At 72.8% G+C, this 84,578-nt stretch carries 67 protein-coding genes and 2 pseudogenes (1 of these 69 cut by a window edge); 46 read left to right on the forward strand and 23 right to left on the reverse strand.

The genetic code is table 11. The features are described 5' to 3' along the window. The 3 genes and pseudogenes from CUT83_RS23005 to CUT83_RS23015 form a co-directional block, all read right to left on the reverse strand. Positions 1-341: the 5' portion of an MFS transporter gene (locus CUT83_RS23005; protein WP_240958031.1), read on the reverse strand. The gene continues 946 nt to the left of window position 1, outside the view; only the first 341 of its 1,287 coding nucleotides appear in the window; its start codon is at positions 339-341; its stop codon lies beyond the left edge, outside the window. Between the two features lie 159 nt (positions 342-500). Further along, a complete protein-coding gene (locus tag CUT83_RS23010) occupies positions 501-1,061 on the reverse strand; it encodes a methylated-DNA--[protein]-cysteine S-methyltransferase (RefSeq protein WP_101257725.1) in 561 nt (186 codons plus the stop codon). A 228-nt stretch (positions 1,062-1,289) separates the two neighbouring features. Beyond that, positions 1,290-2,168, reverse strand: a pseudogene (locus CUT83_RS23015) (glycerophosphodiester phosphodiesterase); the annotation flags it as partial. Positions 2,169-2,394: 226 nt separating this feature from the next. Between CUT83_RS23015 and uvrB the strand changes: the two are divergent. The 4 genes from uvrB to CUT83_RS23035 all read left to right on the forward strand — a co-directional run bounded on the left by uvrB (position 2,395) and on the right by CUT83_RS23035 (position 8,550). Further along, positions 2,395-4,542 (forward strand): excinuclease ABC subunit UvrB, encoded by a 2,148-nt coding sequence (gene uvrB / locus CUT83_RS23020; RefSeq protein WP_101257809.1) that lies wholly within the window; start codon positions 2,395-2,397, stop codon positions 4,540-4,542. A 158-nt stretch (positions 4,543-4,700) separates the two neighbouring features. Next, positions 4,701-5,279 (forward strand): TerD family protein, encoded by a 579-nt coding sequence (locus CUT83_RS23025; RefSeq protein ID WP_093848354.1) that lies wholly within the window; start codon positions 4,701-4,703, stop codon positions 5,277-5,279. 97 nt (positions 5,280-5,376) lie between these two features. Beyond that, positions 5,377-7,371 carry a TerD family protein gene (locus tag CUT83_RS23030; protein WP_101257727.1) on the forward strand — a complete coding sequence of 665 codons (1,995 nt, stop codon included), beginning with the start codon at positions 5,377-5,379 and terminating at the stop codon, positions 7,369-7,371. A 195-nt stretch (positions 7,372-7,566) separates the two neighbouring features. Further along, entirely contained in the window at positions 7,567-8,550 is a 984-nt protein-coding gene (locus CUT83_RS23035) for a TerC family protein (RefSeq protein ID WP_101257728.1), read from the forward strand. Positions 8,551-8,613: 63 nt separating this feature from the next. Here the strand turns inward: CUT83_RS23035 and CUT83_RS23040 are convergent, their stop codons facing one another. From CUT83_RS23040 to uvrA, 3 genes and pseudogenes are all read right to left on the reverse strand, one after another. After that, complete coding sequence (locus tag CUT83_RS23040; RefSeq protein WP_101257729.1) at positions 8,614-11,889, reverse strand: phosphodiester glycosidase family protein; 3,276 nt, start codon at positions 11,887-11,889, stop codon at positions 8,614-8,616. A 460-nt stretch (positions 11,890-12,349) separates the two neighbouring features. Beyond that, entirely contained in the window at positions 12,350-12,781 is a 432-nt protein-coding gene (locus tag CUT83_RS23050) for a Rieske (2Fe-2S) protein (RefSeq protein WP_101257731.1), read from the reverse strand. Positions 12,782-12,819: 38 nt separating this feature from the next. Further along, positions 12,820-15,651, reverse strand: a pseudogene (gene uvrA, locus CUT83_RS23055) (excinuclease ABC subunit UvrA); the annotation flags it as partial. 189 nt (positions 15,652-15,840) lie between these two features. On the opposite strand from uvrA, the gene CUT83_RS23060 reads away from it, so the two are divergent. The 12 genes from CUT83_RS23060 (at position 15,841) to pgi (ending at position 28,758) form a co-directional block, all read left to right on the forward strand. Further along, on the forward strand, positions 15,841-16,575 hold the full coding sequence (locus CUT83_RS23060) for a maleylpyruvate isomerase family mycothiol-dependent enzyme (RefSeq protein WP_101257733.1): 735 nt from the start codon (positions 15,841-15,843) through the stop codon (positions 16,573-16,575). 49 nt (positions 16,576-16,624) lie between these two features. Further along, positions 16,625-17,281: an MBL fold metallo-hydrolase gene (locus CUT83_RS23065; protein WP_101257734.1), complete on the forward strand. Its 657-nt coding sequence runs from the start codon at positions 16,625-16,627 to the stop codon at positions 17,279-17,281. Positions 17,282-17,353: 72 nt separating this feature from the next. Next, positions 17,354-19,438, forward strand: coding sequence for an excinuclease ABC subunit UvrC (gene uvrC, locus CUT83_RS23070; protein WP_101257735.1), 2,085 nt, complete (start codon positions 17,354-17,356; stop codon positions 19,436-19,438). 51 nt (positions 19,439-19,489) lie between these two features. Further along, entirely contained in the window at positions 19,490-20,446 is a 957-nt protein-coding gene (gene rapZ / locus CUT83_RS23075; protein WP_101257736.1) for an RNase adapter RapZ, read from the forward strand. Continuing rightward, complete coding sequence (locus CUT83_RS23080) at positions 20,443-21,462, forward strand: gluconeogenesis factor YvcK family protein (protein WP_101257737.1); 1,020 nt, start codon at positions 20,443-20,445, stop codon at positions 21,460-21,462. The genes rapZ and CUT83_RS23080 overlap by 4 nt, the downstream gene beginning before the upstream one ends. After that, the gene (gene whiA / locus CUT83_RS23085) at positions 21,453-22,430 is read left to right on the forward strand and encodes a DNA-binding protein WhiA (protein ID WP_101257738.1); all 978 of its coding nucleotides are present in this window, start codon (positions 21,453-21,455) and stop codon (positions 22,428-22,430) included. The genes CUT83_RS23080 and whiA overlap by 10 nt, the downstream gene beginning before the upstream one ends. A gap of 299 nt (positions 22,431-22,729) precedes the next feature. Further along, positions 22,730-23,734: a type I glyceraldehyde-3-phosphate dehydrogenase gene (gene gap, locus CUT83_RS23090; protein ID WP_101257739.1), complete on the forward strand. Its 1,005-nt coding sequence runs from the start codon at positions 22,730-22,732 to the stop codon at positions 23,732-23,734. Positions 23,735-23,880: 146 nt separating this feature from the next. Continuing rightward, positions 23,881-25,083 (forward strand): phosphoglycerate kinase, encoded by a 1,203-nt coding sequence (locus tag CUT83_RS23095; protein WP_101257740.1) that lies wholly within the window; start codon positions 23,881-23,883, stop codon positions 25,081-25,083. Between the two features lie 148 nt (positions 25,084-25,231). Then, a complete protein-coding gene (gene tpiA / locus CUT83_RS23100; RefSeq protein ID WP_101257741.1) occupies positions 25,232-26,008 on the forward strand; it encodes a triose-phosphate isomerase in 777 nt (258 codons plus the stop codon). A 150-nt stretch (positions 26,009-26,158) separates the two neighbouring features. Next, entirely contained in the window at positions 26,159-26,395 is a 237-nt protein-coding gene (gene secG / locus CUT83_RS23105) for a preprotein translocase subunit SecG (RefSeq protein WP_093655373.1), read from the forward strand. A gap of 219 nt (positions 26,396-26,614) precedes the next feature. After that, positions 26,615-26,950 carry an RNA polymerase-binding protein RbpA gene (locus tag CUT83_RS23110; protein WP_076971064.1) on the forward strand — a complete coding sequence of 112 codons (336 nt, stop codon included), beginning with the start codon at positions 26,615-26,617 and terminating at the stop codon, positions 26,948-26,950. 134 nt (positions 26,951-27,084) lie between these two features. Further along, positions 27,085-28,758 carry a glucose-6-phosphate isomerase gene (pgi, locus tag CUT83_RS23115; protein WP_101257742.1) on the forward strand — a complete coding sequence of 558 codons (1,674 nt, stop codon included), beginning with the start codon at positions 27,085-27,087 and terminating at the stop codon, positions 28,756-28,758. A gap of 132 nt (positions 28,759-28,890) precedes the next feature. Here the strand turns inward: pgi and opcA are convergent, their stop codons facing one another. Genes opcA through tkt form a run of 4 tightly spaced genes read right to left on the reverse strand, consistent with a single transcriptional unit; the run spans position 28,891 to position 35,467 of the window. Continuing rightward, positions 28,891-30,690 carry a glucose-6-phosphate dehydrogenase assembly protein OpcA gene (gene opcA, locus CUT83_RS31430; RefSeq protein ID WP_101257743.1) on the reverse strand — a complete coding sequence of 600 codons (1,800 nt, stop codon included), beginning with the start codon at positions 30,688-30,690 and terminating at the stop codon, positions 28,891-28,893. After that, positions 30,687-32,213, reverse strand: coding sequence for a glucose-6-phosphate dehydrogenase (zwf, locus tag CUT83_RS23125; protein WP_101257744.1), 1,527 nt, complete (start codon positions 32,211-32,213; stop codon positions 30,687-30,689). The genes opcA and zwf overlap by 4 nt, the downstream gene beginning before the upstream one ends. Before the next feature lie 5 nt (positions 32,214-32,218). Then, positions 32,219-33,337: a transaldolase gene (gene tal / locus CUT83_RS23130; protein ID WP_101257745.1), complete on the reverse strand. Its 1,119-nt coding sequence runs from the start codon at positions 33,335-33,337 to the stop codon at positions 32,219-32,221. A gap of 36 nt (positions 33,338-33,373) precedes the next feature. Continuing rightward, positions 33,374-35,467 carry a transketolase gene (gene tkt, locus CUT83_RS23135; RefSeq protein WP_101257746.1) on the reverse strand — a complete coding sequence of 698 codons (2,094 nt, stop codon included), beginning with the start codon at positions 35,465-35,467 and terminating at the stop codon, positions 33,374-33,376. Between the two features lie 425 nt (positions 35,468-35,892). On the opposite strand from tkt, the gene CUT83_RS23140 reads away from it, so the two are divergent. Together CUT83_RS23140 and CUT83_RS23145 are read left to right on the forward strand one after the other, a co-directional pair. Next, positions 35,893-36,867 (forward strand): heme o synthase, encoded by a 975-nt coding sequence (locus CUT83_RS23140; protein WP_101257810.1) that lies wholly within the window; start codon positions 35,893-35,895, stop codon positions 36,865-36,867. A gap of 138 nt (positions 36,868-37,005) precedes the next feature. After that, positions 37,006-37,356, forward strand: coding sequence for a hypothetical protein (locus CUT83_RS23145; RefSeq protein WP_101257747.1), 351 nt, complete (start codon positions 37,006-37,008; stop codon positions 37,354-37,356). Between the two features lie 287 nt (positions 37,357-37,643). Here CUT83_RS23145 and CUT83_RS23150 read toward each other — a convergent pair whose 3' ends face one another. The 3 genes from CUT83_RS23150 to CUT83_RS23160 form a co-directional block, all read right to left on the reverse strand. Next, complete coding sequence (locus tag CUT83_RS23150; protein ID WP_101257748.1) at positions 37,644-38,666, reverse strand: COX15/CtaA family protein; 1,023 nt, start codon at positions 38,664-38,666, stop codon at positions 37,644-37,646. 48 nt (positions 38,667-38,714) lie between these two features. Further along, a complete protein-coding gene (locus CUT83_RS23155; protein WP_101257811.1) occupies positions 38,715-39,446 on the reverse strand; it encodes an ABC transporter permease in 732 nt (243 codons plus the stop codon). 151 nt (positions 39,447-39,597) lie between these two features. After that, a complete protein-coding gene (locus CUT83_RS23160; RefSeq protein ID WP_101257749.1) occupies positions 39,598-40,524 on the reverse strand; it encodes an ABC transporter ATP-binding protein in 927 nt (308 codons plus the stop codon). Between the two features lie 269 nt (positions 40,525-40,793). Here CUT83_RS23160 and CUT83_RS23165 point away from each other — a divergent pair, with 269 nt between their 5' ends. The 11 genes from CUT83_RS23165 to CUT83_RS23215 all read left to right on the forward strand — a co-directional run bounded on the left by CUT83_RS23165 (position 40,794) and on the right by CUT83_RS23215 (position 50,232). Next, positions 40,794-41,603, forward strand: coding sequence for a helix-turn-helix transcriptional regulator (locus CUT83_RS23165; RefSeq protein ID WP_101257750.1), 810 nt, complete (start codon positions 40,794-40,796; stop codon positions 41,601-41,603). Further along, a complete protein-coding gene (gene sufB, locus CUT83_RS23170; protein WP_101257751.1) occupies positions 41,600-43,021 on the forward strand; it encodes a Fe-S cluster assembly protein SufB in 1,422 nt (473 codons plus the stop codon). The genes CUT83_RS23165 and sufB overlap by 4 nt, the downstream gene beginning before the upstream one ends. Positions 43,022-43,131: 110 nt before the next feature. Next, positions 43,132-44,313: a Fe-S cluster assembly protein SufD gene (gene sufD, locus CUT83_RS23175; RefSeq protein ID WP_101257752.1), complete on the forward strand. Its 1,182-nt coding sequence runs from the start codon at positions 43,132-43,134 to the stop codon at positions 44,311-44,313. After that, the gene (locus tag CUT83_RS23180) at positions 44,310-44,669 is read left to right on the forward strand and encodes a non-heme iron oxygenase ferredoxin subunit (RefSeq protein WP_101257753.1); all 360 of its coding nucleotides are present in this window, start codon (positions 44,310-44,312) and stop codon (positions 44,667-44,669) included. The genes sufD and CUT83_RS23180 overlap by 4 nt, the downstream gene beginning before the upstream one ends. Positions 44,670-44,675: 6 nt before the next feature. Then, positions 44,676-45,446 carry a Fe-S cluster assembly ATPase SufC gene (gene sufC, locus CUT83_RS23185; protein WP_101257754.1) on the forward strand — a complete coding sequence of 257 codons (771 nt, stop codon included), beginning with the start codon at positions 44,676-44,678 and terminating at the stop codon, positions 45,444-45,446. A gap of 124 nt (positions 45,447-45,570) precedes the next feature. Beyond that, entirely contained in the window at positions 45,571-46,827 is a 1,257-nt protein-coding gene (locus CUT83_RS23190; RefSeq protein WP_101257755.1) for a cysteine desulfurase, read from the forward strand. 46 nt (positions 46,828-46,873) lie between these two features. Next, complete coding sequence (sufU, locus tag CUT83_RS23195) at positions 46,874-47,377, forward strand: Fe-S cluster assembly sulfur transfer protein SufU (protein ID WP_101257756.1); 504 nt, start codon at positions 46,874-46,876, stop codon at positions 47,375-47,377. Continuing rightward, a complete protein-coding gene (locus CUT83_RS23200; protein ID WP_093848325.1) occupies positions 47,374-47,709 on the forward strand; it encodes a metal-sulfur cluster assembly factor in 336 nt (111 codons plus the stop codon). Before sufU ends, CUT83_RS23200 begins: the two co-directional genes overlap by 4 nt. A gap of 156 nt (positions 47,710-47,865) precedes the next feature. After that, positions 47,866-48,189, forward strand: coding sequence for a DMT family transporter (locus CUT83_RS23205; RefSeq protein ID WP_093848324.1), 324 nt, complete (start codon positions 47,866-47,868; stop codon positions 48,187-48,189). 109 nt (positions 48,190-48,298) lie between these two features. Beyond that, positions 48,299-49,297, forward strand: coding sequence for a 2,3,4,5-tetrahydropyridine-2,6-dicarboxylate N-succinyltransferase (dapD, locus tag CUT83_RS23210; protein ID WP_101257757.1), 999 nt, complete (start codon positions 48,299-48,301; stop codon positions 49,295-49,297). 86 nt (positions 49,298-49,383) lie between these two features. Next, positions 49,384-50,232 carry an EI24 domain-containing protein gene (locus CUT83_RS23215; RefSeq protein WP_101257758.1) on the forward strand — a complete coding sequence of 283 codons (849 nt, stop codon included), beginning with the start codon at positions 49,384-49,386 and terminating at the stop codon, positions 50,230-50,232. A 26-nt stretch (positions 50,233-50,258) separates the two neighbouring features. Here the strand turns inward: CUT83_RS23215 and dapA are convergent, their stop codons facing one another. Together dapA and CUT83_RS23225 are read right to left on the reverse strand one after the other, a co-directional pair. Continuing rightward, the gene (gene dapA, locus CUT83_RS23220; protein WP_101257759.1) at positions 50,259-51,152 is read right to left on the reverse strand and encodes a 4-hydroxy-tetrahydrodipicolinate synthase; all 894 of its coding nucleotides are present in this window, start codon (positions 51,150-51,152) and stop codon (positions 50,259-50,261) included. A 171-nt stretch (positions 51,153-51,323) separates the two neighbouring features. Beyond that, positions 51,324-53,150 (reverse strand): DUF8508 domain-containing protein, encoded by a 1,827-nt coding sequence (locus tag CUT83_RS23225; RefSeq protein WP_101257760.1) that lies wholly within the window; start codon positions 53,148-53,150, stop codon positions 51,324-51,326. A gap of 283 nt (positions 53,151-53,433) precedes the next feature. Here CUT83_RS23225 and CUT83_RS23230 point away from each other — a divergent pair, with 283 nt between their 5' ends. Beyond that, positions 53,434-54,960, forward strand: a complete 1,527-nt coding sequence (locus tag CUT83_RS23230) for a hypothetical protein (RefSeq protein ID WP_101257761.1) — start codon at positions 53,434-53,436, stop codon at positions 54,958-54,960. Between the two features lie 93 nt (positions 54,961-55,053). Beyond that, entirely contained in the window at positions 55,054-56,529 is a 1,476-nt protein-coding gene (locus CUT83_RS23235) for an alkaline phosphatase PhoX (RefSeq protein ID WP_101257762.1), read from the forward strand. A 162-nt stretch (positions 56,530-56,691) separates the two neighbouring features. On the opposite strand, the gene CUT83_RS23240 is transcribed toward CUT83_RS23235, so the two are convergent. The 3 genes from CUT83_RS23240 to CUT83_RS23250 all read right to left on the reverse strand — a co-directional run bounded on the left by CUT83_RS23240 (position 56,692) and on the right by CUT83_RS23250 (position 58,731). Then, complete coding sequence (locus CUT83_RS23240; RefSeq protein WP_093848314.1) at positions 56,692-56,883, reverse strand: hypothetical protein; 192 nt, start codon at positions 56,881-56,883, stop codon at positions 56,692-56,694. 325 nt (positions 56,884-57,208) lie between these two features. After that, positions 57,209-58,375, reverse strand: coding sequence for a TerD family protein (locus tag CUT83_RS23245; protein WP_101257763.1), 1,167 nt, complete (start codon positions 58,373-58,375; stop codon positions 57,209-57,211). An 83-nt stretch (positions 58,376-58,458) separates the two neighbouring features. Next, positions 58,459-58,731, reverse strand: coding sequence for a GlsB/YeaQ/YmgE family stress response membrane protein (locus CUT83_RS23250; protein ID WP_093848310.1), 273 nt, complete (start codon positions 58,729-58,731; stop codon positions 58,459-58,461). Positions 58,732-59,301: 570 nt separating this feature from the next. Between CUT83_RS23250 and CUT83_RS23255 the strand changes: the two genes are divergently transcribed. The 12 genes from CUT83_RS23255 (at position 59,302) to CUT83_RS23310 (ending at position 74,146) form a co-directional block, all read left to right on the forward strand. Continuing rightward, positions 59,302-60,558 (forward strand): hypothetical protein, encoded by a 1,257-nt coding sequence (locus CUT83_RS23255; RefSeq protein WP_101257764.1) that lies wholly within the window; start codon positions 59,302-59,304, stop codon positions 60,556-60,558. A gap of 319 nt (positions 60,559-60,877) precedes the next feature. Continuing rightward, a complete protein-coding gene (locus CUT83_RS23260) occupies positions 60,878-61,555 on the forward strand; it encodes a GntR family transcriptional regulator (protein ID WP_101257765.1) in 678 nt (225 codons plus the stop codon). Continuing rightward, positions 61,552-62,469 (forward strand): dihydrodipicolinate synthase family protein, encoded by a 918-nt coding sequence (locus CUT83_RS23265; protein ID WP_101257766.1) that lies wholly within the window; start codon positions 61,552-61,554, stop codon positions 62,467-62,469. The genes CUT83_RS23260 and CUT83_RS23265 overlap by 4 nt, the downstream gene beginning before the upstream one ends. After that, complete coding sequence (araD, locus tag CUT83_RS23270) at positions 62,466-64,223, forward strand: L-arabinonate dehydratase (RefSeq protein WP_101257812.1); 1,758 nt, start codon at positions 62,466-62,468, stop codon at positions 64,221-64,223. Before CUT83_RS23265 ends, araD begins: the two co-directional genes overlap by 4 nt. Positions 64,224-64,336: 113 nt before the next feature. Beyond that, the gene (locus CUT83_RS23275; protein ID WP_240958019.1) at positions 64,337-65,302 is read left to right on the forward strand and encodes an ABC transporter permease subunit; all 966 of its coding nucleotides are present in this window, start codon (positions 64,337-64,339) and stop codon (positions 65,300-65,302) included. Continuing rightward, positions 65,299-66,207, forward strand: coding sequence for a carbohydrate ABC transporter permease (locus CUT83_RS23280; RefSeq protein WP_101257767.1), 909 nt, complete (start codon positions 65,299-65,301; stop codon positions 66,205-66,207). The genes CUT83_RS23275 and CUT83_RS23280 overlap by 4 nt, the downstream gene beginning before the upstream one ends. Next, positions 66,207-67,493 (forward strand): Gfo/Idh/MocA family protein, encoded by a 1,287-nt coding sequence (locus CUT83_RS23285; protein ID WP_101257768.1) that lies wholly within the window; start codon positions 66,207-66,209, stop codon positions 67,491-67,493. The genes CUT83_RS23280 and CUT83_RS23285 overlap by 1 nt, the downstream gene beginning before the upstream one ends. Continuing rightward, positions 67,490-68,416, forward strand: a complete 927-nt coding sequence (locus tag CUT83_RS23290; RefSeq protein WP_101257769.1) for a DUF6807 domain-containing protein — start codon at positions 67,490-67,492, stop codon at positions 68,414-68,416. Before CUT83_RS23285 ends, CUT83_RS23290 begins: the two co-directional genes overlap by 4 nt. After that, positions 68,413-69,948, forward strand: coding sequence for a glycoside hydrolase family 43 protein (locus CUT83_RS23295; protein ID WP_101257770.1), 1,536 nt, complete (start codon positions 68,413-68,415; stop codon positions 69,946-69,948). Before CUT83_RS23290 ends, CUT83_RS23295 begins: the two co-directional genes overlap by 4 nt. Before the next feature lie 151 nt (positions 69,949-70,099). Then, positions 70,100-71,446: an ABC transporter substrate-binding protein gene (locus CUT83_RS23300; protein ID WP_101257771.1), complete on the forward strand. Its 1,347-nt coding sequence runs from the start codon at positions 70,100-70,102 to the stop codon at positions 71,444-71,446. 253 nt (positions 71,447-71,699) lie between these two features. Next, positions 71,700-73,046 carry a pectate lyase family protein gene (locus CUT83_RS23305; RefSeq protein WP_101257772.1) on the forward strand — a complete coding sequence of 449 codons (1,347 nt, stop codon included), beginning with the start codon at positions 71,700-71,702 and terminating at the stop codon, positions 73,044-73,046. 26 nt (positions 73,047-73,072) lie between these two features. Continuing rightward, complete coding sequence (locus tag CUT83_RS23310; RefSeq protein ID WP_101257773.1) at positions 73,073-74,146, forward strand: pectinesterase family protein; 1,074 nt, start codon at positions 73,073-73,075, stop codon at positions 74,144-74,146. A gap of 268 nt (positions 74,147-74,414) precedes the next feature. Here the strand turns inward: CUT83_RS23310 and CUT83_RS23315 are convergent, their stop codons facing one another. Beyond that, entirely contained in the window at positions 74,415-75,212 is a 798-nt protein-coding gene (locus CUT83_RS23315; RefSeq protein WP_101257774.1) for an IclR family transcriptional regulator, read from the reverse strand. Positions 75,213-75,406: 194 nt separating this feature from the next. Here CUT83_RS23315 and CUT83_RS23320 point away from each other — a divergent pair, with 194 nt between their 5' ends. Both CUT83_RS23320 and CUT83_RS23325 read left to right on the forward strand, forming a co-directional pair. Next, positions 75,407-76,936, forward strand: coding sequence for an aldehyde dehydrogenase (NADP(+)) (locus CUT83_RS23320; protein WP_240958020.1), 1,530 nt, complete (start codon positions 75,407-75,409; stop codon positions 76,934-76,936). 180 nt (positions 76,937-77,116) lie between these two features. Beyond that, positions 77,117-78,202: an aminotransferase class V-fold PLP-dependent enzyme gene (locus CUT83_RS23325; protein WP_101257776.1), complete on the forward strand. Its 1,086-nt coding sequence runs from the start codon at positions 77,117-77,119 to the stop codon at positions 78,200-78,202. Between the two features lie 49 nt (positions 78,203-78,251). Here CUT83_RS23325 and CUT83_RS23330 read toward each other — a convergent pair whose 3' ends face one another. Beyond that, positions 78,252-79,283 carry a LacI family DNA-binding transcriptional regulator gene (locus CUT83_RS23330; RefSeq protein WP_101257777.1) on the reverse strand — a complete coding sequence of 344 codons (1,032 nt, stop codon included), beginning with the start codon at positions 79,281-79,283 and terminating at the stop codon, positions 78,252-78,254. 425 nt (positions 79,284-79,708) lie between these two features. Here CUT83_RS23330 and CUT83_RS23335 point away from each other — a divergent pair, with 425 nt between their 5' ends. Further along, complete coding sequence (locus CUT83_RS23335) at positions 79,709-81,715, forward strand: beta-galactosidase (protein ID WP_101257778.1); 2,007 nt, start codon at positions 79,709-79,711, stop codon at positions 81,713-81,715. A gap of 183 nt (positions 81,716-81,898) precedes the next feature. On the opposite strand, the gene thpD is transcribed toward CUT83_RS23335, so the two are convergent. The 3 genes from thpD to ectB form a co-directional block, all read right to left on the reverse strand. Next, positions 81,899-82,798, reverse strand: coding sequence for an ectoine hydroxylase (gene thpD / locus CUT83_RS23340; protein ID WP_101257779.1), 900 nt, complete (start codon positions 82,796-82,798; stop codon positions 81,899-81,901). Positions 82,799-82,935: 137 nt separating this feature from the next. Further along, a complete protein-coding gene (locus CUT83_RS23345) occupies positions 82,936-83,340 on the reverse strand; it encodes an ectoine synthase (protein WP_093655460.1) in 405 nt (134 codons plus the stop codon). A 134-nt stretch (positions 83,341-83,474) separates the two neighbouring features. Further along, the coding region (gene ectB, locus CUT83_RS23350; protein ID WP_101257780.1) for a diaminobutyrate--2-oxoglutarate transaminase at positions 83,475-84,578 on the reverse strand (1,104 nt) is incomplete at its 5' end.

Raw genomic sequence — 84,578 nt, forward strand, 5'->3', positions numbered from 1 at the left:
GGAAAGCTGCCCAGGACGGCGGCGAGCACCACCACGCCCCCGCCCACCGCTCCGACCAGATAGCCCAGGGTGAGGCCCGCGCGGCGGCCGCGCGCCGCGGTCAGGGCGGCGAACGGCAGGGACAGCACGGCCGTGCCCAGGACCGACGACGTCATCGCCAGACCGGCCAGCCCCTCGGAACCGCTGACCTCCTCGGCCAGCACGGCGGCCAGCGCGATGCCCGTGGCCACGCCCAGCCCGCCCAGGATCTGGCCCGCCACGAGCACGGCGGTGGTGCGGCGGCGCAGTGCGGCCAGACCCGCTCCGCGGGGGACCGCGGCGGCGCCGCGGGGACCGGGTATGCCCGACGGGCTGTCAGCAGCGTCGGCGATTTGGGAGGTGTCCTTCACGAAAAGGCAGTCTGCCAGCCGGAGGCGGCCGGGGGAGGAGGCGCGGGAAGCGAGGTTCGCCACAGGGGGCGAGGGGCGAGGGGCGTGAGACGTGGAGCGTGGGGCGAGGTGTCAGAACAGCGGCGCCGGAAGGATCCCCTCCAGCGCGAGCAGTGCCCGCTTGGTCTCCAGCCCGCCGCCGAAGCCGCCCAGCCCGCCGCCGCTCTCCACCACCCGGTGGCACGGAACCACGACCGGCAGCGGGTTGGACCCCATGGCGACACCCACCGCGCGTGCCGCGCCCGGCTCGCCGACGCGGTCGGCCAGGGTCTGGTAGCCGACGGTGCCGCCGTAGGGCACGGAGGCGGCCAGCGTCCGCAGCACCCGTTCGTTGAACCCTGAGGTCAGGGACCAGTCCAGGGGCAGGGAGAACTCCCGCAGCCCGCCGCTGAAGTACGCGTCCAGCTCCCGGGCCGCTTCGGCCAGGACCGGGTCGTCCCCGCCGGGAGCCGGTTCGGCGCCCAGTCGCGCGGCGAGCCGGGCCAGGCACCGGCGCACCGTCCGCTCCTGGGCGTGGAAGACGACGGTCACCAGCCCCCGCCCGGTCGCCGCGAGCAGCAGCGGGCCGACCGGGGTGTCCCGTACGGTCCAGGCCGCGGTCGTGACGGCGCCCTCGGCCGGTGTCTCGGTCATGGGGCGAGTCTACGGAAACGGCCCCCGCCGCGGGCCGGTATGCGGACGCGGCCCGCGGCGGGTCCGGTGGCCGGGAGGTCAGGGAGCGGGGAAGGAGATGCCCGCCTCCCGGGCCGCCTCCCGGGCCGCCTCCCGCGCCTCTTCCACCGCCTCCTCCAGTGCCTCCTCCGGCCCCTCTTCCCGGGACTCCTTCCGCCCGCCGTCCCGGACGGCGTCCCCGGCGCCGGACCGGGTGGCGTCCCGGACGACGTCCGGGTAGTTGGAGATGATCCCGTCCACGCCCATGGAGGCGACCCGGCGGGCCGCCTCCGCGCCGTTCACCGTCCAGGTGAAGACCTCCATCGGCTTGCCGTGGGGGCCCTTCAGGGCCTGGACCCGCCGCACGTACTCCCCGGTCAGGGTGGTGTGGGGCGGATTGATCTGGTCGCTGAACCGCGCGTACAGCGGCAGCTCCTCGACGGCGGGGGTGCCCAGGAAGCCGGTCCTGACGGCCGGCGCCTGCTCGTGCACGGCCCGCACCGAGTCGGCCCCGAAGCTCTGGACGACCAGCCTGCCGCGCACGTGCCGCCGGTCCAGCCAGCCCTCGCTGCGCAGCTCGCCCAGGATGTCGGCCTCGATGCCCGGGTAGAGCTCGGGCCGCTTGATCTCCAGCAGCAGGTTCTGGCCGGTGCGGTCCAGGTGCCGCAGGTACTGCTCCAGGGTGGGCACCCGCTCGCCCGCGTACAGCGGGTCGAACCAGCTTCCCGCGTCCAGCTGCGCGATCTCGGCGGCGGTGAAGTCCGCGACCCTCCAGGGAGCGCGGTCGGGGAAGACCTCCTCGACGTCCGTGGTGCGGCTGAGGGTGGCGTCGTGCATCACGACGAGTTCGCCGTCCCTGGTGCGCTGCACGTCGTTCTCCACCCACTTGACGTCCAGGGCACGGGCGGCGTCGACGGCGGCCAGGGTGTTCTCGGGCGCGTAGCCGGAGGCCCCGCGGTGCGCGACCGGGACGGGGGCCCCTGCCGCCGGTGCGGCCTGCGGGGCGGCCTGGGCGGGGACGGCTGACAGGACGAGCGCGCAGAGGCCGGCGAGTGAACCGGTGACGGTGGCAGCGGGGCGTAGGGGCACGGGGGACTCCTCACGTCTTCGGTGCACTGACCCCGGAAGCATTCCGGCATCGGCGGCCGGTTACATGGGCGGGAAGTGGACAGAACCTGAACGCTTCAAGGAAAACCCCCTCACCGGTGGCGGCCGGGCCGCGCTCCGGCCGTATCCGGGCCGTGCCCCGGCGGCGCTCCGGGCGGGGCACGGAAGCCGCCCCCGGTTGTCAGTGGGGGGACGTAACGTGGTGGACATGCGGCCCCAGACCCAGATCGAACGCAGGACGGCGCCCTTCGAGGTCGTCAGTCCCTACCAGCCCAGCGGCGACCAGCCGGCGGCCATCGGCGAGCTGGCCAGGCGCGTCACGGCCGGTGAGAAGGACGTCGTCCTGCTGGGCGCGACCGGCACCGGCAAGTCGGCGACCACCGCGTGGATGATCGAGAGGCTCCAGCGGCCGACTCTGGTGATGGCGCCGAACAAGACGCTCGCAGCCCAGCTCGCCAACGAGTTCCGCGAACTCCTGCCGAACAACGCCGTCGAGTACTTCGTGTCGTACTACGACTACTACCAGCCCGAGGCGTACGTTCCGCAGACGGACACCTACATCGAGAAGGACTCCTCCATCAACGAGGAGGTCGAGCGGCTGCGCCACAGCGCGACGAACTCGCTGCTCACCCGGCGCGACGTCGTCGTGGTCGCCTCCGTCTCGTGCATCTACGGCCTGGGCACGCCGCAGGAGTACGTCGACCGGATGGTGCCGCTGAGGGTCGGCGAGGAGATCGACCGGGACGCGCTGCTGCGCCGCTTCGTCGACATCCAGTACACGCGCAACGACATGGCGTTCACCCGCGGCACCTTCCGGGTGCGCGGCGACACCGTCGAGATCTTCCCGGTGTACGAGGAGCTGGCCGTCCGCATCGAGATGTTCGGTGACGAGATCGAGGCCCTCTCCACGCTCCACCCCCTCACCGGCGAGGTCGTCTCCGAGGACCGGGAGCTGTTCGTCTTCCCCGCCTCCCACTACGTCGCGGGCCCCGAGCGCATGGAGCGGGCCGTCGCGGGGATCGAGGCGGAACTGGAGGAGACCCTCGCCCGCATGGAGAAGCAGGGCAAGCTGCTGGAGGCGCAGCGGCTGCGGATGCGGACGACGTACGACATCGAGATGATGCGGCAGATCGGCACCTGCTCCGGCATCGAGAACTACTCGCTGCACATCGACGGCCGTGAGAAGGGCTCCCCGCCGCACACCCTGCTCGACTACTTCCCCGACGACTTCCTGCTGGTCATCGACGAGTCCCATGTCACCGTCCCGCAGATCGGCGCCATGTACGAGGGCGACGCCTCGCGGAAGCGGACTCTGGTCGACCACGGCTTCCGGCTGCCGTCCGCGATGGACAACCGGCCGCTGAAGTGGGAGGAGTTCCAGAAGCGCATCGGGCAGACGGTCTATCTGTCGGCGACTCCGGGGCAGTACGAGCTGTCGCGCTCGGACGGCGTGGTGGAGCAGATCATCCGCCCCACCGGCCTGGTCGACCCGGAGGTCGTGGTCAAGCCCACCGAGGGCCAGATCGACGACCTGGTGCACGAGATCCGCACCCGTACCGAGAAGGACGAGCGCGTCCTGGTCACCACGCTGACCAAGAAGATGGCCGAGGACCTGACCGACTACTTCCTGGAGCTGGGCATCCAGGTCCGCTACCTGCACAGCGACGTGGACACCCTGCGCCGGGTGGAGCTGCTGCGCGAACTGCGCGCCGGCGAGTACGACGTGCTGGTCGGCATCAACCTGCTGCGCGAGGGCCTGGACCTGCCGGAGGTCTCGCTGGTGGCCATCCTCGACGCCGACAAGGAGGGCTTCCTGCGCTCGGGCACCTCCCTGATCCAGACCATCGGCCGCGCGGCGCGCAACGTCTCGGGCCAGGTGCACATGTACGCCGACAAGATCACCCCGGCGATGGCCAAGGCCATCGACGAGACCAACCGGCGCCGGGCCAAGCAGATCGCCTACAACGAGGCGAACGGCATCGACCCGCAGCCCCTGCGCAAGAAGATCGGCGACATCGTGGCGACGATCGCCCGCGAGGAGGTCGACACCCGGGAGCTGCTGGACAGCGGCTACCGCAAGGCCGGCGCGGGAGAGGAGCGACGGGCCAAGGCCCCGGTGCCCGACCTCGGCCGCGCGGACGGCGACCGCGCACGGGGCGGTGCGGGCAGGGGCCGGGAGGCCGGCCGGCCCACCGACCGGCCCGCCGCCGAACTCGCCGAACTCATCGAGGAGATGACCGAGCGCATGCGGGCCGCGGCGGCCGAGCTGAAGTTCGAGGTGGCCGCACGGCTGCGCGACGAGGTCGGCGAACTGAAGAAGGAGCTGCGCCAGATGAAGGAGGCGGGCCTGAAGTGATGCGGGGGCGATACGGGGCGGCGGAGCCGTGAGGAAGTGTTGCAGGAGCGACACAAAGCCCACCCGTCCCGTCCGCGCCGCCGACGGCGGTGCGTAGGGTTCGTGGCAGCCGCCGGGGACGGCGGCCGATCACAATGGCTGGAAAGAGGGGAACGCACGTGACGGTCAACTTGTCCAAGGGGCAGGCGGTCAGCCTGCAGAAGTCCGACGGGGGCACCCTGACCGCGGTGCGGATGGGGCTCGGCTGGCAGGCGGCTCCCCGCCGGGGCCTGTTCGGCCGCCGCACCCAGGAGATCGACCTGGACGCCTCGGCCGTGCTCTTCGCCGGCCAGCAGCCGGTGGACGTCGTCTTCTTCCGCCATCTGGTGAGCGACGACGGCTCCGTGCGGCACACCGGCGACAACCTCGTCGGCGGCGCCGGGCAGGGAGGCGACGACGAGGCGATCCTGGTGGACCTCCAGCGGGTCCCGGTCCACATCGACCAGATCGTCTTCACCGTGAACTCCTTCACCGGCCAGACCTTCGCCGAGGTGCAGAACGCCTTCTGCCGGCTGGTGGACGAGACGAACGGTCAGGAGCTGGCGCGCTACACCCTCACCGGCGGCGGCCGGCACACCGCGCAGATCATGGCCAAGGTCCACCGCCAGGGCGAGGGCTGGCAGATGACCGCCCTGGGCACCGAGGCCAACGGCCGCACCTTCCAGGATCTGATGCCCTCGATCACCCCCCTGCTGTAGGAGGCGGCGAGCGGCCGCGAGGAGGCCGCGAGGAGGCCATGGGGGCCGCCGGCCGGATGCGGAGCACAGCGGAACACACGCGGGAGGGGGCGCGGCCATGGCGGCCGAACTGGTCCGGGGGCAGAACCACCCACTGCCCGGGAGCCGTCTGGAGATCCGGGTGTCGGCGGGAGGGGTCGTCGCCGGAGTGACGCTGGGCGACGAAGCCGGGCGGCTGCGGGAGCCGGGCTGGATCGCCCACCTTGGCTCTCCCCGTCTGCCCGGGCTGGAGGTCTCCCGGCAGGCCGCCGCCGACCACCGGATCGCGGTGGACCTGGAGGCGCTCCCCGAGGCCGTACACCGGGTCAGCGTGCTGCTCGCCCTGTCCACCGGGGCCGGTGGGCCGCTCTCCTTCGGGGCGCTGGCCGCTCCCGTGGTGGCCGTCACCGGCCCGGACGGCACCGACGTCGCCGGCTACACCGTCACCGGGCTCGGCACCGAGTCCGCCGTCGTCGCGGTGGAGCTCTACCGCCGGCGGGGCGCCTGGAAGGTACGCGCGGTCGGCCAGGGCTACGCGGGCGGGCTCGCCGCCCTGCTGGAGGACCAGGGGCTGCCCCGGGCACGCGAGGCGGCCGCCGCCGTGGAGGAGGGCATCGCCTCGGGCGCTGCCCGCGCCCTGGCACCGCCGCCGGCCCGCGCCGGAGGCGAGGTGCGCGGCCGGCGTACCGTGCCGGTCGACGGGCCGCCCGGTGCACCGGGCACCGCACCGGAGGCCCTCCCGGACGCGCCGCCGGAAGCCGCCGCGGCGCTCCGGACCGCTCCCACGGGGCCACCCGCACCCGCACCCGCACCGCCACCGCCCGCGCCCGCCGCTTCGGGGCCGGTGGACTACCGCCACCCCCGCCGTACGCCCCGTACGGCGGCCGCGCCGCCGCCCTCTGTGCCGCCCTCCGCACCGCCTGCTCGGCCCGGGACGCCCGACCGGCCCGTGGCGGGCGACGGGCCGGGCTGGAGTATGGAGGAACGGCTCCACAACCAGGTCTGGGGCATGTTCGAGGATCTGGCCCGCACCACCGCCGCCTACCGCGGCGCGGTCGACTTCGCCGACTCGCGCATGGAGCGGGAAATGGACGAGGCGCTGGCCGACCCGCGCTCCAGGCTCGGCCCGGGCGCGGAGGCCGCCCGCGCCCGGGCCGGGGAGCGCCGCGCCGAGCTCGTCGGCCGGGCCCGTGCCGCCCTTGAGCGCGATCTCGCCCAGCTCACCGCCGAGTCCGAGGTCGTCGAACCGGCCCTGCCGCCCGCCTTCGCCCGCTGGGACAGCCCGGTCTGGGACGCCTACCGGGTGCCCGCGCAGGCGCCGATGGCGGTGCGCCTGGGCGACCTCGCTCTTCCCGAGCACAGCGGCCTGCGCGTGCCCATGCTGGTACGGCTGCCCCTGGAGCGCGGGCTGTGGGTCGACGCCGGACGAGCTTCTTCGGCCGCCTCTCCCACGGCCGACCCGCACCGGACGCGCCGCCTGGCCGGCGAGCTGGCCACCGCCGTCGCCGGCCGGCTGCTCGCCGTCCACCCGGCCGGCGAGCTCACCGTGCACGTGCTCGACCCCACCGGCACCGCGGGGCCCGCCCTGGCCCCGCTGACGGAGTCCGGCGCGCTGCGCGAGCCGCCCGCCACGGGCCCGCAGGGCGTCGCCCCGGTGCTCGCCGGGCTGACCCGCCGTGTCGACCTGGTGCGGATGGCGATGCGCACCCGTGCCACCGACGCGCTCCCGCCGGAGGTGGACCTGGCCGAGCAGCTGCTGATCGTCCACGACTTCCCGCACGGTTTCGACGACCGCGCCGTCACCCGGCTGCGCTACCTCGCGGACGAGGGGCCGTCCGCCGGGGTCCACCTGATGATGGTCGCCGACCGGGAGGAGTCGCGGGAGTACGGACCCGTGCTCGACCCGCTGTGGCGGTCACTGCTGCGGATCACCCCCGTTCCCGACGACCACCTCGCCGACCCCTGGGTCGGCCACGCGTGGACGTACGAGCCGCCGCTGGTGCCGGCCGGCAGTCCGGTCCTGTCCAGGGTGCTGGGGCGGGTGGCCGAGGCCCGCCGGCGGTACGGGCGTTGACGAGCGGGACCGCGACCCCCGGCTTTGCCTTTCCTTGGCTCTGTTTTACTCTTCCTTGGGCGGAGGGGAGTACTCTCGTATGCGGCGTTCCCGTCAGTACGGGCCGGGTGTGACCGGCCCCGGGGCGCCGGCCCGCGGGCCGGTCCGGCCCCGGGCGGAGGAGACCTCCGGCAACCGGAGCCGGAGGATTCCTGCATGGACGTTTCCACGACCACCTGGGCGCTGACCATCGTCGGCCTGTGCGCCCTGATCGCGGTCGACTTCTTCATCGGCGGACGCAAGCCGCACGAGGTCTCCATGAAGGAGGCCGGAATCTGGACGATCGTCTGGGTCGTCCTGGCGATCCTCTTCGGCGCCGGCCTGTACGCCGTCGGGGAGAGCCGGGCGGCGGGCGAGTTCGCCGCGGGCTACATCACCGAGAAGTCGCTCAGCGTCGACAACCTCTTCGTCTTCGTCCTGATCATGGCGAAGTTCGCGGTGCCCACCGTCTACCAGCAGCGCGTGCTGATGATCGGCGTGCTCATCGCCCTGGTGATGCGCGCGATCTTCATCGCGGCCGGCGCCGCCCTGATCTCCACCTTCTCCTGGGTCTTCTTCATCTTCGGCGGCTTCCTCATCTGGACGGCCTGGAAGCTGGTGCGCGAGGCCCGCGCCGAGGCAGCGGGCCACGAGGACGAGGCCTACGAGGAGAACCGCCTGCTGAAGCTGGTGGAGCGGCGCTTCCCCTCCACCTCCCAGTACCACGGCACCAGGCTGTTCGTGGTCGAGAACGGCAAGCGGCTGATGACGCCGATGCTGATCGTCATGCTGGCCATCGGCAGCACGGACCTGCTGTTCGCCCTGGACTCCATCCCGGCGATCTTCGGCCTGACCCAGGATCCGTACATCGTCTTCACCGCCAACGCCTTCGCCCTGATGGGCCTGCGCCAGCTCTACTTCCTCATCGGCGGACTGCTCAAGAGGCTGGTGCACCTGTCCTACGGGCTGTCGATCATCCTCGGCTTCATCGGCGTCAAGCTGGTGCTGCACGCCCTCCACGAGCAGGGCGTGCACGTCCCGGAGATCTCCACCCCGGTGTCGCTGGCCGTCATCTGCGGCGTTCTGGTCGTCACCACGATCACCAGCCTGCGCGCCTCCCGGAAGCCGGTACGCGAGGAGCAGGCCGCGCCGCGCGACTGAGCCGGCCCGCCTCGAAGCGGCGGTACGGCCGGGCGTGCGTCCCGGCCGTACCGCCGCCGTGCGTCACCGCACCACCGCGACCCGCCGCTGAAGCCGCTCACCGCTCACGGCCACCGCCACGGTCACCGTCCCCGGCCGCAGCCCCCTCAGGGTGCCCGCCACCGGATCGAGGAGGGCCACGCAGCCCGCCCGGGCCCGCGCCCGCTCCGCGTCCCCGGTGCACAGGCCCCGCGAGCCGGTCCAGTCCGCGCTCAGCGGCCAGCCCACCGGCACCGTACGCGCGCCGCTCCCCTCGCCCTGGACGACTGTCGCGGAGACCCTCCCCGGTGCGCCGCCCGCCGCCACGGAACCGGGCGCGGTCAGGGAGAGCTTGTCCACATGGGCGCGGGTCTGGACCGAGATCCAGTCCCGGCCGGAGCCCTTGTCGACCCCGACCAGCGACCAGCCGCTGAAGCCGCCCTCGCCGGCGGGCGCGGCCGGCGCCTTGCCCGCGTTGCCGTTGACCAGATACGGCACGCCGTCCACCCGGGAGGCGTGGAAGACGCCGACGTGCGCCCCGATGAACGCCGCCCCCTTGCCGGTGCGGCGGCGGAAGTCGGCGAGCCAGTCCTCCAGGAGGTCCGCCTCCAGCCGGTCGGTCAGCCGGCTGCCGCGCTGCGGGGTCGGATCGCGCGGCGGTACGTGCGCCAGCACCACGACCGAGCCGATCCCCTCGTCGCGGGCGGCGGCGTCCAGCCGCTCCCGCAGCATCCGGATCTGCTCCCAGCCGCCGCCGCGCAGGGTCAGCGAGGAGGTGTCGAGGGTGATGAAGCGCGTGCCCTCGTGGTCGAAGGAGCGGTGGGCGTCGCCGAACTCCGCGCGGAAGTTCCCGATGGAACCGCCCATCACCTCGTGGTTGCCCGGAACGTAGTACCAGGGCACGTCCTCCCCCAGTTCCTCGTCGAGCACCCGGCGGGCGAAGGCGAGGTCCCCGGGCGATCCCTCGTCCACCCAGTCCCCGTTCACCACGGCGAAGTCGGGCCGGGCCGCCCTCACCTCCCGCAGGGTGCGCCGGGCCTTGCGCACCGCTTCGCCGTCCGGATCGCGGGCGACGAACTGGGCGTCGGAGACCACCGCGAACCGCCAGTCGCGTCCGGCCGTGCCGGCGGCCGTCGAGATCAGCGGGTCCCGGTGGGGGCCGGCGGCGGGCAGATCGACGTCCGGCGGGGTCCGGGCGGTCAGCCCGTCCAGGACGACCTCGCCGCGGTACAGCTCACCGGGCCGGGTCTCGGCCAGATAGAACCGCCGGACCTTCAGCGGATGGGCGACGCCCTCGGGCACCTCGAAGACGATTTGCCGCCAGCCGGTCCAGGTGACGTGCGGGCCGCGCAGTATCTGCGAGGTGCCGGCGGCGTCGGTGAGGTGGAGCGAGGGCCAGGCGCCGTGGCCGTCGCCCCTCAGCCACAGGGTGAAGCTCTGCGGCTGGCCGGGGACGGGGATCTGCTCCGGGGGACTGGCGTAGGCGGCGCGGGTCGCGGTGGAACGGGTGAAGTCGTACTCCATCCGCAGCCCGGTGCCCTCGTGCCCGGCGGGGTCGGCGGTCAGGGAGCCGGAGGCGCGTGCGGCGCTGAAGGTCCACCGTCCGGCGTCGTCGAAGCGCGCCACGTCGCGGTCCGTCAGGCCGACGGTGACGGCCAGAACCGCCTTCTTCCCCGCGACGGTCGCCCGGACCAGACCGGAGGCGGACTCGGTGCCCTCGGTGGCGGCGACGGTGAAGCCGCCGCGCGCCGGGTCGGGGTCGATACGGAACAGCGAGCGGTCGTAGTCGAGCGCCACGTCCGAGGGATCGACGGGGGCGCTGTACCCCTCGGCGTCGAAGCCGGTGAAGCCGAAGGGGGCTTCCACGCCGGGCTCTGGGAGCCCGACCCGTTCCCGGGTGGGGGCGATCCGCTCCAGCGGGCCCAGCACCGTCAGGGTGGTGGAGCCGCGGGCGTCGCCGCGGCGCGCGACGACCTCGGCCGTCCCCGCCGCGCGGGCGTGGAAGACGCCGTCGCCGTCCACCCGGCCGACCTCTGGGCGGGAGCTGCGCCAGCGGGGGGCCGTTCTTTCCGGTCTTTCCGGATGCTCCGCCGGTCCGTACGTCTCGTCGTGGCCCGCGGCGGTGAGCGCGCGGGTCAGACCGGGGAAGACCCGGTCCGGATGGCCGCCGGGCACATTGTCCGCCGAGGGGGCCCCGGCCGGCTCCGCGGCCGTCTCCACCCAGAAGCCCTCCAGGCTTCCGCTGCCGTCGGGGGCGGTGACGGCCAGCCCGTTGGGGACCTCCCGCTCAGAGCCGTCGGAGGGGCTGTTCTCCACCCGCGGGGTGTCCGAGCCGGGCTCACGGGCGACCAGTGTGGAGGAGCCGCCGCCGTCGAGATTGAGCGCGTTGTGGGCGCCCAGCTCGTCCATCATCACGGCGAGTTCGGTGAGGGTGACGCCGCCGGACGCGGCCTGGCGGCCGTCCACGGTCAGCACGTGCATCGTCGAGCCGTCCCGGGAGAAACCCACGGCGGTACGGGGGGCGGCGGTGTTGTTGGGACGTCCGTCCCAGTTCCGCACCTCGCCGTCCTCGACCAGCACACCGCGGCCGCCGACCGCGGTGCGGGGCAGCTCGCCGCCGTCGGTGCGCAGCTCGTACTCCCAGCTCACCGGATCCCCCGGGGCCAGCGCGGCCAGGGCCCCCGCGCCCACGCCCCGGCCGAGCAGCACGGTGGTGCCCTCGGGCACCGGACCCACCGGACCGTTTCCGGGGGAGGCGTCCACACCGGTGACCCGGCCTTCGGTGACGGTGACCTCGGTCACCTGCGATGCGCCGTCCACGGCCAGGGCGCGGTCGGCGGGCCCCCACCGGGCGTTGTAGGCGCCGATGCCGTCGGCGGGGACGTTCGCGGCGTTGTACGCGGCCAGCGGCTCGGTCCCGCCGGGCAGGGTGAGGGTGCCCTCGAAGTACAGATCCAGGACGCGGCCCGCGCCGTCCGCACCGAAACCGGCCGCCTCGTGGACGCCGGGGGCGGGGGAGTGGGTGATCTCGCCGTCGTCCAGGCCCGGACCGAGCGGGGCGCCGGTCTCGTTGATGTCGAAGAAGTCGGCGTTGAAGGCGGCGACGGTGCGGCGCCCGGGGCCGGGGTCGTGCGCGGCGGCCATCTCGGAGAGGGGGGCGCGGTCGGAGACGGAGCCCGGCGACAGGTAGTCGACCTCCGCGCCGCCGTCGAGATCGACGCTGAGGGCGTCGGCGCGCAGCCACTTGTCCGGCTCCAGCCGGGCGAACGAGGTCAGTGTGGTGCCGGGCGCCACGGGCCGTACGGTGCGGGACAGCTCCATGCCGTCGGCGGGGGCGGCGGTGGCGGCCGCGGGGGCGGCAGTACGTACGGGAGGGGAGGGAGAAGCGGTGACGGGGGCGGCGGTGGCGGGGCCGGCGGCGACCGGCGGCGCCAGTCCCAGCCCGAACGCGAGGACGGCGGCGAGGCGCACCGCGGCCCGCCCGGAGGGTCTTCTGCTCTGCGACCTTCGTGACACGACATCACCCACAGACGCTGCGAGGGGGCGCGCTCTCTGCGCGCCCAGCGCCACAGGGTGGCAAGGCCGACCGGTCCACACCAGAGGGCGTGCGCGAACACCGCCGGAACAACACGCGTTCCCCGTGCGTCCGTTGGACCGAACGGACGCACGGGGAACGTGTGGGAGCGGACCGGGCCGCCGGGCCTGGCTGTGTTCAGTCGCCGGGTCCGGCTGTGTTCAGTCGCCGGGTCCGGCTGTGTTCAGTCGCCGGGTCCGGCTGTGTTCAGTCGCCGGGTCCGGCGACGAGGCGGCCGTTCTGCACCCTGACCGGGACCGAGGGAAGGGGCGCGCCCGCCGGACCCGCCAGCACCTCGCCGCTGGTGGTGTCGAAGAGGCTGCCGTGGCAGGTGCAGTCGGCCTCCAGCTCCTTCACCGAGGTCAGCACACAGCCCGCGTGGGTGCACACCGCGCTGAACGCCTTGTAATCGCCCTCGGAGGGCTGGGACACCACCAGTTTCTTCTCGCGGTACAGCCGGGCGCCCCCCACGGGTACGGCGTCGGCCGCGCCGAGGTCCACGGGCGCGGTCGGGACCGCCGGGGCCCGCCCGCCGTCCCCGCCGGAGCAGGCGGTCAGGCCGAGGCCCGCGGCCCCGGAGAGGGCCACGCCGCACAGCACGGTGCGGCGGCCGGGGGAGCCGGGAGAGCTGTCGCTCATGGTCGTGTTCTCCTCTCGGCCGCTCACGGCTTCAGCGGCAGGACGTCCTGGAGGAACTTGCCGGTGTGGCTCCCGGGAACCACCGCGACCTGCTCCGGGGTGCCCTGGGCGACGACCGTGCCGCCGCCGCTGCCGCCCTCCGGGCCCATGTCCACGACCCAGTCCGCCGTCTTGATCACATCGAGGTTGTGCTCGATGACGATCACCGTGTTGCCCTTGTCCACCAGTCCGGACAGCACCTCGATCAGCTTGCTGATGTCCTCGAAGTGCAGACCCGTGGTCGGCTCGTCCAGGACGTAGACCGTGCGGCCGGTGGAGCGCTTCTGGAGCTCCGAGGCGAGCTTCACGCGCTGCGCCTCGCCGCCGGAGAGCGTGGTGGCGGGCTGGCCGAGCCGCACGTAGCCGAGGCCGACGTCGTTGAGGGTGCGCAGGTGGCGGGCGATGGCGGGCACCGCCTCGAAGAACCCCAGTGCCTCCTCGATCGGCATGTCCAGCACCTCGGCGATGGACTTGCCCTTGTAGTGCACCTCCAGGGTCTCCCGGTTGTAGCGCGCTCCGTGGCAGACCTCGCACGGCACGTACACGTCCGGCAGGAAGTTCATCTCGATCTTGATCGTGCCGTCACCGGAGCAGTTCTCGCAGCGTCCGCCCTTGACGTTGAAGGAGAAGCGCCCCGGCAGGTAGCCGCGGACCTTCGCCTCCGTCGTCTCCGCGAACAGCCGGCGCACATGGTCGAAGACGCCCGTGTACGTGGCCGGGTTGGAGCGGGGGGTGCGGCCGATGGGGGACTGGTCGACGTGCACGACCTTGTCCACGTTGTCGTCGCCCTCCACCCGCACATGCCGGCCCGGCACCGACTTCGCGCCGTTCAGCTCGCGGGCCAGGTGGGTGTAGAGGATGTCGTTGACCAGGGTGGACTTGCCCGAGCCGGAGACGCCCGTGACCGCGGTGAACACGCCCAGCGGAAACGACACGTCGATGTTGCGCAGGTTGTTCTCCTTGGCGCCGCGGACGGTCAGCATCCGCTTGCGGTCCACCGGGCGGCGCTCCCCGGGCGTCGGGATGACCTTCCGCCCCGACAGGTACTGTCCGGTCACCGACTCCTCGTTGGCCAGCAGTTCCTTCAGCGGACCGCTGTGCACCACCCTGCCGCCGTGCTCGCCCGCGCCCGGACCGATGTCCACCACCCAGTCGGAGGTCTTGATGGTGTCCTCGTCGTGCTCGACGACGATCAGGGTGTTGCCCATGTCCCGCAGCCGCACCAGGGTCTCGATCAGCCGGTGGTTGTCGCGCTGGTGCAGGCCGATGGACGGCTCGTCCAGCACGTAGAGCACGCCCACCAGACCGGAGCCGATCTGGGTCGCCAGCCGGATGCGCTGCGCCTCGCCGCCCGAGAGCGTCCCGGCGGCGCGGTTGAGGGAGAGGTAGTCCAGGCCGACGTCGACCAGGAACCGCAGCCGCTCGTTGACCTCCTTCAGGACCCGCTCGGCGATGGTCTTCTCGCGCTCGCTGAGCTCCATGCCGCTCAGGAAGTCGGCGCACTCGCTGATCGACATCGCGGAGATCTCCGCGATCGACTTCCCCTGCACCGTCACGGCCAGGACGATCGGCTTGAGCCGTGTGCCCTCGCAGGAGGGGCAGGGCACCTCGCGCATATAGCCCTCGAAGCGCTCCCGGCTGGAGTCCGTCTCCGCCTCCGAGTGCCGGCGCCGCACGAACGGGACCGCGCCCTCGAAGGCCGTGGTGTACGACCGCTCCCGGCCGTAGCGGTTGCGGTAGCGGACCTCGATCTGTGTGCGGTGGCCGTTGAGCAGGGCCTTCCTCGCGCGCTGCGGCAGTCCGCCGAAGGGGACGTCGGTGCGGAACCCGAGCGCGTCGGCCAGGGCGCCGATCAGCCGCCCGAAGTACTCCTTGCTGTGACCGTGCGACCAGGGGTGGATCGCGCCCTCGTCCAGCGACTTGTCCGGGTCGGGGACGACCAGCTCCGGATCCACCTCCATACGGGTGCCGATGCCGCTGCACTCCGGGCAGGCGCCGAAGGGGGAGTTGAAGGAGAACGAGCGCGGCTCCAGCTCCTCGAACGACAGGTCGTCGTAGGGGCAGTACAGGTGCTCGGAGTACATCCGCTCGCGCTGCGGGTCGTCCTCGTCCAGATCGACGAAGTCGAGGATCACCATGCCGCCGGACAGGCTCAGCGCGGTCTCGACGGAGTCGGTCAGCCGCCGCTTGGCGCTCTCCTTGACCGTCAGGCGGTCGACGACCACCTCGATCGTGTGCTTCTCCTGCTTCTTCAGTTTCGGCGGGTCGGAGAGCTGGACCGTGGCGCCGTCCACCCGGGCGCGGCTGTAGCCCTTGGTCTGCAGCTCGGCGAAGAGGTCGGCGAACTCGCCCTTGCGCTGGCGCACCAGCGGGGAGAGGACCTGGAAGCGGCTGCCCTCCGTCAGGGAGAGCACCTTGTCCACGATCGCCTGCGGGGACTGCCGGGCGATCGGGCGCCCGCACTCGGGGCAGTGCGGCTTGCCGACCCGCGCGAACAGCAGCCGCAGGTAGTCGTAGACCTCCGTGATGGTGCCGACCGTCGAGCGGGGGTTGCGGGAGGTGGACTTCTGGTCGATGGAGACCGCCGGGGACAGTCCCTCGATGAAGTCCACGTCCGGCTTGTCCATCTGCCCCAGGAACTGCCGGGCGTAGGAGGACAGCGACTCCACGTAGCGACGCTGCCCCTCGGCGAAGATGGTGTCGAAGGCGAGCGAGGACTTGCCCGACCCCGACAGCCCGGTGAAGACGATGAGGGAGTCGCGGGGGAGGTCGAGCGAGACGTTCTTGAGATTGTGCTCGCGAGCCCCACGGACGATGAGACGGTCGGCCACGCCGATTGGCACCTTTCGTGTGGGATGTAGGGGGCCGGACACCTGCCCGGAGCCCCTGCCCAAGGGTATGGGGTAGCGCAGCCCTGGCGTCGTGCCCGGGGCGCATCGCGAGCCTATAGCACGCGCATTCGATTTACGGGGCTTCCGTCCCTCCTTCACCCGAAGGAGTGGTGGCGATAGCTTTGGATCATGACTGTGCCTGCCGCCGGCTCCGCCGGTTCCGCCGCCGACCCCGTCGCCGACACCGCCGCGCTGCGGGAGTCCACCGACCGCCTCCTGGCCGCCGTCCGGAAGCTGGACGACGCCGCCCTGGCCGCCCCCTCGAAACTGCCGGGCTGGACCCGGGGCCATGTCCTCGCCCACCTCGCCCGCAACGCCGACGCCCTGGTCAACGTACTGGCCGGCCGCCCCATGTACCTCAGCGCCGAGGCCCGCGAGGCCGACATCGAGCGCGACGCCCCCCGCCCCCCGGCGGCCCAGCTGGAGGACCTGAGCGGCAGCGCCGCCCGCCTGGACGAGGCGATGGCCCGGCTCACCGGCGAGCAGTGGGGCGCCACCGTCGAACTGCGCAACGGCGTCACCGACCTCGCCTCCTCCCTCCCCTTCCGCCGCCGGATCGAGGTCGAGCTGCACCACGTCGACCTCGGGGTCGGGTACGGGCTGGCGGACATGCCCGCCTCCTTCACCGACCGCGAGCTGGAGAACATGGCCAGGCGGTTCGCGGGGCACCCCGATGTGGAACCCGTGGAGCTGAGGGTGGAGGACGGCCGGGTCCTGCGCACCGGCCGCGCGGCCGGGCAGGGGGAGCCGGCGGTGACCGTCGCCGGCTCGCCCACCGCGCTCGTCGGCTGGCTCACGGGACGCACCGACGGTGCCGGACTCACCGCCTCCACGGCGGACCTGCCCGCGCTGCCGCCCCTCTGACACACTGATCGCCGACCGCGTCCCCCTTCCGGAAGGAGCCGCACAGCCCATGCCGTACACAGGAAAAGTCGCGGTCGGCGGTCCGCCGGACGTCCACGAGCTGACCGACCTGGTGATCTCCAAGGTCGCGGTCGGTCCCATGGAGAACAACGCCTACCTGCTGCGCTGCCGCGCCACCGGCGAGCAGCTCATGATCGACGCGGCCAACGAGCCCGACGCCCTGCTGGGCCTCATCGGCGAGGACGGCATCGGCTCGGTCGTCACCACCCACCGGCACGGCGACCACTGGCAGGCGCTCGACACCGTCGTCCGGGCCACCGGCGCGCGCACCTACGCCGGGCGCCACGACGCCGAGGGCATCCCGGTGCCCACCGACGTGCCCCTGGAGGACGGCGACACCGTGACCGTCGGCCGCGTCACGCTCACCGCCCGCCACCTGCGGGGCCACACCCCCGGCTCCATCGCGCTGGTCTACGACGACCCCCACGGCCACCCGCACCTGTTCACCGGCGACTGCCTCTTCCCCGGCGGAGTCGGCAACACCCGCGGCGACGCCGAGGCGTTCACCACGCTGCTGAACGACGTGGAGGCCAAACTCTTCGGCGAGCTCCCCGACGAGACCTGGGTCTACCCCGGCCACGGCGCCGACACCACCCTGGGCGCCGAGCGCCCGCACCTGGCCCAGTGGCGCGAGCGCGGCTGGTGACGGACCCCGCCCGGCGGCGGGGCGTGCCGCCGCCGGCCCTGTGTGTCGCAGGCCGCCAGTAAGGTGGGCGCCATGGCAGATCCCTCCAGCTACCGCCCCAGGCCTGGAGAGATCCCCGACTCCCCGGGGGTCTACAAGTTCCGCGACGAACACGGCCGGGTGATCTACGTCGGGAAGGCGAAGAGCCTGCGCCAGCGCCTGGCCAACTACTTCCAGGACCTGGCCGGCCTCCACCCGCGCACCCGCACCATGGTCACCACGGCCGCCTCCGTGGAGTGGACGGTGGTCTCCACCGAGGTCGAGGCGCTCCAGCTGGAGTACTCCTGGATCAAGGAGTTCGACCCGCGCTTCAACGTCAAGTACCGCGACGACAAGAGCTACCCGTCCCTCGCGGTGACGATGAACGAGGAGTTCCCGCGCGTGCAGGTGATGCGCGGGCCCAAGAAGAAGGGCGTGCGCTACTTCGGGCCGTACGCGCACGCCTGGGCCATCCGCGAGACCGTCGACCTGATGCTGCGCGTCTTCCCGGTGCGCACCTGCTCGGCCGGGGTCTTCAAGCGCTCCGCCCAGATCGGCCGCCCCTGCCTGCTCGGCTACATCGGCAAGTGCTCGGCGCCCTGCGTCGGCCGGGTCGACGCCGAGGAGCACCGGCGGCTGGCCGAGGAGTTCTGCGACTTCATGGCCGGGCGCACGGGCGCCCACCTGCGCCGCCTGGAGCGGGAGATGCAGCGGGCGGCCGAGGAGATGGAGTACGAGAGGGCCGCCCGGCTGCGCGACGACATCGAGGCGCTGAAGCGGGCGATGGAGAAGAACGCCGTCGTCCTCACCGACGCCACCGACGCCGACCTGGTCGCGGTCGCCGAGGACGAACTGGAGGCCGCCGTCCAGATCTTCCACGTCCGCGGCGGACGGGTGCGCGGCCAGCGCGGCTGGGTCACCGACAAGGTGGAGGAGGTCACCACCGCCGGCCTGGTCGAGCACGCCCTCCAGCAGCTCTACGGCGAGGAGAGCGGCGACGCCGTGCCCCGGGAGGTCCTGGTCCCCGCCCTGCCCGACCCGGTGGAGCCGCTCACGGCATGGCTGGCCGGCCGGCGCGGCGCGGCCGTGGATCTGCGCGTGCCGCAGCGCGGCGACAAGCGCGCCCTGATGGAGACGGTGCGGCGCAACGCCCAGCAGGCCCTGGCCCTGCACAAGACCAGGCGCGCCTCCGACCTGACCACCCGCTCCCGGGCGCTGGAGGAGATCGCCGGGGCACTCGGGCTGGACTCCGCCCCGCTGCGCATCGAGTGCTTCGACATCTCCCACCTCCAGGGCGAGGACGTGGTGGCCTCGATGGTGGTCTTCGAGGACGGGCTGGCCCGCAAGAGCGAGTACCGCCGCTTCCAGATCAAGGGCTTCGCCGGCCAGGACGACGTCCGCTCCATGCACGAGGTGGTCTCCCGCCGCTTCCGCCGCTACCTCCAGGAGAGGCAGCGCACGGGTGAGTGGGCCACCGGGGAGGACGGGGAGAGCCACGGGAGCGAGGGGCCCGGGACCGCACCGGGCGGTACGGCCGGTGCGGCCGGTGCGGCTGGTACGAGCGCAGCGGACGGAGCGGACGGAGCGGACGGGCCGGCCCCGGCCGAGGAGGGAGGCCGGAGCAGGGCGCCGAAGTTCGCCTACCCGCCGCAGCTGGTCGTGGTCGACGGCGGGCAGCCGCAGGTCGCCGCCGCGCGGCGCGCCCTGGACGAGCTGGGGATCGACGACGTGGCCGTGTGCGGGCTGGCCAAGCGCCTGGAGGAGGTGTGGCTGCCCGGCGAGGACGACCCGGTGGTCCTGCCCCGGAGCAGCGAAGGCCTGTACATGCTCCAGCGGGTCCGCGACGAGGCGCACCGCTTCGCCATCCGCTACCAGCGCGGCAGGCGTTCGCGGTCGCTGAAGGCGAGCCCGCTGGACGCCGTCCACGGCCTCGGGGAGTCCCGCAAGCAGGCCCTGGTCAAGCACTTCGGCTCGGTCAGGCGGCTGCGTGCCGCCACCGTCGAGCAGATCTGCGAGGTTCCGGGCGTCGGGCGCAAGACCGCCGAGGCCGTCGCCGCGGCCCTGGCGCAGGCGGCTCCGGCCGCTCCGGCGGTGAACACCGCCACAGGTGAGATCCTGGAAGACCGGGAAGACCAGTAGGACACCGGCGATCGACAAGCGGAACGGCACAGGCGGGCGGGGGAGAGCGCGATGAACGAGCACATGGGAGACGGAGCGCAGGTGGCCACGGGTACGAGTACGGGAGCGGTCGCGGAGACCGCGGGAAACGGAGGCGACGGCGCCGCCGCCATCCCCGAGCTGGTGATCATCTCCGGCATGTCCGGCGCCGGCCGCAGCACCGCCGCCAAGTGCCTGGAGGACCTCGGCTGGTTCGTGGTGGACAACCTGCCGCCCGCCCTGATCCCGACCATGGTCGACCTCGGCGCCCGCTCGCAGGGCAACGTGGCCAAGATCGCCGTCGTCGTCGACGTCCGCGGCCGCCGCTTCTTCGACAACCTGCGCGAGTCCCTCGCCGACCTCGACGCCAAGAACGTCACCCGCCGGATCGTCTTCCTGGAGGCGTCCGACGACGCCCTGGTGCGCCGCTTCGAGTCGGTGCGCCGCCCCCACCCGCTCCAGGGCGACGGGCGCATCGTGGACGGCATCGCCGCCGAGCGCGACCTGCTGCGCGAGCTGCGGGGCGACGCCGACCTGGTCATCGACACCTCCGCCCTCAACGTCCACGAACTGCGGGCCAAGCTCGACGCCCAGTTCGCCGGCGAGGAGGAGCCCGAGCTGCGGGCGACGGTGATGTCCTTCGGCTACAAGTACGGCCTCCCCGTCGACGCCGACCTCGTGGTCGACTGCCGCTTCCTGCCCAACCCGCACTGGGTGCCGGGACTGCGGCCGTACACCGGCCTCAACGAGGAGGTCGCCCAGTACGTCTTCAACCAGCCCGGCGCCAAGGAGTTCCTGGACCGCTACGCCGAACTGCTCCAGCTCATCGCCGCCGGCTACCGCCGCGAGGGCAAGCGCTACGTGACCGTCGCGGTCGGCTGCACCGGCGGCAAGCACCGCAGTGTGGCGATGTCCGAGAAGCTGGCCGCCCGGCTGGCCGCCGAGGGCGTCGAGACGGTCGTCGTACACCGGGACATGGGACGCGAGTGACCGTCCGCACCCGCAGACTGCGGCGCCTGGTCACCACCCGCAGGGCCCGTGGCGGGACCCCGAAGGTGGTGGCGCTCGGCGGCGGCATGGGCCTGTCCGCCTCGCTGGCCGCGCTGCGCCGGATCACCCGCGACCTGACCGCGGTGGTCACCGTCGCCGACGACGGCGGCTCCAGCGGGCGGCTCCGCGACGAACTGGGCGTCCTGCCCCCCGGTGATCTGCGCAAGGCCCTCGCCGCGCTGTGCGGCGACGACGAGTGGGGCCAGACCTGGGCCCGGGTCATCCAGCACCGCTTCGTCAGCAGGGGCGACCTGCACGAGCACGCGGTGGGCAACCTGCTGATCGTCGCCCTGTGGGAACAGCTCGGCGACCACGTCCAGGCCCTGGACCTGGTGGGCAAGCTGCTGGGCGCGCACGGCCGGGTGCTGCCGATGTCCGCCGTCCCGCTGGAGCTGCGGGCCCTGGTGCGCGGCCACGACCCGGCGCGCCCGCGGGAGGTCACCACCGTCCGGGGCCAGGCCACCGTCGCCCTCACCCCCGGCGAGGTGCAGCAGGTGCACCTCGTCCCGCACGATCCGCCCGCCGTCCCCGAGGCCGTCGAGGCGGTCCTCGACGCGGACTGGGTGGTGCTCGGTCCCGGCTCGTGGTTCTCCTCGGTCATCCCCCACCTGCTGGTCCCCGAACTCCTCCAGGCGCTCACCGAGACCAGGGCGCGCCGGGTGCTCTCGCTCAACCTCGCGCCGCAGCCGGGAGAGACCGACGGCTTCTCCCCGCAGCGTCATTTGGAGGTTTTGGCCCGACACGCCCCTAAACTCGCCTTCGACGTGGTGCTGGCCGACCGGGCCGCCGTGCCCGACGAGGAGGGCCTCCGCGACGCCGCCCGGCGTCTGGGCGGCACGGTCGAGCTGGCACCGGTGGCCGCCCCGGGCGGAGCCCCCCGGCACGACCCGGAGCTGCTGGCCGCCGCGTACGACCGGATTTTTCGAATGCATGGAAGGATCGGCCCATGGCGATGACGGCAGCGGTGAAGGACGAGATCTCCCGGCTACCCGTCACCCGGACCTGCTGCCGGAAGTCGGAGGTCTCCTCCATCCTGCGGTTCGCCGGCGGACTGCACCTGGTGAGCGGCCGCATCGTGATCGAGGCCGAGCTGGACACCGGTATCGCCGCACGCAGACTCCGCAAGGACGTCCTGGAGATCTTCGGCCACGCCTCCGACCTGGTGGTCATGGCCCCCGGCGGGCTGCGCCGCGGCAGCCGCTACGTCGTACGGGTGGTGGCGGGCGGTGATCAGCTCGCCCGGCAGACGGGGCTGGTCGACGGCCGCGGCCGCCCGGTGCGCGGTCTGCCGCCGCAGGTGGTCTCCGGGGCCACCTGCGACGCCGAGGCCGCCTGGCGCGGCGCCTTCCTGGCGCACGGCTCGCTCACCGAGCCCGGACGCTCCTCCTCCCTGGAGGTCACCTGTCCCGGTCCCGAGGCCGCACTCGCCCTCGTCGGCGCCGCCCGCCGCCTGCAGATCGCGGCCAAGGCGCGCGAGGTGCGCGGCGTGGACCGGGTCGTCGTCCGGGACGGCGACGCCATCGGCGCGCTGCTGACCCGGCTGGGCGCCCACGAGTCGGTGCTGGCGTGGGAGGAGCGGCGGATGCGCCGCGAGGTGCGGGCCACCGCCAACCGCCTGGCCAACTTCGACGACGCCAACCTGCGCCGCTCGGCGCGCGCCGCCGTCGCGGCCGGGGCCCGGGTGCAGCGCGCGCTGGAGATCCTGGGCGACGAGGTGCCCGAGCACCTGGCCGCGGCCGGCCGGCTGCGCATGGAGCACAAGCAGGCGTCCCTGGAGGAGCTGGGCGCGCTGGCCGATCCGCCGCTGACCAAGGACGCCGTCGCCGGGCGTATCCGGCGGCTGCTGGCCATGGCCGACAAGCGCGCCGCCGACCTGGGGGTCCCGGGCACCGAGTCGAACCTGACGGAGGAGATGGTCGGCTGAGCGGGCCCCGGGAACCCCGGCCGCCCGTCCGCCACCTCTGCGCGCCGCTCCCGCGCGCGCCGCGCCTTTCGCGGCCCGCGGGCCGGGCGTTTCGCGGCCCGCGGCCGTGGATCCGGGCGCCGGGGATGTCTGCCGGGCACCCTCGCGGGTACGTCCTGCCACCGGTGCGCCACACCGCACACGGCGGGTGGCCGATGTCACTCGCGAGCATCCGGCGCGGTAGGGTCGGAGATGGTCGGGGACATCCCAAACAGCTTCGCCGGTGTCCGCACCGGCGTACCTAGCGAGGAGATCGGTTCGTGACGATCCGCGTAGGCATCAACGGCTTCGGCCGCATCGGACGTAACTACTTCCGCGCTCTTCTGGAGCAGGGCGCGGACGTCGAGATCGTCGGTGTCAACGACCTGACCGACAACGCGACCCTTGTCCACCTGCTGAAGTACGACAGCATTCTGGGCCGTCTGAAGCAGGAGGTCAGCCACACCGCCGACACCATCACGGTGGGCGGCCAGACCTTCAGGACGATGGCCGAGCGCGACCCGGCCGCCCTCCCGTGGGGCGAGCTCGGCGCCGACATCGTCATCGAGTCCACCGGCATCTTCACCAAGCGCGAGGACGCCGCCAAGCACCTGGCGGCGGGCGCGAAGAAGGTCCTCATCTCGGCCCCGGCCAAGAACGAGGACATCACCGTCGTCATGGGCGTCAACCACGAGGCCTACGACGCCGAGAAGCACCACGTCGTCTCCAACGCCTCCTGCACCACCAACTGCGTGGCGCCGATGGCCATGGTGATGGACGAGAACTTCGGCATCGTCAAGGGCATGATGACGACCGTCCACGCGTACACCAACGACCAGCGCATCCTGGACTTCCCGCACAAGGACCTGCGTCGCGCCCGCGCCGCGGCCGAGAACATCATCCCGACCTCGACCGGCGCCGCCAAGGCCACCGCCCTGGTCCTGCCGCAGCTCAAGGGCAAGCTGGACGGCATCGCCATGCGCGTCCCGGTCCCGACCGGCTCGGTCACCGACCTCGTGCTGGAGCTCGACCGCGAGGTCGGCAAGGACGAGGTCAACGCCGCCTTCCAGAAGGCCGCCGAGGGCCGGCTGAAGGGCGTCCTGGAGTACACCGAGGACCCGATCGTCTCCTCGGACATCGTCAACTGGCCGGCCTCCTGCACCTTCGACTCCTCCCTGACCATGGTCCAGGGCAAGCAGGTCAAGGTCGTCGGCTGGTACGACAACGAGTGGGGCTACTCCAACCGCCTCGTGGACCTGACGGTCTACGTCGGCGAGCGGCTCTGACCACGCTGCCGGACAGCAGCGCCGAGACGTGACGCGGCGGGGTTCGCGGGGCGCGATGACGCGCCCCGCGGGCCCCGCCTCGCGATGACCGGCCGCAGGGCCGGCGACCGTGCAAACCACCGAGCAGACCACCACGGAGCCACACCATGAAGACGATCGACGACCTCGGTGTCGCGGGCAGGCGGGTCTTCGTCCGCGCCGATCTGAACGTGCCGCTCGAGGGAGGGGCCATCACCGACGACGGCCGCATCCGCGCCGCCGTCCCGACGATCGGGAAGCTGGCCGAGGCCGGCGCCAGGGTGATCGTCGCCTCCCACCTGGGCCGCCCCAAGGGCGCCCCCGACCCGCGGTTCTCCCTCGCCCCCGTGGCCGGGCGACTGGGTGAACTGCTGGGCAGGGACGTCGCGTTCGCCACCGACACCGTCGGTGAGTCCGCGCAGTCCACCGTCGGCGCCCTCGCCGACGGACAGGTCGCGGTACTGGAGAACCTGCGCTTCAACGCCGGCGAGACCAGCAAGGACGACGCCGAGCGCGGCGCCTTCGCCGACAGCCTGGCGGCCCTCGCCGACGTCTACGTCGGCGACGGCTTCGGCGCGGTGCACCGCCGCCACGCCTCCGTCTACGACCTCCCGGCACGGCTGCCGCACGCCGCCGGCGGCCTCATCGCCACTGAGGTCGGCGTCCTGCGCAAGCTCACCGACGACGTCGAGCGCCCCTACGCCGTGGTCCTGGGCGGCGCGAAGGTCTCCGACAAACTCGGCGTCATCGACCATCTGCTGGAGCGCGCCGACCGCATCCTCGTCGGCGGCGGCATGGCCTACACCTTCCTGAAGGCCCAGGGGCACGAGATCGGCGCCTCGCTGCTCCAGGAGGACCAGATCCCGGCCGTCCAGGGCTACCTCAAGCGTGCCGAGGAGCGCGGCGTGGAGTTCGTCCTCCCCGTCGACGTGGTGGCCGCCGCCGGATTCCCGGACCTGAGCACCAAGGCGCCCTCCGAGCCCGTCACCGTGGCCGCGGACGCCATCCCGTCCGACCTGATGGGGCTGGACATCGGCCCCCGCAGCCAGGAGCTGTACGCCGCCAAGCTCGCCGACGCGGCCACCGTCTTCTGGAACGGCCCGATGGGCGTCTTCGAGCACCCGGACTACGCCGAGGGCACCCGGGCCGTGGCCCAGGCGCTGATCGACAGCCCGGCCTTCACCGTCGTCGGGGGCGGGGACTCCGCGGCGGCCGTCCGCATCCTGGGCTTCGACGAGGAGGCCTTCGGCCACATCTCCACCGGGGGCGGCGCCAGCCTCGAGTACCTCGAGGGCAAGACGCTCCCCGGCCTCGCCGCGCTGGAGGACTGACCCGGTGCGCCGGGTCTCCCGGCGCACCCGGGAAGCACCCGCGGCCGCCGGGCCGCGAACGACCACGACGCCCGCGCCCCCGCGCCGCGCGGGCGACAGCGACACGAGCCGCTGCCGCGGCGGAGTGAACTGAAAGGCACCTCCACCCATGGCAAACCGCATCCCGCTGATGGCGGGCAACTGGAAGATGAACCTCAACCACCTGGAGGCCATCGCCCACCTCCAGAAGCTCGCCTTCGCCCTGAACGACAAGGACCACGAGGCCGTCGAGGTCGCCGTCCTGCCGCCCTTCACCGACCTGCGCTCGGTGCAGACCCTGGTCGACGGCGACAAGCTGAAGATCCGCTACGGCGCCCAGGACATCTCGGCGCACGTCTCCGGCGCCTACACCGGCGAGGTCTCCGGGGCGATGCTGGCGAAGCTCAACTGCACCTACGTGGCCATCGGCCACTCCGAGCGGCGCCAGTACCACGGCGAGACCGACGAACTGTGCAACGCCAAGGTCAAGGCGGCCTACCTGAACGACCTGACCCCGATCCTGTGCGTGGGCGAGGGCCTGGAGGTCCGCAAGGCCGGTGACCAGGTCGCCCACACCCTCGCCCAGGTCGACGGCGCACTGGCGGACATCCCCGCCGACCAGGCCGCCCGTATCGTGATCGCCTACGAGCCGGTGTGGGCGATCGGCACCGGCGAGGTCGCCACCCCCGAGGACGCCCAGGAGGTGTGCGGCGCGATCCGCGGCCGCCTGGCCGAGCTGTACGACCGCGAGCTGGCCGACGGGGTCCGCATCCAGTACGGCGGCTCGGTGAAGTCCGGGAACGTCGCCGCGATCATGGCGCAGCCGGACGTGGACGGCGCCCTGGTCGGCGGGGCCGCGCTGGACGTGGACGAGTTCGTGAAGATCGTCCGCTTCCGCGACCAGTAGGGTCGTCGGCGACCGCCGCCGGCGAGTGACGGCGGGCCGTCCACGTCGTACCCTGTCGGGGCCGGGAGCGAGCACGCACAACGCCTCCCGGCCCCGTACCCTGCAAGTCCCGACAGTTCCCGTCATCCGTCCGAGAGAGTTGGTCCAGCCGTGATCCTGGGGTTCTCCATCGCCCTCATCGTCTTCAGCCTGCTGCTGATGCTGCTCGTGCTGATGCACAAGGGGAAGGGCGGCGGCCTCTCCGACATGTTCGGCGGCGGCATGCAGTCCTCCGTCGGCGGCTCCTCGGTCGCCGAGCGCAACCTCGACCGCATCACGGTCGTGGTGGGCCTGATCTGGTTCGCCATCATCGTGGCGCTCGGCATCCTGATGAAGCTCGACGGCTGAGGCCGCCGACGCCTGCCGGCACCCGCCGCGCGACGGCGGTCGCCGCACTCTGACGCCGTGTCGCCTTCCCGGCCTATCATGAGGTTCGCGCCCGCAGGGCCCGAAGGGGGCCGCAACTCGGGTCTGTGGACGCGCGTTGGGCCCTACGTACACTGGGGCACCCGCAGCGGAGCGGCCTGTCGATGCTCCGCGGCACCGTGAAGGCAGGGAGTTACGACCGTGGCAAGTGGCAACGCGATCCGGGGAAGCCGGGTCGGAGCGGGGCCGATGGGGGAGGCCGAGCGAGGCGAGTCCGCGCCGCGCCTGCGCATCTCCTTCTGGTGCTCCAACGGGCACGAGACCCAACCCAGCTTCGCCAGCGACGCGCAGATCCCGGACACCTGGGACTGCCCTCGCTGCGGCTTCCCGGCCGGCAAGGACCGGGACAACCCGCCGGACCCGCCGCGCACCGAGCCGTACAAGACCCACCTCGCGTACGTGCGCGAGCGGCGCAGCGACGCCGACGGCGAGGCGATCCTCGCCGAGGCGCTGGCCAAGCTCCGCGGGGAGATCTGAACGCCGGCCGGCCGGCCGGACAACGGCGCACGACGGCCCGGCCGTACGCCCTCACGGGGCGCGCGGCCGGGCCGTCGTTCCATTAGGTTGGGACGCGGCGGGGTCCGTACGACAGGAATGGACTGATTTCCCAGATGAACGCTGAAGGCCGCGGCAGGCTCGACCGGATGCCGCAGTGGCAGGCGCTGGCCAGGCACCGTGAGGAACTGGGGGAGGTGCACCTGCGCGAGCTGTTCGCCGCCGACCCGCGGCGCGGCGAGCGCTACGGCGTCCGGGTCGGCGACCTTTACCTGGACTACTCCAAGAACCTGGTCACGGACGAGACCCTGCGGCTGCTGCGCGAGCTGGCCGAGGCGACCGGGGTGGCGCGGCTGCGGGACGCGATGTTCCGCGGCGAGCGGATCAACACCACCGAGGACCGGGCCGTCCTCCACACCGCCCTGCGCGCCCCGCGCGACGCGGTGATCGAGGTGGAGGGGGAGAGCGGGGGGAACGCCGGGAACGTCGTGCCCGCCGTCCACGCCGTGCTCGACCGGATGTCCGCCTTCGCCGAGGCGGTGCGGGCCGGGAAGTGGGCCGGGCACACCGGTCTGCCCGTCAGGCACATCGTCAACATCGGCATCGGCGGATCCGACCTGGGCCCGGCGATGGCCTTCGAGGCGCTGCGTGCCTACACCGACCGGGAGCTGGACGTCCGCTTCGTCTCCAACGTGGACGGCGCGGACCTGCACGAGGCGCTGCAGGGCCTGGACCCGGCCCGGACGCTGTTCGTCGTCGCCTCCAAGACCTTCACCACGATCGAGACCATCACCAACGCCACCTCCGCCCGGGAGTGGCTGCTGACCGGTCTGGGCGCGGGGAGGGAGGCGGTCGCCAAGCACTTCGTGGCGCTGTCGACGAACGCGGAGGCGGTCGCGGAGTTCGGCATCGACACCACGAACATGTTCGAGTTCTGGGACTGGGTCGGCGGACGCTACTCGTACGACTCGGCCATCGGCCTCTCCCTCATGATCGCCATCGGCCCGGACCGTTTCCGCGAGATGCTCGACGGCTTCCGCACCGTCGACGAGCACTTCCGCACCGCGCCGCCCGAGGAGAACGCCCCGCTGCTGCTGGGCCTGCTGGGCATCTGGTACGGCGCCTTCTTCGACGCGCAGTCGCACGCGGTGCTGCCCTACAGCCACTACCTGTCGAAATTCACCGCCTACCTCCAGCAGCTCGACATGGAGTCCAACGGCAAGTCCGTGGACCGGCGGGGCGAGCCGGTGGACTGGCAGACCGGCCCGGTGGTGTGGGGCACGCCCGGCACCAACGGCCAGCACGCCTACTTCCAGCTGCTGCACCAGGGCACCAGGCTGATCCCGGCGGACCTGATCGGCTTCGCGCGCCCCGTGACGGGACTGGAGCCCGCGCTGGCGGCCCAGCACGACCTGCTGATGGCCAACCTCTTCGCCCAGGGCCAGGCGCTCGCCTTCGGCAAGACCGCCGAGGAGGTGCGCGCCGAGGGCGTCGCCGAGGAGCAGGTCCCGCACCGCACCTTCCGCGGCGACCGCCCCACGACGACGATCCTGGCCTCCGAGCTGACCCCGTCGGTGCTGGGGCAGCTCGTCGCCCTCTACGAGCACAAGGTGTTCGTCCAGGGCGCGGTGTGGGACATCGACTCCTTCGACCAGTGGGGCGTGGAGCTGGGCAAGGTGCTCGCCAAGCGCATCGAGCCCGCGCTGACCGAGGGCGCCGAGGTGGAGGGGCTGGACGCCTCCACGGCGGCCCTGGTGGCCCGCTACCGCTCGCTGCGCGGCCGGGACTGACCCGGCGGGCCCCGGCAGAGGCCGGCGGGCCCGGAGAGGCCCCCACCGCGCTCACGGCGGCGGCCCCGCTCCTCCGGCGAGTTCCGGGGGAGCGGGGCCGCCGCGTTCGGTACGGGCTCCTGCGGCGGCCGGTCAGCTCCGGACCGACTCGGGCAGGCGGGCCGCCGCCTTCTCGTCGAGGATCCACAGGGTGCGCTCGTGCCCGCGGGCGCCCGCCGCGGGGGTCCGTGCCGGATCACCGGCGGTCAGCGCGTCGGCCGCCGCCTCGGCCTTGTCCTCGCCCGCCGCCAGCAGCCAGACCTCCCGGGCCGCCCGGAGGGCAGGAAGGGTGAGGGAGATCCGGGTCGGCGGCGGTTTGGGCGCCTGCCGTACGCCGACGACCGTGCGCCCGGTCTCCCGCGCGGCCGGATGGCCGGGGAAGAGCGAGGCCACATGGGTGTCCGGGCCCAGCCCCAGCAGCAGCACGTCGAAGGCGGGCACCGCCCCGTCCGTACCACCGCCGTCGCCCGTACCGCCGCCGCCGGGTCCGCTGTCACCGGCGGCCGCGGCCAGCTCCGCCGCATACGCCTCGGCGGCCGCGTCCACGTCGTCGCCGTGCGGACCGTCGCCGGCGGGCATCGGGTGGACGCGCGACGGCTCCAGGGGGAGCGTGTCCAGGAGCGCCTCGCGGGCCTGGGTGTGGTTGCGGTCCGGGTCGCCGTCGGGCAGGAACCGCTCGTCACCCCACCACAGGTCGACGCGGGACCAGTCCACGCCGTCCCGTCCCGGGGCCTGCGCCAGGGCGGCGAGCAGGGCGTTACCGCCCCGGCCTCCGGTCAGGGCGACATGGGCCCGGCCGCGGGCGGTCTGCGCGTCCACGATCGCGGTGATCAGACGTGCGGCCGTGGCCCGGGCCATCCGCTCCTTGTCCGGGTGGACGACGATCTGCGGGGGAGCCTGCTCCCCGCCCGTGGCCCGCGCGGCCTGCGCCTGCGCCGCCTCGGCCGCCTCCATCTCGGCGACCTGCCCGCGCACCAGGCGGTCGAGGCCGAAGCGGACGGCGCTCGCGTAGGTCCCGTCCGGGTCCAGGCGCCGCAGCTCCTCGGCGATCAGCTCGGCCGTGGAGCGCCGGTGCAGGGCCACGCTCCGGTCCGGCTGACCCGGCACCGAGAGCGTGGCCAGCGAACCGTCGCCGCGCTCCAGGCAGATGTCGCCCTCCTCCGTGGCCAGCCGCACCGCCGTGATGCCGGGACCGCCGGAGAGCACACGCTCGACGGGGACGCCCAGACGGTCGGCCAGCCACAGCGCCAGCAGCTCCGAGCTGGGGTTGTACTCCTCGCCCTCGACCACCGCCCGGGTCACACGGGCCTGCTTCTGGTCCAGGGCGGCGGCCAGCACGCTGCGCCACAGGGTGACACGGGTCCAGGCCAGGTCGGTGTCGCCCGGCGCGTAGGAGGAGGCACGCCCCCTGAGGGCCGCGACCGGGTCCTCGGTCTCCGCCGCGTCGGTGATGCGCCGCTGCGCCAGGGCGCCCAGGGGATCCTTCGAGGGGTACTCGGGCGGATCGGCCGGCCACCACAGGACGACCGGCGCGTCCGGCAGCAGCAGGGGCAGGACGACGCTGTGTGCGTGGTTCGCCAGCTCGCCGTGGAGGCGCAGCAGGACCGTCTCCCCGGTGCCGGTCTCGCCGCCCACCCGCACCTCGGCGTCGAGCCGGGCCATGGCCCGGTCGCGGGGCGAGCGGCCCGGACGCCGCACCACGACGAGGATGCGCGAGGGATGCTCCTTCGACGCGTCGCTGGCCGCCTTCAGCGCGTCGTAGTGGCTGCCCTCGTCCGTGACGATGACGAGCGTGAGCACCATCCCGACGGCCGGGCTGCCCATCGCCCGCCGCGCTCGCACCAGAGCAGCGTTGATCCGGCCGGACGTGGTGTCCGTGAGGTCGATGTTCATGGCCGCCGCCAGCTCCGTCCGTCGCGTGCGAGCATCTCGTCGGCCGCCTGGGGACCCCAGGTCCCGGCGGTGTACGGCTCGGGCCTGCCGTGCGCGTCCCAGTACTCCTCGACCGGGTCCAGGATCTCCCAGGAGCGCTCGACCTCCTGGTGCCGGGGGAAGAGGTTGGCGTCGCCCAGCAGCACGTCCAGGATGAGCCTCTCGTACGCCTCGGGACTGGACTCGGTGAAGGACTCGCCGTAGGCGAAGTCCATCGTGACGTCGCGGATCTCCATCGAGGTGCCGGGCACCTTGGAGCCGAACCGGATCATGACGCCCTCGTCCGGCTGCACCCGGATGACCAGGGCGTTCTGGCCCAGTTCCCGGGTGTCGGTGGCGTCGAAGGGGGAGTAGGGGGCGCGCTGGAAGACCACCGCGATCTCGGTGACCCGGCGGCCCAGCCGCTTGCCCGTGCGCAGGTAGAAGGGGACCCCCGCCCAGCGGCGGTTGTCGATCTCCAGCTTGATGGCGGCGTAGGTGTCCGTCCGGGAGGCCGGGTCGATGCCCTCCTCCTCCAGATAGCCGGGCACCTTCTCGCCGCCCTGCCAGCCCGCCCGGTACTGGCCGCGCACGGTGTGCCGGCCCAGGTCCTTGGGCAGCCGCACCGCGTTGAGCACCTTCAGCTTCTCGGTGACCAGCGCCTTGGCGTCGAAGGAGACGGGTTCCTCCATCGCGGTCAGGGCCAGCAGCTGGAGCAGGTGGTTCTGGATGACGTCGCGCGCGGCGCCGATGCCGTCGTAGTAGCCCGCGCGGCCGCCGATGCCGATGTCCTCGGCCATCGTGATCTGCACGTGGTCCACGTAGGAGCGGTTCCACAGGGGCTCGAACAGCGTGTTGGCGAAGCGCAGCGCCAGGATGTTCTGGACGGTCTCCTTGCCCAGGTAGTGGTCGATCCGGAAGACGTCGGACTGGCGGAAGACCCGGTGGACGACCCGGTTCAGCTCCTGGGCGCTGGCCAGGTCGTGGCCGAAGGGCTTCTCGATGACCGCGCGGCGCCAGGAGCCGTCGGGTGCCTCGGACAGCTGGTGCTTCTTGAGCTGCTCCAGGACGCTGGGGAAGAACTTCGGCGGCACCGAGAGGTAGAACGCGAAGTTGCCCCCGGTGCCGCGGGACTTGTCCAGTTCCTCGATGGTGGACTTCAGCCGGGCGAACGCGGCGTCGTCGTCGAAGACGCCGGGGACGAAGCGCATCCCCTCGCCGAGCTGGCGCCAGACCTCCTCGCGGAAGGGGGTGCGGGCGTACTGTTTGACCGAGTCGTGCACGACCTGGCAGAAGTCCTGGTCCTCCCACTCGCGGCGGGCGAAGCCGACGAGGGAGAAGCCCGGTGGGAGCAGGCCCCGGTTCGCCAGGTCGTAGACGGCGGGCATCAGCTTTTTTCGTGACAAATCGCCTGTGACGCCGAAGATCACCAGGCCCGACGGCCCCGCGATGCGCGGGAGCCGCCGGTCCTGTGCGTCACGCAGCGGGTTGGCTGCGCTGCTCACCTGCTCTATGCCTCCTTCGGCGCGAGGCGCTTCAGCTCGGTCTCGGTGGAGGCCAGCAGGTCGTTCCAGGCCTGCTCGAACTTCTCCACGCCCTCGACCTCGAGCTGCTCGACGACCTCGTCGTAGCCGATGCCGAGCTTCGCGATCGCGTCGAGGTCGGCACGGGCCTGCTCGTAGGTGCCGCGCACGGTGTCGCCGGTGATCTCGCCGTGGTCGCCGACGGCTTCCAGGGTGGCCTCCGGCATGGTGTTCACCGTGTTCGGGGCGACCAGGCCGGTGACGTAGAGGGTGTCGGGGTAGCTGGGGTCCTTCACGCCGGTGGAGGCCCACAGCGGGCGCTGCCGGTTGGCGCCGGCGGACTCCAGGGCCGCCCAGCGGTCGGAGGCGACGACCTCCTCGTACGCCTGGTAGGCCAGCCGGGCGTTGGCCAGCGCCGCCTTGCCGCGCAGCGCCAGCGCCTCGTCGGTGCCCAGGGCCGCCAGCCGCTTGTCGATCTCGGTGTCCACCCGGGAGACGAAGAACGACGCCACGGAGTGGATCTCCGACAGGTCCAGGCCCCTGGCCTTCGCCTGCTCCAGACCCTCCATGTAGGCGTCCATCACCATCCGGTAGCGCTCCAGCGAGAAGATCAGCGTGACGTTGACGCTGATGCCCGCGGCGATGGTCTCCGTGATCGCCGGGAGCCCGGGGGTGGTGGCGGGGATCTTGATCAGGGTGTTGGGGCGGTCCACCAGCCAGGCGAGCTGCTTGGCCTCGGCGACCGTGGGCCGTGTGGCGTGGGCCAGCCGCGGGTCCACCTCGATGGAGACCCGGCCGTCCTGCCCGTTCGTGGCGTCGAAGACCGGGCGCAGGATGTCGGCGGCGTCGCGGACGTCGGCGGTGGTGATCATCCGGATCGCCTCCTCCACCGTCACACCGCGGGAGGCGAGGTCGGTGAGCTGCCGGTCGTAGCCGTGCCCCTCGGAGATCGCCTTCTGGAAGATCGACGGATTGGTGGTGACACCCACGACGTGCTGCTCGTTCAGCAGCTCGGCGAGGTTGCCGGACGTGATGCGCTGGCGGGACAGGTCGTCCAGCCAGATCGCCACGCCTTCGTCACTCAGGCGCTTGAGTGCGTCTGTCATGAGGGATGCATCTCCTGATCTCGTTGCCTGTTGGCGTCAGCGTGCGGCGGCCGCGATGGATTCCCGGGCGGCGGCGGCGACCGCCTCGCCGGTCAGGCCGAACTCGCGGTAGAGCACCTTGTAGTCGGCCGAGGCGCCGAAGTGCTCCAGGGAGACGATCCGGCCGGCGTCGCCGACGTAGCGGTGCCAGGTCAGGCCGACACCGGCCTCGACGGCCACGCGCGCCCGGACCGACGGCGGCAGCACGCGCTCGCGCCAGGTGAGGTCCTGCTCCTCGAACCACTCCAGGCACGGCATCGACACCACCCGGGCGGGCACGCCCTCGGCCTGGAGCGACTCGCGCGCGGCGACGGCGAGCTGCACCTCCGAGCCGGTGGCGATGAGGACGACCTGCGGCTCGCACTCGCGCCCCTGGGAGTCCGTGGCCTCGAACATCACGTATCCGCCGCGGGCGGCGTCCTCGTTGGGCTCGTAGGTCGGCACGTTCTGGCGGGTCAGCGCGACGCCGTGCGGGGCCGGACGGTCGCCGTGGCGGCGCATGATCTCGCGCCAGGCGATCGCGGTCTCGTTGGCGTCGGCGGGGCGCACCATGTTCAGGCCCGGGATGGCGCGCAGCGCCGCCAGGTGCTCGACCGGCTGGTGGGTCGGGCCGTCCTCGCCCAGTCCGATGGAGTCGTGCGTCCACACGTAGGTGACCGGCAGCCTCATCAGGGCCGCCAGCCGCACCGCCGGACGCATGTAGTCGGAGAACACCAGGAAGGTGCCGCCGTAGATCCGGGTGTTGCCGTGCAGCGCGATGCCGTTCATGGTCGAGCCCATGGCGTGCTCGCGGATGCCGAAGTGCACCGTGCGGCCGTACGGGTCCGCCTCCGGCAGCGGGTTGTCCGCCGGGAGGAAGGACGAGGAGGCGTCGATGGTGGTGTTGTTGGAGCCCGCGAGGTCGGCGGAGCCGCCCCACAGCTCGGGGATCACACCGCCCAGCTCCTTGAGCACCGCGCCGGACGCCTTGCGGGTGGCCATGTCCTTGCCGGCGGGGAAGGAGGGCAGCGCCTTCTCCCAGCCCTCGGGCAGCTTCCCGGCGCTGATCCGGTCGAACTCGGCGGCGCGGTCGGGGTTGGCCCCGCGCCACTTGGCGAGCCCGTCCTCCCAGGCCCGGCGCGCCCGGCGGCCCCGGTCCACGACCTCGCGGGCGTGCCGAAGGACCTCGTCGGCCACCTCGAAGTCCTTCTCCGGGTCGAAGCCCAGCACCCGCTTGGTGGCCGCGACCTCCTCCTCGCCCAGCGCGGAGCCGTGCGAGGCCTCGGTGTTCTGGGCGTTCGGCGCGGGCCAGGCGATGATCGTGCGGGCGGCGATCAGGGAGGGCCGCTCGGTCTCCTCCCGCGCCGCCTTCAGCGCCGCGTACAGCGCCTGGACGTCGAAGTCGCCGCTGGGCGCCTGCTCGATGCGCTGGACGTGCCAGCCGTAGGCCTCGTAGCGTCCCAGGACGTCCTCGGACAGCGCGGTCGCGGTGTCGCCCTCGATGGAGATGTGGTTGTCGTCGTACAGGGCGACGATGTTGCCCAGCTTCTGGTGGCCGGCCAGCGAGGACGCCTCGGCCGAGACCCCCTCCTCCAGATCGCCGTCGGAGACGATCGTCCAGACGGTGTGGTCGAAGGGGGAGGTGCCCGGGGCGGCGTCCGGGTCGAACAGGCCGCGCTCGTAGCGGGCGGCCATCGCCATGCCCACGGCGTTGGCGATGCCCTGGCCCAGCGGGCCGGTGGTGGTCTCGACCCCGGCCGTGTGGCCGTACTCCGGGTGGCCCGGGGTCCTGCTGTCCCAGGTGCGGAAGGCCTTCAGGTCCTCCAGCTCCAGTCCGTAGCCGGACAGGTACAGCTGGATGTACAGCGTCAGGCTGGTGTGGCCGGGGGAGAGGACGAACCGGTCCCGGCCCGTCCACCGCGCGTCGGACGGGTCGTGCCGCATCAGCTTCTGGAAGAGCAGGTACGCCGCCGGAGCGAGGCTCATGGCGGTACCGGGGTGTCCGTTACCGACTTTCTGCACGGCGTCCATTGCCAGGACCCGTACGGTGTCGACAGCCCGCTGATCCAGTTCGGTCCACTCGAGATCTGTGGTGGTCGGCTTGGTGCTCACCCTGCGTCAGGGCTCCTCTCCACATGTCGAAGGCCGGTGTCTGTCAGGTCACACCGGGCGGTGTCGAGCGTACCCTCGCCAGGGTTCCCTCTTTCGGTCCGCTCACCCTTTGGGAAGCCGGTGGACCAAACTGTGTGAAAACGGGCGTGCGATGGGTCTCACCTGGGCATCTGTGGAACGCCCGGCGCACATGAGCGCGGCCTTCCGGTGCCCCGAGAGGCCCTGTGCACCCCCTGCCCGCGCCCCGCCGGAGCACCCCCCGGCGGGGCGCACCGACACGGGCGACCCCCGGAGCGAGCGGCGTATGGCCAGCGTCTACAGTGGCGTGGTACGTGCGAGTCGTGAGGGGACCTTCCCGAAGGTCCGGACTCGCTTGTTCCCACGCGGCGCGAGCCGCGCATGTCGCATCGTGATCAGGGGTGTCCGTGACGGCCGTCGAATCCCGTCCCGCGGGTGGGGATACCGCCCACACCCGAGGGGTTGTGGGGGAGCTCGATCAGAGCCCAGCACACCGGCCGCTCGGGGCCCGCATCAAGGGCTATGTGGCGCTGACCAAGCCGCGGATCATCGAGCTGCTGCTGATCACCACCATTCCGGTGATGTTCCTCGCCGAACAGGGCGTCCCCGACCTGTGGCTGGTCCTGGCCACCTGCCTGGGCGGCTATCTGTCGGCGGGCGGTGCCAACGCGCTGAACATGTACATCGACCGGGACATCGACGCGCTGATGCACCGCACCGAGCAGCGCCCCCTGGTCACCGGTGTGCTGACCCCGCGCGAGGCCCTGGTCTTCGGCATCACGCTGGCCGTGGTCTCCACGCTGTGGTTCGGCTGGACGGTCAACTGGCTCTCGGCCGCCCTGTCCCTGGGTGCGCTGCTGTTCTACGTCGTCGTCTACACGATGATCCTCAAGCGGCGCACCGCCCAGAACATCGTCTGGGGCGGTATCGCGGGCTGCATGCCCGTGCTCATCGGCTGGTCGTCGGTGAAGAACGAGGTGAGCTGGGCCGCCGTCGTCCTCTTCCTGGTCATCTTCTTCTGGACGCCGCCGCACTACTGGCCGCTGTCGATGAAGGTCAAGGACGACTACGCCCGCGTGGGGGTCCCGATGCTCCCGGTCGTCGCGGGCAACCGCGCGGTGGCCCGGCAGATCGTGGTCTACAGCTGGATCATGGTGGCCGTCTCGCTGGCCCTGTGGCCGCTGGGTTACGTCGGCTGGTTCTACCCGCTGGTCGCGCTCGCCGCGGGCGGCTGGTGGCTGTGGGAGGCGCACGCCCTCCAGGCCAGGGCCAAGGCCGGGGTCACGGGCGCCAAGCTCAAGGAGATGCGGCTGTTCCACTGGTCCATCACCTATGTGTCGCTGCTGTTCGTGGCGGTGGCGGTGGACCCCTTCCTGCGCTGATCCGGCGCCGGTCCCGCACGCCGGTCCCGCGCCGGTCCCGCGTCGGCTCCGCACCCGCCCGGGGCCGGCGCCGGGCGTGGCGCAGGCCACCCGGAGCTGCGGTCGCCAGGCGATCTACCCGTCGGTAGCATCCTGTTCATGGACAGCACACAGCAGGCGGAAGAGACCGGGCCCGACGCCAAGGCCCAGCGCTGGGTGACCAAGCTCGCCAAGGAGATCACCGCGTTCGTCAAGGAACGCGGCGGCAGCGCCGACGCCCAGATCTCCTACATCGGCGAGCGCGGCGTGCGCATCGTCCTCGTCGGCGAGGACGGCGGCTGGGGCGATCTGGTGGCCCCCTCCCGCGAGGTCGCGCAGAAGGCCGCGCAGAAGGCGGGGGTCACCGTCCACGAGACCCTCGACGGGGACCTCGCCGCCCGGATCCGCACCGGCCCCTACGAGTGGGAGCGGATGGCGGGCATCCAGGTCGGAGGCCCCAAGGACCGCTGACGCGCCCGGGAACCGCTGACGCGCCCGGGAACCGCTGACGCGCCCGGGAACCACTGACGCGGGAGCGCTCCGGGGCGGCCGCGAGGGCCTGCCGGACGCCCTTTGGCGCCACCGTGTTCCGCCGCCTCCCGTGCTCGTCCGCCGTCCGGCACAGGCGCGCGGGGCCCCGGTGCGGCACGGCCGCACCGGGGCCCCGCCGCGTCCGGGCGCGGTCCCCGCCGGGTGAGGGGAGAACGCGGTGAGGGCCGGGCGGGGGGCTCCCCCGCCCGGCCCTCACCGCCGAGGTCCTACAGTCCGGACGCGGCCGGAGCCGGAGCCGGCCGGTCGGCGGGCGCGGACGCCGCGGCGCCCGTGTCCGCCGCCACCGGCGGCAGACCGCGCTCGCGCAGCGACAGCAGCACCCGCAGGGTGGCGACCCACACCAGGCAGGAGCCCAGCAGGTGCGCCGCGACCAGCACCTCCGGCAGCTCGGTGAAGTACTGGACGTAGCCGATGACGCCCTGCGCCAGCAGGACCAGGAAGAGGTCCCGGGTGCGGGCGCGAGGGCGCCGGGGCGCGTCCACGGCCCGCAGCGTCAGCCACAGCAGCACGGTCAGGGCCACCACGGCCCAGGCCAGCAGGGCGTGCACCCTGGCGGTCGTCTCCCAGTCCACGCCCATCCGCGGCACCTCGCTGCTGTCGCCCGCGTGGGGGCCCGCGCCCGTCACCATGGTGCCGACGACGATCAGCACCACGGACACGGCCGTCAGCGCCGCCGCGAGCTGCCGGATACGCGGCCCGGCCAGCGGGCGCGGCACGTCGTCGCCCTCGCGGGCGCGCAGCCAGGTGACGGCGGTGACCGTGATGAGCACGCTGGCGAGCAGGAAGTGCGCGGCGACGGTGTACGGGTTCAGCCGCAGCAGCACCGTCACGCCGCCCAGCAGGCCGTTGGCGACGACCAGCCAGAACTGCGACCAGGCCAGCCGCGACAGGCCCCGGCGGCGCGGCTCCGCCGAGCGGACCGCGACGATCGCCCAGCCGACGGCGGCGCACAGCACGTACGTCAGCAGACGGTTGCCGAACTCGATGGCGCCGTGCAGCCCCATCTCGGGTGTGGCGATCAGGCTGTCCCCGCTGCACTTGGGCCAGGTGTCGCACCCCAGTCCCGAGCCGGTCAGCCGCACCACCCCGCCGGTGACCACGATGAGCACGCTCAGGACGAGCGCGGTCAGGGTGGCGCGCTCCACGGTGCGCTGGGCGGGGGTCCAGCGCCTGGCGACGTACGCGACGGGGTTTCGCGCGAATTCGAGCAGATTGGGCACGGGCACCATGGTAGGCGGGCGCTTGTGCAAGCTTTCACGAGGGGGCGCGGGGAGCGGTCATTCCCACCGGAAGAAGCGGGCCGCGGCGGCCAGGCCCGCCACCGCCCACACGCCCAGGACCGCCAGGTTCGCCCAGGGCATCCCGGCCCCGTCCCGCAGCACCTCGCGCAGTCCCTCGGAGAGCGCGGAGATCGGCAGCAGCTCCAGCGCCGCGCGCACCGGCTCGGGGAACTTCTCCAGCGGCACCACCACCCCGCCGCCGACCAGCAGCAGGACGAAGACGAGGTTGGCCGCCGCCAGCGTCGCCTCGGCCCGCAGCGTCCCGGCCATCAGCAGTCCGAGACCGGAGAACGCCGCCGTCCCGGCGACCAGCAGCAGCGCTACGGCGAGCGGGCTGCCGTGCGGCGACCACCCCAGCGCCAGGGCCACCGAGGTCAGCAGCACCACCTGCAGCACCTCGGTGACCAGCACCGCACACGTCTTGGCGGTCATCAGCCCCCAGCGGGGCAGCGGGGAGGCGGCCAGCCGCTTGAGGACGCCGTAGCGCCGCTCGAAGCCGGTGGAGATCGCCTGGCCGGTGAAGGCGGTCGAGAGCACGGCCAGCGCCAGCACGCCCGGAGCCAGGAAGTCCACGCGACCGCCTCCGCCGCCCTCCTCCCCGGCCAGGTCCACGATGTCCACCGCGCTGAACAGCACCAGCAGCAGGGTGGGGATGACGATCGTCAGCAGCAGCTGCTCGCCGTGCCGCAGCAGCAGCCGCGTCTCCAGTGCGGCCTGCGCGGCGATCATCCGCGGCAGCGGGGCCGCGCCGGGGGCGGGGGCGTAGGTGCCCGGCCCGGTGTTCTCCGTACTCACGAGCGCAGCTCCTTGCCCGCCAACTCCAGGCTGTGTTCCTCCGGGGGGCGACCCCCGGACCCCCGGCCGGTGTGTGCGTACCGCCTCACGAGCGCAGCTCCTTGCCCGTCAACTCCAGGAAGACGTCCTCCAGCGTGTGCCGCTCCACCGCGATGCCGTCCGGCATCACCCCGTTCTGCGCGCACCAGGACGTCACCGTGGCCAGGAGCTGGGGATCGACGGTGCCGGTCAGGCGGTACGAGCCCGGGGCCGTCTCGGCGGCGGCGGTGTCCGGTGGCAGCGCCTTGAGCAGGGAGGCCAGGTCGAGGCCGGGGCGCCCGGTGAAGCTCAGGGTGTTCTCGGCGCCGCCGCGGCACAGCTCCTCGGGGCTGCCCCGCGCGATCACCCGGCCCTCGTCGATGATCGCGACGTCGTCGGCCAGGGCCTCGGCCTCGTCCATGAAGTGGGTGCTCAGCACCACCGTCACACCGTCCGCGCGCAGCTCCCGCACCAGGTCCCAGGCGGAGCGGCGGGCCTGCGGGTCCAGGCCCGCGGTCGGCTCGTCCAGGAAGACCAGTTCGGGCCGTCCCACGACGGCCATGGCCAGCGCCAGGCGCTGCTGCTGGCCGCCGGACAGCCGCCGGTAGGGGGTGCGGCCGCAGCCGGCCAGCCCCAGCCGTTCGATCAGCGCGCCGGTGTCCAGCGGGTGGGCGTGCAGCGCGGCCGTGTGGCGCAGCATCTCCGCGGCGCGGACGGTTGGGTAGATCCCACCGCTCTGGAGCATCACCCCGATCCGGGGCCGCAGCGCGGCGGCGTCGGCGACCGGGTCCAGACCCAGGACGCGGACGGTGCCGGCGTCCGCGCGGCGGTAGCCTTCACAGGTCTCGATGGTGGTGGTCTTGCCGGCTCCGTTGGGGCCGAGGACGGCGGTGACGGTGCCGCGCCCGACGGTGAGGTCCAGCCCGTCCACCGCCGTCCTGCTCCCGTACCGCTTCACCAGTCCCGCGACCTCGACGGCCGCCGTGTCTCGCATACGGGCGAGTGTAGGAGCCCGCGGGCGCGCCGCCCCCGCCGGGCCGCGCCGTCGCCGGACCGTGCCGCCGGGTCGCGCCGACGGCGTTGCGGGTAAGGCACGCCTTACGTGACGCACCCCATCCGGGCCGGTCAGGGTGCGGCTTGCCCGCCTCCCCGGAATTACGCAACAATGGCGTTGTGAAAAAGCGCGCCCGCCGAGCCCGCGGCCCGGCCGCGGCGGGCGGGAGCACTGCGGACCCGGGACGGAGCGAGGAGGCGCGAGAGCACATGGCGGCCCACCACGGCGGCGGTGACACCCGCGCCCCAGGCCATCCGGCCCCGGACGAGCACCACGGCACCCGCAACAAGGTCGCGCGCTCCATCCTCGACCACGGCCCGTCCACCGCGGCCGAACTGGCCCAGCGGCTGGAGCTCACCCAGGCGGCGGTACGACGCCACCTGGACGCGCTCGTCTCCGAGGGCGTGGTCGAGCCCCGCGAGAAGCGGGTCTACGGCTCACGTGGCAGGGGCCGCCCAGCCAGGGCCTTCGCGCTCACCGACTACGGCCGCAGCGCCTTCGACCAGGCCTACGACCAGCTCGCCGTCGACGCCATGAACTGGATAGCCCAGGCCGCCGGCGGCGGGGAGAAGGGGCGGGCCGCGGTCGCGGACTTCGCCCGCGCCCGGGTCGCCGCCCAGGCCGAGCGCTACCGCGCCGAGCTGGAGAGGGCCGCGCCCGGGGAGAGGGCCAGGGTCCTGGCCGAGGCCCTGTCCAGGGACGGGTACGCTGCCACCGCGCGCGGCGCGCCCGCCTCCAGCGGAGAGCAACTCTGCCAGCACCACTGCCCGGTGGCGCATGCCGCCGAGCGGTTCCCGCAGCTGTGCGAGGCGGAGACGGAGGTCTTCTCCCGCCTGCTCGGCACCCATGTGCAGCGTCTGGCCACCATCGCCCACGGCGACGGGGTGTGCACGACGTTCATCCCCGAAGCGGCTTCCGGGGCAGCACCCGGGACACCCAAGACACCCAAGACACCCAAGACATCCAAGACCACCGCAGCGACAGCATCTGCAAGCACAGCCGGGAGGAACCCCGCATGACTCTCCCCACGGAGACTGCCCACCCTGAGCTGGAGGGCCTGGGCAAGTACGAGTACGGCTGGGCCGACTCGGACGCCGCCGGCGCCTCGGCCAAGCGCGGCCTCTCCGAGGCGGTCGTCCGCGACATCTCGGACAAGAAGTCCGAGCCGGAGTGGATGCTGAAGCTCCGCATGAAGGGCCTGAAGCTCTTCGAGAAGAAGCCCATGCCGAACTGGGGCTCGGACCTGAGCGGCATCGACTTCGACAACATCAAGTACTTCGTGCGGTCCACCGAGAAGCAGGCCCAGACCTGGGAGGACCTGCCGGAGGACATCAAGAACACCTACGACAAGCTGGGCATCCCCGAGGCCGAGAAGCAGCGCCTGGTCGCCGGTGTGGCCGCCCAGTACGAGTCCGAGGTGGTCTACCACCAGATCCGCGAGGACCTGGAGAGCCAGGGCGTCATCTTCCTGGACACCGACACCGCGCTCAAGGAGCACCCGGAGCTGTTCCAGGAGTACTTCGGCACCGTCATCCCGGCCGGCGACAACAAGTTCGCCGCGCTGAACACCGCGGTGTGGTCCGGCGGCTCGTTCATCTACGTGCCCAAGGGCGTCCACGTGGACATCCCGCTCCAGGCCTACTTCCGGATCAACACCGAGAACATGGGCCAGTTCGAGCGGACGCTGATCATCGTCGACGAGGACGCCTACGTCCACTACGTCGAGGGCTGCACGGCGCCGATCTACCAGTCCGACTCGCTGCACTCGGCGGTCGTGGAGATCATCGTCAAGAAGGGCGCCCGCTGCCGCTACACGACCATCCAGAACTGGTCGAACAACGTGTACAACCTGGTCACCAAGCGCGCCGTGGCCTACGAGGGCGCGACGATGGAGTGGGTCGACGGCAACATCGGCTCCAAGGTGACCATGAAGTACCCGGCCGTCTACCTGATGGGCGAGCACGCCAAGGGCGAGACCCTCTCGATCGCCTTCGCGGGCGAGGGCCAGCACCAGGACGCCGGCGCCAAGATGGTGCACATGGCGCCCAACACCTCCTCCAACATCGTCTCCAAGTCGGTGGCGCGGGGCGGCGGCCGCACCTCCTACCGCGGTCTGATCGAGATCGGCGAGGGCGCGGAGAACTCCAAGTCCAACGTGCTGTGCGACGCGCTGCTGGTGGACACCGTCTCGCGCTCGGACACCTACCCCTACGTCGACGTCCGCGAGGACGACGTGACGATGGGCCACGAGGCGACGGTCTCCAAGGTCAGCGACGACCAGCTGTTCTACCTGATGCAGCGTGGTCTGTCCGAGGACGAGGCGATGGCGATGATCGTGCGCGGCTTCGTCGAGCCGATCGCCAAGGAGCTGCCCATGGAGTACGCCCTGGAGCTCAACCGGCTGATCGAGCTGCAGATGGAGGGCGCGGTCGGCTGACCGCCCGGCCACCCGTCCTCCCCCCTCCGTGACCGTGAGCCGGTTCCCGGGCCGCTGGAAGCCCGGGAACCGGCGAACACAGAAGACAGAGAGTGAGCAACACGACAGCCATGGCTGAGGCTCAGAACATCCCGGCCGGGTCCACGACCGCCGGATCCATCGCGGTGGCGGCCGAGTCCACCGTCGCCACCCGGATGAGTGCCCCTCCGTCCTTCGACGTGGCGGACTTCCCGGTGCCGCACGGCCGCGAGGAGGAGTGGCGCTTCACCCCGCTGGAGCGGCTGCGGGGCCTGCACGACGGCACCGCCGAGGCGGGCGGCGGCGTGAAGGCCGACGTATCCGCGCCCGACGGCGTGACGGTGGAGACCGTCGGCCGTGACGACGCCCGGCTGGGCCGGGCCGGCAAGCCCGTCGACCGGGTCGCCGCCCAGGCCTACAGCGCCTTCGAGAAGGCCGCCGTCGTCACCGTGCCCAAGGAGACCGTGCTCACCGAGCCGATCCGGGTGAGCATCCAGGGCCAGGGCGGTGTCTCCTTCGGGCACACCGTCTTCGAGCTGGGCGCCTTCGCCGAGGCCGTCGTCGTCATCGACCACACCGGCGACGGTGTGCGCGCCGCCAACGTCGAGTACGTGCTGGGCGACGGCGCGAAGCTGACGGTCGTCTCCGTGCAGGACTGGGACGACACGGCCGTGCACTGCTCCCAGCACAACGCGCTGGTCGGCCGGGACGCCACCTTCAAGTCCGTGGTCGTCACCTTCGGCGGCGACGTGGTGCGCCTCCACCCGCGCGTCAACTACGCCGGCCCCGGCGGCGAGGCCGAGCTGTACGGCCTGTACTTCACCGACGACGGCCAGCACCAGGAGCACCGCCTCTTCGTCGACCACGAGGCGTCCAACTGCCGCAGCAACGTGGTCTACAAGGGGGCCCTCCAGGGCCAGGACGCGCACGCGGTGTGGATCGGCGACGTACTGATCCGCGCCTCGGCCACCGGCACCGACACCTACGAGCTCAACCGCAACCTCGTCCTCACCGACGGCGCGCGGGTGGACTCGGTACCCAACCTGGAGATCGAGACCGGCGAGATCGTCGGAGCCGGCCACGCCTCGGCCACCGGCCGCTTCGAGGACGAGCAGCTGTTCTACCTGATGGCGCGCGGCATCCCGGAGCAGGACGCCCGCCGCCTGGTGGTGCGCGGCTTCTTCGCCGAGCTGGTCCAGCAGATCGGCCTGCCCGACCTGCAGGACCGCCTCATCGCCAGGATCGATGAGGAACTGGAGGAGTCGGTCGCATGAGCACCGGCGAAAGCACGGTGGGCAGCGCGGGCTTCGTCCGCGTCGCCTCGCTCGGCGAGCTGGAGGAGGACACCCCCAGGCGGGTGGAGGTCGGCGGTGTCCCGGTCTCGCTCGTCCGCACGCAGGGGGAGGTCTTCGCGATCAACGACATCTGCTCGCACGCGAACGTCTCGCTCTCCGAGGGCGAGGTGGAGGACTGCCACATCGAGTGCTGGCTGCACGGGTCCAGCTTCGACCTGCGCACCGGCAAGCCCGACGGACCGCCCGCCACGCGCCCCGTCCCCGTATACCCCGTCAAGATCGAAGGAGACGGCCCCGACGCGGCCGTGCTCGTCTCCACCACCCAGGAGTCCTGAAGCCCCATGGCAACGCTTGAGATCCACGACCTGCACGTCTCCGTCGAGACGGATTCGTCGAACAGCCCCACCGAGATCCTGCGCGGCGTCGACCTGACCGTGAAGCAGGGCGAGACGCACGCCATCATGGGCCCGAACGGCTCCGGCAAGTCCACCCTCGCCTACTCGCTGGCGGGCCACCCGAAGTACAAGATCACCGGCGGCACCGTCACCCTGGACGGCGAGGACGTCCTGGAGATGAGCGTCGACGAGCGCGCCCGCGCCGGCGTCTTCCTCGCCATGCAGTACCCGGTCGAGGTGCCCGGCGTGTCCGTCTCCAACTTCCTGCGCACCGCCGCCACCGCCATCCGCGGCGAGGCCCCCAAGCTGCGCACCTGGGTGAAGGAGGTCAAGGAGGCCATGGAGCGCCTCAACATCGACCCCGCCTTCGCCGAGCGCAACGTCAACGAGGGCTTCTCCGGCGGTGAGAAGAAGCGCCACGAGATCCTCCAGCTGGAGCTGCTCCGGCCGCAGATCGCGATCCTCGACGAGACCGACTCCGGCCTGGACGTCGACGCGCTGCGCATCGTCTCCGAGGGCGTCAACCGCGTCCGTGAGAGCGGTGAGGTCGGCACCCTGCTGATCACCCACTACACGCGCATCCTGCGCTACATCAAGCCCGACCACGTCCACGTCTTCGCGGCCGGCCGGATCGCCGAGTCCGGCGGCCCGGAGCTGGCGGACAAGCTGGAGGAAGAGGGCTACGAGGCCTACGTCAAGGGCGACCGGGCGGCGTGAGCCGTATCCGCGGGGCCGCCCCGGCGGCCCCGCGCACCGACTGCGCCCCCGGCACGGCCGGACGGGCGCGCAATGGGGTACCGCCGGGGCGTGGGGCCCCGGGGGAGAACGGAGAAACACGAGCGTGACACAGCTGCCGGGCCTTCTCGACACGGACGCGATCCGCAAGGACTTCCCGCTGCTGGACCGCACGGTCCACGACGGGAAGAAGGTCGTGTACCTGGACAACGCGGCGACCTCCCAGAAGCCGAACCAGGTGCTCGACGCGCTGAACGACTACTACGTGCGGCACAACGCCAACGTCCACCGCGGCGTCCACGTGCTCGCCGAGGAGGCCACGGCGCTGTACGAGGGTGCGCGCGACAAGGTCGCCGCCTTCGTCAACGCCCCGAGCCGCGACGAGGTGATCTTCACCAAGAACGCCTCGGAGTCGCTCAACCTCGTGGCGAACATGCTCGGCTGGGCCGACGAGCCCTACCGCGTCGACGACCGGACCGAGATCGTCATCACGGAGATGGAGCACCACTCCAACATCGTGCCCTGGCAGCTGCTGGCGCAGCGCACGGGCGCGAAGCTGAAGTGGTTCGGCCTCACCGACGACGGCCGCCTGGACCTGTCGAACATCGACGAGATCATCACCGAGCGGACCAAGGTCGTCTCCTTCGTGCTGGTCTCCAACATCCTGGGCACGGTCAACCCGGTCGAGACGATCGTCCGCCGCGCCCAGGAGGTCGGCGCGCTGGTGGTGGTCGACGCCTCCCAGGCCGCCCCGCACATGACGGTGGACGTCCAGGCGCTCCAGGCCGACTTCGTGGCCTTCACCGGTCACAAGATGTGCGGGCCGACCGGCATCGGCGTGCTGTGGGGCCGCCAGGAGCTGCTGGAGGACCTGCCGCCGTTCCTCGGCGGCGGCGAGATGATCGAGACCGTCTCGATGCACTCCTCCACCTACGCCCCCGCACCCCACAAGTTCGAGGCGGGCACCCCGCCGATCGCGCAGGCCGTCGGGCTGGGCGCCGCCGTGGACTACCTGACCGCGATCGGCATGGACCGCATCGCGGCCCACGAGCACGCGATCACCGAGTACGCGGTGCGCCGGCTCCAGGAGATCCCCTCCCTGAGGATCATCGGCCCGGCCACGGCCGAGGACCGGGGCGCCGCGATCTCCTTCGCGCTCGGCGACATCCACCCCCACGACGTGGGCCAGGTCCTCGACGAGCAGGGCATCGCCGTCCGGGTCGGTCACCACTGCGCCCGGCCCGTCTGCCTCAGGTACAAAATTCCCGCGACCACCCGGGCGTCGTTCTATCTGTACTCCACTCCGGCGGAAGTCGACGCCCTGGTGGAGGGGCTGGAACACGTACGGAACTTCTTCGGTTGATGTTCCGTGACCGACGACGGACGACCGCAGCGGCTGAAGGTGACTCGTGAAGCTTGACTCCATGTACCAGGACGTGATCCTGGACCACTACAAGCACCCGCACGGACGGGGGCTGCGCGACGGCGACGCCGAGGTGCACCACGTCAACCCGACGTGCGGCGACGAGATCACCCTCCGGGTGAGGATGGACGGCTCCACCGTCGCGGACGTCAGCTACGAGGGGCAGGGCTGCTCCATCAGCCAGGCCAGCGCCTCGGTGCTGAACGACCTGCTGGTCGGCAAGGAACTGGCCGAGGCGCGCCGGGTCCAGGAGACCTTCCTGGAGCTGATGCAGTCCAAGGGCCGGATCGAGCCGGACGACGCGATGGAGGAGGTCCTGGAGGACGCGGTCGCGTTCGCCGGGGTCTCCAAGTACCCGGCACGCGTGAAGTGTGCCCTGCTGAGCTGGATGGCATGGAAGGACGCCACCGCCCAGGCCCTGGGCGACGGCTCCGCCGAGAACGAGGCCGGGCGCAAGGCCGGGCGCAAGGCCGAGGAGAGGACCGCATGAGCGAGACGCCGACCACGACGAAGCCCGCGAGCGAGGACGAGGTCCGCGAGGCGCTGTACGACGTGGTGGACCCCGAGCTGGGCATCGACGTCGTCAACCTGGGCCTGATCTACGGCATCCACGTCGACGACGACAACACCGCCACGCTGGACATGACGCTGACGTCCGCGGCCTGCCCGCTGACCGACGTGATCGAGGACCAGGCGAAGTCGGCGACCGACGGTATCGTCAACGAACTGCGCATCAACTGGGTCTGGATGCCGCCGTGGGGTCCGGACAAGATCACCGACGAGGGCCGCGAGCAGCTGCGCGCACTCGGCTTCAACGTCTGAGGCACCGGGCTGGGCCCGGTGCCCGGCACCCAGCGACCTCCCCGCCGGCCGGGGCCCCCGAGCGGGCCCCGGCCGGCGGCGTGCGCGCCCGGGCGGGGGCGTGCGCGGGGACGGGGCGGTCGGCGGCTCCGCCGCACCGCTGCGTAGCCTCGGCGCATGGCGTATCTGATGCTGGCCTGCGCGATCCTGGCCGAGGTGCTGGCGACCACCTCGATGAAGTACAGCGACGGCTTCACCCGGCTGTGGCCCACCCTGGGCACCGCCGCCGGGTACCTCGTCGCGTTCGTCCTGCTCGCGCAGACGCTCAGGACCATGTCCGTGGGCACCGCGTACGCGATCTGGTCGGGCGTCGGCACCGCCGCCATCGCCGTGATCGGCATGGTCTTCATCGGCGAGGCGGTCAACGCCGTCAGGATCACCGGAATCCTCCTGGTCATCGCCGGAGTGGTGGTCCTCAACCTCGGCGGCGGCGGTCACTGAGCGGATCTGCCCACGCGTACCGGCGCGTCCAGTGCCTCCGGCGCCTCCGGCGCGTCCGGCCGGTGGGACCGGTTCGCGCTCGCGGAAGGTGTCCGGTTAGCGTTTGGCCATGACCGAAGCACCCGCATCCGCACCCCGTACGTCCGGCGCAGTCGCCGCCGGACTGGCCACCGTCGCGCTGGAGGGGGGCGCCGTCCTCGACACCTGGTTCCCCGCGCCCGAGCTGACCGACGCACCCGGGCCCGCCGGCACCGAGCGGCTGAGCGCCGAGCGTGCCGCCGAGCTGCTGGGCGACGCCGCGCCGCAGGCCCTGGGCCCGGACCGGGTCCGCGGCGTCGAGGTCATCGCCGTCCGCACCGTCATCGCCTCGCTGGACGACAAGCCTCTGGACGCGCACGACGCCTACCTGCGGCTGCACCTGCTCAGCCACCGCCTGGTGAGGCCGCACGGCCAGAACCTGGACGGGATCTTCGGCCTGCTCGCCAACGTGGCCTGGACCAGCCTCGGCCCCGTCCCCGTCGAGAGGGTCGAGCAGGTCCGCCTCGCCGCCCGCGCCGAGGGCAGGCAGCTCACGGTCACCAGCGTCGACAAGTTCCCGCGGATGACCGACTACGTCATCCCCAAGGGCGTGCGCATCGGCGACGCCGACCGGGTGCGCCTGGGCGCCCACCTCGCCTCCGGCACCACCGTGATGCACGAGGGCTTCGTCAACTTCAACGCCGGGACACTGGGCACCTCCATGGTCGAGGGCCGCATCAGCGCGGGCGTGGTCGTCGACGACGGCTCCGACATCGGCGGCGGCGCCTCGATCATGGGCACCCTCTCCGGCGGCGGCAAGCAGACCATCTCCATCGGCAGGCGCTGCCTGCTGGGCGCCGAGGCCGGCATCGGCATCTCGCTGGGCGACGACTGCATCGTGGAGGCGGGCCTCTACCTGACGGCCGGCACCCGCGTCGCCCTGCCCGACGGCAAGGTCGTCAAGGCGCTGGAGATGTCCGGCGCGAGCAACCTCCTGTTCCGCCGCAACTCCACCACCGGAGCCGTCGAGGCCCTCCAGCGCTCCGGATCCTGGGGCGGTCTGAACGAGGCCCTGCACAGCCACAACTGACGCCGCACCGGGTACACCCCCGGCACCGGACAGCCGGCCGGGCCCGCCGCTCCCATCGGGCGGCGGGCCCGTTACGCTGTGCGGTCATGAGCGATCTCATGACCGGAGCGCGGTACCTGGGGCGGGGCCAGAAGTGGGTCCTGCGCAACGGACGGTGGTTCGGCTTCGGGCTGCTGCCCGCGCTCATCACCCTGGTGCTCTACACGGCGGCCCTGGTCGCCCTCGGCTTCTGGGCCGACGACCTGGCCGCCTGGGCCACGCCGTTCGCCGACGACTGGTCCTCGCCCTGGGGCGGACTGCTGCGCGGCACGTTCACCGTGCTGCTGTTCGCCGGCGGCCTGCTGATGGCGGTGCTCACCTTCACCGCCGTCACCCTGCTGGTCGGCGACCCCTTCTACGAGTCACTGTCGGAGAAGGTCGAGGAGTCCGAGGGCGGCTGCCCCGAAGGGCCGGACGTCTCGCTGCTGCGCGGGCTGTGGATCTCCCTGTGCGACAGCCTCTACGTCCTGGTGCGGGCCCTGGCCTTCGGCGTGGTGCTGTTCCTGCTCGGCTTCGTCCCCGTCGCCGGCCAGACCGTCGTGCCCGTCGCCGGCCTCGCCGTCTCGGGTTTCTTCCTGGCCCTGGAACTCACCTCGGTCGCCATGCAGCGCCGTGGCATCCCCGTCCGCGAGCGGCTGCGGATGCTGCGCGGACGCAAGGCGCTCGCGGTCGGCTTCGGGGCGCCGCTGGCACTGTGCTTCCTGGTGCCGCTGGCCGCGGTCCTCCTGATGCCGGGCGCGGTCGCGGGCGCCGCCCTCCTGGTGCGTGACCTGACGGGCGCGCCCGCGGACGGACAGCCGGCCGCACAGGGGCCGCAGGGGCCTTACGGGCCGCAGGGGATGTGGGCCGAGCCGGGCCACCGGGCCGGACCGGAGGGGCCGACCGGACCGGCCTGACCACGCCCGGGGCCGCAAGGGCCGGATCACCGGGACAGCGCCGCCCTGAGTGCGTCGGCCAGCCGCGCGGTCAGCGCCTCGTCGGCCGGCAGCAGCGGCGGGCGCACCGGCCCGCCCGGCAGCCCCGCCGCGGCGAACAGCGCCTTGACCGAGACCGCGCCGGGCACCTGGGACATCATCGCGTCGACCAGCGGCACCAGGGCCTGATGGCGCCGGGCGGCCCCGGCGTGGTCGCCGGCGTCGAAGGCGTCCAGGACGCCGCGCACGGCGGGCCCCGCCACATTGGCGACCGTGCTCACACAGCCGTGGGCGCCGATCGCGCGCAGCGGCAGGGTCATCTCGTCGCGGCCGGAGTAGTGGGCCAGCCCGGTGGAACCCAGCACCTTCGCCGTCTTCATCAGGTCGTGGGCGCAGTCCTTGACCGCGCGGATACGCGGGTGCTCCGCGAGCCGGGTCAGCGTCTCCACCGTCAGCGCGGTACCCGCCCCGGTGCGGGCGGGGATGTCGTAGAGCATCACCGGCAGGGCGGTGGCGTCGGCGACGGTGGCCAGATGGCGGGCGACGGCCTCCTGGGTGGGGCGGGAGCAGTACGGCGTGACGACCAGCAGGCCGTGGGCGCCCGCCTCCTCGGCGGCCCGGGCCAGCTCCGCCGAGTGCCGGGTGTCGGCGGACCCGACGCCGGCGACGATCCGGGCCCGGTCGCCGACCTCCTCGGCCACGGCCCGTACCAGGGCGGTCTTCTCGTCGTCGGAGGTGGTCGGCGACTCGCCGGTGGTGCCGCTGAGCACCAGGGCGTCGCAGCCGGCCCGGTCCACCAGATGGGCGGCCAGCCGCCGGGCGCCGGGGAGGTCCAGCGCGCCGGAGGAGTCGAACGGGGTGATCATGGCGGCGGCGACGCGGCCGAAGGGGGAGTCGGGCATGGGGCGAGTCTGGCCCACGCCGAAGCGGCCGGTCCAACCGGCCGTCCGACAGGTCCGGTCAGCGTCGCCCGGCCCGAGGCGCGTTCCCCGGGAAGGTCCCGACGCGCCGGCCGTGCCGCCCGCCCGGAAGCGGGCGGGCGGCACGGCCGGTCCTCACGGGGATGCCCCGGCTCAGGGACGGAAGCGGATCACCTGGGGGTCGTGGTCGCTCGCCTGGTCGGCGAACTCCGCGTTGACGTGCACGATGTCGTAGTCGAAGCGGCGGATGCCCGGGGAGACCAGGGTCTGGTCCAGCACCTGGGAGTTGCCGTCGTAGACGTAGGTGTAGCGCTCGTCCTCGGGCAGCGAGAGCACCGCGCTGCGCAGCGCGCCGCCCGCGGTCAGCTCGCGGGTGGTGGCGGAGAACTCGAAGTCGTTGATGTCGCCGAGGACGACGACGTTCGCCTTCCGCTGCACCGCCAGCACCTGCCGCACGAAGTGGTTGACCACCTTCGCCTGCGCGGTGCGCTGGATCTCGGAGGAGCGCTCGGGCGGCTGGACGGCCGCGTGCAGGGACTGGTCGCCGCCCTTGGAGGCGAAGTGGTTGGCGACCACGATGACGGTGCGGCCGCGGAAGCGGAACTCGCCGGCCAGCGGCTTGCGGCTGTCCTCCCAGGCCGTGTCGTTCGGTGCGACGCGGGCGGGGGAGTGGGTCAGCACGGCCCGGCCGCGCTCGCGCTCCACGCCGACCGCGGTGGTGGCGTCGCCGCCGGGGCGGTCCACGAAGGAGACCCGCGCGGGGTTGAAGAGGAAGACGTTGCGGATGTTGCCGCCGGGCTGGCCGCCGTCGGCGTCGTCGACCGGGTCGACGGTGCGCCACTCGTAGCGCGGGCCGCCCGCGGCCGCGATGGCGTCGGTGAACTTCGCGAGCGTGGCGTCGGCGGAGACCACCTCGTCGTTCACCGGGCCGTTGTCGTCCTGGATCTCCTCCAGGGCGACGATGTCGGGGGAGGCGAGGCTGTCCACCACGCCCCGCGCCAGCCGGTCGAACTTCTCCTGGTCGTTGCCGGGGTGGAGGTTCTCCACGTTGTAGGTGGCCACGGCCAGTTCGCCGCGGCGCTGGGCGCGGGTGCGCTCGCGCTCCAGGCCGCGGTCCTCGACCTCGCCCAGCTCGCGGGCGGCCACCAGGTAGCCGCCGTACTGCTCGTAGTCCAGCGGGCCGGTGGTGGCGCCGGCCAGCACGTCGCCGGTGTTCGCGGCGGGGAAGGGCTGCTGGGACAGCGGGACGAGCGACTCGACCTTGAGCCGGCCGGAGTTCTGCTGGTCGTAGCCGCCGTAGACGGTGCCGCCGCGCGCCGAGGGGTTCTGCTCCGGCCTGACGGTCACCCACAGTTCGGCGTACCGGGTGCTGGGGCCGGCCACGCGGGCGTCGCGGATCTGTACGTCCATGCCCTCCAGGGACTCGTACAGGTCCAGCGCGTAGGTACCGGGGCGCAGTCGAAGCCCCTCGACGCTCCCGTCCGCGGCCGGGTCGCCCTGGGGCGCGTAGGCCTCGGGGACGGAGGCGGAGTCCAAGACCACCGGGGCGGGCAGCCGGTTGCCGGAGGAGACGACGGTCACCTGGGGGCGGGATATCTGGGTGAGGGTCTGGTTGCCCGAGGAGTTGCCGCCGGAACGGTACTCGGTGACCGTGCCCGAGACGCTCACCAGGTCGCCGACGGCCACCTCGGGCGCGGATCCGGTGTAGACGAAGAGGCCCTCACTGGTGGCCGGGTCCCCGTCGGGGGCGGTGTCCTGCATCCAGAAACCGCGCGAGCCGTAGGTGCGCACGCCGGTGACGACGCCGGACACCTGCGACACCCGCTCGCCGGCCAGCGGCGAGAGGCGGGTGGTGCCCTGGATGTCGTGGATGCGGACCGCGTCGGCCGGTTCCGCCGCCGAGGCGGGGACGGCCAGCAGCGTCGAGGTCAGGGCTGCGACGGTGAGTGCGGCGGTACGGGCCGCCTGGGATCTGCTCAAGGGGTCCCTCCGGGACGGTGCTGTGGGTGCCGGACGCGCTGGACGTGCCAGGTGCGCCCGGCGGAGAGCCGAAGTGCGGCGCCGGGGAAGCGGTGACGCTGCCCACGGTTCGCACGGTGCGGTTTCTACGCGCGTAACGTGCCGCTCTGGTCAGGTGCTTGTCAAGCGGCCCCCGGTGTACGCGGGCGGAAGGGCCGGTGAACCCGACGGCGGAAGCGGAAGCCGTCTACGCTGGGGCAGCGATCACAACGCCCGCCTCATCGAATCGAGGAGCCCCTCCCCCATGACCGGTGACGACCGTCCCACCGTGCCGCCCGTACGGCTGCCCGCCGAAGCCGAACTGGCGCGGGACGCGCTGGCCTCGCCACTGCTGTCCCGGGCCGCCCGGCTCGCGCGCTGGGCCGGGGAGGGAGTCCGGGTCGGCGCCGGGGGCGAGCTGTCCGACGAGTCGCTGGAGCGGGCCGCCGCCCACCTCGGCCTCGACGGGGAGGACGGGCTCGCGCACGCCGAGCGGGCCTGGGACACGGCCCTGGACACCGGTCTGCTGGAGATCCGCGAGGACGACGGGGCGGACGGGGACGGAGAGGCCGGAGACGGCACGGCGGTCCCCGGCGAGGAGCTGTCCCTGCTCACCGGGGGCGCTCCCGGTGACGTACTGGACGTCTGGCGCGACGGCCTGGAGGCGGCCCTCGCGGACGCCGCCGCCCCCGCCCTGGAGGATCTGCTCGGCGAACTGGGCGCCGAGGGCGAGGACGGCCGGATCGACCCGGACTCCCTCGACCTCGACGCGCTCGACTGGGACCCCGAGGAGGAGGCCGACTTCCTCGACGGCGCCCTGGGCAACCTCTACGTCCTGACCGCGACCGACCCCGCCGTGACGGACGGGGCGATGGTGCCGCTGCCGGTGCTCGCCGCCTCGATGGTCGCCCCGGAGGACATGGAGCACCCCACCGACTCCGTTCTGGAGGACGTCTCGACGGCGATGGTGAGGCTGGACGAGCAGTTCCGGATGCTGGAGCCGATCGGGATCGTCGACTACCGGCCCGTGGACGAGGCCCTGATCGAGGAGGCCGACGGCGGCGAGTCCGGCGAATCCGACGGGCTCGACGCGCCGGACGACTCCGGCGGCACGGACGAGGAGGACCTGGCCCGCTACGGCATGGTCCGCCTGACCCCGCTCGGCCTGTACGGCGTGCGGCAGCGGCTGCTGGAGGCGGGCGTCCACGCCCCGGTCGTGGGCGATCTGGCGCGGGAGAGCGCCCGGGAGCTGCTGGCCGCCCTGCCCGGCCACGGCGAGGAGGCGGCCCGCCACGAGATCGAGCTGTGGCTCGCCCGGCGCGCCCCCCTGGAGGCCGCCCGCGAACTCCTCGCCGCCGCCCGGGGCGACGACCGGGACGCGCCGCGCCGCCGCCTGGCCTGCCAGCAGGCCCTCTCGATCACCGGCGCGGAGGCCGAGCCCGCCCTGCGCGAGGTCCTCGACGACGGCCACCTGGGCGGACTGGCCCGGGTGTGGCTCTCCGAGCGCGGCTTCGCCGACGTGCCCGCGCCGTCGGAGGAGATGGTGTTCTGGCTGACCGTGGACACCCTGGCCGCCCAGCTGGCCACCGAGGAGGGCGGGGACGACTCGGAGGAGCTGCGCGAGCTGGTGCGGGGCCTGGTCGACCAGCACAGCGGCTTCTTCGACAAGGCGTGGCGCGTCGACCACCCGGCGACCGGAGAGGTGCTGGAGGCGATGAGCCGTGTGCATCCCGACCGCAAGGCGGCCAAGGACGCCCGCAAGGCGGCGTACAGGGCGCGGTCGCGCGGCTGAGCCGACCGGTTCGGCCTGCGTTCAACCCGCGTTCGCCGGAGGGCGGGATCGTGGTCGGCGCCGTGCCATCGCGCAGAGCCGACGGGAGAGACGATGCCGACCAGCAGCGAAGTCAGTCGCCCAGATCTCAGCAGGCGGTCGGTCGTGGCCGGGGCCGGGATCGCCATCACCGGCAGTGCGGGCATCCTGGCCGGCACCTCGGGCGCGTTCGGCGTCCCGGGCCGCGACGACCGCGACGACCGTGACGGACACCGCGGGCGGGGGGAGGACGACGCACCGCGGGGCTACGGGCCACTGCTGCCCGACCCCGAAGGGGTGCTCGCCCTGCCCGCGGGTTTCTCGTACCGCGTCCTCACGCACTGCGGCGTCACCCGGCTGGAGACCGGCGAGCCCACCCCGGCCGGGCACGACGGCACCGCCGCCTTCGACGGGCCCCGGGGCAGGACGCTGCTGGTCAACAACCACGAGCTGAAGGGCCCCCGCGGCGACTGGGAGCATCCGGTGCCGCTCGCCGAGGGGCTGGTCTACGATCCGGCCGCCGCGGGGGGCTGCACGGTCGTGGAGGTCTCGCACGACGGGGAGAAGCTCGCCGAGTGGGTGGGCATCGCAGGCACCTCCACCAACTGCGCGGGCGGGGTGACCCCCTGGGGCACCTGGCTGACCTGCGAGGAGAACTCCGACCGGGCCGGCGAGAGGGGCATGACCCGCGACCACGGCTACGTCTTCGAGGTCGATCCGCGCGACCGGCGGGCCAATCGCGACCCCAGGCCCCTCAAGGCGCTGGGCCGCTTCGACCACGAGGCCGTCGTCGTGGACCCGCGGCGCGGTCACATGTATCTGACGGAGGACGACTCCGACCCCAACGGCCTGCTCTACCGGTGGACGCCGCCGCACGGCTTCCGGCACGGGCGGGGGATGCTGCGCTCACTGGCCGACGACGCGGGCGTCCTCCAGGCGTTCCGCTGCTTCGACTCCGGCGGCCGGTTCGTCGACGACCTCTCCCGCGCGGTGCGCCCCGGCACGGTCTACGGGGTCGACTGGGTGGACGTCCCCGACCGCGACGCCCGCGAGGTGCCCGTCCGCAGGCAGTTCACCGGGAGCGAGGTCACCCGCGCCCGCAAGCTGGAGGGCATGTGGTGGGCCGACGGCGGCGCGTACGTGGTGGCCTCCTACGCCCGTGACGAGGACAGTCCCGGCGAGCCCCACGACGGCCAGGTGTGGTTCTACGACCCCCGGCGCCGCACCCTCACCCTCAGACTGCGCTTCGGGGTCAACCGCGACCCGTACGAGCCCGGCGGCCTCGACGGCCCGGACAACATCACGGTCTCGCCGTACGGCGGGGTGATCATCGCCGAGGACGGCGAGGGGCTCCAGCACCTGATGGCCGCGGACGACCGCGGCCGGGCGTTCCCGATCGCGCGCAACGAGGTGAACACCGGCACGGAGGAGGAGCCGGAGTACAGCGAGTTCGCCGGGGTCTGCTTCTCGGGGGACGGCCGGACGCTGTTCGCCGGGATCCAGGAGCCCGGCATCCTGCTGGCGATCACCGGCCCCTGGCGGCGCCACTGAGCCGCCGCCGCGCAGCAGCTCCCGCCGGCGGGAGCTGCTGCGCGGCTGTGACAGTGCGGAAGGGCCCGCGGGAGATGATCTCCCGCGGGCCCTTCCGCGCCGTGCCGTGTCCGTGCAGTGTCCGTGCAGTGTCCGTGTTGTGCCGGTGCCGTGCCGGCGGCTTCAGGCCGCGGCGGTCATCCTGTGCCGCTCGGCCGCCCGCCACAGGCTCCGCAGCCGGTCCAGCTCGGCGAGCTCCGCCCGGGACCAGGGACGGTCTCCGTGAGCGCGGACGAAGGCGCGGAGCGCCTCGTTCGCCTGGGCGGGAGTCTGGGACCCGGGAGCCGGGGATCCTTGCTCGGGAGTGGTGGACATATGACCAGCGTAGGGGCTGGGTATGACAGCGGCAGGTCTTGCCGGTTTCCCTTCCGCCGTGTAGTTCAAACCTCAATCGCTCCGCAAATGCCCGAAATCGCCGCTGACCTGCGAATATGGCTGCCGGTGCGGGGAGTTGGGCTCATCGGGCCGGTCGGCGGATGCGACGGATATCACTCCCGCCGCCCCTCCGCAGGGGTGGACGGCGTCCCGCGGCAAGGGTCTTCACGACTTCTGCGCGACTCCCGCGCGACTCCTCCCCCGTCCTCTCCCCGCTCCCGCGCGGCCGGTGTTCCCGCGGCCGACCCCTGCGGCCCCGGCTCCCCTACAGGGCCGCGCCGCCCGGCTTCACCATGCCGCGGACGGTGCGGGAGTCCACGTAGTCGCCCAGCGCCGTCATCTCCCACTCGCCCGAGAACTGGCGGATCAGCTTGCACATCAGCACACCCGTGCGCGGCTCGGACCCGGTCAGGTCGAAACGGACCAGCTCCTCGCCGGTGGCGGCGTCCAGCAGGCGGCAGTAGGCCTTGGCGACATCGGTGAACCTCTGCCCGGAGAAGGAGTTGACCGTGAAGACCAGGCCCGTCACCTGCGGCGGCAGACCGCCCAGGTGGACGGTGATGGCCTCGTCGTCACCCGCGCCCTCGCCGGTGAGGTTGTCGCCGGAGTGCTGGATCACTCCGTTCAGGATGGCGAGCTTGCCGAAGTAGCAGTTGTCGATCTTCTTGCGGTTGGCGTCGTAGGCGATGACCGACGCGTCGAGGTCGACGTTCTTGCCGCGGAAGGCGGGCTCCCAGCCCAGCCCCATCCGGACCGAGGTCAGCAGCGGCTTTCCGCCCTTGACCAGGGAGACGGTCTGGTGTTTCCGCAGGTCCACCCGGCCCTTGTCCAGGTTGATCTTCCCGGTGGCGGCGGGAGCGGCGGGCGGAGCGGCCGGCATGGCCGGAGCCGCGGGCGCGGGCGCGGGCGCGGTGGGAGGAGCCGCGGGTGCGGTGGGCGCGGCGGGCTCCTCCACCGTCACACCGAAGTCCGTGGCGATGCCCGCCAGCCCGTTCGCGTACCCCTGGCCGACCGCGCGGACCTTCCAGGCGTCGCCCCTGCGGTACACCTCGACGACGACCAGCGCCGTCTCCGGACCCAGCCGGGGCGGGGTGAAGGTGGCCACCACCGCGCCGCTCGCCGCGTCCCGCACGGTCGCGGTGGGCTCGGTGCCGGCGAAGGTCGCGCCCGGGGCGTCGAGGCTGGCCGTCACCACGATCTTCTCGATGCCGGCGGGCACCGCGGCGGTGTCCACGGTGATGGTGTCGAGACCCCCCGCGGAACTGTGGGCCACTCCCGGAGCGGAGGGCTGGTTGTAGAAGACGAAGTCGTCGTCGGAGCGCACCTTCCCGTCGGCGGCGATCAGCAGGCCGGAGACGTCGAGCCGCGCCGGCGCGGTGACGTCCACCGCCACACGCGCGGTGGACAGCGGAAGGTTCGAACCGGGAGTCATTGCAGTCATGGTCCGGATAACGGACCGCACCGCTTTACGGTTCCATTACCGTCCGCCGTCCGGGGACACGCTCCGTACCGGCCTCAGCGGGACGGGCGCGAGTGGCCGAAGAGCAGACGGTAGGCGATCAGCAGCACCAGGGAGCCGGCGACCGCCGAGACCCACAGGGCCGGGTCGTAGAAGTCCCGCTCCACCGGGCGGTCCAGATAGGTCGCCGACAGCCAGCCGCCCACGAACGCACCGACGATGCCGATGAGCGTGGTGCCCACCAGCCCGCCCGGGTCGCGGCCCGGCAGCAGGATCTTGGCGACGACCCCCGTGACCAGTCCGAGCACCAGCCAGCTCACGATGTCCACGACCGTACCCCTCCCCGCCGCGGGACTCCGCCCGCGGTCCGTGATCTTCGCGGGCCATCATGCCCGAACGGAGGCTCCTCCGAACACCGTCCGGTCAGGCGGCCGGGAGCGGTGCGGAACGCGCCGCGCCGACGGGCGCGTTCCGGGACCGTCCCGCGGCTCGTGCCCCGGGGCCGCTCCGGGCCCGCGGCCGCACGGCGGTGCCGGCGGCCAGGGCGTGCGGGGGCGGGCGCCGATGTCTCCGTCACCGAATCCTGTTCACATCCTTGTGGGTTACGGGAAGCTCGCCCGAACCCTGTCGGGGGATGCAAGGCTCCGGTGACCGCTCGGACCCCGGGCTCCGGGGAGTGGGCGGATTCCATGCGCTGTTCAGATGTGTGTACACATGACACCGTTGTGGACAGCCGCTCACGGAGGTGGGTGAGGCTGTCGCGGTCCGGTCCTCTGATCTAGCCTTCGCCCGTCCCGCCCGTCCCGCCCGTCCCGCCCGTCCCGCCCGTCCCGCCCGTCCCGCCCGTCCCGCCCGTCCGGTCCACCCAACCGAATCCATCTCACACCAAGGAGCCGTCGATGCGCGCTTCCGCGTTCGTCTACCCCTGGGACGTCGTCGGCGACCCGGCCGCCGCCCGCCGGATCGCCGACCTCGGCGTCGAGCAGGTCACCCTCGCCTCCGCCTACCACTCCACCAGGGCGCTCACCCCCCGCCATCCGCGCCACCGTGTCGTCTCCGCCCGGCACTCCGCCGTCTACTACCCGGCCGACCCGGCCCGCTGGGAGGGCCGGCGACTGCGTCCGTACACGCAGGACTGGGTCGCGGGCGAGGACCCGTACGGTGAGGCCGCGGCGGCTCTGGCCGACGCCGGGCTGGAGGTGCACTCCTGGGTGATCCTCGCCCACAACACCCGGCTCGGGGGCGAGCACCCGGATCTGACCGTGCGCAACGCCTACGGCGACCACTACCCCTGGGCGCCCTGCGTCGCACGGGAGGAGGTGCGCGCCTATGCCGCCGCCCTGGCCGCCGAGGCCGCCGTGCGGCCCGGTGCGCGCGGGGTGGAGCTGGAGTCCTGCGGCTGGTACGGGCTGGGGCACCTGAGCGCCCACGACAAGACCGGCGGGGTGCGGCTGGACGGAGCCGGCCAGTACCTGATGTCGCTGTGCTTCTGCCCGGAGTGCGAGGCGGGGTACGCCGCGCACGGCGCCGATCCCGAGCGGCTGCGGCGTGCCGCGGCCGCCGCGCTGGAGCCGCTGTGGCGCGGGGAGCGGGGGGAGCGTGAGGAGCGCGAGGGGCGCGAGGGGCGCGAGGGGCGCGAGAAGGTGTCCGGCGGACGCGCCCAGGAGTGGGGGGAGGTGGAGAAACTGCTGGGGCAGGAGCTCGCCCGGGCTGCGGCCGCCTGGCGCGATCAGATAGCGAGCGCTTTCCAAACCGAGGTTGTGACAGCCGTGCGGAAGGCCGCCGAGGCCCGGCGGACGGAAGGGTTCCGGGTGCTGCTGCACGCCGATCCGGCGCCCCATCGCTGCGGCGCCAACGTCGGTGTGGACCCCGCTGCCGTCCTCGCCCTGGCCGACGGGGTGGTGCTGCCGTGCACCGGGGGCGGCGCCGAACGCGAGGCCGTCCTGGCGCCCTTCGCCCCGTACCGCACCCCCTCCACCGTGCTCGCCGCCAACTTCACGGTGGTCGGCGGGATGGGCGGGCGCCCTGCGGAACTGGCCGGAGACGCCGCGCACGCCCGGGAGTTGGGGGCGACCGAGCTTCGGCTGTACCACGCCGGCCTGGCCGGTGACGCGGACCTGGCGGCCGTGCGCGCCGCGCTGTCCCGCCTGGACTGAGCCGCGCCGGGCCCCACCGGACTGAGCCGGGCCGGCACGCGAGCGCGGCGCACGGCAGCTCCCTGTGATCGTCGGCGCACCCGTCGTCGCATACAGTAAGCGCTTTCAAGGCGGTCCCCGAAAGTTCTGTCAGAACCGTTGACGGAGCCCGGGGGCCGCCCTACTTTCGTCCCACCGCACGTCGTACGCGATACGTCATACGCCATATCTCGTGCGTCATATACGAGATATGGCGTATGCGGGTGCGTGCCGCTCCCCGAGTGCCGCACCCACCGCCGTCCGTACGCCCGTCGCCACAGCCGACCTGAGAGCCGACCGCATGAGAGCCCCCCTGACCGGTCTCGCACCGGTACCCGTCCCCTCCAGGACGCAGTACGTCATGGAGCATCTGACCCACGCCATCCTCACCGGGCAGCTCCCACCCGGGCAGCCGCTGGTGGAGACCGAGCTGGCCGCGAGATTCGGCGTGTCCAAGACCCCGGTCCGCGAGGCGCTGAAGACCCTCGCGGGCCGCGGGCTGGTCGTGATGAGCGAGTACAAGGGCGCCACCGTGCGCACCGTGGACGCCTCGATGGCCCGTTCGGTCTACGACGTGCGGCTGCTGCTGGAGCCGGAGGCGCTGCGCCGCACCGTCACGGCGAAGGCGGACCTGGCCGGGGCCCGGGCCGCGCTGGAGCGGGCCGACGCCGCCGCCGACCGGGCCGACCGCTCGCTGGCCAACCGGGACTTCCACCGGGCCCTGTACCTGCCCTGCGGCAACCCGCTGCTGACGCGGATGCTCGACGACCTGCGCGACCAGGCGGCCCTGGTGTCCACCGTCGCCTGGGAGGCCGTGCCCTCCTGGGAGCACGAGGCCGCCGAGCACCGGGAGATCCTCGCCCGTGCCCTGGGCGGGGACGCCGACGGCGCGGCCCGGCTGCTGCGCGACCACATCGAGGGATTCGTCCGCCGGGCCTTCCCGGCCATGGAGAACCAGGAAGGTCAGGTCCAGGCATGACGGACTTCTCCCACCGGCGTGCCGCGCTCGCCGATGTCGTGGCGATCCCGGTCACACCGTTCGACGAGCAGGGCCGGCTGGACGCCGACACCTACCGGGCCCTGGTCCGCCGGCTGCTGGACGCCGGGATCCGCGCCGTCACCCCCAACGGCAACACCAGCGAGTTCTACTCCCTCACCCCCGCCGAGCGGCGGCTGGAGGTCGAGCTGACCGTGGCCGAGGTCGAGGAGGCCGGAGGGAGGGCCGAGGTCGTCGTGGGCGTCGGCCACGACCCGGCCACCGCGGTCGCCGCCGCCGAGCAGGCCCGCGAGGCCGGGGCCGGCATGGTGATGGTCCACCAGCCGGTCAACCCCTATGTCTCGCAGGCCGGCTGGGTGGACTACCACCGGGCCGTCGCCGAGGCCGTCCCGGAGGTGGGCGTCGTCCCCTACCTGCGCAACCCCCTCATCGAGGGCGCGGCCCTCGCCCGGCTCGGCGAGGCGTGTCCCAACGTCATCGGCGTCAAGTACGCCGTCCCCGACGCCGCGCGCTTCGCGGCCTTCGCCCGCGACGCCGGCGCGGACCGCTTCGTGTGGGTGGCCGGACTCGCCGAGCTGTACGCGCCGGCCTACTTCGCCTGCGGCGCCACCGGCTTCACCTCGGGTCTGGTCAACGTCTCCCCGCGGATCTCGCTGGAGATGCTCCGCGCCCTGCGGGCGGGGGACTTCGGCGCCGCGATGGAGGTGTGGGAGAGCATCCGAGTCTTCGAGGACCTGCGCGCCGCACAGCAGTCGGCCAACAACGTCTCCGTCGTCAAGGAGGCCCTGGCCCACCTCGGCCTGTGCCGCCGCGACGTCCGCCCGCCGAGCCGGACGCTGCCCGAGGAGCAGCGCGCCGAGATCGCCGGGATCGTCAAGGGATGGGAGGCGGCATGACCGAGCAGCACGGCCGAGGCGACGGCCCCCGCGCCCGCCGCGCCCCCGGGGAGCTGCGCAGCCACCAGTGGTACGGCACCGACGGGCTGCGCTCCTTCAGCCACCGCGCCCGCACCCGGCAGCTCGGCTACCTCCCCGAGGAGCACCTGGGCAAGCCGGTCATCGCGATCCTCAACACCTGGTCCGACATCAACCCCTGCCACCAGCACCTGCGCGAGCGCGCCGAGGCGGTCAAGCGCGGGGTGTGGCAGGCCGGCGGCTTCCCCCTGGAGTTCCCCGTCTCCACCCTCTCGGAGACCTTCCAGAAGCCCACCCCCATGCTCTACCGCAACCTGCTCTCCCTGGAGACCGAGGAACTGCTGCGCTCCTACCCGGTGGACGGCGCGGTGCTGATGGGCGGCTGCGACAAGACCACCCCCGCCCTGCTGATGGGCGCGGCCTGCGTCGACCTGCCCACCGTCTTCGTCCCCGCCGGGCCCATGCTGCGCGGCCACTGGCGCGGCGAGACCCTCGGCTCGGGCACCGACATGTGGAAGTACTGGGACGACAAGCGCGCCGGTCTCATCGGCGACTGCGAGATGGCCGAACTGGAGTGCGGCCTGGCCCGCTCGCCCGGCCACTGCATGACCATGGGCACCGCCTCCACCATGACCGGCGCGGCCGAGGTGCTGGGCGTGACCATGCCCGGAGCGTCCTCCATCCCCGCCGTCGACTCCGGCCACTCCCGGATGGCCGCCGCGGCCGGGCGCCGGATCGTGGAGATGGCCTGGACCGACCGCAGGCTCTCCACCGTCCTGACCCGTGAGGCGTACGAGGACGCCGTCGCCGCCGTGTGCGCGCTGGGCGGCTCCACCAACGCCGTCATCCATCTGATCGCCATGGCCGGGCGGTCGGGCGTCGGCCTCACCCTGGACGACTTCGACCGGATCGCCCGCACCACGCCCGTGCTGGCCAACCTCCGGCCCGGCGGGAAGTACCTGATGGAGGACTTCCACTACGCGGGCGGCATGCCCGGCTTCCTCTCCCGGCTGCGAGGCCACCTCCACCTGGAGCGGCCCACCGTCGCCCACGACACGCTGCGCGAGCAGATCGCCGGCGCCCTCGTCCACGACGACGACGTCATCCGCACCGCCGACAACCCGCTCGCGGCCGAGGGAGGCGTGGCCGTACTGCGCGGCAACCTCGCCCCGGACGGCGCGGTCATCAAGCACATCGCCGCCGAGCAGCACCTGATGAAGCACACCGGCCCGGCGGTCGTCTTCGACGACTACCGCACCATGCAGGCCACCATCAACGACCCGGACCTGGGCGTCACCGCCGAGAGCGTACTGGTGCTGCGCGGCTCCGGACCGCTGGGCGGACCGGGCATGCCGGAGTACGGGATGCTGCCGATCCCCGACCACCTGCTCAAGCAGGGCGTGCGCGACATGGTCCGCCTCTCCGACGCCCGGATGAGCGGCACCAGCTACGGCGCCTGCGTCCTGCACATCGCCCCCGAGTCCCATGTGGGCGGGCCGCTGGCCCTGGTGGAGACCGGCGACCTGATCACCCTCGACGTGGCCGCCCGCACCCTGCGCCTGGAGATCGACGACGCCGAACTGGAACGCCGGCGCGCCGCCTGGCGCCCGCCCGGGCGGCGCTACGGGCGCGGCTACGGGGCGCTGTACGAGGAGCACATCACCCAGGCCGACACCGGCTGCGACTTCGCCTTCCTCGCCCGGCCCGGCGAGGTCCCCGAACCCTACGCGGGCTGACCGCCCGCACCGCACCACCGCACCACCGCACCACAGACCGTTTGAACCGCCCGCCGACACGACATCTCGAACGACGTTCGACAGTCATTCGACGACAGAACGGAGCACCGGCAATGGCCCTCACCGCCGTGCCGAAGAAGCGCCCCCTGCCGGGGAGGCCGGGGAAACCGGGGAAGCCGGGAAAGCAGGGGAAGACCGGGCTCACCGGGAAGCGCGGCCTGCCGTACCTGCTGATCGCGCCCGCCGGGCTGCTGATGCTGGGCTTCATCGCCTACCCGATGCTCAGCGTCCTCTACTACAGCCTCCAGCACTACAACGTCACCAAGCCCTGGCGGAACGGCTTCGCGGGTCTGGACAACTTCCGGGAGATCTTCTTCGAGGATCCGCTGTTCTGGCAGACCCTCGCCTTCAGCGCCAAGTGGGTCGTCGCCGAGGTCGGGCTCCAGCTCGTCTTCGGCCTGGCGCTCGCCCTGATCGTCAATCAGACGTTCGTCGGCCGCGGCATCGCCCGGGCCCTGGTCTTCTCGCCCTGGGCCGTCTCCGGTGTGCTCACCACCACCATCTGGATCCTGCTGTACAACCCCTCCACGGGCCTGAGCCGCTACCTGGCGGACGCCGGCATCGGCGAGTACGGCACCTCCGTCCTCTCCGACACCGGGACCGTCTTCTGGGCCGCCGTGCTGGCCGAACTGTGGCGCGGCGTCCCCTTCTTCGCGATCCTCATCCTCGCCGACCTGCAGTCCATCTCCAAGGACCTGTACGAGGCGGCCTCGGTGGACGGCGCCGGCCGCTTCCGGCAGTTCTGGCACATCACCCTGCCGCACCTGAAGGACGCGATCATCCTCTCCACCCTGCTGCGCGCGGTGTGGGAGTTCAACAACGTCGACCTGCTCTACACCCTCACCGGCGGCGGACCGGCCGGCGTGACCACCACGCTCCCGCTCTACGTCGCCAACACCGGGATCGAGGGCCACGACTTCGGCTACGCCTCCGCGCTGACCACCGTGGCCTTCGTGATCCTCTTCTTCTGCTCGATCCTCTATCTGCGCCTGAGCAAGTTCGGAGGCGACGACAAGTGACCGCGGCGATCGTGGAGAAGGGCGCCCAGGCGCCCGCCCCGGCCGACGGGGAGACCCCGCCCCCGGCCCGCAGGAAGGCACGGCAGCGCAAGCTCGACGACGGGCCGCCGCGCTGGCAGATCTACCTGCCCCTGGGCATCTACCTGCTCTTCACCCTCATCCCCTTCTACTGGATGCTGCTGTTCGCGCTCCGCCCCTCCGGTTCCACCTCGCTGGTGCCCTGGCCGATGACCGGCGAGCACTTCGAGAAGGTCTGGATGGAGCGCAGCTTCGGCACCTACTTCCTCAACAGCACCCAGGTCGGCATCGCCTCGATGGTGATGACGATGGCGGTGGCCCTGGCCGGCGGGTACGCCCTGGCGCGCTTCCGGTTCCGGATGAAGAACGCCTTCATGCTGGCGCTGCTGTGCTCGCAGTTCATCCCCGGCGCGCTGATGCTGGTCCCGCTGTTCGAGACCTTCCGGGGCCTCCAGCTCATCAACTCCATGTGGAGTGTGATCATCGCGGAGACGGTCTTCCAGCTTCCGCTGTCGATGATCCTGATCAGCGGCTTCATCAAGAACGTCCCCGAGTCGCTGGAGGAGGCCGCCTGGGTGGACGGCTGCTCCCGGCTGCGGGCGTTCGCGGCCATCGTGCTGCCGATGCTGCGGCCCGGGCTGATCGCGGTGGGCTCCTTCGCCTTCGTGCACAGCTGGAACCACTTCCTGTTCGCCCTGATGTTCCTCTCCTCGCAGGAGAAGCAGACGATCCCGGTGGGCCTGAACACCCTCATCGGCTCGGACAGCGTGGACCTGGGCGCGCTCGCGGCGGGCGGTGTGGTCGCCGCCGTGCCCGTGGTGATCATCTTCGCCTTCATCCAGAAGTGGCTGATCACCGGCTTCAGCGCTGGGGCGGTGAAGGGCTGATGGCACCCGCCTCCACCGCGGCCGACGCCGCTGCCCCCGCCCTGCCGGTGGTGCTGGCCGGCGCCCGCGGCCACGGCCGCCGGCACCTGGACAACATCCGCCGCCTCGCGCGGGAGGGACTGGTCCGCCCGGCCGGGATCTGCGAGCTGACCCCGCTGGACGAGGGCGAGCTGGCCGGCCTCGGCAGCCCCGAGCAGTCGGCCGACTTCGCCGCACTGCTGGAGAGCACCGGCGCGCGGATCGCCGTGGTCTGCACCCCGATCCACACCCACACCGACCTGGCGCTGGCCGCCGCCGAGCGGGGCGTGCACCTGCTGCTGGAGAAACCGCCCGCGCCTTCGTACGCGGAGTTCGAGCGGATGGTGAAGGGGGTGCGGGCGGCGGGCGTCGCCTGCCAGATCGGCTTCCAGTCGCTGGGCTCGCACGCCGTCACCGCGGTGCGCGACCTGATCGCCGACGGCGCGATCGGCGCGGTGCGCGGCATCGGCGCGGCCGGCGCCTGGAGCCGGGACCTGGCCTACTGGGAGCGCGCTCCCTGGGCCGGCCGGCGCCGCCTGGAGGGCCGGGACGTGGTGGACGGCGTCCTCACCAACCCCCTGGCCCACGCGGTGGCCACCGCGCTGCGCATCGACGGCGGCGACCGCGCCGAGGACGTCGCCGGCATCGAGCTGGAGCTGTACCGGGCCAACGCCATCGAGTCCGACGACACCTCCTGCGTCCGGCTGCGCACCGCGCACGGCGACGGGACGGCGGGCGAGATCACCGCGGCCGTGACCCTGTGCGCCGAGCGGCCCGGCGAGCCCTACGTCGTCGTCCACGGCACCGGCGGCCGGATCACCTTCTGGTACAAGCAGGACCGCCTGCTGCTGGAACGCGACGGGCACGCGCCCGAGACCACCGAGCACGCCCGCACCGACCTGCTGCGCAACCTCGTGGCACACCTCGCCGACGGCGAGGAGCTGCTGGTGCCGCCCGAGCGCACCGGCGCCTTCATGCGGCTGGTGGAGGCCGTGCGCACCGCGCCCGAGCCGGTCCCGCTGCCCGGCGGCGCCTGGCGCACCGAGCCCGGCACCGGCAACGGTACCGGCGCCGAGGGCTCCGCCCGGCGCGTCGTCACCGGCATCGACGAGCTGGTCGCGGCGGGGGCCGAGGAGCTGGCCCTGTACTCCGAGCTGTCCGACGGCTCCGGCCCGCGCGCTCCCTGGGCCGCCCCGGCGGCCCGGCCCGGACCGCAGCCCGGACCGCAGCCCGGGCGGGAGCCCGAGCGGAAGGGAGCCGGGGCATGACCGCGCCGCACCCGGAAACCCCCGGGACCCCCGGGACCCCCGGGACCCCCGGGACCCCCGGGACCTCCGAAGCCGCCGGGTCCGTCGAACTGCGCTGCGCCGGAAGGACCGTGGCCCGCTACGAGTACCGGCCGCGCCTGGCCGGGAGGGAGTCGCCGCGCCCCTACCTGCACCCCGTACGCACCCTGGGCGGCACCGCCGTCACCGAGCTGCGGCCCGCCGACCATGTGCACCACCTCGGGGTGAGCATGGCCGTCCCCGACGTCGGCGGCGCCAACTTCTGGGGCGGGCGCACCTTCGTCCGCGACCGGGGACCGGTCGAGCTGGACAACCACGGGCACCAGGACCACCTGGGCTGGACCGACCTGAGTGAGAACGGCTTCACCGAGGAGGTCGCCTGGCAGCGGGACGGGCGGCGGCTGCTGACCGAGCGCCGCACCGTCACCGCGCGGGCGCTGGACGCGGACTGCTGGGCGCTGGACTTCACCACCGAGCTCACCAACGTCTGCGGCGAGGAGCTGTCGGTGGGCAGCCCGGCCACCAACGGCCGCCCCGGCGCCGGCTACGGCGGCTTCTTCTGGCGTCCGCCCGTCGGCCCCCGCCCGCCGGAGGTGTTCACCGGGGACGCCGAGGGCGAGGAGGCGGTGCACGGCTCGCGGGCGCCCTGGCTGGCCATGGCGACCGACGCCTGGACGCTGGTGTTCGCCGGGGCCACCGAGGACACCCGCCGCGACCGATGGTTCGTACGCGCCGCCGAGTACCCGGGCGTCGGCTCCGCGCTGGCCTGGGACGGCAGACTGCCGCTGCCGGCCGGGCGGCCGGTGGTGCGGCGGGTGGTCACCGGTGTCGCCGACGGGCGGCTGGAGCGGGCCGCCGCCGCCGGGGTCGCCGCCCGGCTCACCGGGAAGGAGGGGTCCCGATGACGGCCCTCCCGGTGGCCCCGGCCCCCACCGCACCGGCCGGCACGTACCGCAACCCGGTGCTGGACGCCGACTGGTCCGACCCCGACGCCATCCGCGTCGGCGACGACTACTACCTGACCGCCTCCAGCTTCGGCCGCGCCCCCGGCCTGCCGATCCTCCACTCCCGGGACCTGGTCAACTGGCGGATCGTCGGCCACGCCCTGAAGCGGCTGGAGCCGGAGCAGGCGTTCACCGTCCCGCGCCACGACTGCGGGGTGTGGGCGCCGTCCATCCGCCACCACGCCGGCCGCTTCTGGATCTTCTGGGGCGACCCCGACCACGGCATCCACCAGATCAGCGCCGAGGACGTACGGGGCCCGTGGAGCAGACCGCACCTGCTGAAGGCCGGCCGCGGACTGATCGACCCCTGCCCGCTGTGGGACACCGACGGCCGCGCCTACCTGGTGCACGCCTGGGCGAAGTCCCGCTCCGGGATCAAGAACCGGCTGACCGGCCACCGGATGAGCCCCGACGGCCGCGAACTGCTCGACGCCGGCCGCACGGTCGTCGACGGCGACGCGCTGCCCGGCTGGTTCACCCTGGAGGGCCCCAAGCTCTACCGGCACGGCGGCTGGTACTGGATCTTCGCCCCGGCCGGGGGAGTGGAGACCGGCTGGCAGGGCGCGTTCCGCTCCCGGGAGGTCTTCGGCCCCTACGAGGAGCGCATCGTGCTCGCCCAGGGCCGCAGCGGCGTCAACGGCCCGCACCAGGGGGCGTGGGTGCGGGCGGCCGACGGATCCGACTGGTTCCTGCACTTCCAGCAGCGCGGCGCGTACGGGCGGGTGGTGCACCTGCAGCCGATGGACTGGGACGAGCACGGCTGGCCGGTGATCGGCGACGGGGGAGAACCCGTCGCCGCCCACCGTCCGCCCGTGGACACCGAGCGCCCCGCGGCCCCCGCCACCGACGACGACTTCCCCGGCGGCCGCTTCGGCCACCAGTGGTCCTGGACCGCCAATCCGGGGCAGGGCTGGACGGTCGCCCACGGCGGTGACGGGCTGCGGCTGGTCTGCCGCCGCACCGCCGACGCCCAGGACCTGCGCCGGCTGCCGAACGTACTGGTCCAGCGGCTGCCCGGCCGCCCGTGCGCGGTCGAGGTCGAGCTGCGGCTGGACGGCACGGGCAGCGGTGCCAGGGCCGGACTGGCCGTACTGGGCGACGCGTTCGCCTGGATCGGCCTGGAGCGGGACGCCTCGGGGACGACCCGCCTGGTCCACCGCTTCGCCGAACCCGCCGCCGCGCACGAGCGGGACGCCGCGCGCTCCCGGCCCGCGCCGGGCGGCCGCGCCCGCCTGCGCGTCGAACTCCTCCCCGGTGCCCGCTGCCTGTTCTCGGCGCGCACCGGGGACGACACCGGCTTCCTCCCCTCCGGCCCGCCCTTCGCCGCGACCTCATGGCGCTGGGTGGGCGCCCAGCTCGGCCTGTTCGCCGCCGCTCCCGAAGGCGGCGAGCCGGCCGGAACCGCGGACTTCACCCGGTTCCGCGTCACCTGATCCGGTCCGCCGGACACCCCCGCACCCGGACAACCGCACCCGGACACCCCGCGCACCCCGCACGGTCCGACCCCGTCTCCCAGGACACCCCGCAACCCCGCAACCCACGAACACCCACGCGGAAACGCACGACCAGGAAAGAGACTCGACGATGAGTGGAAACATCAGCCGCAGACCCCGTGCCCGCACCCTGCTGGCCCTGGGCATCAGCGCGTCCCTCGCCCTGACCGCCACCGCCTGCGGCGGCTCGGGCACCGAGACGGGCAGCGAGGGCGAGGGCGAGGGGAAGGTCGTCTTCTGGGACAACAACGGCGGTGTGCGCACCGAGGTCTGGAAGAAGATCATCACCGAGTTCGAGAAGGAGAACCCCGAGATCGACGTGGAGTACGTCGGCATACCCATCGCCGACGTGCAGTCCAAGTACGACACCGCCATCCAGGGCGGCGGCGACAGCCTGCCGGACGTCGGCATGGTCGGCACGGCCTACCTCGCCAACATGGTCGCCCAGGGCGCCCTGGACCCGGTCGGCGACCGGATCGAGGGAGGCCCCCTGAAGGGCAAGCTGGTCAACGGCATGGTCGAGAGCGTCAAGGCCGCCGGGGGCGAGAAGGACCAGATGTTCACCGTCCCGACCTCCGCCAACCAGGGCGTGCTGTGGTACCGCACCGACCTGTTCGAGGCGGCCGGCCTGGAGGGCCCCACCACCTGGGAGAACTTCTACACGGCCGCCGAGGAGCTGACCGACAGGAAGAACAACCGGTTCGGCTTCACCATCCGCGGCGGCGCGGGCTCCGTCGCCCAGGCGCTGGAGATGATGTACGCCCAGTCGGGCATCGAGAGCTTCTGGGACGGCGACAGGACCACCGTCAACGACCCGAAGAACGTCGAGGCGCTGGAGAAGTACGTCGGTCTGTACAACAAGTACACACCCAAGGCCGACCTGAACAACGACTTCACCAAGATGGTCGCCACCTTCACCGGCGGTGAGGTCGGGATGCTCCAGCACAATCTGGGCTCCTACACCGACCATGTGAAGGCGTTCGGCGAGGACGGCGTGGACGGACTGCCGATGCCGGCCTCCTCCGAGGGCGGCCCGCGCACCCTGGTCTCCAACCCGGTCGACGGGATGGGGCTGTTCAAGTCCAGCGGGAACAAGGCGGCGGCCTGGAAGTTCATCGAGTTCGCCGCGTCCGCCGAGATGAACAGCCTCTGGAACGAGTCGGCGGGCGCCATCCCGGCCCACACCGACGCCGCGGACGACGAGTGGATCAACAAGGCCAAGCCCACCAAGGCGGCCATGGAGTCGCTCGACGACCCGAACACCAAGATCGTCCAGCTGCCGTACTACCTGCCGGACTGGAACAGCATCAGCAAGGCCGACACCGAGCCCAACTTCCAGAAGCTGCTGCTGGGGCGGATGACGGCCAAGGAGTTCGCCGACGACCTGGCGAAGCGGCTCAACGAGGCCCAGGCCGAGTGGAGCGAGCAGAAGGGCTGACGCCCCGCCGCGGCGGGGCGGTACCGCACCGGACCGCCCCGCCGCCCTCGCCCGGGGGCGGGCCGGCCCGCCGCGCCGTCCGCGACCACCGGGCGCCCCCCCCCGGAACCCGGGGCGTCCCCGGGCCCTCCTCGCACAACCCGCACGACCCGCACGACCCGTACGACCCGTACGACCCGTACGACCCGTACGACCCGCACGACCCGTACGACCCGCACGACCCGTACGACCGAACACGTCCTAAGGAGTCGCAGTGCAGAGAAAAGTGTGCCAAGCGCGTGTCATAGCCCTGACAGGGTGTGCCTCGCTCGCCCTGGCGGCCCTCGCCGTACCCGCCCAGGCGGCACCGCGCCACGGCGGTGACCAGGTCCGCGCCGTCCTGCCGAAGAACGACGGCTGGGCCTCGGCCGAGGGCGGCACCACCGGCGGCGCCGCCGCCGACGCCGACCACGTCTTCACCGTCACCAACCGCGCCGAGCTGGCCGCAGCGCTGAACGACGGTGACGACACGCCGAAGATCATCAAGGTCAAGGGCACCGTCCATGGCAATGCCGACGACCAGGGGAGGCCGCTGACCTGCGAGGACTACCAGCGCGACGGCTACACCCCGGAGAAGTACCTCCAGGCGTACGACCCCGAGGTCTGGGGCGAGAACGAACCCTCGGGGCCGATGGAGGAGGCCCGAGCCGCCTCGGCCGCCGAGCAGAACAAGCGGGTCAAGCTCAAGGTCGGCTCCAACACCACCCTGATCGGGGTGGGCGAGGACGCCACCATCCTCGGCGCCAGCCTCCAGATCCGGGGCGTGGAGAACGTCATCGTCCGCAACATCACCTTCGAGGACACCTACGACTGCTTCCCGCAGTGGGACCCCACCGACGGCGAGAACGGAGCCTGGAACTCGGAGTACGACAACGTCGTCGTCCACGGCTCCCGCCACGTCTGGATCGACCACAACACCTTCACCGACGGCCGCCGCCCCGACAGCGAACAGCCGCGCTACTTCGGGCAGCTCTTCCAGCAGCACGACGGCCTGCTCGACATCGTGCGCGGCGCCGATCTGGTGACGGTGAGCTGGAACGTCTTCACCGAGCACGACAAGACCATCCTGCTGGGCAACAGCGACAAGGCCGAGGCCGACGACCGCGGCAAGCTGCGCACCACCTTCCACCACAACCTCTTCGAGGACGTCAACGAGCGTGCCCCGCGCGTGCGTTTCGGCCAGGTGGACGCCTACAACAACCACTTCAAGCAGAACGAGGGCGCCAAGTACGGCTACACCTGGGGCATCGGCAAGGAGGCCGCGCTCGTCGCCGAGCACAACGCCTTCACCCTCCACAAGGGTCTGACCCCGGCCGACAGCATCCGCCAGTGGACCCCCGGCACCTCCATGACCGAGCGGAACAACTGGGTCAACGGCCGGTACGTGGACCTGCTGGGCGCGTACAACGCCGCCAACCCCGACCGCCTCCTGGGCGACGACGCGGGCTGGACTCCCACCCTGCGCACCCGCGTCCACCACCCGCTGGCCGTCCCGTACCTGGTGGACCGGTACGCCGGGGCAGGGGAGATCAAGGTCAGGGACGGAAAGGGCCGCAGGTGAGCGGGGCGCCGACGAGCAGGCCACGAGTGGGCACCACCCGGCGCGGCGCGCTTCTGGCCGGAGCCGGCGCCGCCCTCGGTGTGGCCCTGGCGGGCCGGGCCCACGCCGGGCCCGCCCACGCCGGGCCGCGGCTGAGGGTCGCACCGGACGGCGGCGGCGACTTCGCCACCGTGCAGGAGGCCGTGGACGCCACGCCCGACCATCCCGGGACGCCCTGGACCATCGTTCTGGCCCCCGGCGTCCACCGCGAGACGGTGAAGATTCCGGAGAGCAAGACCGGGCTGACCCTGCTGGGCGGCACCGGCGATCCCCGCGACACCGTCATCGTCCACGACAACGCGGCGGGGACCCCCAGACCCGACGGGTCCGGGACCTACGGCACCTCCGGCAGCGCCACGGTCACCGCCCGGCCCGACGGCTTCACCGCCCGGCGGATCACCTTCGCCAACGACTGGCTGCGCGCCGACCACCCGGAGATCACCAGCGGCACCCAGGCGGTGGCGATCAAGGTGATGGGTGACCGGTCGCTGTTCGACCGCTGCCGCTTCCTCGGCCACCAGGACACCCTGTACGCCGACACGCGGCATGTCTCGCTCACCGCGCGGCAGTTGTTCCACCGCTGCTATGTCGAGGGGGACGTGGACTTCGTCTTCGGCCGGGCGACCGCGGTCTTCCACGGCTGCGAACTGCGCACCCTGGACCGGGAGGTGGACTTCACCCCGTACGGGTTCGTCTTCGCGCCGTCGACGGCCGCCGGCACCCGGTACGGCTACCTTGCCCACCGCTGCCGGATCACCACCACCGCGCCGGCCGGCGCGTACAAGCTGGCCCGGCCCTGGGTGCCCAGCAGCGATCCGGGGGCCCGGCCGGGCCTGGTGGTGCGCGACAGCCTGCTGGGGGCCGGCATCGACGCGGCCCGGCCGTACGCGAACATGCGGGAGCAGTACCCGTGGCAGGGGTTCTTCTTCCGGGAGTGGGCCAACCGGGGGCCGGGCGCGGCCGTCGCCGATCCGGCCGAGCGTCCGCGGCTGACGGCGGCCGGGGCCGCCGAGCACACGCCGGCGGCCTATCTGGGCGGCTGGCGTCCCGCGGTCGGCTGAGTCTCCTCGCGGTCGGCTGAGTCTCCTCGCGGTGGGTGCCGCGCCCGTCCGGCCCGTGCCGGCCGGGCGCGGCACGGGCCGGTTCGGTGCGGGCCGGGCCGGTTCGGTGCGGGCCGGGGATGACGAAGCCGCTCTCGTAGGCGGTGATGACCGCCTGGGTGCGGTCGCGTGCGCCGATTCCTGCCAGGAGGGGAACCGCCTCCCCGTGCGGGGGAGGGGGTCTGCGACTTCGGTGGGGGATCGGGCCGGAGCGGGAGGGGTTACGGGACTACAGGTGGCGGGTGGCCAGGGCGAGCCGGTCGCGCGCGTCGAACAGGGCGTCCTTGATGGTCTGTTCGTGTGCGGGGGTCAGCCGTGCCACCGGGACCGAGCAGCTGATGGCGTCCCGTGCGGGGGTGCGGTAGGGGATGGCGACGCCGAAGCAGCTCAGTCCCAGGGTGTTCTCCTCGCGGTCGACCGCGTAGCCCTGTTCGCGGATCTGGTGCAGTTCCTCGATGAGCTTGCCGCGGTCGGTGACGGTGTGCTCGGTCAGCGGTGCCAGGGTTTCGGGGAGCATCGCGCGGACCTGGTCGTCGTCGTAGGTGGCCAGCAGGGCCTTGCCCAGCGAGGTGGAGTGCGCGGGCAGGCGTCGTCCCACCCGGGTGAAGGGACGCAGGTAGTGCTGCGACTGCCGGGTGGCGAGGTAGACGACGTTGGTGCCGTCCAGCCGGGCGAGGTGGATGGTCTCGGTGGTGTCGTCGGAGAGCCGGTCCAGGGTGGGGCGGGAGGCGGCCACGACCTCGTCGCCGTCGATGTAGGAGGTGCCCACCAGCAGGGCGCGCACTCCGATGCCGTAGCGGGTGCCGGTGGCGTCGGTCTCGATCCAGCCCAGTTCCACGAGTGTGCGCAGCAGCATGTAGAGGCTGGACTTGGGGTAGCCGACGGCTTCCTGGACGGCGGCGAGGGTGTGCATGCCGGGCTGTCCGGCGAAGAACTCCAGCAGTTCCACGGTGCGTACCGCCGACTTGACCTGTGCCCCGCCCGCCTCCGGTTTCCTGCCGGGGGCGCCCCCGTGCGCAGAAGGCATCGACCTTGACCCTTTCGCTCGACCGGCCATAGAGTCCCAGATGGTTATTCACACATAGGGACGGCGTTCAGTATATCGAACGAGGTCTCCGGGGGGACAGTCTTCGGCGCCCGGTGTCCCGGACGCGCCCCCGCCGGTCCCGTCGCCCCCTGCCGCCGCCCGGTCGGCGGCCGTTTCGAAGGAGGAGTTCAGCGGTGGCAGTACCAGTGTGGAGTGTCGACCCCAGGACGGGGAAGCGGCGTGAACAGGTCGCGGCCGAGGCCACGGCAGCCGATGTCGACGCGGTCGTACGCGCCGCCCACGCCGCCCGCGGCGAGCTGGCGGGCCGCACCGCGCGGATCGCCCTGCTGCGCGCGGCCGCCGAGGAGCTGGAGGCCGCCCGCGGTGAGATCGTCGCCACCGCGGACGCCGAGACCGCGCTGGGCGAGGTCCGGCTGAACGGCGAGCTGGGCCGCACCACCTACCAGCTGCTCGCCTTCGCCGACGAGGTCGCCGACGGCGCGTACCTGGACGTCGTCATCGACCACGCCGACGCCTCGCTCACCCCGCCCCGGCCCGATCTGCGCCGCTACAAGATCCCCCTGGGCGTCGTGGCGGTCTACGCGGCCTCCAACTTCCCCCTGGCCTTCTCCGTCCCCGGCGGCGACACCGCCAGCGCGCTCGCGGCGGGCTGCCCGGTCGTGGTCAAGGCGCACCCCGACCATCCGGCCACCTCCGAGCTGTGCGCGGCCGCGCTGCGCCGCGCGGCCGCCCGCGCCGGTCTGCCCGAGGACGTCGTCCGTGTGGTGCACGGCTTCGACGCGGGTGTGGAGCTGGTGAAGCACCCGCTGGTCGCCGCGGCCGGGTTCACCGGCTCGATCCGGGGCGGCCGGGCCCTGTTCGACGCCGCCGCGGCCCGCCCGGTGCCCATCCCCTTCCACGGCGAGCTGGGCAGTCTCAATCCGGTCGTCGTCACCGAGGCGGCGGCCAGGGAGCGCGCCGAGGAGATCGGCGGCGGGCTGGCCGGGTCGATGACGCTGGGCTCGGGGCAGTTCTGCACCAAGCCGGGGCTGGTCCTCGCCCCCGAGGGCGAGTTTGGCGACCGGCTGCTGGGGGCCCTGGCCGACTCCGTCGCCGGGGCCGCCCGCGGGCCGCTGCTGGACACCCGGATGCGCGAGGCGTTCCTGGCCGGGGTGAGGGCCCGGGCGGAGCTGGAGGACGTGACGGCGCCGGTCGCCGCGGCCGAGGGCGAGGAGCAGACCGTGGGCGCGGGCTTCCTCACCGTCCCGGCGGAGCGGCTCGCCGGCTCCGAACAACACGCACTGCTGCTGGAGGAGTGCTTCGGGCCCGTCACCGTCGTCGCCCGCTACCGGGACGCCGGCGAGGTCAGCGCCGTGCTGGCCAGGCTGTCCGGCAACCTCACCGCCACCCTCCACATCGCCGGGGAGGAGGCGGGGCAGGAAGGCGGCACCGCGGCCCGGCTGCTGGCCGAGCTGACGGCGCTGGCCGGGCGGGTCCTGGTCAACGGCTGGCCCACCGGTGTCGCGGTCGCCCCCGCCCAGCACCACGGCGGCCCCTACCCGGCCACCACCTCCACCTCCACCTCGGTCGGCGCCACGGCTGTCGAGCGCTGGCTGCGTCCGGTCGCCTACCAGGACACCCCGCCGGCGCTGCTGCCCGAGGAACTGCGCGACGACAACCCGCTCGGCCTGCCGCGCCGGGTGGACGGACGCCGCGAGGGCTGAGCGCCCGGGGCCCGGGGCTCCTCGCGTGGCCGCTCTCCGCGGGGGGCGGCCACGGGCGTTTCCGCGGCGGGCGGGAGGCGGGCAGGAGGGGAGGAATCCTCCGTCCATAAGCGAGGCTTGGAGATCGTCCAAGACAATTCGCCATGGACAGGAGCGAACCGGGGCGACACAGTGGCGTGCATGGAGACATCACTGCCGGGAGCACCGGACCTGCCGGACCTGCGGGACCTCGCGCGGGCCGAGTTCGCGCCGACGACCGTCTATCTGAACACCGCCTCGCACGGCCTGACACCGGCCCGTACCGCCGGCGTCCTGCGGGAGGCGGTGCAGGAGACGGTGGAGGGGCGCATCGACATGACGCGCTGGTTCGCCGTGATCGAACAGGCGCGTGCCCGCTTCGCCCGGCTGGTCGGCCTGACCCCGGACAGGGTGGCGCTGGGAGGGGCCGTCTCCGCGCATGTCTCGCTGGTCGCGGGCTCGCTGCCGCCCGGCGCCGAGGTGCTGGTGGCCGACGGCGACTTCAGCTCCCTGGTCAACCCGTTCGCGATGCGCGCCGACCTCAAGCTGCGCACCGCCCCGCTTCAGGACCTGGCGGACGCCGTCCGGCCCGGCACCGCGCTGGTGGCCGTCAGCGCCGTGCAGTCGGCCGACGGCCGCCTCGCGGACCTCGCCGCCGTCGCCGGGGCCGCACGGGCCCACGGAGCCCGCACTCTGGTGGACACCACCCAGGCCGCCGGCTGGCTGCCGCTGGACGCGGGAGCCTTCGACTACACCGTGTGCGGCGCCTACAAGTGGCTGTTGTGCCCGCGCGGCACCTCCTTCCTCACCGTGCCCGGGGACGGCGGGGGGCTGGTGGCCTCGCAGGCCGGATGGATGGCGGGGGAGCGGCCCTGGGACAGCTGCTACGGGACGGTGGAGGAGCTGGCCCGCTCCGCCCGCCGCTTCGACGTCTCCCCGGCCTTCCTGCCCTACCTGGGCGCCGAGCGCTCCCTGGGCCTGATCGAGGAGGCCGGGCCGGAGGCGATCGGCGCCCACGACCGGGCCCTGGCCGCCCGCTTCCGCGCCGGCGCCGCCGGGCTGGGCCACCGTCCGGTGCCCGGCGACTCGGCCATCGTCGCGGTGCCCCACCTGGGCGGGGCGGCCGACGTGCTGAGGGAGGCGGGGGTGGAGGTCTCCGTCCGGGAGGGGAACCTGCGCGCTGCCTTCCACCTGTACAACACGGCCGAGGACGTGGAGCGGCTGCTGGCGGCGCTGCCCCGGGCGTGACCCCGAGCGGCCGAGGGCCCCGGGGCCGGCGTGCCCCGGGGCCTTGCGGTCACGCCGACTGCCTGCGCACCAGCTCGGTCGGCAGGATCACCGCCGACGGCTCCTCGCCGCCGATCAGGCCCAGCAGCACCCGCACCATCTCCGAGCTGATCCGGTCCCACGGCTGGCGGACGGTGGTCAGTTCCGGGAGTCCGGCGACGGCGGCCGGCGAGTCGTCGAAGCCGCCGACGGCGACGTCGTCGGGCACCCGCCGCCCGGCCCGCTCCAGCGCGGTCAGCGCACCGCGCGCCATCAGGTCGGAGGCGACGAACAGCGCGTCCATCCCCGGTACCCGCTCGAGCAGTTCGGCGGCGGCCCGCCGACCGCCGGCGCGGCTGTAGTCGCCGTGGGCGACCAGCTCGTCGCCGGCCGGGAGCCCGGCCTCGGCCAGCACCTCGCGCCAGCCCGCCAGCCGGTCCACTCCGCCGGGGGTGTCCGGCGGTCCGGCGACCGTGGCGATGCGGCGGCGCCCGAGCGAGACCAGATGCCGCACGATGCCGCGGGCGCCGTCGCGGTCGTCGGCCGCCACATGGGCGATCCTGACGGTACGCCCGCCGCGGTCGACCGGCCTGCCGCCGGCGACCACCGGTACGCCGGCCTTCAACAGCTGCTCGGCCACCGGGTCGCCGGTGTGGCTGGACACCAGCAGGACGCCGTCGACATGGCCCGCGGTGACGTAGCGCACGACACGGCGCCGCTCGGCGGGCGTACCGGCGGTCATCAGCAGCAGCGGGATGTCGTGAGCGGCCAGCGCCCGGGTGCAGCCGCGCAGCAGCACGTTGAAGTTGGGATCCTCGAACAGCTTCTCCTGCGGTTCGGTGAGCAGGAAGGCCACCGAGCCGGAACGGCCGGTGATCAGGCTGCGTGCGTGCCGGTTGACGACGTAGCCCGTCTTGCGTACCGCGGCCCTGACCGCGTCCGCCGCGGCCGGGCTGACGTTGTGCCCGCCGTTGAGGAACCGCGAGACCGTGCCGCGGGAGACCCCGGCCTCCCGCGCCACGTCGTGGATCGTCGGCGGGCGCCGCCGCTCACTGCCGCTCATGCGGTACTACCCATCCTCGCGTCCGTCCCCGTCTCCCCGTCTCCCCGTCTCCCCATCTCCCCGTCTCCCCGTCTCCCCGTCTCACGTGCAATTGTCGGGGATCCCCGCGCACTCGCCGGCCTTCGGCGTGACCCGGCGCGGGATCCCGGGCGTTCACGCCCGGGTGGGGGTGCCTCCCGCTCGCGGGTGAGAGGCGCTTCTCGACGCTGCTTCGGCCCGCGCGGATGCACGGGTGGTGCGGTGGTTCGTGTTCCCTCCCCCGACAAGGTGCTGTGAACGTGCACAGTAGGGAAGGGTGACTGACTCTTGTCATCGGCTCCAGGCTTGATGTTTTCTGGGTTATGCAGTCGGCAAGTGGCTGTGAACGTTCCCAGTTCTGTCTCGGTCCGGCCCACTCGGGCCGGACCTTCCACCCAGGAGGTCGCATGGTGCGCCTCGCCTACGGCGGCGACTACAACCCCGAGCAGTGGCCCGAGGAGGTCTGGCACGAGGACGTCGCGCTGATGCGTGAGGCCGGTGTGACCACGGTCAGCGTCGGGATCTTCTCCTGGGCGATGATCGAACCCGCCGAGGGCGTCTTCGACTTCGGCCGGCTCGACCGGATCGTCGGTCTGCTGCACGAGGCCGGCATCGGCGTCGACCTGGCCACCCCCACCGTGGTGCCGCCCGCCTGGTTCTACCGGGCCCACCCCGAGGCGCTGCCCGTCAGCCGGGAGGGCGTGCGCTGGGAGTTCGGCTCACGCGGCGCGATCTGCCACAACTCGCCCGCCTACCAGGAGGCCTCCGCCCGGATCGCCCGCGCGCTGGGCGAGCGCTACGGACGGCATCCCGCGGTCGTGATGTGGCACGTCCACAACGAGTACGGCGTCCCCGTCCTGGAGTGCTACTGCGAGATCTCCGCCGCGGCCTTCCGCACCTGGCTGCGGGAGCGCCACACCACCCTGGAGAAGCTCAACGCCGCCTGGGGGACCGCCTTCTGGGGGCAGACCTACGGGGACTGGGAGGAGATCGCCCCGCCCCGGGCGACCCCCACCGTCTGCAACCCCGCCCAGCGCCTGGACTACGCCCGCTTCGCGAGCGACAGCGCCCTGGCCAACTTCCGCCGCGAGCGCGACCTGCTGCACGAGCTGTCCCCGGGCGTCCCCGTCACCACCAACTTCATGGTCTCGCCCACCCAGTGCGACACCATCGACTACTGGGCCTGGGGCCGCGAGGTGGACATCGTCACCAACGACCACTACCTGGTGGCCGAGGACGAGCGCAACCACGTCAATCTGTCGATGGCCGCCGACCTGACCCGCTCGGTCGCCGGCGGCGAGCCGTGGCTGCTGCTGGAGCACTCCACCAGCGGCGTCAACTGGCAGCCGCGCGGCATCGCCAAGCGCCCCGGCGAGATGACCCGCAACTCCCTGGCCCACATCGCCCGCGGCTCGGAGGGGGCGATGTTCTTCCAGTGGCGCGCCTCCCGCTCCGGCGCGGAGAAGTTCCACTCGGCGATGGTCCCGCACGCCGGCACCGACAGCCGGATCTGGCGCGAGGTGGTCTCGCTCGGCGCGGACGTCGCGGCGCTGGAGGAGATCCGCGGCACCCGCACCGTCGCGGACGTGGCGGTGGTGTGGGACTGGCAGTCGTGGTGGGCGCAGAAGCTGGAGTGGCGCCCCAGCCGGGACCTCGACGCCCGCGAGCGCGCCGAGGCCTGGTACGCGGCCCTCTTCGACCGCCGTCTGACGGCCGACTTCGTCCCCCCGCACACCGACGCGGCCGCTCTTGCCGCCTATCCGCTGGTGGTGGTCCCCGCCCTCTACCTGGCCACGGCGCAGGCCGGGGAGAACCTGCGCGACTACGTCGCCGGCGGCGGCACCCTGGTGGTGTCGTACTTCTCCGGCATCGTCGACGAGCACGACGCCGTCCACCCCGGCCCGCACCCGGGTGCGCTGCGCGAGGTGCTGGGGCTGACGGTCGAGGAGTTCCAGCCGCTGCGGGCGGGCCGGACCGTGACCGTCACCGGCCCCGGGGCCGGTGCGCTGGAGGCCGACGTGTGGGCCGAGACCGTCGTGGCGCGGGGCGCCGAGGCGGTGTGGTCCTACGGCGACGGCCCGGCCGGGGGCGGCCCCGCCGTCACCCGCAACCGGCTGGGCGGGGGCACCGCCTGGTACGTCTCGACGCGGCTGGGCCCGGACGGGCTCGACGCGGTGCTGGCGGCGGCCTGCGCGGACGCGGGCATCGCCCCGCGCGAGGAGATCCCCCACGGCGTGGAGGTGGTGCGCCGCTCCGGGGAGCCGGGCACCTACCTCTTCGCCCTCAACCACACCGGCGCCGACGTCCAGGTGCCGCTGGAGGCGTCCGGCACCGAACTGCTCGGCGGCACCCGCGTGGCCGGCCGGCTCGAGGTCCCCGCGGGCGGGGTCCGCGTGGTCCGTCTCGACGGGTGAGCCCCGGGGCGCGGGCCGGCCGGCGGGGAAGGTGAGGGGAGGGGCGGGACCGCCGTGGCGGTCCCGCCCCTCCCCTCACCTCCGCGTCCCGTTTCCCCGCCGGGCCGTTCCGTACGGTCCGGCGGGGAAACGGTGCGCCGCGCGCTCCTCACCTCGTGTGAGCGCTCACCTCACGGGGGATGGTCACCTCACGGGGGTGAAGTCCCGTGCGCCGAGGAACCCCGGGCGCGGGACGGGCGCCGCGAACGGCTCCACCGCGGTGTTCTCCACGCTGTTGAAGACGATGAAGACGTTGCTGCGCGGGTAGGGGGTGATGTTGTCCCCGGAACCGTGCATGCAGTTGCAGTCGAACCAGGTCGCCGAACCGGGCTTGCCCGTGAACAGGCGGATGCCGTGCTCGCCGGCGAGCCGGGTCAGCGCCTCGTCGGACGGCGTGCCCGCGTCCTGCATCTGCAGGGACTTCTTGTAGTTGTCCTTCGGCGTGGCGCCCTCGCAGCCGAGGAACGTCCGGTGCGAACCGGGCATGATCATCAGAGCGCCGTTGGTCTCGTAGTTCTCGGTCAGGGCGATCGAGACGGAGACCGTCCGCATGTTCGGCAGACCGTCCTCGGCGTGCCAGGTCTCGAAGTCGGAGTGCCAGTAGAACCCCGAGGCCCCGAAGCCCGGCTTGACGTTGATCCGGCTCTGGTGGACGTACACGTCCGAGCCCAGGATCTGACGGGCGCGGCCCACCACCCGCGGGTCCCTCACCAGGTTGGCGAAGACCTCGCTGATCTTGTGGACCTCGAAGACGGAGCGGATCTCCTGGGACTTCGGCTCCACGATCGAACGCTCGTCCGCACGGATCAGCGGGTCCGAGACCAGCCGGTTCAGCTCCCGGTTGTAGACCTCCACCTCATCGGGGGTGATGAGCTGGTCGATCGCCAGGAAGCCGTCCCGGTCGTAGGACTCCAGGTCCGCGGTCTCGATCGGCCCCGGGGTACCGGGGGCGGACCACACCGTGGGGTCCTGCCGCGGGGTGATCACCTCGGAGGCGCCCCGGGTCGGGTAGAGGTCTGCGGTGCGTTCGGGTGCGGTGGTCATGGTTCTGCCTTCCTCTCCTCATCGTGCGGCCCTGTACCCGCGTGTGGCCGCTTCGCTGCGGGTTCTCTCGCCAGGGCCTCCCGTGTGGTCTCGGCTGCCGTCCGCACCGGCCCGTCTGGCTCGGCCGGTGCGGTGTGTCAGCTCTCGTCCGGTTCGGTGAGCAGGGGGTAGACGCCGTTCTCGTCGTGGTCCTCACGGCCGGTGACCGGCGGGTTGAAGACGCAGACGCAACGGAAGTCCGTCTTGGGACGAAGTGTGTGCTTCTCGTGCCCGTCCAGCAAGTACATGGTGCCGGGGGTGATCCAGTGCTTCTCGCCGGTCTCGTCGTTGGTGAGCTCGGCCTCGCCCTCGACGCAGAGGACGGCCTCCACGTGGTTGGCGTACCACATCGAGGTCTCCGTGCCCGCGTAGAGCACGGTCTCGTGCAGCGAGAAGCCCACACGCTCCTTCGCGAGCACGATCCTCTTGCTCTCCCAGGTGCCGGAGGCGGACCTGACGTGGCGGTCGGTGTCCTCGATTTCCTGTAGCGATCGGACGATCACGGTGAAGTGGTGCCTTTCCGGTCAGAGGCCCATCCGCGGGAAAAACCTGCGGGATGGGCCATTCGGGTGGTGCGTGCGGCGACCGGACGCCCCCGGCGCCGAAAGGGCGCCGGGGACGGGCGGTGCCGCGGGTGTCAGGCGGTCTCGCGGACCGCGCGGGCCAGGATGCGCAGGCCCTCGTCCAGCTCCTCGGGGGAGATCGTCAGTGCCGGGAGCAGCTTGACGACCTCGCTCTCGGGGCCGGAGGTCTCGATGAGCAGTCCGAGCTCGAAGGCACGGGAGGCAACGGAGCCGGCACGGGCCTTGTCGTGGAACTCCATGCCCCACACCAGGCCGCGGCCCCGGACGTCGGCCACCTCCTCGGGGTGCTCGGCGGCGATGGCGCGCAGCGCGGCCTCGACCTGCTCGCCGCGGGCGAGCGTCTGCTTCTCCATCTGCCCGTCCGCCCAGTAGGTATTCAGGGTGGCCGCGGCGGTGACGAAGGCGGGGTTGTTGCCGCGGAAGGTGCCGTTGTGCTCGCCGGGCTCCCACACGTCCAGCTCGGGCCGGAACAGGGTCAGCGCCATCGGCATCCCGTAGCCGCTGATGGACTTGGAGACGGTGATGATGTCGGGGGTGATGCCCGCCTCCTCGAAGGAGAAGAAGGCACCGGTGCGGCCGCAGCCCATCTGGATGTCGTCGACGATCAGCAGCATGTCCTGCCGCTTGCACAGGTCGGCCAGGGCGCGCAGCCACTCGGCCCGGGCGACGTTGATGCCGCCCTCGCCCTGGACCGTCTCGACGATCACGGCGGCCGGCCGGTTCAGACCCGAGCCGGAGTCCTCCAGCAGCCGCTCGAACCACAGGAAGTCCTCGACCTTGCCGTCGAGGTAGCGGTCGAAGGGCATCGGGGTGCCGTGGACCAGGGGGACGCCGGCGCCGGCGCGCTTGAAGGCGTTGCCGGTGACGGCCAGGGATCCCAGCGACATGCCGTGGAAGGCGTTGGTGAAGGAGACGATCGACTCCCGGCCCTTGACCTTGCGGGCCAGCTTCAGGGCCGCCTCGACGGCGTTGGTGCCGGTCGGGCCGGGGAACATCACCTTGTGGTCCAGGCCGCGCGGCCGCAGGACCACGTCCCGGAAGGTCTCCAGGAAGGCGCGCTTGGCCGTGGTGGACATGTCCAGGCCGTGGGTGACGCCGTCGCGCTCGAGGTAGTCCAGCAGGGCGCGTTTGAGCACCGGGTTGTTGTGGCCGTAGTT

This window comes from Streptomyces barkulensis (assembly GCF_002843305.1).
In the GTDB taxonomy this organism is placed as follows: Bacteria; Actinomycetota; Actinomycetes; order Streptomycetales; family Streptomycetaceae; genus Streptomyces; species Streptomyces barkulensis.

Bases quoted from the DNA above. Each gene is read 5' to 3' on its own strand.
- CUT83_RS23300 (WP_101257771.1), top strand. From the start codon at position 70,100: ATGAGTGGAAACATCAGCCGCAGACCCCGTGCCCGCACCCTGCTGGCC.
- CUT83_RS23155 (WP_101257811.1), bottom strand. From the start codon at position 39,446: ATGATCGCCGCGCAGGCCGCACTGGAGACGCGGCTGCTGCTGCGGCAC.
- rapZ (WP_101257736.1), top strand. From the start codon at position 19,490: ATGAACGAGCACATGGGAGACGGAGCGCAGGTGGCCACGGGTACGAGT.
- CUT83_RS23265 (WP_101257766.1), top strand. From the start codon at position 61,552: ATGACGGACTTCTCCCACCGGCGTGCCGCGCTCGCCGATGTCGTGGCG.
- dapD (WP_101257757.1), top strand. From the start codon at position 48,299: ATGACCGAAGCACCCGCATCCGCACCCCGTACGTCCGGCGCAGTCGCC.
- CUT83_RS23050 (WP_101257731.1), bottom strand. From the start codon at position 12,781: ATGAGCGACAGCTCTCCCGGCTCCCCCGGCCGCCGCACCGTGCTGTGC.
- CUT83_RS23035 (WP_101257728.1), top strand. From the start codon at position 7,567: ATGGACGTTTCCACGACCACCTGGGCGCTGACCATCGTCGGCCTGTGC.
- araD (WP_101257812.1), top strand. From the start codon at position 62,466: ATGACCGAGCAGCACGGCCGAGGCGACGGCCCCCGCGCCCGCCGCGCC.
- CUT83_RS23065 (WP_101257734.1), top strand. From the start codon at position 16,625: ATGCCGTACACAGGAAAAGTCGCGGTCGGCGGTCCGCCGGACGTCCAC.
- CUT83_RS23290 (WP_101257769.1), top strand. From the start codon at position 67,490: ATGACCGCGCCGCACCCGGAAACCCCCGGGACCCCCGGGACCCCCGGG.
- CUT83_RS23040 (WP_101257729.1), bottom strand. From the start codon at position 11,889: ATGGAGCTGTCCCGCACCGTACGGCCCGTGGCGCCCGGCACCACACTG.
- CUT83_RS23235 (WP_101257762.1), top strand. From the start codon at position 55,054: ATGCCGACCAGCAGCGAAGTCAGTCGCCCAGATCTCAGCAGGCGGTCG.
- CUT83_RS23240 (WP_093848314.1), bottom strand. From the start codon at position 56,883: ATGTCCACCACTCCCGAGCAAGGATCCCCGGCTCCCGGGTCCCAGACT.
- opcA (WP_101257743.1), bottom strand. From the start codon at position 30,690: ATGAACATCGACCTCACGGACACCACGTCCGGCCGGATCAACGCTGCT.
- CUT83_RS23060 (WP_101257733.1), top strand. From the start codon at position 15,841: ATGACTGTGCCTGCCGCCGGCTCCGCCGGTTCCGCCGCCGACCCCGTC.
- CUT83_RS23165 (WP_101257750.1), top strand. From the start codon at position 40,794: ATGGCGGCCCACCACGGCGGCGGTGACACCCGCGCCCCAGGCCATCCG.
- sufB (WP_101257751.1), top strand. From the start codon at position 41,600: ATGACTCTCCCCACGGAGACTGCCCACCCTGAGCTGGAGGGCCTGGGC.
- CUT83_RS23325 (WP_101257776.1), top strand. From the start codon at position 77,117: ATGGAGACATCACTGCCGGGAGCACCGGACCTGCCGGACCTGCGGGAC.
- CUT83_RS23260 (WP_101257765.1), top strand. From the start codon at position 60,878: ATGAGAGCCCCCCTGACCGGTCTCGCACCGGTACCCGTCCCCTCCAGG.
- dapA (WP_101257759.1), bottom strand. From the start codon at position 51,152: ATGCCCGACTCCCCCTTCGGCCGCGTCGCCGCCGCCATGATCACCCCG.
- CUT83_RS23295 (WP_101257770.1), top strand. From the start codon at position 68,413: ATGACGGCCCTCCCGGTGGCCCCGGCCCCCACCGCACCGGCCGGCACG.
- CUT83_RS23160 (WP_101257749.1), bottom strand. From the start codon at position 40,524: ATGCGAGACACGGCGGCCGTCGAGGTCGCGGGACTGGTGAAGCGGTAC.
- CUT83_RS23230 (WP_101257761.1), top strand. From the start codon at position 53,434: ATGACCGGTGACGACCGTCCCACCGTGCCGCCCGTACGGCTGCCCGCC.
- CUT83_RS23200 (WP_093848325.1), top strand. From the start codon at position 47,374: ATGAGCGAGACGCCGACCACGACGAAGCCCGCGAGCGAGGACGAGGTC.
- CUT83_RS23285 (WP_101257768.1), top strand. From the start codon at position 66,207: ATGGCACCCGCCTCCACCGCGGCCGACGCCGCTGCCCCCGCCCTGCCG.
- CUT83_RS23150 (WP_101257748.1), bottom strand. From the start codon at position 38,666: ATGGTGCCCGTGCCCAATCTGCTCGAATTCGCGCGAAACCCCGTCGCG.
- CUT83_RS23145 (WP_101257747.1), top strand. From the start codon at position 37,006: ATGGACAGCACACAGCAGGCGGAAGAGACCGGGCCCGACGCCAAGGCC.
- CUT83_RS23095 (WP_101257740.1), top strand. From the start codon at position 23,881: ATGAAGACGATCGACGACCTCGGTGTCGCGGGCAGGCGGGTCTTCGTC.
- thpD (WP_101257779.1), bottom strand. From the start codon at position 82,798: ATGACCACCGCACCCGAACGCACCGCAGACCTCTACCCGACCCGGGGC.
- whiA (WP_101257738.1), top strand. From the start codon at position 21,453: ATGGCGATGACGGCAGCGGTGAAGGACGAGATCTCCCGGCTACCCGTC.
- CUT83_RS23180 (WP_101257753.1), top strand. From the start codon at position 44,310: ATGAGCACCGGCGAAAGCACGGTGGGCAGCGCGGGCTTCGTCCGCGTC.
- CUT83_RS23010 (WP_101257725.1), bottom strand. From the start codon at position 1,061: ATGACCGAGACACCGGCCGAGGGCGCCGTCACGACCGCGGCCTGGACC.
- tal (WP_101257745.1), bottom strand. From the start codon at position 33,337: ATGACAGACGCACTCAAGCGCCTGAGTGACGAAGGCGTGGCGATCTGG.
- pgi (WP_101257742.1), top strand. From the start codon at position 27,085: ATGAACGCTGAAGGCCGCGGCAGGCTCGACCGGATGCCGCAGTGGCAG.
- CUT83_RS23255 (WP_101257764.1), top strand. From the start codon at position 59,302: ATGCGCGCTTCCGCGTTCGTCTACCCCTGGGACGTCGTCGGCGACCCG.
- tpiA (WP_101257741.1), top strand. From the start codon at position 25,232: ATGGCAAACCGCATCCCGCTGATGGCGGGCAACTGGAAGATGAACCTC.
- sufC (WP_101257754.1), top strand. From the start codon at position 44,676: ATGGCAACGCTTGAGATCCACGACCTGCACGTCTCCGTCGAGACGGAT.
- CUT83_RS23245 (WP_101257763.1), bottom strand. From the start codon at position 58,375: ATGACTCCCGGTTCGAACCTTCCGCTGTCCACCGCGCGTGTGGCGGTG.
- CUT83_RS23215 (WP_101257758.1), top strand. From the start codon at position 49,384: ATGAGCGATCTCATGACCGGAGCGCGGTACCTGGGGCGGGGCCAGAAG.
- CUT83_RS23335 (WP_101257778.1), top strand. From the start codon at position 79,709: ATGGTGCGCCTCGCCTACGGCGGCGACTACAACCCCGAGCAGTGGCCC.
- CUT83_RS23275 (WP_240958019.1), top strand. From the start codon at position 64,337: ATGGCCCTCACCGCCGTGCCGAAGAAGCGCCCCCTGCCGGGGAGGCCG.
- uvrB (WP_101257809.1), top strand. From the start codon at position 2,395: ATGCGGCCCCAGACCCAGATCGAACGCAGGACGGCGCCCTTCGAGGTC.
- CUT83_RS23205 (WP_093848324.1), top strand. From the start codon at position 47,866: ATGGCGTATCTGATGCTGGCCTGCGCGATCCTGGCCGAGGTGCTGGCG.
- CUT83_RS23315 (WP_101257774.1), bottom strand. From the start codon at position 75,212: ATGCCTTCTGCGCACGGGGGCGCCCCCGGCAGGAAACCGGAGGCGGGC.
- sufD (WP_101257752.1), top strand. From the start codon at position 43,132: ATGGCTGAGGCTCAGAACATCCCGGCCGGGTCCACGACCGCCGGATCC.
- uvrC (WP_101257735.1), top strand. From the start codon at position 17,354: ATGGCAGATCCCTCCAGCTACCGCCCCAGGCCTGGAGAGATCCCCGAC.
- CUT83_RS23030 (WP_101257727.1), top strand. From the start codon at position 5,377: ATGGCGGCCGAACTGGTCCGGGGGCAGAACCACCCACTGCCCGGGAGC.
- CUT83_RS23330 (WP_101257777.1), bottom strand. From the start codon at position 79,283: ATGAGCGGCAGTGAGCGGCGGCGCCCGCCGACGATCCACGACGTGGCG.